The sequence below is a fragment of the Streptomyces calvus genome, from assembly GCF_006782915.1.
Classification (GTDB): Bacteria; Actinomycetota; Actinomycetes; order Streptomycetales; family Streptomycetaceae; genus Streptomyces; species Streptomyces calvus.
In genome coordinates this window covers 1-113,736 of the sequence record NZ_VCNP01000030.1, presented here as the reverse complement: position 1 = coordinate 113,736, position 113,736 = coordinate 1, and the positions used below count along the sequence as shown (strand labels likewise).

Below are 113,736 nucleotides of genomic sequence, written 5' to 3'. Positions count from 1 at the left end.
AGCCGGCCGGCCGTCGCCACCGTGCTGGCCTCCGTCTCCGCCGCCGTGTCGGGCAGGTCGAGGCCGACGCCGTCGTACAGCAGCAGCGTGCGGCGGTACGGCGGCGGCAGGTCCAGCAGGGCCTGGAGGAGCGCACGGTCCGAGGCGTCGGGCGGCGGCGGCTCGGGCTGCCGGTGGCGGCGGAAGCGGTGCCACGGGGAGAGCGCCCACTCGTACGCCGCCGCCCGCACCCAGCCGGCCGGATCCGGGTCGCGGGCCACCTCGGGCCAGCGGTCCCAGGCCCGCTGGAAGGCACGCTCGACGGACTCGCGGGCCAGGTCGCGGCGGCCGGTGAGCAGATAGGTCTGCCGCACGAGCGCGGGAGCGCAGAAGGAGTAGAGGGCGTCGAAGGCTTGAGCGGGCGTCAGGCCGGCGGAGCGTTCGGGGTCCGTGGCGGGTTCCGGGGCGTCCGCGGAAGTGGCCGGGGCCGTGGAGGCTTCCGGGGCCGTGGAGGGGTCTGGGCCCGTGGAGGGGTCCGGGTCCGTGGAGGGGTCCGGGTCCGTGAACGGGTTCGGGGCGGTGGAGGGGCCCGGGTCCGTCAAGGGCTCGGCGGCCGTGGCGGGTTCTGGATCCGCGGAGGGTGGCGGGTTCGTGGTGGGTTGCAGGGCCGTGGAGGATTCCGGGGCCGTCGAGGGTGCCGGGTCGGCGGTGGGCCGCGCCGACGGCGGTGGGGGCGTCCGGACGAACGCCGAGGGCTCCGGCGCGACCGTTCCGGTGCCCCGGCGTCCGGGCCCCTTCTCCTCCAGACGCACCGTCACGACCGCCGGACCCGCCGCCTCCTGACGCCCCGGCCCGGACGACGCCCCGGCGTCGGCACCGCCACCGGCACGGTCACCGCTCCCGGTGCCGTTCCCGGCGCCGGTCCCGTCCGCCGACGCGGCCAGACCGGCCAGCAGTTTCGCGTACGCCTCCCCCTTCCGGCCGCGCGGTGCGCTGCGCCCGGACTCCCACGCGCGCACCGTCTCGGGCCGGACGCCGACCCGCTCGGCGAGCTGAGCCCGCGTCAGCGCACTCGCCTCGCGCAGGCGTCGGCGTTCCTTGGGCGGGGGGAGTGGGGTGGTAGGGCGGCTCCTCGTCACCGGACGCCCCTCCGTACGAAAAAGTACATAAACGTATATTGAGCGACACAGCGGTGCTTCGCCCGTTACACCGGGAAAGCGCGTGTCGTTGGGAGCATGGCGGGCGTGACCCAGACGACCGCTCGCCGTTCGACCCCGGACGCCCTGCTCACCCGGGTGCGCGACCGCTCGCCCGGGATGGGCGCCGCCCTCCTCGGCGGTGCCCTCGCGGCCGTGCTCGGACTCGCCGCCCTCACCGTGCTGGTGACGCTGCTGTGGATCAGCTCGCCCTACCCGGACAGCGGACCCGGCGGCGCGCTGCACGTCGCCGCGTCGGTGTGGCTGCTGGCGCACGGCGGCGAACTGCTCCGCACCGACACGCTCACCGGTGTCCCCGCCCCGATCGGCGTCCCGCCGCTGCTGCTGCTCGCGCTGCCGGTGTGGCTGCTGCGCCGCGCGGCCCGCGACGCCGCGGACGGGGAGGCGGGCGACGAGGCACCGCTGGTGCCCGGCCGCACCGCGTGGTCGGGCGTCGTCCTCGGCTACCTCGCCGTCGCCGCGCCGACCGCGCTGTACGCCGCCGGCGGAGCGCTGCGGCCCGCCTGGCCGTCGACCGCGGTGTCCGTGCCGCTGGTCGCCGTGGCCGCCGCCGGGGCAGGAGTGTGGACGGCGTACGGCCGCCCGAGCGGGCCCTGGGAGCGGGGGCTGGGCGCGGTGCTGCCGCGGGGCGTGCGCCATCTGATCCTCGGCCCGGACGGCCGGCCCGGTGCGGCCGCGCGGGCGGCGGCGGCCGGGACGGCGGTGCTGACCGGCGGCGGGGCGCTGCTGCTGGCGGTGTCGCTGGTGCGGCACGGCGGGGAGACCCGCGGGGCGTTCGTGCGGCTGACGGAGGGCTGGTCGGGCTGGCTGACCGTGCTGCTGCTCTGCCTCACGCTGCTGCCGAACGCCGCGGTGTGGGCGGCGGCGTACGCGCTGGGCCCCGGCTTCCTCCTCGGCACGGACGCCACGGTGACCCCGCTGGCCGCCGCGCCCACGCCGCTGCTGCCGCCGTTCCCGCTGCTCGCGGCGGTCCCGGACGCGGGGGCGGGCACGGTGGTGAACTGGGCGGCCGCGGTGGTGCCGGTGACCGCGGGCGCGGTGGTGGGCTGGTGCGTCGGCCGGGTCACGACGACGGGCGGACACCCGGACGCGGCGGCCTGGACGGCCGGCCGGACGGCCGGTGCGGCGGTGCTGGCGGCCGGACTGTGCGCCGGCCTGCTGTCCGCGCTCGCGGCGCTCGCGGGCGGTCCGATGGGCGTGGCGCAGCTCTCCCGGTTCGGCCCGGTGTGGTGGCAGGTCGGTGCCGCGACCCTGGCCTGGCTCGGGCTGGTCGCGACCGCCACGTCGCTGGCGGTACGCGCCTGGCGCCGCCGCACGCCCGCCGCACCGGCCCGACCGCTCCCGGGACCCCCTCGGCCCGCCCCCGCCACGGGCCGACGGCTCCGCCTGCCCGTCCCGCCCCGCTGGTTCCCCCGGCGCCGGCCCACCGGCGACGATCTGCCGGCCACCCCCGGCGACACCCTCTACGACTTCCTGCCGTCCGACCGTGCCCCCTCGGCCGGGCTCGGCGGTTCGTACGACGATTTCGTGCCGTCCGGCGGCCGGTCCCGCGAGCCCTCGCAGGACGGGCCCGCGGCGTCACGTCCGTCCCGGCCCGATGACGAGGACCGTGACGCCCTGGACGTTCCGACGCCGCCGCCCTTCGTGTCCTCGGCCGGCTCGGCCGGCTCGGCCGGAGGGTCCCGCTCCGACGACGTGTACGGCGACGTGTACGACGACGTGTTCAGCGACGACTCCCCGCCCTCGGGCCGAGGCCTTTCGGCCGACGGTCCCGCATCGGCGTGACCGCGGTACCGGCCCGGCGACGGATGACGTCGGCAGCCGGGCCCGTCCCACGACCGACGGCCGCCGGAGCCGCGCCACACCACCTCGCGGCCGCCGGGCCTGCCTCACACGGCCTCGCGACCGCCGGGCCTGCCTCACACGGCCTCACCGTCGCCGGGCCGCCGGGCGTCCCGCGGGACGTGTGCCACCGCGCCCGCCGGTGCGTCAGTCGCCGGTGCCCAGCAGGCCGCGCAGTTCCTCCGGGAGGAGTTCGCTGCAGGACTGGCGGGCCTCCTGGGTGAGGGCGTCGGTGGTGCAGGTGTAGTAGTCCCGGTAGACGAGCTGTGCCGTGAAGGACGCGGCGACCAGCGCGAGCGCCAGCGACGCCGTGACCAGGCCGCTCACCGCGGCCGTGGTCTGCGGGCGGCCGGTCTGCTCGGGCGCCGGCGAGTCGGGGTCCGGGGTGCGGGGCTTGGCGCGCAGGGCGCTGACGCCCCAGTACAGGGCCAGCGCGCCCAGCAGCAGCGCGACGTACGGCCAGCTGAACAGGGCGAAGAAGAAGGCCCACATGCCGCACAGCAGGGCGTAGCGCGCCCGGCGCTGGGCCGGGTCCGTGGGGTCCCAGCGCATGCCGGGCCCCTGCGGGCCGCCGCCGCCCTGGCCCTCCGGGCCGCGCGGGCGCTCGCCGAAACCGCCGGAGGAACGGCCGGGCTGCCGGTCGCTCCAGTTGCGGCCCCACGGGGAACGTCCGCCGTCCCCGCCGGACGGATGCCGGGGCTGCCACGGCCGGTCGGGGGTGCCCTCCGGCGGCGGCGCGAACGGGTTGTCCTCCTGGGAACCCCGCGAGCCACGGGAGTCCCGTGAGCCATGGGTGTCCTGGGACGAGCCCTCGCCACCTCCGGAGCCGCTGCCCCCGCCCTGGGGCGCGTCGGGCGGCGAGGCGGGGCGCTCCCGCAGCAGCACGGCGCCACGCTCCCCTCCCTGGGCCGACTGCTGGGGGAACGTGAGGAATCGCAGGCTGCGGTCCGGCATCAAGTGAGCGTCTTCCCCTTAATGAAGCACGTTGTGGTTCGGCGCGACCGCCTCGCACGACGTAGCGACTACGACTGAGCTGGTTGAGCCGGCGCGTCCCGTCGGCCCGGGAGCCCGGGTCCGTCAGGGTGTGAACGCCCGGCGCACGGATGGCGTTCCCCGGGCATCAGGAACCTTCCCGTACCGGCTCGTCCCAGACGCTACCTTCCGGCCATGCCCCCGTCCCGTGGGGGCCGCCCGGTGTGCCGGTATCGTTGCTGACGGTCGGCCGCTTCGTAGGCTTCCCCGTATCCAGGGGCGCGAAGCATTCGTATGAATGTACAAAGCGCTGTGTCGCCGACCGCACGGACGCTCCCCGAGAAAGGGCCCCACCGTGGCCGCCAAGCCCGTGGCCGAGCGCGCCAGGCGTCTCGTCGTGCTGGTCTCCGGATCCGGCACCAATCTGCAGGCGCTCCTCGACGAGATCGCCGCCACCGGCGTCGAGGCGTACGGAGCCGAGGTCGTGGCCGTCGGTGCCGACCGCGAGGGCATCGAGGGTCTTGCCCGCGCCGAGCGCGCCGGGCTGCCGACCTTCGTCTGCCGGGTCAAGGACCACGCGACCCGCGAGGAGTGGGACGCGGCGCTCGCCGAGGCCGTCGCCGCCCACGAGCCGGACCTCGTGGTGTCCGCCGGGTTCATGAAGATCGTGGGGAAGGAGTTCCTCGCGCGCTTCGGCGGCCGGTTCGTCAACACCCACCCCGCGCTGCTGCCCAGTTTCCCGGGAGCCCACGGTGTACGGGACGCGCTCGCGTACGGCGCCAAGGTCACCGGCTGCACCGTCCACTTCGTCGACGACGGCGTCGACACCGGGCCGATCATCGCGCAGGGCGTGGTGGAGGTCCGGGACGAGGACGACGAGAGCGCTCTGCACGAGCGCATCAAGGAAGTCGAGCGAAGGCTGCTCGTCGAGGTCGTGGGGCGGCTCGCCCGCAACGGCTATCGCATTGAGGGACGAAAGGTAGTTATCCAGTGACCGCCGAGAGCAACAAGCGGGCCATCCGACGGGCGCTCGTCAGCGTCTACGACAAGACCGGCCTCGAGGACCTCGCGCGCGGCCTGCACGGGGCCGGCGTGGAGCTCGTCTCCACCGGGTCCACCGCCGCGAAGATCGCCGCCGCCGGCGTCCCGGTCACCAAGGTCGAGGAACTCACCGGCTTCCCCGAGTGCCTGGACGGCCGCGTCAAGACCCTGCACCCGAAGGTCCACGCCGGCATCCTCGCCGACCTGCGCCTGGAGGACCACCGCAACCAGCTCACCGAGCTGGGCGTGGAGCCGTTCGACCTGGTCGTCGTGAACCTCTACCCGTTCCGCGAGACCGTCGCCTCCGGCGCGACGCCCGACGAGTGCGTGGAGCAGATCGACATCGGCGGCCCGTCCATGGTGCGCGCCGCCGCCAAGAACCACCCCTCGGTCGCCGTCGTCACCAGCCCCGCCCGCTACGCCGACGTCCTCGCCGCGGTCCAGGACGGCGGCTTCGACCTCGCCACCCGCAAGCGGCTCGCCGCCGAGGCCTTCCAGCACACCGCCGCCTACGACGTGGCCGTGGCCTCCTGGTTCGCCTCGTCCTACGCGCCCGTCGACGACTCGCAGTTCCCCGACTTCCTCGGCGCCACCTGGGAGCGCAAGAACACCCTGCGCTACGGCGAGAACCCGCACCAGCCCGCCGCGCTGTACGTCTCCGGCACCGGCGGCCTCGCCGAGGCCGAGCAGCTGCACGGAAAGGAGATGTCCTACAACAACTACACGGACACCGACGCCGCCCTGCGCGCCGCCTACGACCACGACGCGCCCGCCGTCGCGATCATCAAGCACGCCAACCCGTGCGGCATCGCCGTCGGCGCGGACGTCGCCGAGGCGCACCGCAAGGCGCACGCCTGCGACCCGCTGTCCGCGTTCGGCGGTGTGATCGCCGTGAACCGCCCGGTGTCCAAGGAGATGGCCGAGCAGGTCGCGGAGATCTTCACCGAGGTCATCGTCGCCCCGGACTACGAGGAGGGCGCGCTGGAGGCCCTCACCAGGAAGAAGAACATCCGGGTGCTGCGCGCCCCCGAGGCCCCGTCCGCCCCGGTCGAGGTCAAGCCGATCGACGGCGGTGCCCTCCTCCAGGTCACCGACCGCCTCCAGGCCGAGGGCGACGACCCGGCCACCTGGACGCTCGCCACCGGCGAGGCCCTCTCCGAGGCGGAGCTGGCCGACCTGGCGTTCGCCTGGAAGGCGTGCCGCGCGGTGAAGTCCAACGCGATCCTGCTCGCCAAGGACGGCGCCTCCGTCGGCGTCGGCATGGGCCAGGTCAACCGCGTCGACTCCGCGAAGCTGGCGGTGGAGCGGGCGGGCGCCGAGCGGGCGGCCGGTTCCTTCGCGGCCTCCGACGCGTTCTTCCCCTTCCCCGACGGCCTGGAGATCCTCACCGCGGCCGGCGTCAAGGCCGTGGTCCAGCCCGGCGGTTCGGTCCGCGACGAGCAGGTCGTCGAGGCCGCGAAGAAGGCCGGCGTGACGATGTACTTCACCGGTACGCGGCACTTCTTCCACTGACGGTCCGGTCGCTCCGCCCGGCCGCCCGCACCCGCGGGCGGCCGGGCGGACGGCGTCTCAGCCGTCGATCTCGTACTGGCCGACCTCCAGGAAGTACCGCAGCTCCTCGGGCGTGCCGTCGATGACCTCCTCGGCGGCCGCGCGGAGCGCGTCGCTGATGGACGGGTCGGCGAGCATGCGGGCGACGGTCACGCGGTCGTCCTCGGCCTGGGCCAGGCGGTAGCCGGTCTCCAGGAAGGCGCGGGCGGCTTCGGGGCTGTGGGCGTCCAGGGCCTCGCTTGCCTCGCGGACGACGGCCTTGCCGGAGTCGGGGTCGGCGAGGATGCGGAAGATGGCGACCTGGTCGTCCTCGAACTGGGCCAGGCGGTAGCCGGTCTTCAGGAAGGCGCGCATGTCGTCCGCGGTGCCGTCGAGGGCCTCGCCTGCCTCCCTGGTGACGCCCTTGCCGGAGTCCGGGTCGGCGAGGATGCGGAAGATGGCCAGGCGCAGCTCCTCCTCCGTCATCTCGTCCACCGGAGTGCCGGGGTCGTCCGTGCTCGACGCCGACGCCGACGTCACCGCGACGGACGCCGGCGCCGTGTCCGCGGCGACGGCGGGAGCGGTGAGAAGGAGGGCCGGTGCGAGAGCCGTGACGGCCACCAGCAGAGCACTGCGGGTCGGTCTCATTCGTGAACCTGCCTCGTGGGTGAGGGAGTCATGGCGGACGGCGGTTGCCGTCCCCGGGACTCTCTCACCGCAAGGGCGGAAGATCACTGCCTGATCCGGGCAGTTCCGACGGCCGCTTCCTTGCCGGTGACGCACAGGACGGTCAGGTGGAACTGCGCAGCGCCGCCCAGGTTTTGGGCCCCACGTCGCCGTCGACGTCCAGCCCCTTGTCGCTCTGGAACAGCCTGACCGCCGCGACGGTGTCCTCGCCGAACTGTCCGTCGACGCCTGCCCGTCCGACGCTGTACCCGCGCTTGGTGAGCATGCACTGCACCTGCACCACCCGCTTTCCCCGGTCGCCCGCGACGGTGAGTTCGGTGCCGGAGTAGTGCGTGCAGTGCGAGAGCCACGGAGGCGTGGCGGGCCGGGTCGCCGACCGGCCGGGAGCAGGGCCCGCGGTGTCCGCCGCGTCGTCCGGCGGACCCGAATCGTCCCCGTTCTCCCCGTCCGTGTCCCGCGAGCGCGTCGGCGCGGTGTCCTCCGCCGCCCTGCCGTCGTCGCCCTCCTCCTCGCCGGGGCCGGGCCGTGACGCGGAGGGCAGCGGCAACGGCGGGGCCAGGGCGTCGTCGGCGGTGCTGACGCCGGAATCCGTGGGGGAGGGGGTGTCGTCGTGCGGCAGGCCGACGAGCAGAGAGGCGCCGACCGCCACGGCGCACACGGCGAGACCCGCGACGACGGCGAAGCGGCGTCGGCGCGGCGGGCCGGGCGGGTGGTTCTGCACGGTCGGCGCCGCGGACCCGTCCGGAGGCGTCGCCGGGCCGAAACCGGGGCCGGGCACCGGCGCGTTGACCCGCTCGGTCGGCGTGCGTACCGGGCCGTCCTGTCCGGCCGAGGCGCCGGCCAGGACGTCGTACGCCTGCCGCCGTGCGCGCAGTCGGGCGCCGAGGGGTTCCGGCCAGGAGGGGCCGCCGCCGCCCCGGCCCGCGGCCGCGTCGGTCAGCCGGCGCGGGGTGGGACGGCCGGCGGGGTCCTTGGTGAGGCAGGCGGACAGCAGCGCGGCCAGCGCGGGGTCGGCGGCGTCGAGGTCCGCCATGATCTCCGGGTTCGGCTCCTCGTAGGCGACGCGGTGCATCACGTCCATGCCCGTCCCGTCGCCGAACGGCGCCCTGCCGGTGGCGGCGTGGACGAGCGTGCCGGCCAGCGAGAACATGTCGGAGGCGGCGTCGCAGCGGCCCTCGCGCAGATACTCGGGGGACATGTAGGCGGGCGTGCCGACCCGGGAGCCGGTCACGGTGATCGCGCTGCTGTCCGCGGCGCGCGCGATGCCGAAGTCGATGACGTGGACGCCGTGCAGGGTGAGGATCACGTTGGACGGTTTGAGGTCCCGGTGGACGATCCCGGCGTCGGCCAGCGCCGACAGGGCCCGCCCTAGTTCACCGGTGAGCCACCACACCCCGGCCGCGTCCAGCGGCCCGCAGTCGCGGACGGCGTCGGCGAGGTTGAGGCCGGGCAGGTACTCGGTGGCCATCCACAGCAGCGAGTCCGCGAACCCGGTGCCGAGCAGCCGAGGCGTGTACGGCGCCCGGACCCGGGTGTGCATGGCGGCCTCGCGTTCGAACCGCCGCCGGAACTCGGGATCCTCCGCGTACTCCGGCCGGATCACCTTCACCGCGGCCAGCCCGGGACGGCCGTCGAGCGGCCGGGCCAGATAGACCCGGCCCATGCCGCCGCTGCCCAGCCGTCCGAGTGGCGCGTACGGCCCGATCCGCGCGGGATCCCCGGACTGCAACGGCACCGCCCCGGCCTGCCGCACCGCGGCTTGTCCGGACGCCGGCGTGTACGGCGTCCCGGGCCGCTGGTCTGTCATGGATGAAGTCCCCCGACCGTCCATACGTCCGAAAAGTGCTGGTGTGTCACTCCAGCTGACGTGAGGTTACCGGTCAGGGGCGGGCGGAGTGGCCGGAAGCCACGGACGGGTGCGGGCCGTTGTGCACCCGGGGCTCCTCGTGGGAGTGGCCCGGGCCGGAGGGGCGGTCAGTACCGCGGCCGCCTGAACCACTCGGCGCTGGGCCGCCTCGCCGCGAAGACGATCACCAGGATCGAGACGATCATGATGAGCAGGCCGAGGCCGTACAGCGCCAGCGAGAAGATGCCGCTGACGATCGCGAACGAGGCGTACACGATCGAGCAGACGCGGACGCCGTTGCCGCCCTTGGCGTACTGGAGCACCAGTACCAGGCCGAGGATCGCGAAGACGGCGGCCAGGCCCAGGAAGAAGACGACGACGCCCTTGCCCAGGTCGGCGTACCGCTCGACCTCGGCGTCACCGGTGATGCCCGCCTCCAGCATCGTCTCGTCCCACTCCGCCAGCGCCTTGCCGTACGCGGCCGCGATGAGGACGTGCGCCACGGCGATCACCGCGAGCAGGATCTGCGCGGCGCGCGTGATGCCGGGCATCTGGGTGGGGACGTAGCCGCCGCCGTACGGCTGGGAGACCGGCGGGGCGGCGGGGTAGCCGTATCCCTGCTGCGGGGCGCCGGGCTGCTGGGGGTAGCCGTAGCCGGGTCCGGCCGGGGGCTGCTGGGGCGGCTGCCCGTAGGGGTTGTTCGGGTCGCCGAAACTCATGGCGGTTCTTCCTCCGTCTGTGCATCGGGTGCGGGGACGACGCGAGGCACGGCGCGGAGGAATGTCTACAAGTGCGGTGCGTCCCCCCGGTTCTGCCCGCGGCACTGTGCCACTCATCGTTCTTGACCGTTCTGTTGCTTGTCCAGCCGTGAGCCGTATGTGTTGTGCAAGTGCAACATCACTGATCTTGGTCGGATTCGACCGGATGGGACCGGTCGGGCGGAGCGGAACGCCGTGGCCGCCCGGAATGCGGGCTGATTGGAACCGGGGACCGCTCATCGGCGAGGATGGGTGCCATGACCGCCCAGATTCTCGATGGCAAGGCCACCGCAGCCGAGATCAAGTCCGATCTGACCGCCCGCGTGGCGGCGCTGAAGGAGAAGGGCGTCACGCCCGGCCTCGGCACCGTCCTCGTCGGGGAGGACCCCGGCAGCCAGAAGTACGTCGCCGGCAAGCACCGCGACTGCGCCCAGGTCGGCATCGCCTCCATCCAGCGCGAACTGCCCGGCACCGCCACGCAGGAGGAGATCGAGGCGGTCGTCCGCGAGCTGAACGAGGACCCGTCCTGCACCGGCTACATCGTGCAGCTGCCGCTCCCCAAGGGCATCGACGAGAACCGCATCCTCGAACTGATGGACCCGGGCAAGGACGCCGACGGCCTGCACCCGATGAACCTCGGCCGCCTCGTCCTCAACGAGCCGGCCCCGCTGCCCTGCACCCCCAACGGCATCATCACCCTGCTGCGCCGCCACGGCGTGGAGATCAAGGGTGCCGAGGTCGTGGTCGTCGGCCGTGGTGTGACCATCGGCCGCCCGATGCCGCTGCTGCTGACCCGGCGCAGCGAGAACGCCACCGTGACCCAGTGCCACACCGGCACCCGTGACCTGTCGGCCCACCTCAGGCGCGCGGACATCATCGTCGCCGCCGCCGGTTCGGCCCACCTGATCCGCCCCGAGGACGTCAAGCCGGGCGCGGCCGTCCTCGACGTCGGTGTCTCCCGCAGCGCCGAGGGCAAGATCGTGGGCGACGTGCACCCGGGCGTGGCCGAGGTGGCCGGCTGGGTCGCCCCCAACCCCGGCGGTGTCGGCCCGATGACCCGGGCGCAGCTGCTGGTCAACGTGGTCGAGGCGGCGGAGCGCAGTGTCGGCTGAGCATGACGCCCGGCAGCGGGCCGAGGACATCACGGTCGCCGACCCCGTCAGCGCGCCCGACGCCGACGGCCGGCCGCGCCGCACCACCCGCCGGTTCCCGCTGTTCACCCGGGACACCGCGCGCCCGGAGGGCGGCGGCCGTGCGGCCTCCGGCGACGCTCCCGCGCCCGCCCGGCAGTGGCCGATCCTCGCCGTGCTGCTCACGGTGGGACTGGGACTGCTGCTGACCGCGCTGGACCTGTTCCGGCTGGGCACGGTGCTGATCGGTGCGGCCCTGCTGGCCGGGGCGGTGCTGCGCTGGCTGGTGCCGGACGTCGGCATGCTCGCGGTGCGCTCCCGCTTCACGGACATCGTCACCTACGGCGGGCTGGGCCTGGCGATCACGCTGCTCGCGCTGATGATGCAGCCCGATCCGTGGCTGGAGCTCCCGTTCCTGAAGGACACCCTGCACTTCACCGTGAGCAGCTAGACCGCCGTTCGCTCCGTCCGGGCCGTTCACGCCGTGACGGACGCCCGGGGCGGCGACGGCTCGTCCACACCCCCGTGAGCGGACGGGCCGTCGCCGGGATCAACCCTCCTGCACGGTGAAGTGCCTGTTCAACGGCTGTCCTGCCGCTGTGGCACGGAAGTGACCGTTCCGCTACGTCCTCCGCAATCCCCGTACATCCTTGCGATATGAGTCCGCGCCCGGCCGGCCCGATCCCCGCCGCGGGCCCGTGAGCTGCCCGGATCGCGCCCACGGCGTGCCCGCACGGTGCCCGCACGGGTTCCGCGTGGTGCGCGCGGCTCTCCAATGGGGTCCGCCGCGGCGTGGACGCGGCCACCGGGCCCGTGCGTACGTCCCGGCCACCGGCCTGTGTCGACGTGTTGACAAGGGCGCCGGCCGTGCGGCCAAGTAGGGAATCGCAGGCCGGTCGCTCCGGGGGACGGTCCGGGGCGTTCCGCTGTCACCGGCGCCGGGCTCCGTTCGGCCGACGGGGTGACCGATGGGACACTGGGCCGCGACGACCGGGCGCGCGCGAGGGCGCACGCCCGCCGCCCCGATGCATCCTGTGCGCCCCTACCGCGGGAACTGAGACCATTCCCGGCGGCATCCCTGTGGGTAGCCCGAGACGGGGACGGCAACAGGACGCAAGGCGCGAGGGAAGAACCGGCACGAACCGGGGGGAAGAGGGGGGAAGCAATGCCTCGTTGGAAGGCCTTGCCGGATGAACTCGATCCGCAGATCAGGGAGTTCACCAGTCAGCTCAGGCGGGTCGTGGACCGCAGCGGCCTGAGCGTCGCGTCGGTCGCCGACCGCACCGGCTACAGCAAGACGTCCTGGGAGCGGTATCTGAACGGCCGGCTGCTCGCGCCCAAGGGCGCGATCGTGGCCCTGGCCGAGGTCACCGGGACCAACCCGATGCACCTCACCACCATGTGGGAGCTGGCCGAGCGCGCCTGGAGCCGCTCGGAGATGCGGCACGACATGACGATGGAGGCGATCCGGATCTCGCAGGCGCGCGCCGCGCTCAGCGAACTCGCCGGGCCCCCGTCGGGCGGGGGCGGCGGGACCCGTAAGGGAGGAGCCGGGATCCGTCCGGGCGTCGCGGGGCCGGCCGGGGTGTCGCCGAGCGTGCCGCCGCAGCCGACCGCCTCGGAGGTGCGCGACGCCTCCGGTGCCGTGCGTGCGGGGCACGGCGGCGCGGCCGGGGCGGACTCCTGGAGTCCGGCCGGGGGCGGGCCGGTGCCGGGGGAGTACGGCGAGCCGTCCCGGGGGGCGTCCGGGCGGGGCCGCTCGGGCGGGGCCGGAGGCGGGCGGCGGACGTGGACGTTCGTCGCCGGGGCGCTGGGCGCGCTGGTGGTGATCGCCGCCGCCCTCTACGTCACCGGGACGGAGGACGACAGGAAGCGGGACGACGCCCGCACGTCCCCCTCGTCCACCGCCACCACCGACGCGAACCTGCCGCCGGGCGTGAAGTGCAGCGGCGAGAGCTGCAACGGCAAGGACGCGGAGGTCATGGGCTGCAGCGGCGACCTCGTGACCACGACGCGGACGGCGACCGTCGGCGCCACCACGGTGGAGATCCGCTACAGCGAGACCTGCGGTGCGGCGTGGGGGCGCATCACCCAGGCCGCGCAGGGCGACACGGTCGAGATCACCGCGGGCGCGGCGAAGCAGAACGACACGGTCACGGCGGCCGGTGACACGGTCGCGTACACGCCGATGGTGCCGGTCGGTGACAAGGCCGGGGTGACCGAGGTGCAGGCCTGCGCGGTCCTGGCCGCCTCCGGCGAGAAGGGCTGCACGGACTAGACCCGGGGCGCGGACCTCCCCGCGCCCACCTCCGGCCCGTCCCGCCTCCGCGCGCCGGTCCCGCGTCCGGCCCGTCCCGCCTCCGCGCGCCGGTCCCGCGTCCGGTACGTCCCGCCTCCGCGCGCCGGTCCCGCGTCCGGTACGTCCCGCGTCCGCGCGGGAGTCCGTCCCCACCGCACCGACAGGCCACCGACAGGCATCTGATCCCATATAGGGCCATTTGGACTCATATATGTGGGGAAATCGTGGTGATGTGCATGCAGGGCCGAAAGGCGGGCACCCGGACAGTACCCCCACGGGAGTCCGGCGCGGTCGGCCCCGACGGCGGCCGCCCCGCCCCTACCTCTCCCGGACGGAGCGGCCGCCCCTGTGTGCGAACGCCCCCGTACCCGCGTACCGGGGCCGTCACTCTGTGGGGCGGGCCACAGGGAGCCCGGACGTCCGCGATCCGGGATGCGCGATAGCCTGACCGCTGGATCTCTCTTGACGCCAAGAGATCGATCATCGAAACCTGTGATCGATCATCGCGGCGGGATCCCGCAACCCGGGGCAGGGACCGCCCCACCGCCAGCTGTCATACGGAGAACGCCATGACCCGCACTCCCGTGAACGTCACCGTCACCGGCGCGGCCGGCCAGATCGGTTACGCCCTGCTCTTCCGCATCGCCTCCGGCCAGCTGCTCGGCGCGGACGTGCCGGTCAAGCTGCGCCTGCTGGAGATCACCCCGGCGCTGAAGGCCGCCGAGGGCACGGCCATGGAGCTGGACGACTGCGCGTTCCCGCTTCTGCAGGGCATCGACATCACCGACGACCCGAACGTGGCCTTCGACGGCGCGAACGTCGCCCTGCTGGTCGGCGCCCGCCCCCGCACCAAGGGCATGGAGCGCGGTGACCTCCTCGAGGCCAACGGCGGCATCTTCAAGCCGCAGGGTCAGGCCATCAACGCCCACGCCGCGGACGACATCCGCGTCCTGGTCGTCGGCAACCCTGCCAACACCAACGCCCTGATCGCCCAGGCCGCCGCCCCGGACGTGCCCGCCGAGCGGTTCACCGCCATGACCCGCCTGGACCACAACCGCGCGCTGACCCAGCTGTCGAAGAAGACCGGTGTCCCGGTCTCCGAGATCAAGAAGCTGACGATCTGGGGCAACCACTCCGCCACCCAGTACCCGGACATCTTCCACGCCACCGTCGCCGGCAAGAACGCCGCCGAGGTCGTCAACGACGAGAAGTGGCTGGCCGAGGACTTCATCCCGACCGTCGCCAAGCGCGGCGCCGCCATCATCGAGGCCCGCGGCGCCTCGTCGGCCGCCTCCGCCGCCAACGCCGCCATCGACCACGTCTACTCCTGGGTCAACGGCACCGACGAGGGCGACTGGGTCTCCATGGGTATCCCGTCGGACGGCTCCTACGGCGTCCCGGAGGGCCTCATCTCCTCCTTCCCGGTCACCGTGAAGGACGGCGCGTACGAGATCGTCCAGGGCCTGGAGATCAACGAGTTCTCCCGCGCCCGCATCGACGCCTCCGTCAAGGAGCTCGAGGAGGAGCGCGAGGCGGTCCGCGGCCTCGGCCTCATCTGACCTGCCCGCCCGGGCTTCGAGGGCCCCGCACCGGTTCGTCCGGCGCGGGGCCCTTCGCGTTCCACCGAGCGGCCCGTCCGGCAGTCGGCCCGTCCGTCATGGGCCGCGGAGTCCCGTTCCCGCCACGGAGCCCGGAACACGGAGCCCGGAACACGGAGCCCGGAACACGGAGCCCGGGGCACGGGGTCCTGTTCGCGCCATGGAACGCCGGGTCATTTCTCCCTTTCGCCCTCATGTTCCGTGACGCAGCGCACTTTCGGCCATGGATTGCGCATGCATTCGGAGGCGAAGGGCAGGCGCACCCGGTCCCGTGGGCGACACCCGTGTGACTCACGGGCGCCGAACAGGAACGGAAGGCAGTAACCGATCATGGCGGACAGTACGGAACTCAGGGCGCGCGACACCATCCACGCAGGGGGCGAGTGGCGGGCGGCCGTCTCGGGGGCCACGCGCGAGATCCTCGACCCCGCGGACGCCCTGCCGTTCGCCGTGGTCGCCGAGGGTGACGAGAAGGACACCGACCTCGCGGTGGCCGCCGCCCGGCGCGCCTTCGACGAGGGCCCGTGGCGGCACACCCCGGTCGCCGAGCGGGCCGCGCTGCTGCGCCGCGTCGCCGACCTGCTCGTACGGGACCGGGAGGAGCTCGGTCTGCTGGAGAGCCGGGACGCGGGCAAGACCGTCGAGGAGGGCCGCGTCGACATCGACTGCGTCGCCGACGCCTTCCGCTACTTCGCGGACCTGGTCGCCGGCGAGGCCCCCGGACGGGTCGTCGACGCCGGTTCCCCCGACATCCACAGTGTCGTCGTGCACGAGCCGGTCGGCGTCTGCGCGATGATCACGCCCTGGAACTACCCGCTCCTCCAGGCCAGCTGGAAGATCGCGCCCGCGCTCGCGGCCGGCAACACCTTCGTGATCAAGCCCAGCGAGATCACCCCGCTCACCACGGTCGCGCTGGTCCACCTGCTGACCGAGGCGGGCCTGCCCGCAGGCGTCGCGAACATCGTCACCGGCCCCGGCCACACCGTCGGCGCCCGGCTCGCCGAGCACCCCGCCGTCGACCTGGTCTCCTTCACCGGTGGCCTGGCCAGCGGTACCAAGGTCGCCCGGGCGGCCGCCGCCACCGTCAAGAAGGTCGCCCTCGAACTGGGCGGCAAGAACCCCAATGTCGTCTTCGCCGACGCCTGCGCCACCGAGGAGGGCTTCGACACCGCCGTCGACCAGGCCCTCAACGCGGCCTTCATCCACAGCGGCCAGGTCTGCTCGGCGGGTGCCCGGCTGATCGTCGAGGAGTCGGTCCGCGACCGTTTCGTCGCCGAACTCGCCCGCCGCGCCGAGCGGATCAGGCTCGGCCGGGGCACCGAACCGGGCGTCGAGTGCGGGCCGCTGGTCTCCGAGCAGCAGCGCGCCAAGGTCGAGGCGTACGTCGAGTCCGCGCTCAAGGAGGGCGCGGTGCTGCGCTCCGGCGGCAAGCGGCCCGAGCCGTCCGCCGAGCGCCCGGAGTCCGGCTACTTCTACGAGCCGACCGTCCTGGACCGCTGCCACCGCGAGATGCGGGTGGTGCGCGAGGAGGTCTTCGGGCCGGTCCTCACCGTCGAGACCTTCCGCACCGAGGACGAGGCCGTCGCCCTCGCCAACGACACCGAGTACGGACTGGCCGGCGCGGTGTGGACCGCCGACGCGGGCCGTGCCCGGCGGGGGGCCGGACGGCTGCGCCACGGCACCGTGTGGATCAACGACTTCCACCCCTACCTTCCGCAGGCGGAGTGGGGCGGTTTCGGAAAGAGCGGAGTGGGCCGCGAACTCGGCCCGGCCGGGCTCGCCGAGTACCGGGAGACCAAGCACGTGTACCAGAACCTGGCGCCGAAGCCGGTGCGCTGGTTCGCGGGCTGAGCGCCCACCGAACCCGCCACGCGCCACCGAAGGCACCACGCGCCACCGCACGCGCCACCGCACGCACCACGCACCACGCGCCAGCGAACGCGCCCCGCACGCCGGGCACTTCCGGGCGTACCGGGCACCTCGGAGTCGCCGAAGCGCCGAGAGCACCGGAACGTCCCGGGCGTGCCGGCCCGTCGGACCGCCGGGCGGCCCCCACCGCCGTACCGACGTCGCACCGCAACCGCTCCACCCCGCACCTGTCTCCAGTCCCCCGGAGGAGTACCACCCCCATGCCGGATCACACCCACGTACCCGCACCGGACCCCGCACACGTCTACGACTACGTCGTCATCGGCGGCGGAACCGCCGGCTCCGTCATCGCCTCCCGGCTGACGGAGAACCCGGACGTCACGGTCGCCGTCATCGAGGGAGGCCCCAGTGACGTCGGCCGCGACGACGTGCTCACGCTGCGCCGCTGGATGGGCCTGCTCGGCGGTGAACTCGACTACGACTACCCGACCACCGAGCAGCCGCGCGGCAACTCGCACATCCGGCACAGCCGCGCCCGCGTCCTGGGCGGCTGCTCGTCCCACAACACGCTCATCGCCTTCAAGCCGCTGCCGTCCGACTGGGACGAGTGGGAGCAGGCCGGCGCCAAGGGCTGGGGCGCGGTGCAGATGGAGGCGTACTACGCCCGTCTGAAGAACAACATCGTCCCGGTCGACGAGAAGGACCGGAACGCCATCGCCCGTGACTTCGTGGACTCCGCGCAGGCCGCGCTGGGCGTGCCGCGCGTGGAGGGCTTCAACAGGAAGCCGTTCACCGAGGGCGTCGGCTTCTTCGACCTCGCCTACCACCCGGAGGACAACAAGCGCTCCTCGGCCTCGGTGGCGTATCTGCACCCGGTGATGGACGAGCGGCCCAACCTGACGATCCTGCTGGAGACCTGGGCGTACCGGCTGGAGCTGAACGGCACCCGCGCCGAGGGCGTCCACGTGCGCACCAAGGACGGCGAGGAGATCCTCGTCCGCGCCCGCAACGAGGTCGTGCTGTGCGCCGGCGCCGTCGACTCGCCCCGGCTGCTGCTGCACTCCGGCATCGGTCCCCGCGCCGACCTGGAGGCGCTCGGCATACCCGTCGCGCACGACCTCCCGGGCGTCGGCGAGAACCTCCTCGACCACCCCGAGTCGGTGATCGTCTGGGAGACGAACGGACCCATCCCGGAGAACTCCGCGATGGACTCCGACGCCGGTTTGTTCGTGCGCCGCGACCCCGCACACGCGGGCCCCGACCTGATGTTCCACTTCTACCAGATCCCGTTCACGGACAATCCGGAGCGACTGGGCTACGAACGGCCCGAGTTCGGCGTCTCCATGACCCCGAACATCCCCAAGCCCAAGTCCCGCGGCCGGCTCTACCTCACCAGCGCCGACCCGTCCGTGAAGCCCGCCCTCGACTTCCGCTACTTCACCGACGAGGACGACTACGACGGCCGCACCCTCGTGGACGGCATCCGCATCGCCCGCGAGATCGCCAGGACCGAACCGCTGGCCGGCTGGCTCAAGCGCGAGGTGGCCCCCGGCCCGCACGTCACCGGCGACGAGGAGCTCGGCGAGTACGCCCGCAAGGTCGCGCACACCGTCTACCACCCGGCGGGCACCTGCCGGATGGGCGCCGCCGACGACGAACAGGCCGTCGTGGACCCGCAGTTGCGCATCCGCGGCCTGGAGGGCATCCGGATCGCGGACGCCTCCGTCTTCCCGACCATGACCGCCGTGAACCCGATGATCGGCGTCCTGATGGTCGGCGAACGCGCCGTCGACCTGATCGGCGGTGATGCGTGATGAGCACCGTCAACGACACCGCCACCACCACCGGAACCCGGGACGGTGCGCCCGTCTTCTCCGTCGACGGCCTGTGGAAGGTCTTCGGGCCGAAGGCCCACCGCGTGCCCGGCGACCCCGAACTGAGCGCCCTCGACCCGGCCGCGCTGCGCGCCCGCACCGGCTGCACGGCCGCCGTCCGGGACGTCTCCTTCGACGTGCGCAAGGGCGAGGTCTTCGTCGTCATGGGACTGTCCGGCTCCGGCAAGTCCACGCTGGTGCGCTGTCTGACCCGGCTGATCGAGCCGACCGCCGGCGCCATCGCCATCGACGGCGAGGACGTCCGCGCCATGGACCGGTCCCGGCTGCGCGCCCTGCGCCGCCACCGCGCCGCCATGGTCTTCCAGCACTTCGGCCTGCTGCCGCACCGCACCGTCCTCGACAACGTCGCCTACGGCCTGGAGATCCAGGGCATGGGCAGGTCCGAGCGGCGCGAGCGGGCCGCCGAGGTCGTCGCCAAGGTCGGCCTGGAGGGCATGGAGCAGCGCAGGCCCGCCCAGCTCTCCGGCGGCCAGCGCCAGCGCGTCGGACTGGCCCGCGCCCTGGCCGTCGACCCCGAGGTGCTGCTCTTCGACGAGCCGTTCAGCGCGCTCGACCCGCTCATCCGGCGCGACATGCAGGAGGAGGTCGTGCGGCTGCACCGCGAGGAGGGCCGCACGATGGTGTTCATCACCCACGACCTCCAGGAAGCCCTGAAACTGGGCGACCGCATCGCCCTGATGCGCGACGGCCGCGTGGTGCAGCTGGGCACGCCGGAGGAGATCGTGGGCTCGCCCGCCGACGACTACGTCCGCGCGTTCGTCCGGGACGTCCCGCGCGAGCAGGTCATGACCGTCCGCACGGCGATGCGCCCGGCCGCCTCCGCCGAGGAGGCCGGCCGAGGCCCGGCCGTCCGCCCGGACGCCACCGTCTCCGAGGCCATCGAGGCGGTCGCCCGCGCCGGCACGTCCGCGCGGGTCCTGGACGACGGCCGCTGCCTGGGCGTGGTCGACTCGGACGGGCTGCTGTCGGTCGTGGCCGACATTGGCGCGGACCGCCGTGCCGCCGGGGAGGAACCGGCCGGCGGGGTGCCCGCCCGGCGCCGCGAGCCGGCCCCTCAGACCCCCACCACCAGCGAGGAGCCGGTGTGATGGCAACGCTCACGGCCCCCACCCGAAAGGCGTTTCCGCCGGGCCTGTCGGCCAGTCCGGCCGTACGCAAGCTCGCGGCCCTCGCCCTGATCGCCGCCGTCCTCGTCCCGCTCGCCGTCACCCGCTGGGGCGGCGGCACCTGGCCGGCCGCCCTCACCGTCGACCTCTCCGAGCCCCTCGGCCGGGCCAGCGACTGGATCATCGACAACCGCGACAGCCACCCGCTGTTCCTGTACTTCTTCGGCCACGTCAGCAACGCCGTCGTCGTCGCCGTACGCGCCGTCTACCTCGCCCTCCTCGCCGTCGGCTGGGCGGGAGTGACCGCGGTCGCCGGGCTCGTCGCCTGGCGCGTCGCCGGCCTCCGGCTCGCCCTCGGGACCGCCGCCGCGTTCCTCGCCTGCGGACTGCTCGGCATGTGGGTGCCGACCATGCAGACGCTCGCGCTGATGGCCGTCGCCGTCGCCGCGTCCGTCGTCGTCGGCGCGCTGCTCGGGCTGGCCGCCGGACTGTCCGACCGCACCGACCGCGCGCTGCGCCCGGTCCTGGACACCATGCAGGTGCTCCCGGCCTTCGCCTACCTCCTGCCCGTCGTCCTGGTCTTCGGCATCGGCGTACCCGCCGCCGTCCTCGCCACGGTCGTCTACGCCGCCCCGCCCATGGCCCGCCTCACCGCGCTCGGGCTGCGCGGCGCCGACAAGGAGGTGCTGGAGGCCGTCGAGTCGCTCGGCGCCACCGCACGCCAGCGCCTGCTGACCGCACGCCTCCCGCTGGCCCGCAAGGAACTCCTCCTCGGCCTCAACCAGACGATCATGATGGCGCTGTCCATGGCCGTGATCGCCTCCGTGATCGGCGCCGGCGGCCTCGGCGACCGCGTCTACCAGGCGCTCGCCTCCGTCGACGTGGGCGCCGCGCTCGCCGCCGGAATCCCCATCGTGCTGCTCGCCGTGGTCCTCGACCGGGTGACCGGCGCGGCCGGCGCGCGACTCGGACAGGAGCCCGCGCCGAACGCCCGCGCGCTGTGGGCGTACGCCCTCGTCGCCACCGCGGCCGTGGCGGTCGCCGGACGGTTCGCGGGCCGCCTGGAGTGGCCCGACGGGTGGGTCCTCGGCATCGCGGAGCCGGTGAACCGGGCCGTCGACTGGATGACCGCCCACCTGTACTCCGGCGTGCCCGTCGTCGGCGGCACCGCCGACTGGGCGGGCCGCTTCACCACCTGGGTGCTCGACCCGCTCCGCGACGGCCTGCAGTGGCTGCCCTGGTGGTCGGTGTTGCTGGCGGTCGCCGCCCTGGCCTGGCTGATCGGCACCTGGCGCACCGCGCTCACCGCCGTCCTCGCCATGGCCGCGATCGGTGTGCTCGGCGTGTGGAAGCCGTCGCTGGACACGCTGTCGCAGGTCCTCGCCGCCGTCGCCGTCACCCTCGTCGCCGGCTTCGCCACCGGCATCGCGGCCGCCCGCAGCGACCGCTTCGAACGGCTGCTGCGCCCCGTCCTGGACGTGTTCCAGACGATGCCGCAGTTCGTGTACCTGATCCCGGTCGTCGCCCTGTTCGGCGTCGGCCGCGCCCCGGCCGTCGCCGCCGCGGTCGTCTACGCGCTGCCCGCCGTCGTCCGCATCACCGCGCAGGGACTGCGCCAGGTCGACGCGGCCGCCCTGGAGTCCGCCCGCTCGCTCGGCGCCACCAGCGGCCAGCAACTGCGCCAGGTCCAGCTCCCGCTGGCCCGCCCGGCCCTGCTGCTCGCCGTCAACCAGGGCGTCGTCCTGGTCCTCGCGGTCGTCATCATCGGCGGCCTGGTCGGCGGCGGCGCGCTCGGCTACGACGTCGTCTTCGGCCTGGCCCAGGGCGACCTGGCGACCGGCCTGGTCGCCGGCGCCGCGATCGTCTGCCTGGGCCTGATGCTCGACCGGGTGACCCAGCCGACCGGACGCCGCACCAAGAAGGGAGCGTGACATGCGACGTCGTACGACCATGGTGGTGACGGGCGTGTCCGCGCTCGCGCTGCTCACCGGCTGCGGAGCCGCCGACATGACGCAGCAGGCGTCACCGTTCGCGAACGCCCGCGGCGCGAAGACCGTCACCCTGTCCGTGCAGTCCTGGGTGGGCGCGCAGGCCAACGTGGCCGTCGCCCAGTACCTGCTGGAGCACGAACTCGGCTACCGCGTCGACACCGTCCAGGTCGACGAGGTGCCCGCCTGGGACGCGCTCAGCCAGGGCCGGGTCGACGCCATCCTGGAGGACTGGGGCCACCCCGAGCAGGAGCAGCGCTACGTCGAGGACAAGAAGACGATCGCGCGCGGCGGCGACCTCGGCGTCACCGGGCACATCGGCTGGTTCGTGCCGACGTACTTCGCCAAGGAGCACCCCGACGTCACCGACTGGAAGAACCTCGACAAGTACGCCGAGCGGTTCCGCACCCCGGAGAGCGGCGGCAAGGGCCAGCTGATGGACGGCTCACCGTCCTACGTCACCAACGACAAGGCGCTGGTGAAGAACCTGAAGCTGGACTACCGGGTGGTGTTCGCCGGCTCCGAGGCCGCGCAGATCACCCAGATCAAGCAGTTCGCCAAGGAGAAGAAGCCCTTCCTCACCTACTGGTACACACCCCAGTGGCTGTTCGAGAAGGTCCCCATGACGGAGGTGAAGCTGCCTCCGTACGAGGAAGGGTGCGACGCCGACCCGGAGAAGGTCGCCTGCGCCTACCCCGTCACCCCGCTGCAGAAGTACCTCAACGCCGACTTCGCGAAGGACGGCGGCAAGGCGGCACGGTTCCTGGAGAACTTCCGGTGGACGACGGAGGACCAGAACGAGGTTTCGCTGATGATCGCCGAGCAGAAGCTGCGGCCCGAGGAGGCGGCGAAGAAGTGGGTGGACAGCCACGAGTCCGTCTGGCGGGCGTGGCTGCCCTGACCCTCACCCGGTCCGGAGTCCGGCCGCGATCTCCCGCAGCGCCGCCGTGGCCCGCTGCTGGAGTCCGGGCCCGAACGTGATCCGGGTGGCCCCGAGTTCGCCCAGTTCGGCGGGCGAGGGGCCCTCCCCGGGCAGCGCGTGCACGTTCAGCGGACCCTCGATCCCTGAGCGCAGCAGCGGCAGTACGCCGGCCGGGGCGCCGATCGGATACACGCAGTCGGCGCCCGCGGCCACGTACAACGCGGCCCGCTCGATGGCGCGTTCCGGGTCGGTGACGCCCCGCACGAAGGTGTCGACCCGGGCGTTGAGGAAGAGCCGGTCGCCGGCCGCCGCCCGCACCTCGGCCAGCCACTCCGCGTGCTCGCGCGGGTCCTTGAGCACGCCGTCCGCGGAGTCCTCCAGGTTGCAGCCCACGGCGCCCGCCTCCAGCAGCCGTTCCACCAGCTCCTTCGGCGCCAGCCCGTACCCTCCCTCGACGTCCGCCGACACCGGCACGTCCACCGCCCGCACGATCCGCGCGACCGCCGCGAACATCTCGTCCGCCGGGGTGTGCCCGTCCTCGTGGCCCAGAGCGGCCGCCACCCCGGCGCTCGGGGTCGCGAGCGCCGGGAACCCGGCCTCGGCGAACACCCGGGCGCTCGCGGCGTCCCACGGGCCGGGCAGGACCAGGGGATCGCCGGGGAGGCGGTTGCGGTGCAGTGCGCCAAAGACGTCGGCCTTGTTCACCACTCGGTGCTCCCGGGAGGAATCCGCCGGCCGACCATCAGCCGGTTCCAGCTGTTGATGACGATGATCAGACCGATGAGATGGGCGAGTACGGCCGCGTCGAAGTGCCGGGCGGCCCGCTCGTACACCTCGTCCGGCACGAACCCTCCCCCGGAGCCGCAGGCCCGGGAGGTGCCCCCCGTCAGGACGGTCACCGCCTCGGTCAGCTCCAGCGCCGCCCGCTCCCGCGCGTCGAAGACGTCCCCGGCCTCCTCCCAGGCGTCCAGCAGGTCGAGCTGCGCCTCGCTCACCACCCCGTCCTTCCGCGCGATCGCCAGGTGCATGTCGAGGCAGAACGCGCAGTGGTTGAGCTGCGAGGCGCGGATCTGCACCAGCTCGGCGAGCCCCGGATCGGCGAGGCCCTTCTTGGCCGCGGCGCCCGCCGCCCGCAGCGCCGCGCGGACCCCGTCGTCCAGACGGGTCGTGCGGGCCGTCACGCGTGCTGTCCCGGACGGTAGTGGCCCGGAGTCTTCCGGCAGGTCACACCGAACCGGTTCCAGGCGTTGATCACCGTGATCGAGGCGATCAGCTGCGCCAGCTCCGCCTCCTCGAAGTGCTTCGCCGCCCGCTCGTACACCTCGTCGGGCACGAAGCCGTCGGTCAGCACGGTGACGGCCTCCGTCAGTTCGAGCGCCGCGAGCTCCTTGGCCGTGTAGAAGTGCCGCGACTCCTCCCAGGCGCTGAGCTGCACCAGACGCTCGACGCTCTCGCCCGCCGCGAGCGCGTCCTTGGTGTGCATGTCCAGGCAGAACGCGCAGTGGTTGATCTGGGAGGCGCGGATCTTCACCAGTTCCAGCAGCCTGGCATCGAGGCCCTTCCGGGCCGCGGCGTCCAGCCGGACCATCGCCTTGAACACCTCCGGGGCGTGCTCGGCCCACTCCAGCCGGACCGGCAGCTCGGGGGCGTATTCCTCGGTCGTTTCCACGTTCGTCGTCATGGACTCGACCCTAGGAGCGAAGCAGCCCAGCGGTATGGTCCACTTCCATGGCGGAACGCTGGGCCACTTTCGGCATCGACCTGCACCTGGAACCGACCGGCCCCGGCCTGCGCCGCGGCCTGACCGACGCCCTGCGCGAGGCCGTCCGCACCGGCCGGCTCACCCCGGGCACACCGCTGCCCTCCTCCCGCTCCCTCGCCGCCGACCTCGGCATCGCCCGCAACACCGTCGCCGACGCCTACGCCGACCTGGTCGCCGAGGGCTGGCTCACCGCCCGGCAGGGCTCCCGCACCCGCGTCGCCGACCGCACGGTGCCCCAGCCGCCGGCCCGCCCCGCCGCACCGCCGCGCGCCCCCGGCCGACTGCCGTACGACCTCGTCCCCGGCACTCCCGACCTTGCCTCCTTCCCCCGCGCCGCATGGCTGAAAGCCGCCCGCCGCGCCCTGACCGCCGCCCCCAACGACGCGTTCGGCTACGGCGATCCACGCGGCCGGCCCGAACTGCGCACGGCCCTCGCCGCCTACCTCGCCCGGGTGCGGGGCGTGCGCGCCGACCCGGAACGGCTCGTCGTCTGCGCCGGGTTCGCCGAGGGCCTGCGCCTGCTCTGCACGGCCCTGCACGCCCGCGGCGCCCGCACCCTCGCCGTGGAGCCCTACGGCCTCGACGTCCACTGGGACCTGGTCGAACGCACCGGACTGCGCACCGCACCGCTCCCCTTCGACGACGCCGGCCCGCGTCCCGGGAACGCCGGCGACGCCGACGCGGTACTGCTCAACCCGGCGCACCAGTTCCCGCTGGGCGGCGCCCTGATCCCGGAACGCCGCGCCGAGGCGGTCGACTGGGCGCGCCGCACCGGCGGACTGATCCTGGAGGACGACTACGACGGCGAGTTCCGCTACGACCGCCAGGCCGTCGGCGCGCTCCAGGACCTCGGCCCCGACCACGTGGTCTACCTCGGCACGGCCAGCAAGTCCCTCGCCCCGGGACTGCGCCTCGGCTGGATGGTGCTGCCCGAACGCCTGCTGCCGGACGTCCTCGCCCAGGGCGCGGGCCGGTCCGTCGGCGTCCTCGAACAGCTCACCCTCGCCGAGTTCCTCACCTCCGGCGCCTACGACCGCCACGTCCGCGCCGCCCGCCTGCGCTACCGGCGCCGCCGCGACGCCCTCGTCGCCGCCGTCACCGCCAGGGCACCCGAGGTGCGGGTCACCGGCATCGCGGCGGGCCTGCACGCCGTGCTGCGGCTGCCGCCCGGCACCGAGCAGTCCGTGGTCCGCGCCGCCACCTGGCAGGGCCTCGCCGTCCACGGCCTGTCCCGCTTCCGCCACCCCGCCGCCGACGTCCCCCCGGCCGACGCCCTGGTCGTCGGCTACGCCACCCCGCCGGACCACGCCTGGACGGGCACCCTCGAAGCGCTGTGCAAAGCCCTCCCCTGAACGTCCGGAACGGCGCCTCCCCGGACGTCCGGAATCGGCATACGGCGCCAAGGGTCACAAAAGGACGGCGGGGAAGCGTTATCGGCAGGGGGCCTGCGCAGGCGCCGCACGGCCTGTCTCTAGGCTGGCCGCCGCGAGCCGCGAAGCAACGGCCGCGCGGTGAGCGGCAGTCGGACAATGGGGGAGCGGAGAACATGGCGGAGAAGAGGCGGCGGCTGCGGTCCAGCACGGTGGTGCTCGGCGGCATGGGCGTCCTCGCGACGGCGCTGTCCGCGTGCGGTTCGGACCCGGACCGGCGCTGCGTGGACCGGGACAGCTACGACTACATCAACGGCTACCGCGTCGTCGCCGACAAGAACTGCAAGAGGAGCAGCGGCGACGGCGACTGGTACTACGACGCCGACGTCAGCGGCGGCTACGCCGACTACGGCACCTTCAGCCGCAGCGAGGCCGTCGACCGGGGCGGCTTCGGCTGCTCGGGCTCCGGCGGCGGCTGAGCGGCGCGGACCGGCGAAGGACACCTACGTGGAACGCCGCACGATCACACCCCGCCCCGACTGGCAGCAGACCGTCGAGGAGCAGGGACTCATCTATCCCCTCCCCCTCCCCAAGGCCCTCGAACCGGCCCGGGCCGCGGGCGAGCCCATCCCCGACGACGCCTGGGTGCCGTACTGGGACGAGAGCGCCTACTACGTGTTCTCCCTGGAGGAGGTCGAGGCGCTGGAGGAGGTCGTCGAGGAACTGCACCGCATGTGCCTCGCCGCCGCCGAGCACATCGTCACCGCCGACCGCTTCGCCGACCTCGGCATCACCGACCCGCGGGTGGCCCGCGCGGTCGCCGAGGCCTGGCAGCGCCGCGCCGAACTCCCGTCCGTCTACGGCCGTTTCGACCTCCGCTACGACGGCACCGGCCCGGCGAAGCTGCTGGAGTACAACGCCGACACCCCGACCTCGCTGGTGGAGGCGGCCTCGCCCCAGTGGTTCTGGATGGAGGAGCGCTTCCCCGGCGCCGACCAGTGGAACTCCCTCCACGAACGCCTCGTCGACGCCTGGAAGAAGCAGGCGGCGCTGCTCCCGCCGGGCAGCCCGCTGTACTTCGCGCACTCCTCCGCCGACGACCTCGGCGAGGACCTCATGACCGTCGCCTACCTCAAGGAGACCGCCGAGCAGGCCGGCCTCGACACCGACTGGATCTCCGTGGAGGAGATCGGCTGGGACCGCCTGTCCGGCCGCTTCGTCGACACCAAGCTGCGGTTCATCCGCAGCATCTTCAAGCTGTACCCCTGGGAGTGGCTCACCACCGACCGGTTCGCCGGCCACGTCCTCGACACCCTCGACAACGGCGGCGGCACCGGCTCCACGCTGTGGATCGAGCCCGCCTGGAAGATGCTCCTCAGCAACAAGGCACTGCTGGCCGTCCTGTGGGAGCTGTACCCCGGCCACCCCAACCTCCTGCCCGCGTACCTCGACGGCCCCCGCGACCTGGCCAGCACCGCCGGCTGGGTCGCCAAGCCGCTGCTGGGCCGCGAGGGCGCCGGTGTCACCATCCACGAGCCGGGAAGCCCGCCCGTCCTGCGCGACGAGCCCTGCTGCTACCAGCAGCTCGCCCCGCTGCCCGCCTTCGACGGCAACCACGTCGTCCTCGGCGCCTGGGTCGTGGAGAGCGAGTCCGCCGGCCTCGGCATCCGCGAGTCCTCCGGCCTGGTGACCGACGAATACGCCCGCTTCCTGCCGCACGTGATCCTCTGACCGGCACCGCTCGCATGGTGGACGCCGCACCGCGGCACTCCGTGCCGCCCGGTACTCTGGCCACGGGCCGTGACTGGCGTGCTGGGATGGGACCGACCATCGGGAAGCGGCCCCCGGACCCCGCGGGTCCGGAACATGTGCCGTGCGCCTGGGCCGTACCGTGAACGCCGAACGCCACGTCCGGAGGTCCCCGTGTCAGCCGAGCAGCCCCTCTCCACCGCTTCCACCGCCTTCCGCTCCGCCCTCGACGTGATCCGCGCCGTCGAGCCGCGCGTCGCCGACGCCATCGGCCAGGAGGTCGCCGACCAGCGCGAGATGCTCAAGCTGATCGCCTCGGAGAACTACGCCTCCCCGGCCACCCTCCTCGCGATGGGCAACTGGTTCAGCGACAAGTACGCCGAGGGCACCGTCGGCCGCCGCTTCTACGCCGGCTGCCGCAACGTCGACACCGTCGAGTCGCTCGCCGCCGAGCACGCCCGCGAGCTGTTCGGCGCCCGCCACGCCTACGTCCAGCCGCACTCCGGCATCGACGCCAACCTGGTCGCCTTCTGGGCCGTCCTCGCCGACCGCGTCGAGGCACCGTTCCTGGAGAAGACGGGCGTCCGCCAGGTCAACGACCTGTCCGACGCCGACTGGGCCGAGCTGCGCCAGGCCTTCGGCAACCAGCGCATGCTCGGCATGTCCCTGGACGCCGGCGGCCACCTCACCCACGGCTTCCGCCCGAACATCTCCGGCAAGATGTTCGACCAGCGCTCCTACGGCACCGACCCGGCCACCGGCCTCATCGACTACGACGCGCTGCGCGCCCAGGCCCGCGAGTTCAAGCCGCTGATCATCGTCGCCGGCTACTCCGCCTACCCCCGCCTGGTGAACTTCCGGATCATGCGCGAGATCGCCGACGAGGTCGGCGCCACGCTCATGGTCGACATGGCGCACTTCGCCGGTCTCGTCGCCGGCAAGGTCCTCACCGGCGACTTCGACCCGGTCCCGCACGCCCAGATCGTCACCACCACCACCCACAAGTCGCTGCGCGGCCCGCGCGGCGGCATGGTCCTGTGCGACGACTCGCTGAAGGACCAGGTCGACCGCGGCTGCCCGATGGTCCTCGGCGGCCCGCTCCCGCACGTCATGGCCGCCAAGGCGGTCGCTCTCGCGGAGGCCCGCCAGGACTCCTTCCGCGACTACGCCCGGCGCATCGTCGACAACTCCCGGGCGCTCGCCGAGGGCCTGATGCGCCGCGGCGCCACCCTGGTCACCGGCGGCACCGACAACCACCTCAACCTGATCGACGTCGCCACCTCCTACGGCCTCACCGGCCGCCAGGCCGAGGCCGCCCTGCTCGACTCCGGCATCGTCACCAACCGCAACGCCATCCCCGCCGACCCCAACGGCGCCTGGTACACCTCCGGCATCCGCATCGGCACCCCCGCGCTGACCACGCGCGGTCTGGGCACCGCCGAGATGGACGAGGTGGCGGGCCTGATCGACCGCGTCCTCACCGGCACCGAGCCGGGCACCACCAAGTCCGGCGCCCCCTCCAAGGCCGCCCACGTCCTCGACGCCAAGATCGCCGACGAGATCTCCCGCCGCGCCACCGACCTGGTGGCGGGCTTCCCGCTCTACCCCGAGGTCGACCTCGGCTGAGCCGGACCGGCCGGCCGCCCGGAGAACCGCGGACCGCCGCATGCCCGCGCGGTCCGCGGTTCCCCCACGCACGTAAGCCCCCCGATCTCTCTGAGAGAATGGGGGGCATGGCTCCTGACCGCCCGCCCGTCTCCCACCACCCTCAGGGGAATGGCTTCGCCATGCAGCATCGTCCTCGCGTGCTCTCCGGAATCCAGCCCACAGCAGGCTCGTTCCACCTCGGCAACTACCTCGGCGCCGTCCGTCAGTGGGTGGCCCTGCAGGAGACCCACGACGCGTTCTACATGGTCGTCGACCTGCACGCGATCACCATTCCGCAGGACCCGCAGGAGCTGCGCGCCAACACCCGGCTGGCCGCCGCCCAGCTGCTGGCCGCCGGCCTCGACCCGGACCGCTGCACCCTCTTCGTCCAGAGCCACGTGCCCGAGCACGCCCAGCTCGCCTGGATCATGAACTGCCTCACCGGCTTCGGCGAGGCCTCCCGCATGACCCAGTTCAAGGACAAGTCCGCCAAGCAGGGCGCCGACCGGGCCTCCGTCGGACTGTTCACCTACCCGATCCTCCAGGTCGCGGACATCCTGCTCTACCAGGCCCACGAGGTCCCCGTCGGCGAGGACCAGCGCCAGCACATCGAGCTGACCCGCGACCTCGCCGAGCGCTTCAACGGCCGGTTCGGCGAGACCTTCACCGTCCCCAAGCCGTACATCCTCAAGGAGACGGCGAAGATCTACGACCTCCAGGACCCGGCGATCAAGATGAGCAAGTCGGCGTCCACGCCGAAGGGCCTCATCAACCTCCTCGACGAGCCGAAGACCACCGCCAAGAAGGTGAAGAGCGCGGTCACCGACACCGACACGGTGATCCGCTACGACGTCGTGGAGAAGCCCGGTGTGAGCAATCTCCTGACGATCTACTCGACGCTCACCGGCACGGACATCCCCGAGCTGGAGGAACGGTACGCCGGCAAGGGCTACGGCGCCCTGAAGACCGACCTGGCCGAGGTCATGGTCGAGTTCGTGACGCCGTTCAAGGAGCGCACCCAGCAGTACCTGGACGACCCCGAGACGCTGGACTCCGTCCTGGCCAAGGGCGCGGAGAAGGCGCGTGCCGTCGCCGCGGAGACCCTCTCCCAGGCGTACGACCGGGTCGGCTTCCTGCCCGCCAAGCACTGAACCGGCGCACCGCGCCGGCCCACGGCGCGGACCCGTACCACCGCACCGCGCTGCACATCACTCCCGTTGCGCCTGCCCGCATCCGGGTCGTGGTCGTACAGTCGATAACCGGGTGACCGTTCCGGCGGTCACCCGGTGCTCACCGGGGCGTCACCGGACCACCTGCCCGGGGCGCCGGCGGACCACCTGCTTCACCACCGCGTTTCACCACCACAACGACAGGAGACGACGTGGGGACCGTAACGATCGGCGTGTCGATCGCGGTCCCGGAGCCCCACGGCAGCCGGCTTCAGCAGCTGCGTGCGGGCTTCGGTGACGCCGCGGCGCACGGCATCCCCACGCACGTCACCCTGCTCCCGCCGACGGAGGTCGACGCGGCCGCCCTGCCGACCGTCGAGGCGCACCTCGCCGAGGTCGCCGCGGCCGGCCGGCCCTTCCCGATGCGGCTGTCCGGCACCGGCACCTTCCGGCCGCTGTCACCGGTGGTCTTCGTCCGCGTCGTCGAGGGCGGCGACGCCTGCACCCGGCTCCAGCAGCAGGTCCGCGACGCCTCCGGCCCCGTCCCGCGTGAACTGCAGTTCCCGTACCACCCGCACGTCACCGTGGCGCACGGCATCGAGGAGGCGGCCATGGACCGCGCCTTCGAGGAGCTCGCCGACTACGAGGCCGAGTGGCCCTGCACCGGCTTCGCGCTCTACGAGCAGGGCGCCGACGGCGTGTGGCGCAAGCTCCGGGAGTTCCCGTTCGGCTCCGTCGTGGTGCCCCCGCAGGCCGGGCACGTGGACCGGGGATCCGTCTCCGCCCACTGAACCGCGCCGGCCGGCCCGCCGGCCCCTTACCGGCCTCAGACCGGCAGCCGCCGGAACACCGCCCGCGGCAGATGCCGCAGCGCCGACATCACCACGCGCAGCGCGCCCGGAACCCACACCGTCTCCGAACGCCGCCGCAGCCCCAGCTCCACGGCGACCGCGACCGCCTCCGGCGTGGTCGCCAACGGCGCCTCGGGCAGCCCGGCCGTCATCCGCGTCCGCACGAACCCGGGACGCACGACCATGACGTGCACGCCCGTGCCGTACAGGGCGTCGCCCAGGCCCTGGGCGAAGGCGTCCAGGCCGGCCTTGCTGGAGCCGTAGATGAAGTTCGCGCGGCGGGCCCGCTCACCGGCGACCGAGGACAGCACCACCAGCGAACCGTGACCCTGCGCCTGGAGCGCGCCCGCGCACACCAGACCCGAGGAGACGGCGCCGGTGTAGTTGGTCTGCGCGACCCGCACCGCGGCCCGCGGGTCCCGTTCGTCGTGCGCCTGGTCGCCCAGGGTGCCGAAGGCCAGCAGCACCATGTCGACGTCGCCCTCGGCGAAGACCTTGCCGAGGGCCTCCTCGTGGGCGGCCGGGTCGAGCGCGTCGAAGGCGACGGTGCGCACCTCGGCGCCGAGGCCGCGCAACTCCTCCGCGGCCCGGTCCAGATCGGGGGAGGGGCGGCCGGCCAGCCACACCGTGCGGGTGCGGCGCGCGATCAGCCGGCGCGCGGTGGCCAGCGCGATCTCGGACGTACCGCCGAGCACGAGCAGGGACTGGGGCAGGCCGAAGGCGTCCTTCACGGCAGCTCCTTGGGAGGGGGTCGACGGGTCACAGGTGGAGCCGGCGGGACAGGTCGGAGGTGAACACCCCGCGCGGGTCCAGTTCGGCGCGCAGCGCGCGGAAGTCGTCCAGGCGCGGGTACATGGCGGCGAGCAGCTCCGGGCGCAGCCGGGAGTCCTTGGCGAGGTAGACGCGCCCGCCGGCGCCGGCGACCTCCTCGTCCAGCTCGTCGAGGAAGCCGCCGAGGCCGGGCAGCGCGGCCGGGATGTCCAGGGCCAGGGTCCAGCCGGGCACGGGGAAGGACAGCCAGCCCGGGTCGGCCTCGCCGAAGCGCTTGAGGACGGCCAGGAAGGAAGGGCAGCGGCGCTCGGAGATCCGGCGCACGATCCGGCGCAGGGCGTCCTCCTGCCCGTGGCCCACGACGAACTGGTACTGCACGAAGCCGCTGCGGCCGTAGACGCGGTTCCAGTGCGGCACCCCGTCCAGCGGGTGGAAGAACGTGGAGATCCGCTGGAGCTGACCGGTCCGCGCGCGGGGCGCCTTGCGGTACCAGAGCTCGTTGAACAGGCCCACGGTGGTGCGGCTCAGCAGGCCCTCGGGGACGAAGGCGGGGGCGGCCGGGAGGCGCGCGGTGCGGAAGGACAGCGGCTCCCGGCGCGCGCGGGAGCGCCGGGGCAGCGCGGCCAGGGGCGCGTGGTCGCCGCGGGTGAGCACCGCGCGGCCGGTGGCCGTGCCGCGGGCCAGCAGGTCGATCCAGGCGACCGAGTAGCGGTAGTGGTGGTCGGTGGCGGCCAGCCGGGCCATCAGGTCGTCCAGGTCGCCCGCCCGCTCGGTGTCGACCCGCATCAGCGACGTCTCGACCGGCAGCAGCCGGATCGTCGCGGTGAGGATCACCCCGGTCAGGCCCATGCCGCCCGCGGTCGCGTCGAACAGCGGCGTGCCCGGCACGACCGTGCGCACCTGCCCGTCGGCGGTGAGCAGCTCCAGCGACAGCACATGGCGCGAGAAGGAGCCGGAGACGTGGTGGTTCTTGCCGTGGATGTCGGCGCCGATCGCCCCGCCGACCGTCACGTACCGGGTGCCGGGCGTCACCGGCACGAACCAGCCGAGCGGCAGCAGCACCTCCATCAGCCGGTGCAGCGAGACGCCCGCGTCGCACAGCACGGTGCCGCCGTCGGCGTCGATCGCATGGACGCGGTCCAGGCCCGTCATGTCGAGCACGGCACCGCCCGCGTTCTGCGCCGCGTCCCCGTACGCCCGCCCCAGGCCGCGCGCGATGCCCCCGCGGGCCCCGCAGTCCCGGACCGCCAGCGCGGCCTCCTCGTACGTCCGCGGGCGGATCAGCCGGGCGGTGGTGGGAGCGGTGCGGCCCCACCCCGTGACGGAAACGGTGTCGGCAGGCATGACGGTGACCGTAACGCCCGTATGTGAGCGAATAGTTCTGAAACGTCAATCCCATCCCCGAAACGGGTGATTAATGGGATGTCGCCCACGAGTGGCCGAGTTCCGGCCCGCCGGGCGTGGACAGTGAGTCCACATGGACGACCACCACGACCTCCGCCGGCCCCGCGGTCTCCACCGCATGGACCACCGGATCGTCACCGCCCTCAGGGCGTGCGGCGGCGACCCGCGCGTGGCCGGTGCCGCCCGCGTGCTGTCCTGGGCGGGCGAACACGGGGCGCTGTGGCTCGCGGCGGGACTCGCCGGAGCCGTCGTGGACCGCCCGCGGCGCGGCGCCTGGCTGCGCGGCACCGTGCTCACCGCGGGCGCCCACGCCGTCAGCATGGGCGTGAAGCGCGTCGTGCGCCGCCCGCGCCCGGCCCATGTCGAACCCCTCGTCGGCACCGTCGGCCGGCACTCCTTCCCCAGCTCGCACGCCACCTCAGCGGCGGCCGCCGCCGTCGCCTTCGGCGCCCTGGGGTCGCGCGCGGTGCCGCCGCTCGCCGCGGCCGTGTGCCTGTCCCGCCTGGTGGCCGGCGTCCACTACCCCTCGGACGTGGCGGCCGGCGCCGCCCTGGGCGCGCTGACGGCCCGGCTCGGCGCCCGCTGGATGACGGGAGGCCCGGCGTGACCCTGCTGCGCGAGCGCCCCGGCCGACGACAGAGCGCACCGTCCGGCGCAGGCGGACTCCTCAAGGGCCTGCTGCTGACCGCACGGCCCAAGCAGTGGATCAAGAACCTGCTGGTGATCGCCGCCCCGGCCGCCGCCGGCGAACTGTTCTCGGTAGCCGCGCTGACCCGGCTCACGCTGGTCTTCGTGCTGTTCACGGCCTGCGCCGCCGCCGTCTACCTGGTCAACGACGCCCGCGACGCCGAGGCCGACCGCGCTCACCCCGCCAAGTGCCGCCGCCCGGTCGCCGCCGGCCAGGTCCCCGTACCCGTCGCCTACGCCACCGGCATCGCCCTCGGCGTCCTCGCACCCGTCGCCGCCGTCCGGCTCTGCCCGCCCGAGGTCGCCGCGCTGCTGGCCGCCTACCTCGGCATGCAACTGGCGTACTGCCTCAGCCTCAAGCACGTGCTGGTCGTCGATCTCGTCGTCGTCACCACCGGGTTCCTGATGCGGGCGGCGATCGGCGGGCTCGCCCTCGACATCCCGCTCTCGCGCTGGTTCCTGATCACCACCGGGTTCGGCGCGCTGTTCATGGTCGCCGCCAAGCGCTACTCCGAGGCCGTGCAGATGGCCGGGAAGCAGGGCGCGACCCGCGCGCTGCTCACCGAGTACAGCACCGGCTACCTGCGGTTCGTCTGGCAGCTCGCGGCCGGTGTCGCCGTCCTCGGCTACTGCCTGTGGGCCCTGGAGGAGGGCGGCGTCCCGCACACCAGCGTGCTGCCCTGGCGGCAGCTGTCCGTGGTCGCGTTCGTCCTCGCCGTCCTGCGGTACGCCGTCTTCGCCGACCGCGGCACCGCGGGCGAACCGGAGGACGTGGTGCTCGGCGACCGCGCACTCGCCCTCATCGGCCTGCTCTGGGCGACGATGTACGCCCTGGCGGTGGCGGACTGGTGAAGGACCGTCTGCTCCGCCACCGGCGTGAGCTGCTCGGCTTCGCCACCGCCGGCCTGCTCGCCTACGCCGTCGACCTCGCCCTGTTCACCTGGCTGCGCGGCCCCGCCGGACTCGGCCCGCTCACCGCCAAGGCACTGTCCTTCCTCGCCGGCTGCACCGTCGCCTACGCCGGCAACGCGCACGTCACCTACCGCGACACGCGCGTGCGCGGCCCGCGCCCCTACGCCGTCTTCTTCGCGGTCAACCTCGCCGGCGCCGCCGTACAACTGCTCTGCCTCGCCGTCAGCCACTACGGGCTGGGCCTCACCTCGCAGCGCGCCGACACGATCTCCGGCGCCGGCGTCGGCATGGTGCTGGCCACCGCGGTCCGTTTCTGGGGCACCCGGACATTGGTCTTCCGCAACGGGGGCAGAGTCGGGTCATGGACTGGCTGAAAAGGCTCCCGGTCGTCGGGCCGTGGCTGGCGCGGCTGATGCTCACCCACGCATGGCGGTCGTACGAGCGTCTGGACCGCGTGCACTGGACGCGGCTGGCCGCCGCGATGACCTTCACGAGCTTCGTCGCGCTGTTCCCGCTGCTCACCGTGGCCGCCGCGATCGGCGCCGGCACGCTCAGCCGGGAACAGCAGGACACGCTCCAGGACAGGATCGCCGACCAGGTGCCCGGGATCTCCGAACAGCTGGACGTCGAGGGCCTGGTGCAGAACGCCGGCACCGTCGGCCTGATCGCCGGTGCCGCCCTGCTGTTCACCGGCATCAGCTGGGCCGGTTCGCTGCGCGAGTGCCTGCGCGCGGTGTGGGAGCTGCCCGACGAGGACGAGAACCCGCTGCTGCGCAAGGCCAAGGACGCGGGCATCCTCGTCGGGCTCGGCGGCGCGGTCCTGGTCACGCTGGTCGCCTCCACCGTCGCCTCCGCGCTGGTGGGCCGCATCAGCGACGCCATCGGGCTGGAGAAGGGCGGCTGGGGCGGCATCGTGCTGCACGTCGCGGCGTTCGCCGTCGCCGTCGGCGCCGACTTCCTGCTCCTGCTGTACGTCCTCACCCTGCTGCCCGGCGTCGAACCCGCCCGGCACCGCCTGGTCGTCGCCGCGCTCACCGGCGCCGTCGGCTTCGAACTGCTGAAGCTGCTGCTCAGCGGCTATGTGCAGGGCGTGGCCGCGAAGAGCATGTACGGCGCGTTCGGTGTCCCGGTGGCCCTGCTGCTGTGGATCAACTTCACCGTGAAACTCGTCCTGTTCTGCGCCGCCTGGACGGCGACGCGGAGCAGACAGCAGGAGGACGCGGCGGCGCCGGACGCGGTCACGGACGCGGGCGGCGGCGCACCAGGTCCGGCAGCGGCCAGCGGCGGTTGACCAGGAACGCACCGCCCGCCAGCAGCACCAGCACGCCGCCGACGATGCCCAGCGCGACCCCGACGCCGTCGGTGCCGCCGCCCGCCGCGGCGCTCACCACGGCGTCCGAGCCGGGCTTGCCGACCTGGTCCGCGGCGCCTCCGGCCTCACCGGACGAGGCGGTAGGGCCCGGCCGGGCACTGGCCTGCGCGGCGCTCTTCGGCGGCACCAGCTCACCCACCGGCCGGACCTTGCCGGCCGCCCGGAAACCCCAGTCGAAGAGCCGCGCGGTCTCCTTGTAGACCTCGTTGCTCTCGTCCTTCTGCGGGTTCATCACGGTGACCAGCAGCACCTTGCCATTGCGCTCGGCGACCCCGGTGAAGGTGGCGCCCGCGTTGGTGGTGTTGCCGTTCTTCACCCCGGCGATGCCCTGGTAGACGGGCACGTCGGAGTCGCCGGCCAGCAGCCGGTTGGTGTTCTGGATCTCGAAGGTCTCGCGGACCTCCTTGCCCTTCTTGTTCTTCTTCGTCTCGCCGGGGAACTTGGCCCGGACGGTCGAGCAGTACTCGCGGAAGTCCTTCTTCTGCAGCCCGGAGCGGGCGAACAGGGTCAGGTCGTAGGCGGAGGAGACCTGCTCCGGGGCGTCGTAGCCGTCGGGGCTGACCACGTGCGTGTCGAGGGCCTGGAGCTCCTCGGCGTGCTCGTTCATCTCCGCGACGGTGTTCTTGACGCCGCCGTTCATCGCCGACAGCACGTGCACGGCGTCGTTGCCGGAGCGCAGGAAGACACCCAGCCACAGGTCGTGGACGGTGTACGTCTCGTCCTCCTTGATGCCGACCATGCTGGAACCGGCGCCGATGCCGGCCAGGTCGGACGGCTGCACCGTGTGCTCCGTCGTCTTGGGCCACTTCGGCAGCAGCGTATCGGCGAACAGCATCTTCAGGGTGCTCGCCGGGGCCAGCCGCCAGTGCGCGTTGTGCGCGGCGAGCACCTCGCCGGACTCGGCGTCGGCGACGATCCAGGACCGGGCCGTGACGTCCTTCGGCAGCACCGGGACACCGCTCGCGAGATTGACCTGGGTGCCCGGCCGGCCGAGCCGGGCACCGCCCACCGTCGACATCTTCGCCGGGGGAGCGGCCGACGGACTCGTCGACGGCTTGGGCGCCGCGAGCGCGACGGGTGCGGTCAGCGCGGTGGACAACGCGACGGCGGAAGCGAGCAGCAGCGATCGCCCGAAAACGTTCTTGGGAGCTGGCACGGTCGGAAACGTACATGCCCGGCCCGGCGAAGTCCCGTCCCGGGCCCCACCCCGGGCAGGGAACCGGACACCGTCCGGTGATACTGGACGCATGAAGCTCAGCCGCCCCATCTCCTGGTTCCTGCTCGCTTTCGGGGTGTGGAGCTGGGTCATCTGGATCACTTTCGTCAAGAACCTGGTCAAGGACAGCAGCGGACTCGCGTTCGAGGACGGGCACCCGACGGCCTACTTCTTCGTTCATCTGACGCTCGCCGTCGTCTCCTTCGTACTGGGGACGGTTATCGGGGGCATCGGGTTGCGCGGCTTGCGCGCACTGAGCCGGACGTCACGCACGTCCTGACGGGAAGCAGGGAACTCCGCACCGTGGCCATCGTCTTCGTACTCATCGCGCTACTGGTCCTGGCCGTCCTGGTGACGGGCAACTGGTACGTGTGGCGGCGTCTGTTCCGGGACACCACGACGGGCCCGGGCGCGGTGCGCCGCACGGGCGCGGTGGTGATCGCCGGTGGCTGGGTGCTGACCGTCGGCGCGTTCGTCGCCGAGCGCGGCGGGGCTCCCTTCCGGCTCCAGCAGATCCTGGCCTGGCCCGGCTTCCTGTGGCTGGCCCTGTCGCTGTACCTGCTGCTGGCGGTGCTCGCCGGTGAGCTGGTGCGCCCGGTGCTGCGCCGGGTCCTGGAGCGGCGGGCGCGGACGGCACAGGAGGAGGCGGTGACCGTCCCCGCGCGGCCGGAGCCGATACCGGCCGGGCAGGGCGCGGGCCGGGGACCGGCCGCGGCGCCGGGCACCGAACCGGCGACACCCGACACCACGTCCGACGGCGTCGGCCCGTCCGAGAACCGCCCCGGCAGCACCCCCTCCGGCGCCCACCTGGCACCCGCCGCCCCCTCCGGCCCGTCCCGCCGCCTGTTCGTGTCCCGGGTCGTCGGCGGGGCCGCCGCGGCGGCGGCCGTGGGCACCGTCGGCTACGGCACGTACGGCGTGCTGCGCGGGCCGCGGGTCAAGCGGGTCACCGTGCCGCTCGCCAAGCTGCCGCGCGCCGCGCACGGTCTGCGCATCGCCGTGGTCAGCGACATTCACCTGGGCCCGGTCCTCGGCCGGGGCTTCGCGCAGAAGGTCGTCGACACGGTCAACGCCACCCAGCCCGACCTGATCGCCGTCGTCGGCGACCTGGTGGACGGCAGCGTGAAGGACCTCGGCCCGGCCGCCGCACCGCTGGCCCAGCTGACGGCCCGTCACGGCTCCTTCTTCGTCACCGGGAACCACGAGTACTTCTCCGGCGCCGAGCAGTGGGTCGAGGAGGTGCGCCGGCTCGGCCTGCGCCCGCTGGAGAACGACCGCACGGAACTGCCGTACTTCGACCTCGCGGGCGTCAACGACATCTCCGGCGAGGACCGGGGCCAGGGCCCCGACTACGCGAAGGCGCTCGGCGACCGCGACCGGACCCGCGCCTGCGTGCTCCTCGCCCACCAGCCGGTCATGATCCACGAGGCCGTCGAGCACGGCGTCGACCTCCAGCTGTCCGGCCACACGCACGGCGGCCAGCTCTGGCCGGGCAGCCTGATCGCGGGCGCCGCCAACCCGACCCTCGCCGGCCTGGACCGCTACGGCGACACCCAGCTCTACGTCAGCCGCGGCGCCGGCGCGTGGGGCCCGCCGACCCGTGTGGGCGCCCCGTCCGACATCACGGTGATCGAACTGGCGTCACGCCAGGCATGACGCGCGCGGCCACGGCGGCCCGGTGGGAGCGGGCGGCCGTCAGCCGACGCCGGCCGGGCGCCCGTCGTCGGCGGGTGCCTTCCTCTTCGCCGGGTCCGGCAGCGCCTTCGTCATGCCCGGCAGGAACTCCGTGAACAGCTCGTACACGTCGCGCACCAGGGGCCGCAGCACCCGGAAGCGGGCCAGGGCGACACCTCGCGCGGTGAGCCGGGCCCCGCGCTCGGCGAGCCGGTAGCTGCGCTCACGGCCCTCGGTGCGGTCGAAGATCCAGTACAGGCAGAGGCCCATCTGCGACAGCCACATCAACTCGGGCAGGATGTCTCGGAGTTCCTCCGGCACCTTGGTCTTGGCGCCGGCCAGCACCGACCGGTGCACGCTGATCGCCTCCGCGCGCGCGTGCTCCGACTCGGGGGAGAAGGGGCTGAGCGGGCTGTCCGGGTCGGCGGCGTTCTTGAAGAACTGCACCGCGAACTCGTGGTACGGCGTGGCGATGTCCAGCCACGCCTTCAGTACGCCCGCGAGCCGGGCCTCCAGATCGGTCTCCCGGTCCAGCACCTCGCGCACGGCCACCTGGTGCTCGGCGGCGATCCGGTCGTAGAACCCCTGGATCAGGTGTTCCTTGCCGTCGAAGTAGTAGTACGCGTTGCCGACGGAGACACCGGCCTCCTTGGCGATGGCCCGCATGGTCGTCCTGTCGTACCCGCGCTCCTGGAACAGCCGCATCGCCGTCTGCAGGATCAGGGCGCGGGTCTGCTCGGACTTGCTGGGTGCGGCCCCTTCGCCGGGGCCGTCGTTCTTCGCGGGCACGGGCACAGAGCCTAACGCCGCCACCGACGGCCCCGGACCCCGGTGCAGGACCCTGCGGCGCCTGCACCGCCGCGCCGCTCAGTCGTCGCCGCGGGCCTGCCCGGCCGCCAGGATCTCGGCCACGTCCAGGGTCACCTTGGCGCCGATGGAGTCGGGGAGGGTGACCTGCTGGCCGGGGGAGTGGAAGCGGTGCGTGGCGTAGTCGTCGCCGGACGGGTCGGTCAGGACGTGGACGCGCTGGTGCTTGCGGTCGACGACGACATAGACCGGGACCTTGGCCTCCGCGTAGGCGGCGACCTTGGTCTTGAGGTCGTTCTTCCAGTTGCTGGAGGTGACCTCCAGGACGAGGCGGAAGCAGACCGGGTCGTAGGAGTTGTTCTCGATGAGGTGGTCGTCGATGTCGGCTTCCACCACGGCGAGGTCGGGGATGGCGTAGTCCTCGCTGTCGGTGGGCAGCCAGAGGCCGATGCCCTGGAGTACTTCGGTCTCGCCGTCGTCAAGTCCCGCAGTGATGAAGGGACGCATGAGCTTGGTCAGGGCGCGGGCGTGCGGGACGTCCGGTGGCGGGGTCACGAGGAGCTGGCCTCCGATGATCTCGACGCGGTAGCCCGGAAGGCGGTCCATGAGGCGGTTCGCCTCCGCGATCAGCGGACGCTCGTCGTGGGACCGCTCGTCGTGGGACCGCTCGGCGGATGCTGCGGACATCGCGTGCCTCCTAGGGGCGGGTGTCGAGAGCATCATCGTAGGGCCGGGGACGCGTCCGCGTCCGTCCCGGCCGGCTTCACCCGATGGTGTGGCATATGCCAGAGGGCCCCGTGTCCAGCGGAAACGGGGCCCTCGTGGTCGTGCGGTGGTGCGTCTCAGAAGCGGCGCGTGATCAGCGCACGCTTCACCTCGGCGATCGCCTTGGTGACCTCGATACCGCGCGGGCAGGCGTCCGTGCAGTTGAAGGTCGTACGGCAGCGCCAGACGCCGTCCTTGTCGTTCAGGATCTCCAGGCGCTGCTCGCCGGCCTCGTCACGCGAGTCGAAGATGAAGCGGTGCGCGTTGACGATGGCCGCCGGGCCGAAGTACTGCCCGTCGTTCCAGAACACCGGGCACGACGTGGTGCAGGCGGCGCACAGGATGCACTTGGTCGTGTCGTCGAAGCGCTCGCGGTCCTCGGCGGACTGCAGCCGCTCGCGCGTCGGCTCGTTGGTGTCCTTCGTGATCAGGAAGGGCATCACGTCCCGGTACGCCTGGAAGAACGGCTCCATGTCCACGACCAGGTCCTTCAGGACCGTGAGGCCCTTGATGGGCTCGACCGTGATGGGCTTCTCGGGGTTGATGTCCTTGATCAGCGTCTTGCAGGCCAGGCGGTTCTTGCCGTTGATCCGCATGGCGTCCGAGCCGCAGATGCCGTGCGCGCAGGAGCGGCGGAACGTCAGCGTGCCGTCCAGGTCCCACTTGATCTTGTGCAGACCGTCGAGGACGCGTTCCTTGGGGTCGATCTCCAGCTGGAAGTCTTCCCAGGTCGCCTCCGCCGAGACCTCCGGGTTGAACCGGCGGACGCGGAACGTGACGGTGATGTAGGGGGAGTCGGCGAAACCGGGCTCGGGGGAACCGGCCGCGTCCGCCTTGTCCAGAACAGGGGTAGCCATCAGTACTTACGCTCCATCGGCTGGTAGCGGGTCTGGACGACCGGCTTGTAGTCCAGACGGACGGTCTCGGAGCCGTCGGCGCCGACCTCGCGGTACGCCATCGTGTGGCGCATGAAGTTGACGTCGTCGCGGTTCGGGTAGTCCTCGCGGTAGTGACCGCCGCGGGACTCCTTGCGGGCCAGCGCGGAGACGGCCATGACCTCGGCCAGGTCGAGCAGGTTGCCCAGCTCGATGGCCTCCAGCAGGTCGGTGTTGAACCGCTTGCCCTTGTCCTGGATGGCGACGTTCTTGTAGCGCTCGCGCAGCTCGGCGATCTTCTCGACCGCCGTCTTGATCGTCTGCTCGGTGCGGAACACCATGACGTTGGCGTCCATGGTCTCCTGCAGCTCCTTGCGGAGCTGGGCCACCCGCTCGTTGCCGGTGGAGGTGCGCAGCCGCTCGATCTGCTCGACGACGAGGGACTCCGGGTTCTCCGGCAGCTCCACGAAGTCGGCCTTCTGCGCGTACTCCGCCGCCGCGATGCCGGCCCGCTTGCCGAAGACGTTGATGTCCAGCAGCGAGTTGGTGCCCAGGCGGTTGGCGCCGTGCACGGAGACGCAGGCGACCTCGCCGGCCGCGTACAGGCCCGGCACGACGGTGGTGTTGTCCGCCAGGACCTCACCCTCGACGTTGGTCGGGATGCCGCCCATGGCGTAGTGCGCGGTGGGCTGGATCGGGATCGGGTCAGTGTAGGGCTCGATGCCGAGGTAGGTGCGCGCGAACTCCGTGATGTCGGGCAGCTTGGCGTCCAGCTGCTCCGGCGGGAGGTGGGTGAGGTCCAGGTAGACGTGGTCGCCCTCGGGACCGCAGCCGCGGCCCTCGCGGATCTCCGTGTAGATGGAGCGGGAGACGACGTCGCGGGAGGCGAGGTCCTTCATGACCGGCGCGTACTTCTCCATGAAGCGCTCGCCGTCCTTGTTGCGCAGGATGCCGCCCTCACCGCGGGCACCCTCGGTGAGCAGGATGCCCATGCGCCAGATGCCGGTCGGGTGGAACTGGAAGAACTCCATGTCCTCCAGCGGCAGCCCGCGGCGGTAGACGGCGGCCTGCCCGTCACCGGTCAGGGTGTGCGCGTTGGAGGTCACCTTGAAGAACTTGCCGGTGCCGCCGGACGCGTAGATCACGGACTTCGCCTGGAAGACGTGGATCTCGCCGGTCGCCAGCTCGTAGGCCACCACACCGGCGGACTTCTTGACGCCGTCGACCTCGGTGATCAGCTGGTCCAGGACGTAGAACTCGTTGAAGAACTCCACGCCGTGCTTGACGCAGTTCTGGTACAGCGTCTGGAGGATCATGTGGCCGGTGCGGTCGGCCGCGTAGCAGGACCGGCGGACCGGGGCCTCGCCGTGGTTGCGGCTGTGACCGCCGAAGCGGCGCTGGTCGATGGTGCCGTTCGGGGTCCGGTTGAACGGCAGGCCCATCTTCTCCAGGTCGAGGACGGAGTCGATGGCCTCCTTCGCCAGGATCTCGGCGGCGTCCTGGTCGACCAGGTAGTCACCGCCCTTGACCGTGTCGAAGGTGTGCCACTCCCAGTTGTCCTCCTCCACGTTGGCCAGCGCGGCGGCCATGCCGCCCTGCGCGGCGCCCGTGTGGGAGCGGGTGGGGTAGAGCTTGGTCAGCACGGCGGTGCGGCTGCGCTTGGTCGCCTCGATGGCGGCCCGCATACCGGCGCCACCGGCGCCGACGATGACGGTGTCGTACTTGTGTACCTTCATGAGTTTCGCAGCCCCGTGCCTAGCGGATGTTCGGGTCGAAGGTGAAGATCACCAGCGTGCCCAGCAGGATGGTGAACACCGTGGCGGTGTACAGCAGGCCCTTGAGCCACAGGCGGGTGTTCGGGCGCTCCGCGTAGTCGTTGATGACCGTGCGGAGGCCGTTCGCGCCGTGCAGCATCGCCAGCCACAGCATCAGCAGGTCCCAGACCTGCCAGAACGGCGAGGCCCAGCGGCCCGCGACGAACGCGAAGCCGATCTTGGAGACGCCGCCGTCCAGCACCAGCTGGATCAGCAGGTGGCCGATGACGAGGACGACCAGCACGACGCCGGACAGGCGCATGAAGAGCCAGGCGGCCAGCTCGAAGTTGCCCCGGGTGCTCTTCGGGGTCTTCTTGGTCCGCTTGCGCGGGGGCTCGATGACCGGCGCCGGGTTGTCGACGGAGTAGAGGGAGGCGCCCTCGACGGGGCCGATGCCCGAGGCGGTGGTTTCAGTCGTGGACATTGGCGTCAGCTCCCGAACAGTTCACGAGCGGCGTGGCCGAGCACGGGGTAGATCGCCCCGATCATCAGCACGACCCACAGGGCGACGACGGTCCAGAGCATCTGCTTCTGGTACCGGGCGCCCTTGACCCAGAAGTCGACGGCGATGACACGCAGGCCGTTGAGCGCGTGGAAGAGGATGGCGGCGACGAGGCCGTACTCCAGCAGCGCGACGATCGGCGTCTTGTACGTGGCCACGACGGTGTCGTAGGCCTCAGGGGACACCCGCACGAGAGCGGTGTCCAGCACGTGAACGAACAGGAAGAAGAAAATGAGGACGCCGGTGACTCGGTGAGCCACCCAGGACCACATTCCTTCCCGGCCGCGGTACAGCGTTCCAGCCGGCACGGAAGTTTCCTCCGGGAGCGGGGATTGGGGCCGCGCCGGCTTGTCTGTCGGTCGGGCCCGGCCGGGTACGGTCCACCGGCCCCCAGCATCGTAGCGAGGCGTCGGCGCGGGGCCTCGGCGGGGTCGTTGATGTGATCAAACTGGCACGCTTACGGGCTAGAGAGGCGGCATTCGGGATGGTGTGTCCCGTTGCGTTCCGGTCACGGAGCCGTCGGTGCTGTTCGTGGGCTTCTCCACGGCCCCCGCGGCGCCCTCAGCCGAGCGTGTCAGTGAGCCTGGCCCGGGCCAGACGGCGCAGCTCGTCCGCCGCCACCACGCGCTCCTCGTCGGGGTCGTTCGCCAATCGTGACCGGATCGAGTCCAGGATGCGGTCGAGGTGCTCGGCCTCGGGGACGCCGTCGAGGCAGAGGACGAAGGCGTGGCCGAACTTCTTCTCGTAGGCCGCGTGGGCCGCGTCCAGGGCCGTGTGGGCGGCGGAGTAGGTGTCCTCGGGGAGGGCGGGCAGGGTCTCCGCGGCCAGGGCCTCGGCGAGTTCCTTGGCGGACAGGTCGTAGGTCGCCTCGTCGGCGGCGGCCAGCAGGGCCGCCAGGTCGGGGTAGGGGCGGTGGCCGGTGATGCGCAGGGCCCAGCGCAGGCTGTGCAGGCAGGCCAGCAGGGCGCGCTCGGCGTCCTGTGCGGGAGCGGTGTTGAACCGCTCCAGCGGGGACGGGGTGCCGGGCGCGCCGCGGGACTGCGCGGGTATGGCGACTCGGCCGGGAAGGTCGGGTAGACGATGCGCAGGCAGCGTGGGTCCTCGTGGGCGTCGCGTGTGTGTCGGTGGAAGATGATGTGAGAGTTCTGACGACACGTTATCGAGTGAGTCCGACTCGTGTCCGATCGGTACCCCGAATTCACTCGAACGGCAGAGTTTGGGAACGGCTCGGCGACGCCCCTCACCCGAACGGGTCGTACGTTGGCGGAGTGAGTCGGCACAGGCAGCACACACAGCACGGGCGCCGCTCGGCGGCGCGGACGGTGAGGCGGCGGCGGATGCTGATCGCGGCGGTCGCCGCGGGAGCCCTGGTCGCCGCGTCCGGCGTGGCGCTCGGGATCTGGGCGACGTCGGACGGCGACGGCACCTCCGAGGGGGCGACGGCGGCGTCCTCCGCGGACCGTACCGGCGGCTCGGACGAGGCCGCCGGGACGGCCGGGCGGAGCCCGAGTCCGAGCCCCACGCGCTCCTACCCGCTGTCGCGGGCGCCGCGCACCATCCCCGCCGTCCGTGGGCACACCGCCGAGCGCGGCCCCGGATGGCGTCCCGCGAGGAGTCACCGGGTGGTCGTGGCCGATCCCGCGCTGGCCGACGAGGGGCGGCTGATAGCGGGCGAGCTGGGGCTGGCGTACGCGGGGGAGAAGGACGACCGGCGGGCCGGGGACCTGCGGCTGGAGCTGAACCGCGACGCGGGCGCGAACCCCGAGTCGTACACGATGACCGTGCGCGGCGGCCGGGTGACCGTCAGTGCGCCCGGCGAGGCGGGCGTGTTCTACGGCACCCGCACCCTCAAGCAGGAGATACGCGGGGCCGGCAGCGCCCCCGAGGGGGTGGTGCGCGACGAGCCGGCCAAGCAGCGGCGCGGGTTCATGCTGGACATGGCGCGCAAGCACTTCAGCGCCGGCTGGATCGAGGACCGGATCCGCGAACTCGGCGACCTGAAGTTCAACGAGATCGGCCTGCACTTCTCCGACGACCAGGGCTTCCGCATCGAGTCCGACTCGCACCCGGAGATCGTGTCGCCGGACCACCTGACCAAGGCGCAGGTCAAGAAGATCGTCGACCTGGCGGAGAGCCGGCACATCACGGTCGTCCCCGAGATCGACTCGCCCGGGCACCTCGGCGCGGTCATCGCCGCCCACCCGGACCTGCAGCTGCGCAACGCCGACGGTGGCGCGGTGCGCGGTGCCATCGACATCTCCAAGCCCGAGTCCGCCCGGATCGTCGACGACCTGCTGAACGAGTTCGCCGGACTCTTCCCCGGCGGGCAGTGGCACCTCGGCGGCGACGAGTACCAGGCACTGGTGGTGTCCGACCCCGAGGCATCCTTCCCGGGCCTGGCCGCCGCCGCGCGGGAGAAGTACGGCCCCGGAGCGACCGTGGAGGACCTGACCACCGGCTGGCTCAACGACCGGGCCGCCACCGTCCGCGCCCACGACCGCACGCCCCGCGCCTGGAACGACGGCTTCTTCCGCGACACCTCGGTGAAGGCCGACGAGGACATCCGCGTCGCCTACTGGACCGGCAAGGAGATCGGCGCCCGGCAGCCCGCCGAGTACCTGAGCGAGGGCCGCGAGGTCGTCAACTACAACGACGAGTTCCTCTACTACGTGCTCGGCGAGCCGCTGACGTTCGTCTATCCGACGGGGCAGCGGATCTACGAGCAGTGGAACCCGCGGGTGCTGCGCGGCACCACGGCCGTGTCCGAACGCCACGACGAGCAGATCCTCGGCGGTTCCCTCGCCGTCTGGTGCGACCTGCCCCGCTCCCAGACCGAGGAGCAGGTCGCGGCGGGGATACGGATGCCGCTGCGGGCGACCGTGCAGAAGCTGTGGGACCCGGACCGGCCGGAGCTGTCCTGGTCGGAGTTCCGCGCCCTGGCCGACCGGCTGGACTGACCGCCGACGGCCCGGCTGCCGCCCCGGGTCCCCGGAGCGGCGGCCGGCCGGCCGTTCCCGGTTCAGCCGGGCGGCGGCACCACCTGGCCGGAAATCACCCGTCCCGTCCGCCGGGCCGCCGTGGTGCGGGCCCGAGTGACACCTTCGGCCCGGCGCACGCAGTAAGGGGGGTGCGGGCTCCGTCGGGTACGGGGCCCGTGGCGGGGGCCTCGTCGGGGGCCTGGGACGACCCCAGAGGGAGGCGCGGATGAGCCTGGTGGAACTGATCGCGAAGGCGGATGAACGCGGGCTGGCGGCCAGCGGATTGGCTTGTTTGGACCGGTGCGTGCCGCTGCTGGGCGGTGACGACGAGGCGCTGCGGCCGCTGTGGGCGAGCCTCGCCGAGGACGCCGCCGACGGTGACTGGGCGGAGCGCCTGGAGCGGACCCGGGCCGACCTGGACACGGCGCCGGACGACGCGGACGAGGCGGCGGCGCTGGCCCGGCGGATGCTGGCCGACGCCCCCGCCGAACGGACCGCCGACGGCCTGCGGCAGTGGGCGGACGCCTGCTCGGTCGCCGCGCTGCGCATCCACCGCCTGCTGGACGGCCCCGCCGCCGACGGCGGGCCGGACCTGGAGGACGCCTGCCGCGAGGGCCGCACGGAGGGCGCCTCGCCGCTGCTCGCCGCCGAACTGCGCCGCCAGTGTGCGGTCCTGGAACTGCTCGCCGCCCACGGCCCGGCGGGCCTGCGCGGGGCGCTGGAGGTCTCCACGGAGGGCCGGCGGGTGCTCCGCGCGGCGGTGTCCCGCCGCAGCCGCAGGGACGCCTGACGTCCCGCGCCGCCGCCCGGGTCGTGTGACTGTCCTGCGATGGTCCTGCGCCGGTTGCGCGGAGTCGCCGATTCCGGGTGATGAAACGCTTCGTCCGGGCGCTCTTCAACATGTGACCACTGTGACGACACAGCAGGAGACCAGGCCCTCCGCCGCGACGAAGCCGGTGCGCTGGGCGGCGGACGCCGTGGCGGCGATGCGCGAAGGGGCACGGCTGCGCCTCGACTACTCGGCACGCAGTCTGTGGAGCGTCGACCGGATGATCGAGGACATACGCAGAGAATCGGCCCCGTACGCCGCCGTGGAGCTGGTGCTGCGCGGGTTCGGGGCCTACGCCGGCGAGGTGATCGCCCGTCAGACGGGCGGCGAGTGGTGGTCGGCCGGCGGCGACCACTGGGTCCGCACTCCCGACGGCCGCCTGTGGGATCCCATCGACGAGGCGCGGCGCTGCTACCAGGGCGACGGGTCGCTGCGGCTGCTGTGCCGGGACGCCTCGCAGGGCGGCACGGGCCAGGTCTGACGCGGGCGCCGTCCGCGACGAGACGGGAAACGGCCGGGGCCCCGCGCGGTGCGCGGGACCCCGGCCGTCGTCGTCACGGTGTCACGGCGTGAGCGTCTGCCCCAGCCGTACGTCCGCCGCCAGGCCGAGCGTGCTCCTGCTGACGGCGAAGGAGTCGGCGTAGCCGAGGCCGGAGCTGTTGCTCGGCACGTGGATGAGGATGCCGTCCCAGGTGTCCTCGCCGTCGCCGCCGAACGTCAGGTCCGCGCGGCCGAAGCCGGACGTGTCGGCCAGGGACACGGACGAGGAGAACCGGTCGCCGGACTCCGTGGCGCCGGGGACGCCGGAGGTGTCCTGGGAGACGAACCGCACGCCGGACGTGGACAGTCCGGAGGACGTTCCCCGCAGCAGGATCGCGGCGCCCGCGTCCTTGCGGCCGGTGCCGTCGCGGGTGAGGTCCTCGAGCGGGATGCCGGCCAGGACGTCCGCGTGGCCGTCGCCGTCGTAGTCGCCGGCCGACACCGAACTGCCCAGCGCGTCACCGGACTCGTTGGCGCCGGGGATGCCGGAGGTGTCCTGGTGGACGGTCCTCATCCCGGTCGTGGTGAACCCGGTCGAGGTGCCCAGGACCATGGTGATCTGACCGCCCTTGACCGTGCTGCCGGACTCGGAGCCGTAGGGCTGGCCGATGACGATGTCGTCGTAGCCGTTGTTGTTGAAGTCGCCGGCGGCGAGGGAGCGTCCGCCCTTCACCGAGATGACGCCCACCTTGGTCAGGCCGGACGCCGAGCCCGCGAAGCGGACGACGCGGCCGATGTTGCCGCTGTCACGGTAGTTGAGCGCGATGTCGGCGTAGCCGTCCCGGTTGAAGTCGCCGCTGGCGGCGTCCAGGTGGGAGACGGCGCCGGTGGAGGCGGTCAGCGTGCCGTACTTGGTGGCGCCGCCGGTGTGCCGGGCGTTCCAGTTGCCGCCCCGGCCGGTGCCGGCCGAGAACACGTCCGCCTTGCCGTCGCCGTTGAAGTCGCCGACGGCGACGGTGGAGCCGAGCTTGGCGCCGGTCATCGTGACCCCGCCGGTGGTGTACCCGAAGCCGGTGTTCAGCGCCGGGCCGTACATCACCACGACCGAACCGCGGTCGGCGTGGCCGCTGGTGTCGTCCTCGCCGGGGACGCCGATCGCGAGGTCGGCGTAGCCGTCGCCGTTGACGTCGCCCCAGGCGGTGGAGGTGCCGAAGCCGTCACCGGACTCGCTGGAGCCGGAGACGCCGGCGCTGTTCTGGGTGAGGGTCCTGGCGGCGGCCGTGACCGGGCCGTCGATCCCGCCCGGGATCACGGTGACGCTGCCGGCGCCGCTGCCCGCCCGCGGGGTGCCGGCGACCAGGTCGGCGAGGCCGTCCCGGTCGTGGTCGGAGGTGGCCAGGGCGTGCGAGATGCCCGGGGCCTTGGCGACCGTGGCGATCCGGGACAGCTGCGGGTACAGGTTCGCGCCGGGGCACGCGGTGTAGTTGGTGTCGCGGTGGCCGAAGACCCGCGGCAGGGTGACCGACTCACCCTTGTCGATCTTGTTGCCGCTGACGCCGGCCTCGGTGCCGGAGGTCATCGTGACCTTGCCGGTCGGGTCGATGCCGTACATGCCGAACTTCCAGGCGACGATCCGGGCGATCGAGTCCATCGCGGCCCGGCTCGGCTTGGCGCTCTCGAAGTTGCCGAGGTACGAGATGCCGACGGTGTCGGTGTTGAAGCCGACGTCGTGCGCGCCGACCACCGGCAGGTCCATGCCGCCGCTGCGGCCCTCGAAGATCTGGCCGCAGCGGTCGACGACGAAGTTGTAGCCGATGTCGAAGTAGCCGCGCGCGAAGTGCTCCTGCTGGATGGAGCGCATCCGGGCGCGCGAACTGGCGCAGGACACGCCGTTGTCGCTGTCGACGCCGGTGTGGTGGATGACGGCGGCCTTGATCTCGGTGCCGTAGCTCGGGGTGCCGTCGTAGTCCGTGGAGGCGCCCCACTCGGCCTGGGAGAGGATCGGGGGCTTCACGACCGTCGAGGGGCGGGGCTCGGGGACGGTGGGCGTCGGGGAGGGTGACGCGGTCTCCGTGGCGGTCTCCGACGGGGTTCCGGTCGGCGTCGGGGACGCCGTGTCCGTGGCCGGGTCGGTGGGCGCGGCGGTCTCCGTCGCGGGCGGCGACGCCGGGTCGGTGGTCTGCGTCTCCGCCGGCGCGGGGGCCGACGGGTCCGTGGTCTGCGCCGTGAACGCGGCCGGCTCCATGCCGGCCGTCGCCGGCGACCCCTCGGGGTCGGTGCCCGGGTCGAGCAGCCTGACGTCCATCCCGGCCGGCTGGCGGCCCGCCTGGCTGCCGTCGGCGTTCACCAGGCGCACCTCGACGCCGTCGGCGTCACCGGTCCACACCGAGGCCGTGCCGCCGCGCACCGCCGCGCGCTCGCCCTCCGCGCCGTCCGCCTGGTTCGCCTCGTCCTCCAGCTGCTGCCAGTCGGACCACTCGCCGGTCCTGAGGTCCCGGGTGCGCACCTCGGGCGTGCCCTTGGCCTCGGCCTCGGGGTCGTTCCAGGTCAGCAGGACCGCGCTGAAACGTTCGGTGGTCCGGCGGTCCAGGCCGCGGCGGCCACCGCCGCGGTCCTGCAGCTTCAGCGTGTGCACGCTCGGCTTGCGGGACTTCTCCGCGGCGGCGGACGGCCCGGACGGCGGCCCGGCCACCGCGTACGTGACGACGCCTGCGCCGCTCAGCACCACGGCTCCGACGGTCAGCCACGCCCGCCGTCTCAGGCTCAGCGGTTTGTATGCACGGGTCCTGCGAGGACTCACAACCCCACCCTTGGAAAAGGAACACGGACGCCGCCCGGCACACGGGCGGCACTCACTCAGCGCCAAGGGATGGCCAAACGTCACTGGTGAAGGTCACCGGATCCGCGCATCGGCCGAGGTGCCTTCACGGACGTTCGAGACGTCGAAAGGTTGTACGGGAGCTGTGATTTCCCTGTGTGGTCATCGCCACGTCCGTGACCCGTGATGTTCCGGGTCCGGCAGCCGCTTGGTCTGCCGGGGAACGCGTGCCGGTTCCCGGCAGACCAACCGGAGGGGGCGGTTTCGATGACGGGGGCGGACGAACGGTTTCCGGACGCGGGACAGATGCGGCCGTACGCGGCGGCCTTCGTCGCCAGGGTGACCGCCCGCAACAGGCTTCCCCTCAACTACTCCGTGGCCAGCCTGCGCCTCGTCGACGCCCTGGTCGACGGGCTGCGCAAGGGCGGCGCGGACCGCGAGCGGGTGCGCGGGACGCTGTTCGGGCTCGGCGCCTACGTCGGCGAGGTGCTCGTGCGGCGCGCGGGCGGCGCGTGGGTGGACTTCGACGAGGAGCAGCGCGCCTACTTCGGCCAGCCGGTCGGCATCCGGATGCCGGACGGCCGGATCTGGAACCCGGTCGGCAAGGTGCACAACCGGTTCCTGGCGGGCGGCCCGCAGGAGTCGCTCCAGACCTTCTATCTGGTGCTGCACGGCAGGGCCCGCAGGGTCGTCGTCTGACGGCCCTACGGGACCCACGGTGTGAAGATCACCGCGCCGGGAGAGTGCCGTCCGGGCCCCTTCTCCTGTGCAGCAAGGGGCGTCTGACGAGCTGTGACACTTTTGTGGCGCCGGACGCTGATGACCGTGGGGGTGTGGGCGGCGTTCGGACGTGCCCGCACCGGACGAGAGCGAGGCGCTAGGCGCTCGGACGGACGAGGACAGTTCTTGGGCCACGGAAGGGAACCCCGCCGCGCACAGGCGTACGACGGGGAACTGGGCGCGGCCGTCGCGCGGGCCCAGAAGGGGGACGAGGCCGCCTTCGCCGTGGCCTACCGGCTCGTGCAGCCGGGACTTCTGGCCTACGTGCGGGGGCTGGTCGGGGACGACGCCGAGGACGTGATGTCGGACGCCTGGCTGGAGATCGCCCGCGACCTGGGACGGTTCAAGGGCGACGGGGCAGGGTTCCGGGGCTGGACGGCGACCATCGCGCGGCACCGGGCGCTGGACCACCTGCGCCGCCAGCGGGTCAGGCCCCGCCCGTCCGCGCTGGAGCAGGACGTCCTGGACCTGCCCGGCCCGCAGAGCACCCACGACCAGGCCATGGAGGCCATGTCCACCGAGTACGCCCTGGAACTGGTCGGCGGACTCCCGCGCGACCAGGCCGAGGCCGTGCTGCTGCGCGTCGTCGTGGGCCTCGACGGCCCGGCCGCGGCCCGCGTCCTCGGCAAGCGCCCGGGCGCCGTACGGACGGCCGCGTACCGGGGTCTGAAGCGCCTCGCCAAGCAGCTCGGCGTCGAGAGTGTGACGGATGAGGCGTCGCAGACGCTGGGTGAGTCGAAGTGAACGTCGGCCGGGACGGCGTACCCGGCGGGCCGCGCGACGACGCGCGAGGCGGCCCACGACGGCCCTCCGGGGCCCGTGGCTGATCAGGCACGGCGGCCCCTCGGGGCCCGTGGCTGAACAGTCCGGACATGCGGAACGTATCGATACGTATCCGTCCGTCCGGGCGGAGCCGCCCCGCGGAGGGACGCGCGGGCGCGGCGGGCCGTGTGCATCAAGTGGATCGAGCAGGGACGTGAACGGACATGGGTGAACGGCAGAGCGACGGCGGGCCGGCCGGCCGTCGGCGTGTGCACCCTGAGGGCGCCCCGCCCTCGCACGGCGGGGCGGGCTCCGTTCTCGGCCGCCGCGCCGTCGACACCGCCGACCTGGAGGCGCTGCTCGCCGCCGCCCTGATCCGTCACGACGTGGACGCCGACGCCGAGCAGCGGGCCGTCGCCGCGTTCGTCCAGGCGCGGGAGGCGGGCGCGCACCGGGCGCGCTCGCGGCGCGGCGACGACTGGCGGGTCCGCCGGGGCCGGCTCGGACGCCACTCGCTGCGGGCGACCCTCTCCGCGGTGTTCGCCGGACTCACCCTGAGCGGGGTCGCCGTCGCCGGCATCGGCGTCGTCGGCTCCTCCTCGGACGGCCCGGCGGAGGACGACAGGCCCACGCACGTCCCATCGGACGGCACCACGCCGTCGGCCGGTCAGTCCGCCGGCCAGTCCGCCGGCCCGGGGCGCCTGCCCGGCGCCGCCGACGCCACCGAGGCGCACTGCCGTGCCTACGAACAGGTCGAAGGGCGCGGCGAGGCGATGGAGGCGACCGCCTGGCAGTGGCTCGTCCAGGAGGCGGGCGGCGCGGCGAAGGTCGACGCCTACTGCGCCGGGCGACTGGGCACGGCCACGGCCGAGCCGAGCCCCGAGAACACCGGGACGCACCCGTCCGAAAGCGCCGGAGAGCCGGGCCGGCCCGAAGGCGGTCCCACGGGCGGGGTCGGCGGCAGCGCCTCGGCCGGGGCCGGCGGTGCCTCCGCCGGCGCGTCGGCCGGTGTGTCCGGCGGCGTCGGCGGCGTGTCGGGCAATGCCTCGGCCGGTGCGGGCGGCGCCTCGGCGGGGTCCGGGGGCGCCTCCGCCGGTGCGGGCGGCAGCGCGGCCGGTGCGGTCGCGGACGCCGGAGTGACGGCCGGCAAGCAGGGCGCCAGGAACCCGTAACGTACCCCTGTGACACCTTTGACCGGGGAAGCCGGGGAAGACGGGGAACTCCGCGCTGCTGCACGCGCCCGTGGCGCTGCTGCCGTGGCAACGGCCGGGGCCGCCACCCCCCACAGGAGAGGCCCCGGCCGTCGCGCGGCACGGGCCGCGCGGCGACCCGTACTTCCTACAGCGTCAGGGGTGCATTTTCTGTCACACCATCCTGTGTCACGGGTTAGTTGCATCTTGGACGGACATGGACGGCGAGCGGTTTCGCGTCGTAACGTGCCTTTCGCGCCAGGCCGCCCGGGACAAACAGCCACAACATCCTCCCGCGGCCTAGAGACCGCAACCACCAATTGAGCAACCACGACGGCGAACAACCCGGTGCGCGAGAACCGCACCGGCAAGGCGCAGAAGGGCGCGCGCGGTGCTGGGGGACGACGCGGAGCTGACCGCCGCGGTGCGTGCGGCACAGGACGGGGACGAGACCGCGTTCCGGACTGTGTACCGTGCCGTGCACCCGCGGCTGCTGGGATACGTGAGGACACTGGTCGGCGAGCCCGACGCGGAGGACGTGGCCTCCGAGGCGTGGCTCCAGATAGCCCGGGACCTGGAGCGGTTCACCGGCGACGCGGACCGCTTCCGCGGCTGGGCCGCCCGCATAGCCCGCAACCGGGCGCTGGACCACATCCGCATGCGCGGGCGCCGTCCCGCGATCGGCGGTGACGAGACCGAACTCACCGGACGGGCCGCCGAGTCCGACACCGCCATCGAGGCCATGGAGGCGCTGGCCACCGACAGCGCGTTCTCCCTCATCGCCCGGCTGCCGCAGGACCAGGCGGAGGCCGTCGTCCTGCGTGTGGTGGTGGGCCTCGACGCCAAGACCGCCGCCGAGACGCTCGGCAAGCGGCCGGGCGCCGTGCGGACGGCCGCCCACCGGGGTCTGAAGCGGCTCGCCGAACTGCTCGGCGAGGACCCGGACGCGCGTTCCGGATCCGCAGGTGTGCTCGACGCACTACCGTCCCAGAGAGAACCACGCCGTCGTACGGTGACGTCCGCGAGAGTGACGCAGATGCGAGCGCGGACGCAGAAGGACATGTGATGGCCGACGAGCAGAACAGGTGGCTGGACCGCGGGACGGCGGAGCGTTTGCTGAGCGGAGAGCCTCCCGAGGCTGCCGATCCCGCCGCCCGTGACCAGGCCGAACGGCTCGCCGGAACACTCCGCGCGCTCTCCGCACCCCAGCCCTCGGCCGACGAGGAACTCCCCGGCGAGGCGGCCGCGCTGGCCGCCTTCCGCGCGGCGCGCGCCGAGGGCGCGGGAGCCGTCGAGGACGCCGGTGCCGGTGCCGGGAAGCGGCGCCTCGGCCTCGGTGCGCTCCGCGTCCGCGGCCCGCGCGGTGAGCGTTCCGCAACCGCCGCGGGGTCGCGTCGCGCGCGTCCGCTGAGCGTCGGCCTCGCCGCCGCGCTGGTGGCCGGCGTGGTCGGCGGCGCCGCGGCCCTCACCGGAACGGGCATGCTGCCCACCCCGTCCGACAGCTCACCGTCGGCCTCCGCCACCGGTAGGCACGCCGAACGTCCGCTGCTGTCACCGTCGCCCGGGCAGGGCGACCCGTCCGGGGGTCCGCACGGCGGCACCTCCGGCACGGGACGGGACGGGGCTCAGGCGTCGGGCAGGCCCGGCGCGGACCCGGACGGACCGGGGGCGCTGTCCGGACGCGACGCGGAGCGGATCGCCGCGGCCTGCCGCGCACTGCGCGACGGCAGGGAACCCGACGACGAGCGCCGGCGCCTCGTCGAGCGCGCGGCGGGCGGCTCCTCCCGCGTCGGCGCCTACTGCGCGGACGTGCTCGCCGCGGACGGTGCGGGCGGCACCGGGTCCACGGGCGGCGAGGGGGCCGGCGAGGGCGCCGGAAAGGGCGACGGCCGGGACGGCGGTGACGGCGGGGGCCGCAACAGCGGCGGCTCCAACGGCGGCAGCGGCGGGGGCGCCACGGGCAACCAGGGCGCCACGGGCAACCAGGGCGCCACGGGCAACCAGGGTGTCGAGGGGAACCCGGGCGGTCGGGGCAGCGGGTCGAGCCACGGGAACAGCGGGAGTGCTGCGCAGGGAACGGAGAGCGGCCAGTCCGCCCGAAGCACCCAGGGCACTGAGAGCAGCGAGAGCAGTGAGAGCAACCAGGGCGACCAGAGCGTCCGAACCAGCCAGGCGACCCGGGACAGCCAGGGCAACGAGGGCTGAAACCGTCCCGGAACCCGCCTCCGACCAGCACTTTTGGTGACCGCTGAAATTTTCTCGCCGACGGGTGTGACACTTTTGGCGCCCTGGGCGCAGTAATCAGTGAGCCGACTGGTCATCGGCCGTCGCACGGAGCCGGGGTTCCCCCCGTACCCGCGGCTCGTGCACCTGGCGCGGGCGGGACACGTTCCCCCGGTCCCGCCCGCGCCCTTTCTCCCTCGCTCTTCCTCACCAGTGCACGACGACCTTGTCGCCGTTCCGCACCTGCTCGAACAGCCGCGCGATCGCCGCCTCGTCCCGCACGTTCACGCACCCGTGCGAGGCACCCGCGTATCCCCGGGCGGCGAAGTCGGCCGAGTAGTGCACGGCCTGGCCGCCGCTGAAGAACATCGCGTACGGCATGGGCGAGTCATAGAGCGTGGACACGTGGTCCCGGGACTTCCAGTAGACCTTGAACACACCCTCGCGGGTCGGTGTGAACTCCGAACCGAAACGGACCGGCATCGTCGACACCGTCCGCCCGTCGATCATCCAGCGCAGGGTGCGGCTCGTCTTGCTGATGCACAGCACCCGTCCGGTCCGGCAGCGCGCGTCGGGCGCGTCGGCCGGCTGGCCGCCCATCAGATACAGCTCCCAGCGGCCCGGTTCGCGCGTCATCCCGAGCAGCCGCTGCCACGTGACGGTGTCGGTCCTCCCGGTCACCGGCAGCCCGCGCTTGCCCTGGAAGCCGCGGACCGCCTTCTCCGTCAGCTCGTCGTACGTCCCCGTCGGCCCGTGGAAGATCCAGGCGACCTGGCGCAGCCGCGCCTGGAGTTCGCGGATGTCGCGCCCGGAGTCGCCGCGGGACCACAGCACGCGCGCCGGCCGCGGCGCCGGCGGCGTGACCGCGGTGGCCGGGCCGCGTCCGGCACCGGGCGCCCGCGACGTCGGCGCGGACGGCGGTGACGGCGTGCGGTCCGGCACCTCGATGCGCACCGGCGACCCGGGCCTCCCGTCCGCGCCGGCCGGCTGCACTTTGCAGCCGGTCGCGCAGCCCGCCAGGACCGCGGCCGCCGCCAGAGCGGCGACACCCTTCCCCACCGTGACCCTGCTCCCCACACCAGCCCCCTCGTCGCACCGGACACGTCCGCTCGTCACCTCGGATGTACCCAGGAGGTGACCGCCGCCGAACAACGGGGCAAGGTGGTGAGTGACCGAAGACGACCGCCGAGGTGGGCGCTGTGAGCGGAGTCCCACCGAAGCTGTGAGGAAGGTCCCAGCCCGCGCCGCTCCACCGGGCCGCGCGCACCGATACAGTCCCTCGAAGGATCGGCCGGTACTGGTGGGTGAGCGACGGGTCACGGGCGATCGAGTCGAGCAACACCGCTCAGCGGGAGGCATCACACCATGGCGCGCGAGTCGGAGTCCGGACTGCCCGTCGAACCGGTCTACGGACCCGGGGACCTGGAGGGCTGGGACCCGGCCCAGAAGCTGGGCGAGCCGGGGCAGTACCCGTTCACACGAGGCGTGTACCCGACCATGTACACCGGCCGTCCCTGGACGATGCGGCAGTACGCCGGTTTCGGCACGGCGACCGAGTCCAACGCCCGTTACAAGCAGTTGATCGCCAACGGCACCATGGGCCTGTCGGTCGCGTTCGACCTGCCCACCCAGATGGGCCACGACTCCGACGCGCCGATCGCGCACGGCGAGGTCGGCAAGGTCGGCGTGGCCGTCGACTCGATCGACGACATGCGGGTGCTGTTCGGCGGCATCCCGCTGGACAAGGTGTCCACGTCGATGACGATCAACGCGCCGGCCGCCCTGCTGCTGCTCCTGTACCAACTGGTCGCCGAGGAACAGGGCGTTCCCGCCGACAAGCTCACCGGCACGATCCAGAACGACGTGCTGAAGGAGTACATCGCCCGCGGCACGTACATCTTCCCGCCGAAGCCGTCGCTGCGGCTGATCGCCGACATCTTCAAGTACTGCCGCGCCGAGATCCCGAAGTGGAACACCATCTCGATCTCCGGCTACCACATGGCCGAGGCCGGCGCGTCGCCCGCGCAGGAGATCGCCTTCACCCTCGCCGACGGCATCGAGTACGTCCGCACGGCGGTCGCCGCCGGCATGGACGTGGACGACTTCGCCCCGCGCCTGTCGTTCTTCTTCGTCGCCCGTACGACCATCCTCGAGGAGGTCGCCAAGTTCCGTGCCGCGCGCCGGATCTGGGCCCGGGTGATGAAGGAGGAGTTCGGCGCGAAGAACCCCAAGTCGCTGATGCTGCGCTTCCACACGCAGACGGCCGGCGTGCAGCTGACGGCGCAGCAGCCGGAGGTGAACCTGGTCCGCGTCGCCGTCCAGGGCCTCGCCGCGGTCCTCGGCGGCACCCAGTCCCTGCACACCAACTCCTTCGACGAGGCGATCGCCCTGCCGACGGACAAGTCCGCCCGGCTCGCCCTGCGCACCCAGCAGGTCCTCGCCTACGAGACGGACGTGACGGCGACGGTCGACCCCTTCGCGGGCTCCTACGTCATCGAGAAGATGACCGACGACGTCGAGGCCGCCGCGCTGGAGCTGATGCGGAAGGTCGAGGACCTCGGCGGCGCCGTCAACGCCATCGAGCACGGCTTCCAGAAGAACGAGATCGAGCGCTCCGCCTACCGCATCGCCCAGGAGACCGACTCCGGCGAGCGGGTCGTGGTCGGCGTCAACCGCTTCCAGCTCGACGAGGAGGAGCCGTACGAGCCCCTGCGCGTCGACCCCGCCATCGAGGCGCAGCAGGCCGAACGCCTCGCCAGGCTCCGCGCGGAGCGCGACCAGCCGGCCGTCGACGCGGCCCTGGCCGAGCTGAAGAAGGCCGCCGAGGGCGAGGACAACGTCCTCTACCCGATGAAGGAGGCCCTGCGCGCCCGCGCCACCGTCGGCGAGGTCTGCAACGCCCTGCGCGAGGTCTGGGGCACGTACGTGCCGTCGGACGCCTTCTGACGGTCCGTTCTCCCACCGGTCGGGACCCCGAGGACGGGCGGCGTCGCCGCGTGCGACACTCCTGTCATGTTCGGCGTCATCGACCTTCCCACCTATCTCGCGGGCCTGGTCCTCATCGTTCTGCTGCCCGGCCCCAACTCGCTGTACGTCCTGTCCGTCGCGGCGCGGCGCGGCGTGCGCGACGGGTACCGGGCCGCGGCCGGGGTGCTGTGCGGCGACACCGTGCTGATGACACTGTCGGCGGCCGGCGTCGCCTCACTGCTGCAGGCGAACGCCGTGCTGTTCGGGATCGTCAAGTACGCGGGCGCCGGCTATCTGACGTGGCTCGCCGTCGGCATGCTGCGGGCCGCCTTGAGCATGTGGCGGACCCGGCGGGAGAAGGACGTCGCCGGCGGCGTGGCCGAGGTCGCGCCCGGTGAGCGCCCGTACCGCCGGGCCCTGGTCGTCAGCCTCCTCAACCCCAAGGCGATCCTGTTCTTCGTCGCCTTCTTCGTGCAGTTCGTCGACCCGGCCTACGCCTACCCGGCGCTGTCCTTCGTCGTCCTCGGCACCCTCGCCCAGATCGCCAGCGTGCTCTACCTCAGCGCGCTGATCTTCGGCGGCACCCGGCTCGCCGCGGCCTTCCGCCGCCGCCGTCGCCTGTCGGCGGGGGCCACCTCGGCGGCGGGCGTCCTGTTCCTGGGCTTCGCGGCGAAGCTGACGCTGGCCGCCTGACTCCGCTCACCTCCCGGACCGGGCCGACCGGCCCGGTCCGGTCAGCGAGGAGTGGTGAGCAGGGTGCGGAGTTTCGGGGTCAGGGGCTTTTCGACCCAGCGGTGCAGCACCCAGGCGAGCAGGAGCATCGCGGCGGCCGTCAGGACGAAGGTCTCCGCCGACGCCAGGCCGAGGCCGCGGTGCAGGGCGTGGATCACCACCCAGCCCAGGTGCTCGTGGACCAGGTAGAACGGGTACGTCAGCGCGCCCGCCACCGTCAGCCAGCGCCAGTCGGCCCACTGCAGCAGGCCCAGCGCGATCGCGGCGACCGCGGCGAAGCCCAGCGCCACCACAAGCACGATCCCGAACGACGTCCGGTTCGAGAAGGCGTCCGCGCTGGGCGCGTGCCACAGGCCCCGGACCGCCTGGTGCTGGCCGATCAGGAAGCTCACGCCCACGATGCCCCACGCGTGGACGTCCCGCCGGTCGCGGTGGACGAGGTACAGGCCGATGCCGCCGACGAAGAACGGCGCGTACTCGGGCATCAGCACCAGGTCCAGCAGCGGCTCGTCGGCGCCCTGCGCGATCGCCGCCGCGAGCGTCCACAGCGCGCAGAACAGGATCACGCGCCGGCGGTTCGCGCCCGGCAGCACCACGCACAGCGCGAACAGCGCGTAGAAGCGGATCTCCGCCCACAGCGTCCAGCACACGCCCAGCACCCGGTCCGCGCCGAGCGGCTGCTGAAGCATCGTCAGGTTCACCAGCGCGTCGCTCGGCGACACCGCGTCGTAGGCGACCACCGGCAGCGCGAACACCGCCGTCACCAGCAGCACCGCCACCCAGTAGGCGGGCAGCAGCCGCGCCGCGCGGGAGGCGAAGAACGACCTGAGCGGCCGGCCCCAGCCGCTCATGCAGATCACGAACCCGCTGATCACGAAGAAGACCTGCACGCCCAGGCAGCCGTAGGCGAAGTACTCGTGCAGCGTGGGGAACTGCCGCTCGGGCGAGCTGCCCCACGCCGCACTGACGTCGCCGCCGCGACCGCCGTAGTGGTACGCCGCCACCATCAGCGCGGCCAGCAGCCGCAACCCGTCCAGGGCGCGCAGGCGCCCGCCGGCGCCCGCGGAACGGGGCGGGGCGGCGGCGTCCGGCGCTGCGGGCGTCGTGGGCGTTGCGGGCGGCGTGGCGGGGGCCGGGGGCTGCGCCGGGCCGAGGGTCGTCTCGGTCATGCTGCTGTGCACGTCTTTCGTACCGCGTGTGGTCAGGAGGCCCGCAGGAACGCCGACAGCGCCGCCTTGCCGAGGTAGGTGAAGCGGGTGTCGCCCGTGAGGTGCTTGTCCAGCGCCTCCTTGATGCCCGGCCACTTCGGGTCGCCGAAGTCGTCCAGGACGACGATCCCGCCCGGGGCGGCGATCTGCTCCGCCCACTCCAGGTCCTTGGCGACGCCCTCCGCCGAGTGGTCGCCGTCGACGACGATCACGCCGTAGCGGCGGTCCGAGACGGCGGCGCGGGTCTCCGGGTCCTCGGAGAAGCCCCGCTGGATCCGGGCCGCCGCACCCGCCGGGCCGGCCAGCGCGAGGTTGGTGCGCACCGCCCGCTCGTCGACCGGGGTGCCCGTGGGGTCGGAGCGCTGCGGGGTGCCGGGCTGGAGCTGCACACCGGCGAACGGGTCGACGATCGTCACGTTCGGGCTGCGGCCGTCGCGCTCCATCATCCGGATCAGCCCGGTGGAGAACATGCCGTACAGCGTGCCGATCTCCAGGATCTCGTCGTTCGGCGGGTCGAGCAGCGGGATGGTGCCGAGCTTGCCGCAGATGTTCATGGTGCCGCCGGCGATCCGGCCGACCCCGAGCGACTCCAGCCCGATCAGCAGCCGGTACGCGGAGGCGACGTTGCGGACGGCCGCCTCCCGGTCCCCGGCCAGCTCAGCCACCTCGGACTGCAGACGGCTCAGCGGGCCGGGGCTCACGATCCTGGACAGGCCGCGGCCGCCGGGGCCGAGCAGCAGGTCGAGGGTGAGCTGCTGGCGCTTGACCGCCTCGGCGGTCTCCCGGAGTGCCTTGCCGCTCGCCGCGTCCGCGGCGGCCACCGAGCGGAGCCGCCGTTCGATGCGCTGGTCGATGAGGTCGGCGACCGGCCGCAGCAGCCGCCGGGAGACCGAACTGGTGAGCAGGGAGCGGGTGTTCATGGATCCGGAGACCTCAATCCGTCGGGAGCTCGGTGTGAGTGATGTGGCTCGCGGGTTGAGGACAGGCTAGGCGGGAGGCGGCGCGGCGGGAGGGATGCGGAGTTGAGCGAAGTGCGAACAGCCGGCGAACTCCGCATGGAGGACGCACGGCTTCCGGGTGCGCGCTCCCGGGTCAGCCGAGCAGCCGCCGCAGGTTCAGCCGCCCCCACAGCAGACTGCTGGCGAACGACAGCACCATGACCGTGGCGACCAGGACCACCAGCAGCAGCCCCGCCGCCGGAGCGCTCAGGTCCGGCGAGACGAAGCGCGTGACGATCTCCTCCACGAACAGCACGTGCACCAGGTACGCGCCGAGCGCCGCGTTGGCCAGCGTGCGCACCCGGGGCCGCCACTTCTCGGGCACCCGGACCCGCGAGACCAGCAGCAGCACGCAGACGCTCATCACGGCGACGAACAGGTGCGCGTTCGGCATCACGTAATGGATCTGCGTGTTGTACCAGAGCGCCCCGACCATGGTGAGCGGCAGCAGCATCAGCGGCAGGCGCCGGCGCACGGCTTCGGCGGGCAGGGCGAACAAAAGGGCGCCGCCGACCGCGTACACCAGCGAGTAGGTGCCGAAGCCCCAGGCGACCGTGGGCAGGTCGCGGCCGGTGACCTCGGTGACCGTGGTCATGACGCTGGGCAGGACCGCGATGCCGAGCAGTGCCGCGCCCAGTCCCCACGGCCGCTTCCCCGCCTTGATCAGCATCGCGAAGGCGAGCAGCGCGATGATCGGGATGTAGGCGTACATGAACCACAGGTGGTAGGCGGGCTGCACGGAGCCGAACAGGGAGTCCGCGGCCAGCTCGGTCATGGGCCGCTCGTTGCGGTCCCGCAGCCAGGCCCACGCCAGGTAGACGGCCGTCCACGCGAACATCGGGACGATGTTGCGGACGATCCGCTGCCACATCCGGGCGCTGTCCCGCGGCGGCGCGCCCACCAGGACGGCCCAGCCGGCGATGGCGAAGTACATCGGAACGGCGAACGGGTTGACCGCCTCGGCCACGTGCCCCGCCCAGTACGCCCCCGCGCCGTTCTCCGGGTCGTTGCCGGTGGCGCGGATGAACTGGGCGCCCACGTGCCCCAGCATGATGGTCGCGGAGCAGATCAGCCGCATCAGGTCGATGTCGAAGCGGTGTTCCCGCGGCGCGGCGGTCTGCCCGGAAGGGGCGCTGCCCTTTTGCTGTGGCAGGCGTACGGCGATGTCGTTCGGCACCGCGCAACTCTCAGCCCGTTCGGTGTACGGGAGTTGAAGAAAGGGTGGAACCTCCGTGGCCGGTGGGTCTCGGTTGGGGCAGTGGTGCCGACGGGGCGGCCGGGTGCGGTGGGTCGCCGACCGTACCGGATCGCCGGCCCCGGCGTGACCGCGCTCTCCCGCCCGGCCGCCGACCGTACCCGATCACCGCCCGCGCCCGGCAGCCCCCCGTACCGGGAACCCCTTCCGGACCGGCCGCCGCCCGTCAGCCCGTCCGGACCGGCAGCTTCTCCGGACCGGCAGCTTCTCCGGACCGGCAGCCCTTCCGCACCGGCGGCTCCTCCGGACTGGCCGTCGCCCGTCAGCCCTTCCGCACCGTCAGCCCTTCCGGACCGGCAGCCCTTCCGGACCGTCAGCTCCTCCGGACCGGCAGCTCTTCCGGACCGGCCGCCGCCCGTCAGCCCCTCCGCACCGGCAGCCTTCCGGACCGTCAGCTTCTCCGGACCGGCAGCTTCTCCGGACCGGCAGCTTCTCCGGACCGTCAGCTCTTCCGCACCGGCCGTCGCCCGTCAGCCCTTGCGGCCGCGCCGCACCACCCGGCCCACCCGGCGCTTGGCCCGGCCCACCCGGATCCTGGCGCGCGAGCGCGGACGGCTGCCGGGCAGTCCCAGCTCGGCCAGCCGCAGTTCGGGGAAGTAGTAGCCGGGGGCGTCGGCCAGGTGGGCGCGCAGCCAGTCCGCCGTCGAATCCCGCAGCCGCGCGTACGTCTTTGGCTGCATGCAGAAGCCGATCGCCCGCACCAGCGGCGCCAGCGTCGCGGGCGCCGGGCCGACGAGCGCCGGGGTCTCGGCGCGCTCCAGGTCCGGCACCATGTGGTCGATCACCGCGAGCGGCACCCGGTTGCTGTTCGGATAGGGCTTGAGGCGCCCCATCACCAGCGCGGTCCCGACCCGGGCGACGGGCACGTCGTAGTACGCGGAGGCCGTCACCATCGCCGTGGAGAAGCAGCCGGCGACGAGCGCGGGACGGCAGTGGTGGTACAGCGTCTCCGCGAGCAGCGGCGCGTCCAGCACGGTGAGCTTCACGCCCGCGTCCGCCGCCGCCTTGCTCAGCGCCGCCGAGTAGCCGGCCGGGGCCGTCGGATGCGGCTTGAAGACGATGGACCGGTGCCCGGCGCGCACCGCCCCGGTCAGCATCCGGACGTGGAGGTCCTCCTCCTCCTTCGCGCTCAGGATGTTGATCGCCGCCAGGTACTGGCCGAGCAGCACGGCCGTCGGCTCCTCGGCCAGCACCGGCGCCAGCCGCGGATCGTCCGCCGCGTCCGCCGAGATCTCGTCCAGCACCCCACGGAACGCCCCGTCCGGGACGACCACCGGTTCGACGCCGTACTCCGACAGCAGCAGCGGCGTCAGACCGGGGATCAGATCGAGGTGCAGCAGCCGCCGGATGCGCCGCGCGATGGTCAGCGGCAGCTTCTCCCGGGTCGGTCCGTAGCTCATCAGGCCGTCGGCGTACACGTCGACGGAGGCCTCGGAGAAGATCGCCGCCAGCGCGCGGGCCGGGTTGACCTGGATCGACTCCACGGCGAGTTCGACGTGGTCCCGCTCGCCGATGCCCCACAGCAGCCGGAGCGCCCGCTGCCACAGCACCGTGTCGTTGCCGCGCGGGCCCCAGGCGCTCGGGTGGTACGGCCTGATCGCCTCGTTCCAGCTGACCACGGAGTCGAAGCGGGCGGCTATCGGCTCGTAGCCGTGCATCTCGTCCAGGCGCAGCGCCGTCTCCGGTATCGCGGCGTTGTTGGACACCAGCAGGATGCGCCGGGCCCCGTCGCGCGCTCCGAACAGTCCCGCGTCCAGCGCCGCGGCGAGGGTCGCCGCTCCGTAGAGCGTCGAGACCTGGAATATCTGGGTCGTCTGGGGCATGGATCAGGCAGCCTTCCGCCCGTCACGCAGGCGGCTGAGCAACCTGCTCCGAGTGCTGTCGATGGTTTTCAGGGTCTCTTCGAGGGCGTGCTGGGGCATGCGGTGGAGCGCGTCGCGCGCCTCGCGCCGCAGCCGCTGGGCCGCCGAGGACTCGTACTCGTGCGCCTTGCCGATGTGGAAGGCGATCATGGCGCAGTAGGTGCGCACCGCCTTCAGCAGGAAGCGGTCGGTCTCCGGGTCCTCCTGGACGTCCCGCAGCAGCGCGTCGTACGCCGGGATGAAGTCCAGCTGGCGGGAGTCCTTGATCTGGGTGAGCGAGGTCGCCACGCCCCGCCGGTAGAACACGCCGTGCAGCCCGAGGGAGGCGTACGTGCGGGCCTTCAGGTGCAGCCGCCAGATCCACAACCGGTCCTCGGCGGTGCGCAGTTCGGTGGCGAAGCGCATGCCGCCGTCGGCGAACAGGTGCCGCCGGTAGATGCCCGCCCAGACGAACGGGTAGTCGACCATCGTCTCCATGTCGGCCGGGGCGATGCCGTCCCGCGGGTCCATCACCGCGCCCCGCAGCGGGGCCGGGGGACGCCGAACGACGCGCTCGGTGCCGGTCACCTGGACGTGGTCGGTGCGGGCGAAGTCGCAGCCCAGCTCCTCGATCGCGGACACCAGTTCGGCCAGGTGGCCGGGGCCGTACCAGTCGTCGCCGTCGAGGAAGGTGATGAACTCGCCCTCGGCCGCGTCGATCCCGCTGTTGCGGGCCTGGGCTATGCCCATGTTCTTCTCGTGCCGGATCACCCGGACGCCGGGGTGCTTCTCCGCCCAGCGGTCGATCACCCATGACGTGGCGTCCGTGGAGCAGTCGTCGACGAGCAGGAACTCGAAGTCCGGGTCCGCGTTGCCGGCGAGACTGCGCAGAGTGCTCTCCGCGAACGCTTCCACGTTGTGCATCGGGACGACGACGGACAGTTTGGGCACGTGAGCCTCTCTTTCGAAAACAGCGGTGAATCCCCGACGGCTCATGCCCGGCCGAAGGTCTCCCGGAGTTCCTCCAGGTTCGCCTGCGTGGTCTCCCACAGGAACTTCTGCGCGGCGTGCACGTTCGCCACGGCCCCCGGATGGTCGTCGAGCACCGCCGCCGCCCGCTCCAGCAGCCGGGGGCCGAGGTCGCGGTCGTGCACGGACAGCCCCCACTCCCGCCGGCCGATGTCGGACAGGAAGTACGCGAGCTTCGGATGGGACACCAGGCTGAGGATCGGCGTGCCGCAGCCGAACGGGATCATCCCCGCGTGCCCGCGCATCCCGATCACCAGCCGCGACCGGCGGTACAGGTCACGGATCGCGTCGTTCGACATGTCGTACAACTGCTCCACGGGCAGGCTCAGACCGTGCTCCCGGCGCAGGTCGTGCACGAACTTCTCGTCGGCGGGCATGTGCGCCGCGTACCGTACGTCGGTCCGCTCCCGCAGGCCGCGCAGGGCGTCCGCCATCTGCGCGAGGAAGTGGCCGTAGTCGTGGCCGAAGCGCAGGCCCGCGCGGTCGTACGCGCAGTTCACCAGGACCGTGTCGGCCCGCTCCACCGGGTCGCCCCAGCCCGGGACGAGGTAGCGGGCCACCGTCGTCGGGCACGGTTGGTAGCGCACCCGGTCGCGCAGCTCCTCGGGCAGCAGTTCGCGGACCCGCTCGATCGAGCCGTGGTTGCGCAGCCCGAAGAACGCCGACCGCTCCACCAGGACCCGCAGGCTCTCGGCGAACCGGCCGCGCCGGTAGAGCTGCCCGTCGAACACGTTGTAGCCGACGGCGAACACCGCCAGCGGCGCGGTCAGCCGGGCCAGCAGGCGGTCCGGGACGTTCCACTGCCAGTGGCTGTTGCCGTTGGGCGAGGTGTCGGGCAGGAACAGCCCGCCACCGCCGACGACGACGCCGCGCCGCGCGTTCAGCTCCTCCAGCACCGCCTCGTCGACCAGCCGGTGCACCGGCTGCTGGTACCAGCGGCGCGGGCCGGTGTCGGTGTCGAAGCACATCCGCACCGCCTCGGGCAGCACCTTGTCGCCGGCGTTCTCCTGGCCCTCCGCGAACAGCGCCACGTGCGCCAGCTGCTCCGCGGCGTCGGCCGGCTCCGCCCGCTCGCCGGGACGGTCGGGGCGGGTGCGGACGTACCAGGCGTGGCAGCCGGAGTCGGTGGGGTCGGCCTCCAGGCCGTCCCGGGCGTAGGCGTGCGCGTCGCTCTCCCGGCCGCACAGCCAGGCCAGCCGGGCGAGCTGGGCGAAGGCGCGCGGCGCCACGTCGGGTGACGCGGCGGCCAGCAGCAGCCGCGCCTCGGCCTCCTCGTAGCGGGACAGCGCCATCAGGCAGACACCGAGCGTCTCCTGGCAGCGCGGCGCGTCCAGCCGGTCCCCGACGACCGGTTCCAGGACGTCGACGGCCTCGTCGTAGCGGCCCTGCCTGCGGTACACGTCGGCGACCGTGCGGGCCAGGTCGAGGGAGGGCCGCGCCCGCAGCAGCGGCGGCGCGAGGTGCGCCAGGAGGTCGGGGTGCTTCTCGCCGGGCAGGGCGCAGTACGCGGCCCGGAACGCCTCGTCGTCCAGCTCGAACCGGCGTCGCGCCGCGACGGCCGGGCCGTAGCCGGGCGCGTCGGCCGGTCCGGTGAAGCGCAGCACGGCGACCTGCTCCGGCACCGGTGTGTCGTCGTGCAGGCGGCGGGTGAGGAAGTCGTACCGGGCGTCGAGCGGGGTCAGGACCTCCGCGAGGGCCGCGTCCCAGTCGCCGTTGCCGTTGCCGTCGCGGTCGCGGTCGCCGTCGAGCCGGGCCGCCGTGGCGTCGTCCACGTCGGCGCGCTGCACCACCAGCAGTCCGTCCGGCAGCACGGCCCGGTGCTCGACGCCCTCGCCGTCGCACCACACCTGCCGCACCGCGCCGACCCCGTGGCGCAGCCGCAGCAGCGCGCCGATGCCGCCCAGCACCACCATGGCCGGGTCGAGCGCCACGACGGTGTCGTAGCCGTCCAGCCGGAAGACGTCCCCGCGTCCCGCCGCGCGGCGCGTCACGAGGCGCGGGTGCAGCCGGCGCAGCCCGTCGAACGCCGAGTCCGGCAGCCCGGGGTGCAGCACCACGAAGTCCTCGCACACGCCCGGGTTGGTCAGGGCCAGGCTGCGGATCAGCGTGGCCACGCCGGGCAGACGGTCGGTGTCGGTGTGGACGGCGAAGGCGATCCGGCGTCTGCCGGTGACGGTGCTCCGGTCGTCCGCCAAGGAGTGGGTCATCGCAGGGCGATCCTCATCTTGCTGTCGTCGACGTGCGTCGCACGGTCCATGACCCACTCGGCCTCCCGCGGCCGCAGCCGGCCGGGCTTGTCGAAGCCGATGAGGTCCAGTCGGGGGCTGACGTCCAGGAAGTCCAGCAGCCGCAGCACGGTGAACGCGGTGCTGGTCCCGGCGTCCCAGCGGTCCTCGCCGAGCAGCGCCGGGTCGGCGAGCGGCCGGCGCAGCGAGGCGTCCCCGACGTGCTCCTGCGCACCGGGCACCAGCCGCTGCCGGGTGGCGCGGCGCCACGCCCCGGCCGGGTCCCCGAACACCAGCCGGATGCCGGTCCGCTGCGTCCACGGCGACCCCTCCCACGGGGTGCCGCCACGCAGCGTCACGGCGTGCAGGCCGGTGCGCCCACCGGTGCCCTCCGCGCGGATCCGGAAGGCGTCGCAGCGCACCACCACGTCGTAGTCGTCGATCTCCGCGCCGAGCCCGCTCCCGAAGACCTCGCCGGCGTTGGAGACCAGGCACACCGTCCGGCCCGCGAGCAGGCCGCGCAGCCCGCTGACGCCGACCGGCGTGGTCCCGCCGAGCAGCGGGTCGGCCGTGCCGGACCGCTCGACGAGCCGCCGGTAGGTGCCGTACAGCTCCAGCAGCCGGCGCACGCCGGGGTCGCCCATGCCGTGCTCGGCCACCCGCGCCCGGGTGAACGCGGCGAACTCCGGTGCCGCGTCCCCGGTGGGCCGGGCCGGCAGGTCGCGCAGCTCCGCGCCGGGGCCGGGGAAGAGGCCGGCGGCCTCCTCCAGGCAGGCCCGGCGGCGCCGCAGCGTGTCGATCCTGCGGGCGATGCCCTCGGCCGGGTCGCCGTTCTGCACCAGCGTGAGGTAGCGGCCGTAGCTCTCCAGCGCCTCCTCGTCGCGGCCGAGTCCGTCCAGTGCCCGGCCGTGCAGCCGCCACGCGCCCTTGGAGCGCTGCCGGATCAGGGTCGAGGTCTCGGCGACGTCCAGGGCCAGGCCGAGTTCGCCGGCGCCGCCGGCCTCCAGTGCGCGCTCGCCCACCTGGAGCAGGGCGTCGAAGGAGTCGGCGGACGGGGTGTCGAGGGAGGCGGCGTAGACGCCGATGGCCCGGCTGATGCGGGCGTCCGGCGGGGTGCCGCGGTCCTCGTGCGCCGCGAGATACTCACCGCACAGGCGCATGCCCCGGGCGAACAGCGCCGGCCTGGCGGCCTCTTTCTGCCGTGCCTTGAACAGTCCCGCCAGCGGGTTCGTCATCCGTTCCACCGTCCTCCGATCGGAGGCCGAGAGTGCCCCAGCACGACGGTCCGCCGGTGGCCTCCTGGTGGACAGAGGGTGAACACTCCACCACCAACGGCTGAGCGCGCGGCGGTCGCCCGGCAACGGGGCTCCGACGGCCGTCAGCCCCGCAGGGCCTTCTTCAGCGCCCGCGCCCGCCGCACCACCCGGCGCGCGGTCGAGTTGTGCGGCAGGAACGCCAGCCGCCTCGGGATGCCGCCGGGAAGTCCCAGCGCGGTGAGCCGCTTGCGCTTGAAGTAGCGCCGGGTGCGCGGGCCCGGATGGGCGGCGAGATACCGTTCGGCGACCGGGCGCAGCGGCGGGTGGATCTGCGGCTGCATGGTGAAACCGAGCGCGGTGACGAGGTCGTTCAGCTCCTCGACGGACGGGGCCGCCGGCTCGCCGCCGCCGGCCTCCAGGTCCGGCAGCAACGCGTCGGCCAGCACCGCCGGCACCCGGTTGCTGTTCTGGTACGGCGTCAGCCGCTCCAGCAGCCGCTCGGTGCCCACCCGCGCGACCGGCAGGTCGTAGAACGCGGACGCCGTGAACAGCGCCGTCGAGAAGCAGCCGACGACCAGCGCGGGCCGGGCCCTGGCGAACACCACCTCGGCGAGGACGGCCACGTCCACCACGGTGAGGTCCACGCCGAGCCGGTCCGCCTCCTGCTCCAGCACGCGGCTGAAGCGGACCGGGGCGGTCGGGTGCGGCTTGAAGACGACGCGACGGTGGCCGCGTTCGACCGCGCCGCGCAGCATCCGCACGTGCAGGGCCTCCTCCTCCGCGGGGGAGAGGATGCCGAGCGCGGACAGGTACTGGCCGAGCAGCAGCGCCGCGTCCCGCGGAATCGGCGGCAACTCGCCCGACGCGTCGGCCACTTCGTCCATCGCCTTCAGGAAGGCACCGGTCGGCACCACCCGGGCCGGCACGCCGAACTCGGTCAGCAGCATCGGCGTGAGGCCGGGCACCAGGTCCAGGTGCAGCACCTGCCGCACCCGCGTGCCCACCAGCGGGTCGAGCTTGTTGCGGGTGGGGCCGTAGCTCATCAGCCCGTCGGCGTAGACGTGCACCGGGGCGCCGGTGAACAGCCGGGCCACCGTCAGCGCGGGCGGCACCTGGATCGACTCCAGGACCAGCTCCACCCGGTCCTCGCCCAGCCCCCACAGCAGCCGCAGATGACGCTCGAGGAGCGGGATGTCGTCGTTGCGCGGCGTCCACGCCCCCGGGTGGAAGGGCCGGATCGTCTCGTTCCAGGACAGCACGTCGTCGAAGTGCTCGCGCAGCGGCGCGAAGCCCGGCATCTCGCTCAGCGCCGGCGTGGTCTCCGGGGTCGCGGCGTTGTTGCACACGAGCAGGATCCGCCGCTCCGCCTCCGCGAAGCAGTCGGACTCGATCGCGGCCGCCAGCGTGGCGACGCCGTACAGCGTCGAGGCGCAGAAGATCTGGGTGGTGCGGGACATCACGCGGCCCCCTTCGCCGTGCTGATCCGGCGCCGCAGCCGCCGCAACGTCACCGAGCGGTCCATGTCCATGGTCTCCAGTACCTCACCGAGCACGTCCTGCGGCATCCGCTTCAGCGCCGCCGCGCTCATCGTCCGCAGCTGCCGGGCCACGGCCGGTTCGAACTTGCCCTCGTCGGACAGGTGGTGGGCGATGATCGCGCAGTAGGTGCGCACCGCCTTGGGCAGCAGCCGGTCCGCGTCGCGGTCCGCCGCCGTCTCCTCGATCACCTGGTCGAAGGCGCGGATGAAGTCGAGCTGGCGGACGTCGCCGATCTGGGTGAGCGAGGAGGCGACACCCCGCCGGTAGAACACGCCCAGCAGGCTCACCACGGCGAACGACTCCGCCTCCCGGTGCAGCTTCCAGATCCACGGCCGGTCCTCGGCCGTGCGCAGCCCGTCGGTGAAGTGCAGCAGCCCGCGGTCCAGCAGCCGGCGGTGGTAGGCGCCGGCCCACGCGTACGCGTAGTCCACCGACGTCGTCCGTTCGGCCGGCAGGATCGCCTCCCGCGGGTTCAGCACCTCGTCCCGTCTGCCGAACGGCACGCGGTGCACCGTCCGGGCGCGGGCGGCGGCCCGCACATGGTCGGTGCGCACGAAGTCGCAGCCCAGCCCCTCGATCGCCGCCACCAGCTCGGACAGATGGCCCGGCGCGAGCCAGTCGTCGCCGTCCAGGAAGGCCAGGTACTCGCCGCGCGCCGCGTCCAGGCCGGTGTTGCGCGCGGTGGCGAGTCCGCCATTGTGGTCGTGACGGATGTAGCGCACCTGGGCGATGTCCGAGAGCTCGTCGGCGGCGCGCTCGAGAATCGCCGGAGTTTCGTCCTGCGAATGGTCGTCGACCAGAACGAACTCAAAGTCCGGCCGAGCGTTCGCGCGAAGACTGACGAGCGTGTCCGGGGCGTATTGCTGCACGTTGTAGAACGGGACAATCACGGAAAGCTTTGGCACCTGCAAAACAGTAGGAGCGCGCCCGACTCGACAACTTTCCGGTGCCCGTACAGGGAGTGAACTCCATGTGTCGGTCCGGTGCACCCCGTGTACTTCCTCCGTCCACGCAGGCCAGTTCGGCTCTCGGTGGGGTGTTGTTAACTTTTCGTTGATTCACGGTTGGGCCATACCTAGAATTCGCTTCCTAGCGTCTTCGACGTGCCAGCAAGTGCAACGAAGCCCCTCAGGGTGGCGGTCCTCGCGGATTCCGACACCAGGTGGAAATGGGGCGCGCTCACCGCGAACCGCATCGCGCCGTCCGCCACCGGAAACCCGGAGGACACGGCCGACGGCGCAGGCATCCGCCTGGACGGATACCTGCTGCGCGGCCGCGCCACTCCCACCGCCCGTCAGCTCGGCGAGGTCGGCGTCACCGCCGACTCGCTCCGCGAGGTCACGGCGGTCGAGTTCCTGCGCGCCATGCGCGAGGAGTCCTACGACCTCCTCGTCCTCGCCCTGGTCGGCGGCGGCGTGCAGGCGATGCTGCACGGCCTCAAGCGGATCTGGGAGGACCGGCCTCAGCGGCCCGTCGTCGTCACCGGCTACGTCGGTGTCGTCTACGAGAAGCTCGCCGACGGCCTGCTGCTGCGGCACGGCGCCGACCTGGTGCTCGCCAACTCCCGCCAGGACGCGGAGCGTTTCCGCGCCGTGTACGAGGGAGTGGGCGCCGACGCCGGCTCGGTCACCGAGGTCGCGCTGCCGTTCCTCGGCGGCGCCCCCTACACCGGCGAGCCCGACCCGTCCGCGGAGCAAGGGAGCAGGCCCTACACGGTCGTCTTCGCCGCCCAGCCCTCCGTCCCGGAGAGCCGCAAGGACCGTACGTACCTGCTGAACCGGCTGGTGGAGCACGCCCGCCGGCACCCCGAGCGCGAGGTGCTGCTCAAGCTGCGCTCCAAGCCCGGCGAGCACACCACCCACATCGAGGAACTGCCCTACCAGAAGCTGTCCCAGCGGCTCGACCTGCCGCCCAACTTCCGCCTGGTCTACGGGCACATGGGCGAGGTCCTGGACCGCACCGACCTGCTGGTCACGGTCAGCTCCACGGCCGCCCTGGAGTCGCTGCACCGCCGCATCCCCACCGTGGTCCTCACCGACCTCGGGGTGCGCGAGGCGCTCGGCAACCACCACTTCGTCGGCTCCGGCTGCCTCGCCTCCTGGGACCAGCTCGACGCCGGACACCGCCCCGAGCCCGACGCGCGGTGGGTGGCACGGCAGGGCGTCGCCGCCGACGGCTCCTACGACACGGCCTTCGACGCGGCCCGCGAACGCATCGCCAAGCTGCTGGACCGTCCCGGTGGACTGCCCCCGCTGACCCCGTACTACACGCCCGTCACCGCGCCCGGCTATCTGCCCGGCATCCTCGCCCGCCACCACCTCGGCCCGGACGGCACCCCGCTGCCCGGCGCCCCCGCCGCCGACAAGGAGCCCGGCCCGGTCCGGCAGATCGTGCGCCGGGCCGCGCGCGGCGCCTACCGGCACGGCGTGCAGCGCGTGGCCCCGGTGATCCGCCGGATGGGCGAGCTGTGACCGCACCGATCCCCGCTCAAGGAGCTGATCCCATGTCCGACCCGCAAGCGGGCCAGGTTTCCCCGGTGCGCCGGGTGCTCGCGGTGATTCCCGCGCGCGGCGGCTCCAAGGGCGTGCCCGCGAAGAACCTCGCCCCGGTCGGCGGCATTCCGCTGGTGGCGCGCGCCGTGCGCGAGTGCCGGGCCGCCCGCCACGTCACGGACGTCGTGGTCTCCACCGACGACCAGGCCATCGCGGCCGCCGCCCGGCAGGCCGGCGCCGAGGTGGTACTGCGGCCCGCCGCCATCGCCGGCGACACCGCCACCTCCGAGGCGGCCGTGCTGCACGCCATGGACTCCCACGAGGCCCTGCACGGCGCCCCGGTGGACGTCGTCCTGCTCGTGCAGTGCACCAGCCCGTTCCTGGTCCGCGAGGACGTCGACGCGGTGGCCGGCGCGGTCGTCGCGGAGGGCGCCGACACCGCGGTCACCGTCGCCCCGTTCCACGGCTTCGTCTGGCGCGACGGCGACGACGAGACGGCCGGCGGCCACGGCGTCAACCACGACAAGTCCTTCCGCCCCCGCCGCCAGGACCGCCCCCAGGACTTCCTGGAGACCGGCGCCGCCTACGCGATGGACGCGGCGGGATTCCGCGAGCACAAGCACCGCTTCTTCGGCCGCACCGAACTCGTGCGCACCGACCCCGCCCGCGTGCTGGAGATCGACGACCCGCACGACCTCGCCCGGGCCCGCGCCCTCGCCCCGCTCTTCGACGCGGACCGGCCCGGCGCCCTCCCGACCGCGCAGGACATCGACGCGGTCGTCCTCGACTTCGACGGCACCCAGACCGACGACCGGGTGCTGATCGACTCCGACGGACAGGAGTTCGTCGCCGTGCACCGCGGCGACGGCCTCGGCATCGCCGCCCTGCGCAGGAGCGGACTGAAGCTGCTGATCCTGTCCACGGAACAGAACCCGGTCGTCGCCGCCCGCGCGCGCAAGCTCAAGCTGCCCGTGCTGCACGGCATCGACCGCAAGGACCTCGCCCTCAAGCAGTGGTGCGAGGAGCAGGGCATCGCGCCGGAGCGCGTGCTCTACGTCGGCAACGACGTCAACGACCTGCCGTGCTTCGCCCTCGTCGGCTGGCCCGTGGCGGTCGCGAGCGCCCACGACGTCGTACGCGGCGCCGCACGCGCGGTCACCACCCTGCCCGGTGGTGACGGCGCGATCCGAGAGATCGCCGGCTGGATCCTCGGTCCCTCTCTCGATTCCCTCCCCAAGTAAGGAAACCCCTGTCATGAGCAACTCCCGCATCCGCACCCTCGGTTCGCGCGAGGCCGGCCCCGGCCGCCCCGTCTACGTCACCGGCGAGATCGGCATCAACCACAACGGCGACCTCGAGAACGCCTTCAAGCTGATCGACGCCGCCGCCGAGGCGGGCTGCGACGCGGTCAAGTTCCAGAAGCGCGCGCCGGAGATCTGCACCCCGCGCGACCAGTGGGACATCGAGCGCGCCACGCCGTGGGGCCGGATGACGTACATCGACTACCGCCACCGCGTGGAGTTCGGCGAGGACGAGTACCGCCAGATCGACGAGTACTGCAAGTCGAAGAACATCGACTGGTTCGCCTCCCCGTGGGACACCGAGGCCGTCGCCTTCCTGGAGAAGTTCGACGTGCCGGCCCACAAGGTGGCCTCCGCCTCCCTCACGGACGACGAGCTGCTGCGCGCCCTGCGCGCCACCGGCCGCACCATCATCCTCTCCACCGGCATGTCCACCCCGAAGCAGATCCGCCACGCGGTCGAGGTGCTGGGCAGCGACAACATCCTGCTCTGCCACGCCACCTCCACCTACCCGGCGAAGGCGGAGGAGCTGAACCTGCGGGTCATCAACACCCTCCAGCAGGAGTACCCGAACGTCCCGATCGGCTACTCCGGCCACGAGACCGGCCTGCAGACCACCCTCGCCGCCGTCGCCCTCGGCGCCGTCTTCGTCGAGCGCCACATCACCCTCGACCGCGCCATGTGGGGCTCCGACCAGGCCGCGTCCGTGGAGCCGCAGGGCCTTCAGCGCCTGGTCCGCGACATCCGCACCATCGAGGCGTCCCTCGGCGACGGCGTGAAGAAGGTCTACGAGTCCGAGCTCGGCCCGATGAAGAAGCTGCGCCGCGTCACCGGCGTCGTCGCCGAGGCGGAGATCGCGACCGCCGCCGGCGAGCCGCTGTCCGTCTGACGCACCGCACCCACCCCCCTGACGACGACGGGAACGGTCCTACGTCGATGAGCCCCCGCGCCGGCCTGCCCGGCCCCCACACTCTCGCCTTCGTCGAGAGCCCGGTACAACTGCTCAACGTGCTGGAGTGGGCGCACGCGCATGCGCCCGGCGTGGGGCTCACCCTCGTGGTGCTGTCCCCGGTCGATCCGATGACCCGCGGCCAGCTGCGCCGCATGGCGGAGCTGGCCCGCGAAGACGGGCACGAGGTCCGCTGGGAGGAGGCGCGCGGCGGCGCCGCCGCCCCGCTGCAGACGATCGGCGGACTGGCCGGCCCGCTGCGCCGGGCCTCCCGGGTCGTCCTCGGCGACCCCTTCTCGCGGTACGTCCAGCTGCTGCTGACGATCACCCGGGCCCGTGAGATCGTCGTCGTCGACGACGGCACGGCGACCATGGAGTTCGTCGGCCAGCTCGCCCGGGGCGAGCGCCTGGTGCGCTGGCACCGCAAGGGCGGCCGCCCCGGCCCCCGCGACCTGGTGTTCGCGCCCGTCTCCGCCGTCGCCCGGCGCCGGCTCACCCCCGGCGGCCCGCGCACGGTGGAGGTCTTCACCTCCATGCCGATGGAGGCCACCCCGCCCGGTGTCACGGTCAGCGCCCACACCTTCGCCTGGACCCGCGACCGCTTCGGCCCGCCCCGCATCACCCAGAGTGCCGACATGGTGGGCACGTCCCTGGTGGAGACCGGCGTGGTGGACGCCGACGCCTATGTGGAGGCCGTCCGCTCCCTGGCGAAGACCTATGGCGCGCGCCGCTACTTCGCCCACCGCCGTGAGAGCACGGAGAAACTCCACCGGCTGGCCGTCGAGACCGGCCTGGAGATCGTCCGCCCCGACCTCCCGCTGGAGCTGATCGCCCGCCGCGGCCCCATCGGCCGCACCGTCGTCAGCTTCCCCTCCACGGTCGTCCACACCCTGCCCCTCGCGCTGACCGGCACCGGCGTGCGCGTCGCGGTCTGCGACATAGACCCCGCCTGGCTGACCAAGAGCGCCTCCCCGCGCGCCCAGGGCTTCCTGGCGAACGTCACCGACACGGCGAGGGACGCCCACCACCTGCGGACGGCACCGGCGGTCTGACCCGCCCGGCCGGACACCCCGTCGCCGCGGGACCGGAAACGCGTGCCCGAACCTCCGGCCCCCGTCCTGCCTGCCGCCCGGCCGCGGTGACGCCGTTCCGCGGGGCGACACAGAGGCAGCCGCGGTGACACCGTCCCGCGGGGCGACACAGAGGCAGCCGCGGTTCGACGGCCGGGCGCGCAGGCCGTCGCTCCCGACACGACCCGCGCACCGCGGCACGCGACGCCGGACGACTGGAGAATCGGACTCGCGGCCGGTCCGTCCGACTCGCGGCTGGTCCGTCCGAGCCCGGCTGGTCGGCATGACTCTCGACCGGTCCGTCTGACTCCTCGGCCGGTCGGCCCGACTCCTCGGCCGGTCGGCCCGACTCCTCGGCCGGTCGGACCGACTCCTCGGCCGGTCCGTCCGACTCCTCGGCCGGTCCGTCCGAGCCCCGCCGGTCCGTCCGACTCACCGATCCGTACCTCCGACTCCCGTGGGCCGGCGACGGATACCCGAACTCGCGCCGCAGCAAGCGGACTTCCTTCTCGACGGCGTCGACGCCCCGGCGCCCGCCGCTGCCGCCCGCTCCGGTGCCGAGCGCGGCGCGACGCCGGACCGCAGACCCGCCGGCCGTGGTGCACCCCCTGCACACCCGCACGTTGACGCCGCCGCCCCGGCCGCTCGCACCGAGGCCGCACCGAGGCCGCACCGAGGCCGCACCGAGGGCCCGCCGAGGGCACTCAGGGGCACTCCGAGAGGCGGCACCTGTACGCCGGATGAACCGGTCCGCGTGGCTTCGGCCGAACGTGGTAACCGTGAGGAGTGGACGGGTGCCGGAAACAATGCCGCGGGCTGTGAACGACGTCACGGCCTGGCTGGCCATCAGCCGATACCCTCGCAAAAGGGAGCTGAGTTTACCCAACACGATGGACAGCTATGCGTAGGGACGCCGATTTTTCTTCGCCTAACGGGCTGATTTTTCTTGATCGAGGGTCGGTCGAGGGCTCCGGCGCCCTACTCTTCAAAGGGTGAAACCACTGATGTCACTGGAGTCCGAGGTCGACCTTCCCGGCGGAGCAGTGCTCCCCGGCGCGTTGCCCGAGGCCCTGCGTGCCGAGCTCGTCGCGTTCCGCCGCGACCTGCACATGCACCCGGAGCTCGGCAACCAGGAGTTCCGCACCACCGCCGCGATCAAGGAACGACTGGAGCGGGCCGGCCTGCGGCCCCGCGTACTCTCCAGCGGGACCGGCGTGATCTGTGACATCGGGACGGACGACGAGGCCGGCACCGACTCGGCGATGCTCGCGATGCGCGCCGACATCGACGGCCTGCCCATCCCCGACATGAAGGCGGGCTGCCCCTACCGCTCCACCGTGCCCGACCGCGCCCACGCCTGCGGCCACGACGTGCACACCACCGTGGTCCTCGGGGCCGGCCTGGTCCTCGCCGAGCTGCACCGCCAGGGCCTGCTGCCCCGCCCGGTGCGGCTGATCTTCCAGCCCGCCGAGGAGGTGCTGCCCGGCGGCGCCGCCGACGCCATCGAGGACGGCGCGCTCGACGGCATCGGCCGGATCATCGCCGTGCACTGCGACCCGCGCGTCGACGCCGGGAAGATCGGGCTGCGCCAGGGCGCCATCACCTCCGCCTGCGACCGGCTGGAGATCGCCCTCGAAGGGCCCGGCGGCCACACCGCCCGCCCGCACCTGACCACCGACCTCGTCACCGCGGCCGCGCGCGTCGTCACCGACGTGCCCGCGCTGGTCGGCCGCCGCGTCGACAGCCGCAGCGGACTCGCCGTGACCTGGGGCCGCGTCGAGTCCGGCCATGCGCCCAACGTGATCCCGCAGCACGCCGAGCTGTCCGGCACCGTGCGCTGCCTGGACCTGGAGACCTGGCGGCAGGCCCCGGACATCGTGGTCGCGGCCATCGACGAGGTGGCCAATGTGCACCGCGCCAAGTCCGAGATCAACTACGTGCGCGGCGTCCCTCCGGTCGTCAACGAGGCCGGCGCCACCGAGCTGCTGCGCGACGCCATGATCGCCCGGCGCGGAGTGGAAGCCGTGGAGGGCACCGAACAGAGCCTCGGCGGCGAGGACTTCTCCTGGTACCTGGAGCGCGTCCCCGGCGCCATGGCCCGCCTCGGTGTCCGCACCCCCGGCGAGCGCACCGTCCGCGACCTGCACCAGGGCGACTTCGACGTCGACGAGCACGCCATCACCGTGGGCGTGGAGCTCTTCACCGCCGCGGCCATGCTGGACGCCCTCCGCTAGCCGCACCGGCCGGCCCCGAGGGCCCCCCCCCCCCCCCCGGGGGGGGGGGGGGGGGGGGGGGGAGGGGCAGCGTAAGTCGCGTGCCGCTCCAGGCATGCGCGTGACGCCGGCCGCCCCTTTCCATCCCCTGAGGTCTCCCGGTTCACAAGGGCGTAACCGGCCATCGGCACGAATGGATAACGGCCCCGTGGTACCCCGTTCCCAGGAGTGTCTACGCGCGTTAATGTGCGCCGAACCGAGCACCCGCTGCGGGGCTTTGGAGGAATGGGGAACTTCAGATGCGTCTGACATCCAAACTGACCCGCGTCGCGGTGGGGGTCGCTTCGCTCGCACTCGCCGCCACCGCCTGCGGCGGCACCAGCAGTGAGAACGACGGCGGCGGCGGTTCCAAGGAGGACCTCGGCCTCGCCATCGCCTACGACATCGGCGGCAAGGGCGACCAGTCCTTCAACGACGCCGCCTACGCCGGGCTCGCCAAGGCCAAGGACGAGTTCGGCTACAAGACCGCCGACGTCGAGCCCACCGAGGGCGAGACCGACGCGGACAAGGAACAGCGCCTGGCCTCCCTGGCCCGCCAGGGCTACAACCCGGTCATCGGCGTCGGCTTCGCCTACGGCCCCGCGATGAAGGCCGTCGCCGCGAAGTACCCGGACACCACCTTCGGCATCGTCGACTCCGTGGTCGAGGGCGACAACGTCACCTCCCTGGTCTTCGCCGAGGAGCAGGCCTCCTACCTGGCCGGTGTCGCCGCCGCCAAGGCGACGAAGACGAAGACCGTCGGCTTCGTGGGCGGTGTGGACATCCCGCTGATCCACAAGTTCCAGGCCGGCTTCGAGCAGGGCGTGAAGGACACCGACGCCAAGGTGAAGGTGATCCCGCAGTACCTGACGCAGACGGCCGAGGAGGGCGGCTTCTCCAGCCCCGACAAGGGCAAGGCCGCCGCCGAGGGCCAGATCGAGAAGAAGGCCGACGTCGTCTACCAGGCGGCCGGCCTGTCCGGGCAGGGCGTCATCGAGGCCGCCGCCAAGGCGAAGGTCTGGGCGATCGGTGTCGACTCCGACCAGTACCGGCAGGAAGCCCTCGCCGCGTACAAGGACTACATCCTCACCTCCGCCCTGAAGGACGTCGGCGGCGCGGTCTACGCCCTGGCCAAGTCCGTCCAGGAGGACAAGCCGCTGACCGGCACCCAGGTCTTCGACCTGAAGGAGGACGGCGTCGGCCTGTCCGAGAGCAACCCGAAGATGGCCGAGGTCCCCGGCCTGACGGACGCCGTGGCCAAGGCCAAGGAAGGCATCATCGACGGCTCCATCAAGGTCAGGACCGAGTAGGACGACGCCGTACGACCGGCGACGGACCCGCGGGAAGCGGGCGGGCGGCCCTCCGGCGCCCGCCCGCTTCGTCGTACCCGGCCGTCCTCCTGCGGCGAGCGCGAGCAGCCCGCCCGCCGCCTCCGGGTCGGGCACCGCGCGTGCCCGCCCGCCCGTCCACCGCCGCTCCTCACCCGCGCTGCCCCCACCGCCTCTCCTCGCCCGGCGCCGCGCCCGCAGCCGTCCCCACCTCGCCGCCGCTCCCCACCCGCCGCCGTCCCCACCACCGCCGTTTTCCTCACCCACCGCCACCTCCCGTTCGCGAACCGCAATGTCGTGACCATGGCTCGGGGCCGGGTTGGCCACGGGCGGATAACAAGGTGGACAGAAGGGGTTTTCAGGCCGGTCTACGCGCGTTAATCTGCGGCGGAGCCAGCGCCGTAGCCCGAACCGTCCCGGCGCTTGTACGACTAGGAGCACCACTCATGCGCCGGATTTCCCGGATCACGGTCGCAGGCGCAGCGACCGCCTCCCTGGCCCTCGCCCTGTCCGCCTGCGGCGGCACCTCGACCTCCAGCTCCTCCGAGTCGAAGGGGGACAAGGGTCTCGCCATCGCCTACGACGTCGGCGGCAAGGGCGACCAGTCCTTCAACGACGCCGCGTACGCGGGCCTGGAGAAGGCGAAGAAGGAGTTCGGCTACGAGACGGCCGACGTCGAGCCCACCGAGGGCGAGACCGACGCCGACAAGGAGCAGCGCCTGGCCTCGCTCGCGAAGCAGGGCTACAACCCGGTCATCGGTGTCGGCTACGCCTACGCCGCCGCCGTGAAGGGTGCCGCGGAGAAGTTCCCGGACACCACCTTCGGCATCGTGGACGACGCCACCATCGAGGCGGAGAACGTCGCCGACCTGGTCTTCTCCGAGGAGCAGGCCTCGTACCTGGCCGGCGTGGCCGCCGCCAAGGCGACCAAGACGAAGACCGTCGGCTTCGTGGGCGGTGTGGACATCCCGCTGATCCACAAGTTCCAGGCCGGCTTCGAGCAGGGCGTGAAGGACACCGACCCCAAGGTGAAGGTGCTCCCGCAGTACCTGACGCAGACCGCGGAGGAGGGCGGCTTCTCCAGCCCCGACAAGGGCAAGACCGCCGCCGAGGGCCAGATCGAGAAGAAGGCCGACGTCGTGTACGCGGCGGCCGGTCTGTCCGGTCAGGGTGTCATCGAGGCCGCCGCCGCCAACAAGGTGTGGGCGATCGGCGTCGACTCCGACCAGTACCAGCAGGAAGCCCTCGCCAAGTACAAGGACTACATCCTCACCTCGGCGATGAAGGACGTCGCCAAGGCGGTGTACAACCTGGCGAAGTCGGTCGAGGACGGCAAGCCGGAGACCGGTATCGTCAGGGGCGATCTCAAGACGGGTGAGGTGAGCCTGTCGAACTCCAACCCGAAGTTCGCGGACGACGCCGAGCTCCAGGAAGCCATCGAGACGGCCAAGGAGAAGATCATCAGCGGCGAGATCAAGGTCAAGTCGAGCTGAGACACCCCCTGAACCACCGCGGGGTCGCGTCCGCTCGACGGGGTACGGGGAGCACGGCTCCTCGTACCCCGTCGGTTCGGTGCGCCGCCCCTTTGTATGCCGTAGGGGCACTACGCGCGTAGACGGCCCCCGTCCCCAGGAGAGTGCGCCATCAACGCGTCCAGCAGCCCTCCGGCCGGAGCGGCGGTCAACGAATCGGTGACCGCCGTCGAGCTCGCCGGGATCACGAAGCGCTTCCCGGGTGTCGTGGCCAACCACGACATCCACCTCACCGTCCGCAAGGGCACCGTCCACGCCCTGGTCGGCGAGAACGGCGCCGGCAAGTCGACCCTGATGAAGATCCTCTACGGCATGCAGAAGCCGGACGAGGGCACCATCGCGGTCCACGGCGAGAAGGTGAGCTTCTCGTCGCCCGCCGACGCCATCGTCCGCGGCATCGGCATGGTGCACCAGCACTTCATGCTCGCCGACAACCTCACCGTCCTCGAGAACGTCGTCCTCGGCAGCGAGAAGCTGTACGGCATCGGCGGCAGGGCCCGCCGCAAGATCAAGGAACTCTCCGACCGCTACGGCCTCGGCGTCCGCCCCGACGTCCTGGTCGAGGAGCTCGGCGTCGCCGCCCGCCAGCGCGTGGAGATCCTCAAGGTCCTCTACCGAGGCGCCACCACCCTGATCCTCGACGAGCCCACCGCCGTCCTCGTCCCGCAGGAGGTCGACGCGCTCTTCGACAACCTGCGCGAGCTGAAGGCCGAGGGCCTGTCGGTCATCTTCATCTCGCACAAGCTGGGCGAGGTCCTCTCCGTCGCCGACGAGATCACCGTCATCCGCCGCGGCACCACGGTCGGCACCGCCGTCCCCGCCGAGACCACCTCCCGCCAGCTCGCCGAGATGATGGTCGGCAGCGAACTGCCGACGCCGGAGACGGCCGAGTCCACGGTCACCGACCGGCCCGTCCTCACCGTCGACAAGCTGCGTCTGACCACCCCCGGCGGCAAGGCCCTCCTCGACGACATCAGCTTCACCATCCACGCGGGCGAGGTCCTGGGCATCGCCGGCGTGGAGGGCAACGGCCAGACCGAGCTGGTCGACGCCCTCATCGGCCTGAGGCACGCCGACTCCGGCGTCATCCGGCTGGCCGACGAGGAGATCACCGCCTGGCCCACCCGCCGCCGCCGCGAGGAGGGCATCGGCTACATCCCCGAGGACCGCCACCGCCACGGCCTGCTCCTGGAGGCCCCGCTCTGGGAGAACCGCATCCTCGGTCACGTCACCGAGAAGCCCAACGCCAAGGGCGTCTGGCTGGACCCGAAGGCCGCCCAGGACGACACCCGCCGGATCGTCCAGGCGTACGACGTCCGCACCCCCGGCATCGACGTCACCGCCGCCTCCCTGTCCGGCGGCAACCAGCAGAAGCTGATCGTCGGCCGCGAGATGAGCCACAAGCCGCGCTTCCTGATCGCCGCCCACCCCACCCGCGGTGTGGACGTCGGCGCGCAGGCCGCCATCTGGGACCACATCCGCGAGGCCCGCCGCGAGGGTCTGGCCGTGCTGCTGATCTCCGCCGACCTGGACGAGCTCATCGGCCTGTCCGACACCCTCCGCGTGATCTACGACGGCAAGCTGGTCGCGGACGCCGATCCCGCCGCCATCACCCCGGAGGAGCTGGGCACCGCCATGACCGGCGCCGCCTCCGGCCACCTGGAGCACGAAGAGACCCCGGCCGACGGCGGCCGGGGTGCGGAAGACGAGGGCCGCTGATGAAGAAGTTCGACAAGGAGCGCGTGCTCCTCGCGGTGGCCGGGCCGGTCATCGCGCTCGCCGTGGCCTTCGCCCTCAGCGCGATCGTGCTGATCGCCTCCGGCAAGAACCCCGTCGAGCCGTTCGCCCTGATGTTCGAGCAGGCCGGGTTCTCCGACATCCAGGTTCTGATCATCAACCAGGCCTCGATGTACTACATCGCGGCCCTCGCGGTGGCCATCGGCTTCCGGATGAACCTGTTCAACATCGGTGTCGACGGCCAGTACCAGCTCGCCGCCATGATGGCCGCGATCGTCGGCGCCCACATGAACCTCCCGGCCGCCCTGCAGATCCCGCTGCTGCTGCTGACCGCCGTGTTCACCGGCGCCTTCTGGTCCGGCATCGCCGGTGTCCTCAAGGTCACCCGCGGCGTCAGCGAGGTCGTCGCCACGATCATGCTCAACGCGATCGCGACCTCCGTCATCGGCTACCTGTGGCTGCCTACCGTCTTCGGCGTCAAGGTCGGCAACAACAACACCACCGGCGAGATGCACTCCTCCGGCTGGGTCCCCGGTATCGACATGGGCGAGGCCGGCGAGATCTACGGCCTGGTCATCCTCGCCGTGCTGCTCGGCATCGGCTACTGGGTCGTCCTCAACCGCACCCGCTTCGGCTTCGACCTGCGCGCCTCCGGCGCCTCGGAGTCCGCCGCCGCGGCCAGCGGTGTCTCCCCCAAGCGCATGGTCCTCACCGCCATGCTGCTCTCCGGCGCCCTCGCCGGACTCGCGGGACTGCCCATCCTGATGGGCGACACCCACACCTACAGCCTCAACTTCCCCACCGGCATCGGCTTCCTCGGCATCGGCATCGCCCTGCTCGGCCGCAACAGCCCCGTCGGCATCGCCTTCGCCGCCCTGCTGTGGGCCTGGCTCGACAAGGCCTCGCCCGAACTGGACTTCCACGGCTACGACAAGGAGATCGCGGTCATCATGCAGGGCCTGATCGTCCTCTCCGTCGTCGTCTCCTACGAGGCCGTCCGCGAGTGGGGCCTGCGCCGCCAGCAGCGCCGGGTCGGCGCGGAACTCGCCGCCGGTCACGTCCTGGGCGCCGACAACAACACCACGAAGGAGGTGGCCGGCCGATGACCGCACCGACCACAGCGACCGACGTCAACCAGCCGTCGCTGGAGCACGCACCGAAGGCCGGCCGCCGTCTGTCCTGGCCCGTGCTGCTCCTGGTCATCGCCGGAGCCCTGGCGCTGACCTCGATCGTCCGCCTGATCACCGGCGCGGACGGCATCACCAACGTCAGCCAGATGTCCACCGCGCTCCAGCTCGCCGTGCCGATCGGCCTGGCCGGCCTCGGCGGTCTGTGGGCCGAGCGCGCGGGCGTCGTCAACATCGGCCTCGAAGGCATGATGATCCTCGGCACCTGGTTCGGTGCCTGGGCCGGATTCCAGTGGGGCCCGTGGACCGGCGTCCTGGTCGGCATCCTCGGCGGCGCCATCGGCGGACTGCTGCACGCGATCGTCACCGTCACCTTCAACGTGAACCACATCGTCTCCGGTGTGGCCCTCAACATCCTCGCCCTCGGCGCCACCCGCTACCTCGCACCGCTCGCCTTCGAGGGCCACCAGGGCGGCTCCGCCAAGCAGTCCCCGGCGGTCGAGTCGCTCGGCCACTTCACCGTGCCCGGACTGTCCGACGCCCTGAGCGACCTCAACGACAAGGGCTGGTTCTTCGTCTCCGACATCGCGGGCCTGCTCGGCGGACTGGTCACCGGAGTCTCCTGGCTGACCCTGATCGCGGTCGCACTCGTCCCCGCCACCTGGTGGATCCTGTGGCGCACCGCCTTCGGCCTGCGGCTGCGCTCCTGCGGCGAGAACCCGGTGGCCGCCGAGTCCCTCGGCGTCAACGTCTACAAGTACAAGTACCTGGCCGTGATCATCTCCGGCGGACTGGCCGGCCTCGGCGGCGTCTTCCTCTCCATCGTGGCCAACCCGTTCTACCTGGAGGGCCAGACCAGCGGCCGCGGCTACATCGGCCTCGCCGCGATGATCTTCGGCAACTGGATGCCGGGCGGCCTCGCCATCGGCGCCGGACTCTTCGGCTACACCGACAGCCTCAACCTGCGCGGCGGCTCCGCCAACGTGCACGCCCTGCTGCTGCTCGGCGCGCTGCTGCTGCTGATCGGCGCGATCTGGCTGGTCGTCCGCAAGAAGTACGTCCACGCGGTGATCACCCTGGTCGTCGGCGCCCTCGTGTTCGCCTGGTACGCCGGCACCAACGAGGTCCCGAACCAGGTCGTCTCCGCCACGCCGTACGTCATCACCCTGGTCGTCCTCGCCCTCTCCGCCCAGCGGCTGCGCATGCCGAAGGCGGACGGCATGCCGTACCGGAAGGGGCAGGGCAAGTGACCGCGCACGACGTCGACTGGGAGGCGCTGCGCGCCGCCGCGCGGGACGCCATGTCCCACGCCTACGCCCCCTACTCGGGCTACCCGGTCGGCGTCGCCGCCCTGGTCGACGACGGACGCACGGTCTCCGGCTGCAACGTCGAGAACGCCTCGTACGGCCTCGGCCTGTGCGCCGAGTGCGGACTCGTCTCCGAGCTGCAGCGCACCGGGGGCGGCCGGCTCACGCACTTCACCTGCGTGGACGGCGAGGGCGAGATCCTCGTCCCGTGCGGCCGCTGCCGCCAGCTGCTGTACGAGTTCGGCGGCCCCGGACTGCTGCTGGAGACCCCGGCCGGCATCCTGCCGCTGTCGGAGATGCTGCCCCAGGCCTTCGGCCCGCAGCACCTCACCAAGTAACTCCTCCGCGGCCCCTCCGGGCGACAGCCGTTACCGTCGACCGGAGGGGCCGCACCCTTCGCACCTCCCGGAAGGAACGCCAGCCATGGCCATGGACGCCATCTCCGTCATCCGCACCAAGCGGGACCGCGGCGAACTCGGCGACGAGCAGATCGACTGGGTCATCGACGCGTACACCCGTGGCGAGGTGGCCGACGAGCAGATGTCGGCCCTCGCCATGGCGATCCTGCTCAACGGCATGAACCGGCGGGAGATCGCCCGCTGGACGGCCGCGATGATCGCCTCCGGCGAGCGCATGGACTTCTCCTCGCTGTCCCGCCCGACCGCCGACAAGCACTCCACCGGCGGCGTCGGCGACAAGATCACCCTGCCGCTGGCCCCGCTGGTCGCGGCCTGCGGCGCGGCCGTCCCGCAGTTGTCCGGCCGCGGCCTCGGCCACACCGGCGGCACCCTCGACAAGCTGGAGTCGATCCCCGGCTGGCGCGCCCTGCTCTCCAACGAGGAGATGCTGAACGTCCTGGACACCACCGGCGCGGTGATCTGCGCGGCCGGCGACGGACTGGCCCCGGCGGACAAGAAGCTGTACGCGCTCCGGGACGTCACGGGCACGGTCGAGGCGATCCCGCTCATCGCCTCCTCGATCATGTCCAAGAAGATCGCGGAGGGCACCGGTTCGCTGGTGCTGGACGTGAAGGTCGGCAGCGGCGCCTTCATGAAGACGATCGACGACGCCCGCGAACTGGCGTCCACGATGGTCGGTCTGGGCACCGACTCCGGTGTGCGCACGGTCGCGCTCCTCACCGACATGGCCACCCCGCTCGGCCTGACCGCGGGCAACGCCCTGGAGGTCCGCGAGTCGGTCGAGGTCCTCGCGGGCGGCGGCCCGGCGGACGTCGTGGAGCTGACCCTCGCCCTGGCCCGCGAGATGCTCGACGCGGCGGGCCTGAAGGACGCCGACCCGGCGAAGGCCCTCGCCGACGGCTCCGCGATGGACGTCTGGCGCCGCATGATCGCGGCCCAGGGCGGCGACCCGGACGCCGCGCTGCCGACGGCGCGCGAGCAGCACGTGGTGAAGGCGCCCGCCACCGGCGTCCTGACCCGCCTCGACGCCTACGACATCGGCGTCGCCGCCTGGCGCCTCGGCGCGGGCCGCGCCCGCAAGGAGGACCCGGTGCAGGCGGGCGCGGGCATCGAGATGCACGCCAAGCCCGGCGACACGGTCACCGAGGGCCAGCCCCTGCTGACCCTCCACACCGACACCCCGGAGCGCTTCGCGTACGCGCTCCAGGCGGTGGAGGGCTCCTACGACATCGCCGCCCCCGGCACGCCCTTCGCGGCCACTCCGGTGGTGCTGGAACGCATCGCCTGACCTGCGGTTTCCCTGATCGGGCGTGAACGGGACCGGTGAACTCCACCGGTCCCGTTCGGCATTGCGGACCCGGTGACGCACCGATGGCGGGCCGCCGCGGGCGCGCTCACCGCGGACACCGGCGGGTCTCCCGGGACGCGGGTCACCCCAGCAGCGCCGCGACCACCACCAGCACCGGCACCGACACCACCGTCGAGACGAGGATCGCCTCCCGGGCCAGGGTCTCGCCGACGCGGTAGCTGCTCGCGTAGGTGAAGAGGTTCTGCGCGGCGGGCAGCGCCGACGTCACCACCACGTCCAGCAGGTGCGCGCCGCGCAGCCCGAACACGCCGACCGCCAGCGCCCAGGCGACCAGCGGCTGACCCACCGCCTTCAGTGCCACGGCGAGCAGCACCGGACCGCGCTCGCCGGTCCGCAGCGGCAGGGTGCTGCCGCGCAGCGAGATGCCGAAGGCGAGCAGCACGGCCGGGACCGCCATGTTGCCGATCAGGGTGACCGGATCCATGACCGGGCCCGGTATGCGAACGCCGGTGGCCGACACCGCCACTCCGGCCAGTGACCCGATCGCGATCGGATTGCGCAGCGGCGTGAGCAGCCGCCGCCACAGCGGGCCCTTCTCACCGGCGGTGGACAGGTCGAGGATCGTCAGCGCCACGGGTGTGACACCGACCAGCTGGAACAGCAGCACCGGCGCCACCAGGGAGGCGTCGCCGAGGACGTACACGGCGATCGGGATGCCCAGGTTGCCGGAGTTGACGTAGCTGGAGCACAGGGCGCCGATCGTGGTGCGGCCCACGCCCCAGCCGCGCGCCACACCGACCGCGACGAAGACGCCCGCCACCGCCGCCGTGCTCAGCGCGGTGACCAGCAGCCGGCTGGAGAAGATCACCGACAGGTCGGCCCCGGCGAGCGTGGTGAACAGCAGGGCCGGGGACGCCACGTGGAACGCCAGCTTCGTCAGGACCTCCCGGCCCTGCTCGCCGAGATCTCCCCGGCGGCCGATGGCATAGCCGACGCCGATGACGACGGCGATCACCAGGAACCCGCTCAGCACCCCCTGCACGGTGGCTCCTCGCGCGGGCGAAGGGCCTCGGACACCGTGGGCGGGGATGATCTATGGCGCATACACCCAACCCTCCGGGGAAGGGCATGCCCAGGTCAATGTGATCCTTGCGGCGGCGGCCCGCCGCCACGCACCCGAGCCGGCCCGCCGCGATGAGTTACGCGCGCACGGCCGGTCTACCGATCGTGGACGCCAAGACACCACCCGTACTCGTGCTCAGCGGCCCCCTCGCCCCGGATGAGGTGAGCGGGCCCTGCGACGCGCTGCGGGCACTGCTGGACAGCGGTGGCGGCGGCTCGGGCGGGGTGGTCGTCTGCGACGTCGGCGGTCTCGGCCCGCCCGGGCTCGCCACGGTGAACCTCCTCGCGCGGCTCCAGCTCACGGCCCACCGGGCCGGAGGCCGGATCAGGCTGCGCGATCCCTCACCGGCCCTGCGCGCCCTGCTCGACCTGGTCGGACTCCGCTTCGAGACGGAGGGGCAGCCCGAACAGCGGGAACCACCGCTGCGTGTCCAGGAAGCAGTGGAACCCGGAGATCCGGTCCCCTGAGATCTCCAGCGCCTGCACCGCCCACGGGACGAAACCGCCGGCCTCCGGGTCGGGCTTGTACTGCGCGAACCCGGGCAGGCCGTTGACCTCCACCGGGATCAGCCGCGAACTCGCGCAGGCGGCACCCAGCGTCGTCATGAAGCCCGTGATGTCCTCGGGGCCGGTGAGCCACAGGTCGAACGGCGGCATCGTCATGATGGCGTCCTCGTGCAGCAGCGCGGTCAGCGCCGACATGTCGTATCCCTCGAACGCCGCCACATAGCGTTCGAGCAGCTTCTGCTGCTCCTCGTCGAGCGGGTCGGACACCGCCGCGTCGGCGCCCGGCTGCTGACGCTCCGCCAGCGTCGCCCGGGCCCGCTGCAGCGCGCTGTTGACCGACGCGACCGACGTGTCCAGCAGCTCGGCGACCTCGCTCGCCTTCCACGCCAGCACCTCGCGCAGGATCAGCACCGCCCGCTGCTTGGCGGGCAGTTGCTGGAGCGCGGCCATGAAGGCGAGCCGCACCGACTCCTTGGCGACCGCGGCCTCCGCCGGGTCGGTGGGCGTGGGCAGCACGCGCGCGTCCGGCATCGGCTCCAGCCAGGTGTGGTCGGGACGGGGCGACAGGGCCGCCCGCGCCAGCGGTGTGGACTCCGTCAGGTCCATCGGACGGGCGCGCTTGTTGCCCGCCGACAGCATGTCCAGGCAGACGTTGGTCGCGATGCGGTAGAGCCACGAACGCAGACTGGAGCGGCCCTCGAACTTGTCGTAGCTGCGCCAGGCGCGGACCATCGTGTCCTGCACCGCGTCCTCCGCCTCGAAGGAGGAGCCGAGCATCCGGTAGCAGTACCCGGTCAGCTCGACGCGGTGCGCCTCCAGCCTGGCGTCCAGGTCTGTCGTCGCCGTGCCGTTCGTCATCGTCCACCCACCCCATGTGGCGTCTTCGGGGCGCACCATCGCACCCGGCACTTCGGAAGCTACCGCAGCCCACTGACAACGGCCCCCCGAGTGAACGAAAGCGCAGGTGAGAGGCGGTGCGCTCCGACGCCGTCACACCGCCCGGCCCCGAACCCGGCCCGCGTCACGCGGTCGCGGGACGCCGCTCCGCCCGCGCCGCCCGCGTGCCCGCCAGCGTGATCGCCGCGACACCGGCCACCGCCACCAGACCGACGCCCACCGTCCCGGCCCAGCCGCCCGAGTGGAAGGCGAGCGCGCCGGCCGTGCTGCCCGCGCTGGAGCCGACGTAGTACGCCGACTGGTACAGCGCGGAGGCCTGCGCGCGCCCCTCGGTGGCGGTCCGGCCGACCGCCGAGGACGCCACCGCGTGCCCCGCGAAGAAGCCCCCGGTGATCAGCACCAGACCCAGCAGCACCAGCGGCAGCGCATCCGCCAGGGACAGCAGCAGCCCCGCCGCGGTGGTGCCGCCCGCCGCGTACAGCGCGCCCCGGCGGCCCAGCCGGCCCACCAGCCGTCCGGCCGCCGACGCCGACACCGTGCCCACCAGGTAGACCAGGAAGATCGAGCCGACGATGCCCTGCGGCAGCGAGAACGGCGCCTCGGTCAGCCGGTAGCCGATGACCGTGTACACACCGCCGAACACCGTCATGAACAGCGCGCCGATCGCGTACAGGCGGCGCAGCAGCGGGTTGGCGAGGTGGCCGCGGACCGTGCGGGCCAGCACCCGCGGACGCAGCGAGCCCGGCCGGAAGTGCCGCGGCGCCGGCAGCAGCAGCCGGAAGGCCACCGCGCACGCCACCGCGACCGCGCCGATCACGCCGACGGCGACCCGCCAGCCCCACTCCTGCGCGACCCAGCCGGTGATCACCCGGCCGCTCATCCCGCCGACGCTGTTGCCGGCCACGAACAGCCCGATCGCGGTCACCAGCGCCTTGGGCGTGACCTCCTCCGCCAGATACGCCGTCGCCGACGCGGGCAGCCCGGCCAGCGCGGCACCCTGCAGCGCGCGCAGCGCCACCAGCGCGCCCAGCGACGGCGCGAACGGCACCAGCAGCCCCACGGTCACCGCGACGGCCAGGGACGCCGTCATGACCGTGCGCCGCCCGTAGCGCTCCGACAGCGCGCTCATCGGCAGGACGAACACCGCGAGGCCACCGGTGGCCGCCGCCACCGTCCAGCTCGCGTCGCCCGCGCTCACCGCGAAGTCGGCCGAGATCAGCGGCAGCAGGGCCTGGGTGGAGTACAGCAGCGCGAAGGTCGCGACGCCGGCGAGGAACAGGGCGAGACTCATCCGGCGGTAACCGGGACCGCCCGGCGACATCCGGGACTCGGAGGAGGAGGGGACGGAGGGAACGGATGCGACGGCGCCCACGGTGGTGGACGCCCCGGTACTGGCGGGAGTCATGCCTCGAAGCTACGTACGGCCCCGCTCATCCGTCCAATGCACGGAATCGCCATAATCGTTCCCATGGCGCATGAGCAGAGGTCACACGGTCGGCTGTCACAGACCAGTGACACACGAGACACGGCGGACATGTCGCGGCTGCTGGCGCCGCGCCTCGCCCACTTCGCCGGAGTGGCCCGCACCGAGCACGTCACGCGGGCCGCCCAGGAGATGCAGGTCCCGCAGTCCACCCTGTCCCGGGCCATGGTCCGCCTCGAACAGGACCTTGGCGTCGACCTGTTCGCCCGCCACGGCCGCACCGTCTCCCTGACCCCCGCCGGCCGCACCTTCCTCGCCTCCGTCGAGCGCGCCCTCGCCGAGATCGAACGCGCCGCCGAGGAGGTACGCGCCGACGCCGACCCGGCCACCGGCAAGGTCGCCTTCGGCTTCCTGCACACCATGGGCGCCGAGACCGTGCCCGGGCTGCTGCACGCCTTCCGCGCCGACCACCCGCGCATCCGCTTCAGCCTCGTCCAGAACTACGGCGAGGCCATGCTGGAGCGGCTGCGCGCGGGCGAGCTCGACCTGTGCCTGACCTCGCCGGTGCCCGACGCCCCCGACCTGGTGGCCCGCCGCCTCGACGAGCAGAAGCTGCGCCTGGTCGTGCCCCCGGACCACCGCCTCGCCGGCCGCCGCCGCATCCGTCTGGCCGAGGCGGCCGACGAGACCTTCGTGACCCTGGAACCCGGCTACGGGCTGCGCCGCATCACGGACGACCTGTGCGCGCAGGCCGGTTTCCGGCCCCGGATCGCGTTCGAGGGCGAGGAGGCGGAGACCCTGCGCGGCCTGGTCGCCGCCGGCCTCGGCGTCGCCCTGCTGCCCCCGCCGGCCTTCCCGCGCCCGGGCGTGGTGGAACTGACGGTCACCGCCCCGAAGGCGGCCCGGGAGATCGGCGTGGCCTGGCTGGCGGGCCGCCCGGACACACCGCCGGTGGCGGCCTTCAAGAAGTTCCTGCTCTCCAAGCGGGGCAGCCTCCTGCCGACCTGAGCGCCGCCCCGCCCGGACGCGCGGAACCGGGGAGCCGGGAAGCCGAGTGCCGGCGCGGGGAACGGGACCGGGGGAACCGGCACGCAGGAAACCACGCGACCGACCGCGACGTACCCGAACTCACCGCGCGACCAGCCGTGACGTACTGGGACTCACCGCCCGCGACGGCCTTGACGCGCCCGAGGACGCCGCGCGACCGCCCTCGCCGACCCTGCGTCGCCGCGCGACCGCCGCGACGTACCCGCCCTCACCGCGCGACCGCCCTCGCCGTACCTGCACTCCCCGCCCGCGACGGCCTTGACGCGCCCGAGGACGCCGCGCGACCGCCCTCGCCGACCCTGCGTCGCCGCGCGACCGCCGCGACGTACCCGCCCTCACCGCGCGACCGCCCTCGCCGTACCTGCACTCCCCGCCCGCGACGGCCTTGACGCGCCCGAGGACGCCGCGCGACCGCCCTCGCCGACCCTGCGTCGCCGCGCGACCGCCGCGACGTACCCGCCCTCACCGCGCGACCGCCCTCGCCGTACCTGCACTCCCCGCCCGCGACGGCCTTGACGCGCCCGAGGACGCCGCGCGACCGCCCTCGCCGACCCTGCGTCGCCGCGCGACCGCCGCGACGTACCCGCCCTCACCGCGCGACCGCCCTCGCCGTACCTGCACTCCCCGCCCGCGACGGCCTTGACGCGCCCGAGGACGCCGCGCGCCCGCCCTCGCCGAACCTGCGTCGCCGCGCGCCCGCCGTGACGTACCCGCACTCACCGCGCGACCAGCCTCGCCGCACCCGCACTCGCCGCCCGCGACCGTCGCCCCGGCGACGCTACCGTCGCAACGACCGCCCGAATCCCGCGGCCAGCGGCATCCGCAGACCCAGCGGAGGAGGCGCCGCCAGGGCGTCCTGCACGGGCCGAGAGAACGCCCGCCCGAACAGCGCGCCCATCACGAAGTCCTCGGCCAGCGCCAGCACTTCGTCCCGATACTGGCTCAAACCGTGCCCGTCGGAATGCACTTCGAACCGGCACACCTCCCGGTTCGCCTTCTTCGCCCGCGCCGCGAGCCGGAACGACAACTCCGGGTCGGTCCGCGCGTCGTTGGTGCCGTGCACGATCAGCACCTGCCGCCCGGCGAGCTGTTTCACCGGTTCGGGTGGCGCCGCGACGTCCTCCTCGGGCAGCCAGGGTGCCAGCGCCAGCACCGAGTTGACGGCCTCGTGCCCGCCCGCGCGCAGCGCGGCCCGGCCGCCCATGCCGAGACCGGCGAGGCACACGGGGACGTCCCCGTAGCGCCGTACGGCCTCGTCGGCGGCCCACGCGGCGTCGCGTGCGAGGTGCGCCTCGCTGCCGTTCCAGCCGCGGTAGCGGTAGTGGACGACATGGGCCGCCAGGCTCCGGTCCCGTGCCGCGCGGGTGAGACGCCGTCCGAGTCCGTGGACGGAGGCCGCGGCCACCATGGGGGAGGGTCTGCGGCTGGAGACCTCCTCGCCGCCGGGGAGCAGCAGCACCACGCCGCTCACCGCCGTCGGTTCCGGGCCGAGCGCCCTCCCCAGCCGGGCCCTGCGAACCGGCGTCGCTTCCTGTGCCATGACAGAACAGTGTCAGAAGCGCGGGTGTACGCCACCCGTCCGTGCGGTCACCGTTGGGTATCGACCACCGGATCACGCCAAGCGATCTACGCGCGTAGGCGTTAGGGTGCGGAAATGACGAGCCAAACCATCGCGAACACCCCGGATCCGGACCGTATCCGCCGGGCTCCCAAGGTTCTGCTGCACGACCACCTCGACGGCGGACTGCGCCCCGGCACCGTCGCCGAGCTGGCCCTGGAGACCGGCTACACCGGTCTGCCCGAGACCGACCCCGACAAGCTGGCCCTCTGGTTCCACCAGGCCGCCGACTCCGGCTCCCTGGAGCGCTACCTGGAGACCTTCTCGCACACCGTCGGCGTCATGCAGACCCGCGACGCGCTCGTCCGGGTCGCCGCCGAGTGCGCCGAGGACCTCGCGGAGGACGGTGTCGTCTACGCCGAGGTGCGCTACGCCCCCGAGCAGCACCTGGACGGCGGACTCACCCTCGAAGAGGTCGTCGAGGCGGTCAACGAGGGCTTCCGGCAGGGCGAGCGGCGCGCCAGGGAGAACGGCCACCGCATCCGGGTCGGCGCCCTGCTCACCGCGATGCGGCACGCCGCCCGCGCCCTGGAGATCGCCGAACTCGCCAACCGCTACCGGGACCTGGGAGTCGTCGGCTTCGACATCGCGGGCGCCGAGGCCGGCTACCCGCCCACCCGGCACCTCGACGCCTTCGAGTACCTGAAGCGGGCGAACAACCACTTCACCATCCACGCCGGCGAGGCGTTCGGACTGCCGTCCATCTGGCAGGCGCTGCAGTGGTGCGGCGCGGACCGGCTCGGGCACGGGGTGCGCATCATCGACGACATCCACGTCCGCGACGACGGCACGGTCGAGCTCGGCCGGCTCGCCTCCTACGTCCGGGACAAGCGCATCCCGCTGGAGCTGTGCCCGAGCTCCAACCTCCAGACCGGCGCGGCCCCCTCCTACGCCGAGCACCCCATCGGACTCCTGCGGCAGCTGCACTTCCGGGCCACGGTCAACACGGACAACCGTCTGATGTCCCACACGAGCATGAGCCGCGAATTCGAGCACCTGGTCGACGCATTCGGTTACACGCTCGACGACCTCCAATGGTTTTCCGTCAATGCTATGAAGTCGGCCTTCATTCCTTTCGATGAACGTCTGGCCATGATCAATGACGTCATCAAGCCGGGATACGCCGAACTGAAATCCGAATGGCTGTTCCGGCAGACGGCCTCCACCAGCGGTTTCACCGGAAAGTAGAGCTGACGGGGGGGTCCGCGCACATCGGGAATACAAAGGTCGTTCACCATCCGTCCGCATTTCGATGTTTGCGGCGGAAGGGCTCGCGTGTTTACGGTCACGACACCGCTCACATCCCCGTATCCCATTTCGAGGACGCATTTCATGAAGCAGTCTGCTGCCAAGACCCTCGGTGTCGCCGCCCTCGGTGCCGCCTTCGCCGCCGCCGGTGCGGGCGCCGCCAACGCGGCCCCGGCCCTCCCGGACGCCCCCTCGCTGGACACCGTCACCCAGGCCGCCCCGGCGGAGCAGCTGTCCGGCGCGCTGCCGGGCTCCGGGCAGGTTCTGGCGACGGGCCAGGAGCTGGTCGGCCGGGGCACGGCGGCCGTGCAGCCGGCCGTCGGTCGGCTGGCCCCCCAGGTGCCCGCCGCCGGTCTCCTCGGCGGCCTGCCGGTGCAGGGGGTGCCCACCCAGGGCCTCGCCGTCAACGGTCTCCCGCTCGGCGGCTGACCCACTCCGGCGCATCACCGCCGATGGGGCGCACCCGGACTCGGGGTGCGCCCCATCGGCGTACTCGGACGGACGGCCCTGCGCGGCGCTCAGGGAGACGGCACTGCTTGCGCTACCAGGCCGTCCGCGTCTTCTCCTCCGAGGGCAACAGGATCCACAGCGCTATGTACAGCAGGAACTGCGGCCCCGGAAGCAGACACGAGATCAGGAAGATCACGCGCATCGTGGTGGCGGAGGTGCCGAAGCGCCGGGCCAGCGCGGCGCACACGCCGCCGATCATGCGGTCGTTGGTGGGGCGGGCGAGGCGGCTCATGGACGACTCCTTCGTGAGCGGTGCGAGGCTTCCCGGTCGGCTGCCTCCATGCACTCCACGTTACGGAGACGAAGGGGGCAAAGCGTCGCTCCACGGGGCGATCCCGACCCTGGGAATCGTCGGGGTCCTACCCTGAGCCGGCTCCTCCGCGGGAAGGGCGGTGCCGGACGGCAGACCCGCCCGGCGGCGCAGCCAGGAGCGGCCCGCGGGCACCACGGCCGCATGCGCGAGCCCCGCGCCGACCGTGTTCAGCAGCAGCGAGTCGATGTCCACGACCTGGCCCGGCACCGCGGTCTGCAGCATCTCGACGGCCAGCGACACCAGAGCGGTCGCGGCCATCGCGCGGATCAGTGAACCCAGCCCCGAGACGCACAGCCGGCCCCCCGCCACCGGCAGCAGCACCCCGAGCGGCGCGAGCAGCGCCAGCCCTTCGCCGACCCGGCGGACGCCCTCCACCCAGCCCAGCGCGAAGTCGGCCCGGATCCCGTCGAGCGGCCGCCAGTTGGCGGGCATCACCCACGGCACGTCCAGCGGGCGCAGCGTGAACCAGGCGACGAACGCGAGATACGCGGCCAGGAGGAGCCCTCCTGACACACGGAAACGGAACGCGGCGCTGCCGCCGACGAAGCCTTGACGCTGCACGCCCCCCAAGACGCGGCGTTCCGCACGGTCGGTTCCGGGATGTCACCCGTTCACCGGGTGAGGCATGCGCCACAGTGCGGACGCCGCCGGCGCGGTGCCGCCGCGCGGCTCAGTTCCCGGTGGTCTCCGACGACGGCGGCTGCCCGGCGTCGGGACGGGCACGGACCTCGTCCGTGCACTCGTAGCGGCGCGGCCGCCCGTCGTCGGGACCGCCGAGGACCACCGAGCCGTCGCCCTCGGCCGCCGCCGAGTCGGAGAAGGTGCACACGATCTGCGCGAGCCCCGCCGCGGACAGGCTCCCCGGCGCGGTGCTCAGCCGCAGCGTGTCCTCCGGGTCGCCGGGCCGCGGACCGCTCACGGTCGTCCCGCCCCGTACGCGCGTCGTGTACCCGGCTTCCTGCTCGGCCGCCGTCGGCTGCCGGGACAGCTCGTCCAGCAGCCCCTGCGCCACCGTCACCCGCCGCGAGTCCGCCGCCCCGTCCGGCACCCGCACCGTCCGGTCGACGGACACCAGCGACGACCCGCACAGCAGGAACACCCGCACCGGCAGCCCCCGCACGGCCTGCGTGGTCACCTCCGGCTCGGCCAGCGAACAGCTCACCCGCGAGGGTGCGGGCCCGAAGTCGGTCGGCACCTCCGTGGCCCGGATCCCGCACCCGGCGAGCGCGCCACCGAGCACGCCGAGGGCCAGCAGCACCGGCAGCCGGCGTACGGTCCCGCGTCGTACGTCCATTCAGGCGTCCCCCTCAGCGCCTTCGTCCTTGGTGTCGCCGGCCTGCTCCGAGGGGCTCTGCGCCGACACGTCCCGCGGCAGCCGCAGGGTGAACACGGCACCGCCCTCGGGGGAGTTGGCCGCGGTGATCTCACCGCCGTGGATGTGCGCGTTCTCCAGGGCGATGGACAGGCCCAGACCGCTGCCCTCGGAGCGCGGCCGGGAGGCGCTGGCCTTGTAGAAGCGGTCGAAGACGTGCGGCAGGACCTCCTCCGGGATGCCCGGCCCGTGGTCCCGCACCTCGATGACCACCACACCCTCGTCCGCGGCGCCCTCCGGCCCGGCCGCGGTCTCCTCCCGCACCGCCACCCGCACCGGCGAACCGCCGTGCTTGAGCGCGTTGCCGATGAGGTTGGCCAGGATCACGTCCAGCCGGCGCGGGTCGATCCGGGCGTGGATGCCGCGCTCGGCGTCCAGCTCGACCGCGTCCAGCCAGGCCCGCGCGTCGATGCAGGCGGTGATCTGGTCGGCGATGTCGACGTCGTCGAGGACCAGGCGGGCGGTGCCCGCGTCGAAGCGGGTGACCTCCATCAGGTTCTCCACCAGGTCGTTCAGCCGGCGCGTCTCGCTGACCACCAGCCGCACCGCGGGCTCGATCATCGGGTCGATGCCGCCGCCCTCGAACTCCAGCTCCTCCTCCAGCACCTCGGTCACCGCCGTGATCGCGGTCAGCGGGGTGCGCAGCTCGTGACTCATGTCCGCCACGAACCGCCGGGACGCCTCGTCGCGCGCGGCCATGTCGGCGACCCGCTTCTCCAGCGCCTCGGCCGCCTTGTTGAACGTCCGGGACAGATCGGCCAGTTCGTCCGTCCCCGACACCCTGAGCCGGGTGTCCAGCTTGCCCTCGCCGAGCCGCCGGGCGGCCACCCCGAGCCGCTGCACCGGCTTCAGCACCGTCGTGGCGGCGGCGTGCGCGAGCAGCGCGGACCCTATCAACGCGAGACCCGTGGCGATCCCCAGCGACCAGGCGAGCGAGTTGAGGTCCTTGGCCTCGGGCTCCAGCGACTTCAGCATGTAGCCCGTCGGACCGCCGCCGATCACCCGGGTCCCCGCCACCAGGTACGGGACGTCGCTCTCCACGGTCCGCTGCCAGTACAGGCGGTGCGGGTACTTGTTGGTCGCGGTGACCTTCTGCCGCTCGGTCACCGCCTCGCGCAGCGAGGCCGGCACGTCCTGCAGCGAGAAGCCGTTCAGCCCGCCCGAACTGCCGTACACGGTCCGCCCGTCGGGGTTCTCGGCGACCAGCAGCACCGTGAATCCCTGGCCGGTGTTGGCCATCTGACCGGCGGTGCGCTGCAGTTCGTCCTGCGTCGGGTGCTCGGGCAGTGCGCCCGCCCGGTTCTGCATCTCCTGCTCGAAGTCCCGCAGCACCGCGTCCTGCGTACGGGTCAGCACGGACTCGCGGTTCAGCCAGTACGCGATGCCCGATGCGGACACCGCGGCGGTGAGCGCGACCAGCCCGAACACCACGACCAGCCGCAGCCGCAGGCTGGTGAAGCGCAGCCGTGACCAGATCCCCTTGCGTGCCGCGGACCAGCCGCGGCTCCCCCCTTGGTGTTCCTCGGTCACTGAGGCGGATCCAGCCGGTAGCCGACACCGCGCACGGTACGGATCAGCGTCGGGGACGACGGCACGTCTTCGACCTTGGCGCGCAGCCGCTGGACACACGCGTCCACCAGACGCGAGTCGCCCAGGTAGTCGTGCTCCCACACCAGCCGCAGCAACTGCTGCCGGGACAGCGCCTGGCCCGGCCGCCGGCTCAGCTCCAGCAGCAGCCGCAGCTCGGTCGGCGTCAGCTGGAGGTCCTCGCCGTTCTTCGTCACGGTCATCGCCGCACGGTCGATGACCAGGCTGCCGAAGGTCGCCGAGTCGCTGGACTCGCGCTCCCCGCGCCGCAGCACCGCCCGGATCCGGGCGTCCAGCACCCGCCCCTGCACCGGCTTGACGACGTAGTCGTCGGCGCCGGACTCCAGGCCGACCACGACGTCGATGTCGTCGCTGCGCGCGGTCAGCAGGATGATCGGCAACTGGTCCGTGCGCCGGATGCGCCGGCACACCTCGAACCCGTCGATGCCGGGCAGCATCACGTCCAGCACGATCAGATCCGGCCGCTGCTCACGCAGCAGCTTCAGACCGTCCTCACCGCTGGCAGCGGTCGCCACCCGGTGTCCCTGGCGCGTCAGGGAGAGCTCCAGGGCCGTACGGATGGCGTCGTCGTCCTCGATCAGCAACAGGGAAGGCACGGGCTCATTCTGGCCCATGGAGGGCTGCCTGTTCGACCCGTGGACGACAGATGCCCATTGGGCCCGCATACGTGCCGCTACGTGCACCGATTCCTGTGAAGGATCTGTGTTCCCGCCGTGACCGACCCCTGTGACAGGTCTGTGACAGTCGGCGGACACGGCCATGAAGGTCCCCCGGCAAGCTTTTCGGCACAAGCACAACAGCAGGGCCGAACACCGGAAGTCCACGACGGGGGGCGCGAGATGAACACGCTGCACGGCACCATGACCAGCGCAGTGGTCACGCGTCTGCACGACGTGCACCGGGGTTCCGAGAAGTCCGGTGCCGTGAGCGGGCGGGGGTGCGCTCGCGGCACCGGGCGTCAGCACACCGCGATCATGACGGTGGTTGACGCCCCCACGGGGGAGACGCACGGGGGAAACACGTACGGGGAGGGCTCGGGGGAGCGCCGTCAGGCGCGGCAGGCGGACGCCGAGGCGGCGTTCACCGCCTACGTCCAGGAGCGCCGCGCCTCCCTGTACGCCACCGCCTACCACCTGACCGGTGACCGCTTCGAGGCCGAGGACCTGCTGCAGAGCGCACTGTTCTCGACCTACCGCGCGTGGGACCGGATCAGCGACAAGGCGGCCGTCGGGGGTTACCTGCGGCGGACGATGACCAACCTGCACATCAGCGCGTGGCGCCGCCGCAAGCTGAACGAGTACCCGACCGAGGAACTGCCGGAGACGCCCGGCGACACGGACGCGATGCGCGGCACCGAACTGCGCGCGGTCCTGTGGCAGGCGCTGGCCCGGCTGCCGGAACTCCAGCGCACCATGCTGGTCCTGCGCTACTACGAGGGCCGCACGGACCCGGAGATCGCGGACATCCTCGGCATCAGTGTCGGCACGGTGAAGTCCAGCATCTGGCGGTCGCTCCGCCGGCTGCGCGAGGACGAGGTCCTCAGCTTCGGCCGTGACGAGGAGGACGCCTTCGGCGAACTGGTCGCCTGAGGCGGAGGGGGACCGCGGGGACGCCGGGGGGCGTTGCCGCGGGAAGCGGGGGAAGCAAGGGGGAGTCCCGAGGGGGAGCACAACGGGGAGTCCCGAGGGGGAGCACAACGGGGAGTCCCGAGGGGGAGTACAAGGGGGCACGGGGCCTCTGGGATCCGGGGGGATCACGGGGGAGCCAGGGGGAGCAAGGGGGAAACGAGGGAGGGGGAACGGGGGACCGCACGGGGGATGCGAAACAGCGGGACTGGTTGGGCTGGGGGGCCCGTCCAGTCCCGCCTTTCGCGCGCTCGCGCCCTCGCCCCGCCCGCACACGTCACCGCGTCCCGCCGCCGCCCGCCGTCACGGCCCGCGCCCCCTCCGCCCGGAGCGGGCGCCGACGCCGGACCGCCACAGTCCGCGCCCGGCGCGCCCGCGGGGGTCGCCTCGGGCCACCGCGGTCCGCGTCCCGCCCGGCGTGCGGGCCGCGTCAGGCTGCCACGGTCCGCGTCCCGCCGCCGGCACGCCCGGTGCGGGGCGTCGCGGTCACGCCGCCGTGCTCGTCGTCCCGGTCGCCGTACGTCCGGCGACCGCCGCCGAGGCCAGCCGGCCCAGTGCCTCGTCCCGGTCACAGGCGTACGCGCCCAGCGCCGTCTGGCGGGCGATGATCGACCGCTCCTGCCGCATCAGCCGCCAGCCGCGGCGCAGCAGGAACGGCACCGACTTGCGGCCCTCCCTCAGGTCCCGCAGGAAGCGCCGGCGGAAGGTGCGCACCGGACCCCGGCTCAGACACAGCGCGTCCGCCAGCAGCCCGGCCTCGCGGCAGCGGGAGACGATCTCCGCGGCGAACACGCCCTCGGCGATGAACAGCGGTGTCCCCGCGATGTCGACGGTCGCCTCGCCGGTGCGCGCGCTGAGCGCGATGTCGTACACCGGCACCTGCGTACGACGTGTGCGGCACAGCCGTTCGATCGCGGCGACCGCGGTGTCCGCGTCCCAGGAGGCGGGGTGGTCCCAGTCGATGTCGGAGGTGCCCGCCATCAGCGGCAGCGTGGGGTCGTCGCCCTCCTTGTAGAAGTCGTCGAGGCGCAGCACCGGCAGGCCGGAGCGGGCCGCGAGGAGGGACTTGCCGGAGCCGGAGGGGCCGCAGAGCAGCACGACTCGCGCGGATATGGGCGACTGGGAACTCACGGGACACCAGTGTGAGGCATCGTTCGGTCGGTGTACGACCCCGCGGTACGGCTTTGAAGCACGCGTCACACCTCAACTACGCTGCGCACCGACCCGATTACTCCGCGAAGGCGATAGGTGGCAGAACGATGGCCCGACACAAGGCACCCAGGACACCGGCCGCCCGACGCGCCCTGGCCGTCCTCGCGACCGCCTCAGTGGCGCTCGGCGCCGGCGCGGCGACCGCCTCGGCCGCGGACTCCGGACCGCTGCTCGGTGACGCCGGTCGGGTCGCGGGACCCGCTGCGAGCACGGTGGCGGGCACGGTCGCGGGACCGGTCGCCGGACCCGTCGCGGGCACGGTGGCGGGGCTGAAGCCCAACCCGCTGGCCGGCACGGGCGTGGACCCGCTCGACAACGGCGTCGGCACCCAGGTCGCGGACTTCCGGCCGGTGGACTCGCGGGCGGTGACCGGGCCGGTGGCGCAGGCGCCGTCGGTCGGCAGCATTCCGGTGGTCGGACCGGCGTCGGCCCTGCCGGCCCGCTGACGTCCGGTACACGGCGGAGCGCCGCAACCCGCCCGGACGGAGGCGGGGTGCGGCGCTCCGGTTCGTGGGGCGGCCGTCAGTACGCGGAGCCGGAGGCGCCCAGGGAACCCGTCGGGTGCCAGACCGTCTTGGTCTCCAGGAACGCCGTCATGCGGTCCGTTCCGGGATCCGCCGACCAGTTGTCCACAGGCTGTGGACGCAGGACGCGCTTGAGGTTGTCCGCCGCCGCGATCTCCAGCTCCTTCGCCAGCGCCTCGTCGGCGCCGGCCAGGTCGATCGCGTTGACGTCCTGGTGCGCGGCGAGCGGAGCGGCGATCTCCGCCGTCCGGCCGGACAGCACGTTGACCACGCCGCCCGGAAGGTCGGACGTGGCCAGCACCTCGCCCAGGGACAGGGCGGGCAGCGGCGCCTTCTCGGAGGCCACCACGACCGCCGTGTTGCCCGTCGCGATCACCGGGGCGACCACCGAGACCAGACCCAGCAGCGACGACTCCTGCGGAGCCAGCACGGCCACCACGCCCGTCGGTTCGGGCGAGGAGAGGTTGAAGAACGGGCCCGCGACCGGGTTGCCGCCGCCGACCACCTGCGCGATCTTGTCGGTCCAGCCCGCGTACCAGACCCAGCGGTCGATCGCCGCGTCCACCTGTGCCGCCGCCTTCGACTTCGACAGCCCCTCGGCGTCGGCGACCTCCGCGACGTACTGGTCGCGGCGGCCCTCCAGCATCTCCGCGACCCGGTACAGGATCTGGCCGCGGTTGTACGCCGTCGCGCCGGACCAGGCGCCGAACGCCTTGCGGGCGGCGACCACCGCGTCCCGGGCGTCCTTGCGGGAGGAGAGCGGCGCGTTCGCCAGCCACTTGCCCTTCGAGTCCGTCACCTCGTACACCCGGCCGCTCTCGGAACGCGGGAACTTCCCGCCGACGTACAGCTTGTAGGTCTTGAAGACACTCAGTCGCGCGTCAGACATCGAGGTACGCCTCCAGGCCGTGGCGGCCGCCCTCGCGGCCGAAGCCCGACTCCTTGTACCCGCCGAACGGCGAGGTCGGGTCGAACTTGTTGAACGTGTTGGACCAGACGACGCCCGCGCGGAGCTTGTTCGCGACCGCCAGGATGCGCGAACCCTTCTCCGTCCAGATGCCCGCCGACAGGCCGTACGGGGTGTTGTTGGCCTTGGCGACCGCCTCGTCCGGCGTGCGGAAGGTGAGGACGGACAGGACCGGGCCGAAGATCTCGTCGCGGGCGACGGTGTGCGCCTGGGTGACGTTCGTGAAGAGCGTCGGGGCGAACCAGTAGCCGGAGGAGGGGAGTTCGCAGGCCGGGGACCAGCGCTCGGCGCCCTCCGCCTCGCCCCGGTCGGCCAGCGCGGTGATCCGGGCCAGCTGCTCGGCGGAGTTGATCGCGCCGATGTCGGTGTTCTTGTCCAGCGGGTCACCGAGACGCAGGGTGGACAGGCGGCGCTTGAGGGAGTCCAGCAGCTCGTCGTGGATCGACTCCTGGACGAGCAGGCGGGAGCCCGCGCAGCAGACCTGGCCCTGGTTGAAGAAGATGCCGTTGACGATGCCCTCGACGGCCTGGTCGATCGGGGCGTCGTCGAAGACGATGTTGGCGCCCTTGCCGCCCAGTTCCAGCGTCAGCTTCTTGCGGGTGCCCGCGACCGTACGCGCGATCTCCTTGCCGACGGCGGTGGAGCCGGTGAAGGCCACCTTGTTCACGTCCGGGTGCGCGACGATCGCGGCGCCCGTGTCGCCGTAGCCGGGAAGGATGTTGACGACGCCCTTCGGCAGGCCCGCCTGACGGCAGATGTCCGCGAAGAACAGGGCGGAGAGCGGGGTCGTCTCGGCGGGCTTGAGGACCACCGTGTTGCCCGTCGCGAGCGCCGGGGCGATCTTCCACGCCAGCATCAGCAGCGGGAAGTTCCAGGGGATGACCTGGCCCGCCACGCCGAGCGGACGCGGGTTCGCGCCGAAACCGGCGTGGTCCAGCTTGTCGGCCCAGCCCGCGTAGTAGAAGAAGTGCGCGGCGACCAGCGGGAGGTCCGCGTCGCGGGTCTCCCTGATCGGCTTGCCGTTGTCGAGGGTCTCGAGGACGGCGAGCTCGCGGCTGCGCTCCTGGATGATCCGCGCGATGCGGAACAGGTACTTCGCGCGCTCGGAGCCGGGCAGCGCCGACCACTTCTCGAACGCCTTGCGGGCCGCCTTCACCGCGCGCTCCACGTCCGCCTCGCCCGCCTGCGCGACCTCGGAGAGGACCTCCTCGGTGGACGGGGAGACGGTCTTGAAGACCTTGCCGTCGGCCGCCTCCACGAACTCGCCGTCGACGAACAGGCCGTACGACGGCGCGATGTCGACGACCGAGCGGGACTCGGGGGCCGGGGCGTATGCGAATACCGATGCCATGGTGATCAGTCCACCGTCACGTAGTCGGGGCCGGAGTAACGGCCGGTGGCCAGCTTCTGGCGCTGCATCAGCAGATCGTTCAGCAGCGAGGAGGCGCCGAAGCGGAACCAGTGGTTGTCCAGCCAGTCCTCACCCACCGTCTCGTTCACCAGCACCAGGAACTTGATCGCGTCCTTGCTGGTGCGGATGCCGCCGGCCGGCTTCACACCGACCTGGACGCCGGTCTGCGCACGGAAGTCGCGCACGGCCTCCAGCATGAGCAGGGTGTTGGCCGGGGTCGCGTTGACGGCGACCTTTCCGGTCGAGGTCTTGATGAAGTCCGCACCCGCGAGCATGCCGAGCCAGCTCGCCCGGCGGATGTTGTCGTACGTCGACAGCTCGCCCGTCTCGAAGATGACCTTCAGGCGGGCGCTCGTCCCGCAGGCCTCCTTCACCGCGGTGATCTCGTCGTACACCTTCCGGTAGTTCCCGGCGAGGAACGCCCCGCGGTCGATGACCATGTCGATCTCGTCCGCACCGGCGGCGACGGCCTCGCGGACGTCCGCCAGCTTGACCGCCAGCGGGGCGCGGCCGGCCGGGAACGCGGTGGCGACCGAGGCGACCTTGACGGTGGAGCCCGCGACGGCCTCCTTGGCCGTGGCCACCATGTCGGGATAGACGCAGACCGCGGCCGTGGCGGGCGTCGCACGGTCGGTCGGGTCGGGATGGACCGCCTTCGCGCCGAGCGCCCGGACCTTGCCCGGGGTGTCCGCGCCTTCCAGCGTCGTCAGGTCGACCATCGAGATGGCGAGGTCGATGGCGTACGCCTTCGCGGTCGTCTTGATCGAGCGGGTGCCGAGGGAGGCGGCACGCGCCTCCAGGCCGACCGCGTCGACGCCGGGCAGCCCGTGGAGGAAACGGCGCAGCGTGCTGTCGGACGCGGTGACGTCGCTGAGAGCGTGTGGTGCAGTGGTGGGCATGGTCACCAGACGAGCATATCTACGCGCGTAGCGGCTGTACAGCCCCCGCAGCGGATCCGGCCGGGCCCCACGCCCGGATCCTGCCGGGCCCTACGCCCGGATCCCGCCCGGCCCTACGCCCGGATCCCGCCCGGCCCCACGCCCGGATCCCGCCCGGCCTCCACTGCGTACGGGGCCCCGCGAGGCGTCGTGCAGAATCGGGGGCATGACGACCCCCGAGCAGCAGCCGCCGGAGCCGGAGCCCACGAAGCCCTCCGGCCCCACGGCACCCCAGTACCAGGACCGGATCTACCGCTCGCCCGCGGGCCTCGCCGGCGGTGCGCTGCTGCTCGCCGTCATCGCCTGGCTCGGCATCGACGCCGTCGTCTCCGGCCAGGGCCGCACCCCGTGGCTGGCCCTCGCCGTGATGCTGCTCCTCGTCCCCCTCGTCGTCGCCTACACCCTGCGCCCCGCCGTGTACGTGAACGACGACCGGCTGCGCATCCGCAACCCGTTCCGCGTGATCGTGCTGCCCTGGGGCCGGGTCGCCTCGCTCAGGTCCGGGTTCTCCAACGAGGTCCTCACCGAATCCGGCGCCAAGTACCAGCTCTGGGCGCTCCCCGTCTCGCTGCGCGCACGCAACAGGGCCGCCCGGCAGGAAGCACGGGCAGCGGCGCAGGCCGCCCGCGGCGACCAGGGCGGGCGGGGCCGGGGCGGCGCCGGCGCGTACGGACCCGGAAGCGTGCCCGACGGGCCCCGGCGGGCCGAGAGCGACCGGGCGATGGACGAGATGCGCGAACTGCACGAACGGCGGCAGGAGGCGGAGGCCGCGCAGGGCGAGGTGACCGTGCGCTGGGCGTACGAGATCGCGGCGCCGGCAGTGGCGGGAGCGGTGCTGCTGGCTGTGTTGCTGGCGGTGGGCTGAGAGCGGAGGGCTTCCGGCCCGGTGGGCTGGGAGTGGGGTTCTGCCGGCCCGGTGGGCTGAGAGTGGGTTTGTCGGCCCGGTGGGCTGGGAGTGGGGTTCTGCCGGCGCGGTGGGCTGTGCGCGGGGTGCTGTTGGCGGTGGGTTGAGAGCGGCGGGGTGGGCGGAGGTCGTGTGGTCTCCGCCCACCCCGGGGTTCGTCAGATGCCGGCTGCTACGGACAGGTCCTGCTTGAGCCTCTCCAGGAGCGCCGTCGCCGTCGAGCGGGCACCGGGCAGGTCCTCCCGCGAGGCCACCGGGACCACCACCTCCAGGTAGCACTTCAGCTTCGGCTCCGTGCCGCTCGGACGGACCACGACCCGGGCGCCGTCCAAGGTGTAGCGCAGACCGTCGGTGGGCGGCAGCGCGTCCGTGCCCTCCGTCAGGTCCTCGGCGCCGGTGACACGCAGGCCCGCCAGCTCGGTGGGCGGCTGCTCGCGCAGGCGGCGCATCGCCGACGCGATCAGCGAGAGGTCCTGCACGCGGACCGACAGCTGGTCGGTGGCGTGCAGACCGTGCTCCACGGCCAGGTCGTCCAGGAGGTCGAGAAGCGTGCGGCCCTCCGCCTTCAGTTCCGAGGCCAGCTCGGTGAGGAGCAGCGCCGCCGTGATGCCGTCCTTGTCGCGCACGCCGTCCGGGTCGACGCAGTAGCCGAGGGCCTCCTCGTAGCCGTAGCGCAGGCCCTCGACCCTGGCGATCCACTTGAAGCCGGTCAGCGTCTCCTCGTACGGCAGGCCGGCCTTCTCGGCGATGCGGCCGAGCAGGCTGGACGACACGATCGACTCGGCGAACGTGCCGGTCGCTCCACGGCGGACCAGGTGCGCGGCGAGCAGCGCACCGACCTCGTCGCCGCGCAGCATGCGCCAGTCGGCGCCGTCCTTCACGGCGGCGGCGCACCGGTCGGCGTCCGGGTCGTTGGCGATGACCAGGTCGGGATCCGTCTCACGGGCCTTCGCGAACGCCAGGTCCATCGCGCCGGGCTCCTCCGGGTTGGGGAACGCGACGGTGGGGAACTCCGGGTCGGGCTCGGCCTGCTCGGCCACGAGGACCGGGGCGGGGAAGCCGGCGCGGGCGAAGGCGGCGAGCAGGACGTCCTTGCCGACGCCGTGCATCGCCGTGTAGACGGTACGGGCGGTGCGGGGCGAGCCCTCGGCGAGGACGGCGTCCGTGCGGGCCAGATAGGCGTCCAGGACGGTGTCGTCGAGGACCTCCCAGCCCTCGGTGGGGCGGTCGACCGTGCTGAGGGCGGGGACGGCCGCGATCTCGGCGGCGATCTCGGCGTCCGCCGGAGGGACGATCTGCGAGCCGTCGCCGAGGTACACCTTGTAGCCGTTGTCGCGGGGCGGGTTGTGGCTGGCGGTGACCTCCACGCCCGCGACGGCGCCGAGATGCCGTATGGCGAAGGCGAGGACGGGAGTCGGGAGGGGGCGGTCCAGGACGGCTGCCCTGAGGCCCGCGCCGGTCATGACGGCGGCGGTGTCGCGGGCGAAGTCGGCCGACTTGTGGCGGGCGTCGTAGCCGATGACGACGAGGCCGGGCGTGCCGTCCGCCCCGGTGGGGCTGTGCTTCCTGAGGTACGCGGCGAGGCCGGCGGCGGCGCGGATGACGACGGAGCGGTTCATGCGCATCGGGCCCGCGCCCAGTTCGCCGCGGAGGCCGGCGGTGCCGAACTGGAGGGTGCCGGCGAAGCGGGCGGCGAGCTCGGCGTGGTCCCCGGCGTCGATGAGGCGGGCGAGTTCCTCGCGGGTGTCCGGGTCGGGGTCCTCGGCCAGCCACGCCTGGGCCTGTGCGATGAGGGCGTCGTGTTGCACTGGGTGATCGGCCTCTCTCGTTCGTCGATCGTCAGGGGTGCGGGTCGGTGGGGGTGCGGGGTGGGTGCCTGCGGCGCGGAGGGCTGTTCGGTGGGGGCTGGGGTAGTGCCTGGGGTCGGTGGTGGGTCGGGGCCGGGGCGGGGGTGTCCGTCCTCGGACCGGCGCGGAATGGGGTGTGGGAGGGGGTGGGGGCGTTGACGCGCCAGTCGCTGCGGGCGGACACCCCCGCCCCGGCCCCTTCCCGCCGTACGCGTCCGTGCCGCCGTCCCCGGTGGGGGATCGTGTTCCCCGGGGGGACGATTGCCGCCGTACGTGTCTGTGTCGCCGTCCCTGGTAGTTGAGGGGCGGCGTACGTCCCTGGTTTACAGGCGGCCGAGGACCTGGGCCAGCAGGGAGCCCATGCGGGTGGCGGAGTCGCGGCCTGCCTGGAGGACCTCCTCGTGGTTGAGGGGCTCGCCCGTCATGCCCGCGGCCAGGTTGGTGACCAGCGAGATGCCCAGGACCTCCGCGCCCGCCTCGCGTGCGGCGATGGCCTCCAGGACCGTGGACATGCCGACGAGGTCCGCGCCGATGACGCGGGCCATGCGGATCTCGGCCGGGGTCTCGTAGTGCGGGCCCGGGAACTGGGCGTAGACGCCCTCCTCCAGGGTGGCGTCGATCTCCTTGCACAGGGCGCGCAGGCGGGGGGAGTAGAGGTCGGTGAGGTCGACGAAGTTGGCGCCGACGATGGGGGAGGTGGCCGTGAGGTTGATGTGGTCGCTGATGAGGACCGGCTGGCCGGGGCGCATGCCCTCGCGCAGGCCGCCGCAGCCGTTCGTCAGCACGACCGTCTTCGCGCCCGCCGCCACCGCGGTGCGCACGCCGTGGGCGACGGCGGCCACGCCGCGGCCCTCGTAGTAGTGGGTGCGGCCCAGGAAGACCAGGGCGCGCTTGGCGCCGATCCGGTACGAGCGGACCGTGCCTCCGTGGCCCTCGACCGCCGGCGGCGGGAAGCCGGGCAGCTCCGTGACCCGGAACTCGGCCTCGGGGGCACCGAGGGCGTCCACGGCCGGAGCCCAGCCGGAGCCCATCACGAGGGCGACGTCGTGGGTCTCGGCGCCCGTGAGTTCGCGCAGGCGCGCGGCGGCGGCGTCGGCTGCGGCGTAGGGGTCGCCCTGGATGTCGTCCGGAAGAAGAGAAGCGTTCACGCGACGAGGGTAGCCGGTATTCGCCTACGCGCGTAGATGCCGGAGTGCACGGGTTGCCGATCGTTGTCTTGTCGTTTCCGACCGAGCGGCCTCAGCAGGGGCGCTTGCGCAGCTCCATCACGTAGTCGTGGGGCGCGCCCGCGGACTCGGCGGCGTCGGCGATCTCGCCCAGGTAGCGGGCGGAGGGCAGGCCGCCCTCGTAGGAGTTCAGGACGTACGTCCAGGCCGGCTCCTCGCCGTCCAGGGTGTGCACGCGGACCCGGGTGCGGCGGTAGAGGTCCAGGTCGCCCGCGCCCTCCCAGCGGTCCAGGGGCTCCTCGTCCATCGGGGCGATGTCGTAGAGGGCCACGAACACCTGCGAGATCGGGTCCTCGACGAGCGTGGCCAGCGCACCCTCCCGGCCCTGCCACAGGCTCTCGCCCCCGAACGTCAGCCGCCACCCGTTCAGCCAGCCGGTGGCGCGCAGCGGCGAGTGCGGTGCGCGGCGGGACATGAGCCGCGCGTCGAGGTTGCCGGCGTACGCGGCGTAGAGCGACATGGGGGAAGGGTACGGCAGCGGCGGGCGGGCACCTCCGGTAACGGCGGGGCCACGGCCGGGGCCCCCGGGCGGTCGCACGGTGAAGTGTGCGGGACAATGGAGTACGTGACTCGGATCGTGATCATCGGTGGCGGACCCGGCGGATACGAAGCGGCGCTGGTCGCCGCGCAGCTCGGCGCGGAGGTGACCGTCGTCGACTGCGACGGCCTGGGCGGGGCGTCGGTGCTGACCGACTGCGTGCCGTCCAAGACCCTGATCGCCACGGCCGAGGTGATGACCACCTTCGACTCCTCGTACGAGGAACTCGGCATCATCGTCGCCGACGACACCCCGCCCATGGAGCAGGCCGCCCGGGTGGTCGGCGTCGACCTGGGCAAGGTGAACCGGCGCGTGAAGCGGCTGGCGCTGGCCCAGTCGCACGACATCACCGCGTCCGTGACGCGCGCGGGCGCCCGGGTGATGCGCGGACGCGGCCGGCTCGAGGGCATGCAGGCGCTCGACGGGTCGCGCAAGGTCGTGGTGCGCGCCGCGGACGGCAGCGAGGAGACGCTCACCGCGGACGCCGTGCTGATCGCCACCGGCGGACACCCGCGCGAGCTGCCGGACGCCCGCCCCGACGGCGAGCGCATCCTGAACTGGACCCAGGTGTACGACCTCGACGAGCTCCCCGAGGAGCTGATCGTGGTCGGTTCCGGCGTCACCGGCGCCGAGTTCGCCGGCGCCTACCAGGCGCTGGGGTCGAAGGTGACGCTCGTGTCGTCCCGCGACCGGGTGCTGCCCGGCGAGGACCCGGACGCCGCCGCGGTCCTGGAGGACGTCTTCCGGCGGCGCGGCATGAACGTCATGGCACGGTCCCGGGCGCAGTCCGCGAAGCGGGTCGGGGACCGGGTGGAGGTGACGCTGGCCGACGGCCGGGTCATCACCGGCTCGCACTGCCTGATGGCCGTCGGCGCCATCCCGAACTCCGAGGGCATGGGTCTGGAGGAGGCCGGTGTCCGGCTGCGGGAGTCGGGCCACATCTGGACGGACAAGGTCTCGCGCACCACGGCGCCCGGCGTGTACGCCGCCGGTGACGTGACCGGTGTCTTCGCCCTCGCCTCCGTGGCCGCCATGCAGGGCCGCATCGCCATGTACCACTTCCTCGGCGACGCGGTGGCCCCGCTGAACCTGAAGACCGTCTCGTCCAACGTGTTCACCGACCCCGAGATCGCCACCGTCGGCTACTCCCAGGCCGACGTCGACGCGGGCAAGATCGACGCGCGGGTCGTGAAGCTGCCGCTGCTGCGGAACCCGCGGGCGAAGATGCAGGGCATCCGCGACGGCTTCGTCAAGATCTTCTGCCGGCCGGGCACGGGCATCGTCGTCGGCGGTGTGGTCGTGGCGCCGCGCGCCTCGGAACTCATCCACCCGATCTCGATCGCGGTCGACAACAATCTGACCGTCGAACAGATCGCCAACGCCTTCACCGTGTACCCGTCGCTGTCCGGCTCGATCGCCGAGGTGGCACGGCAGTTGCACACGCGCAAGACCGGCGCGGAGGCCTGACGGCAGCTCGTCGAGGGCTTATACCACTTGGTGCGGGCGGGTGCGAACAACTTCTGCTATTCAGCGCAAACTGCTGAAAGCAGACGGTCGCTGGCGTTACTGTCAGTTTCGTGTTCGCTGCAGAACGTCGCCAATTGATCCTCGAAATGGTGCGAGCGAACGGGGCCGTGTCGCTCCGTGAACTCGCCCGCGTCGTCCAGACCTCCGAAGTGACCGTACGGCGGGACGTGCGCGCGCTGGAGGCAGAAGGACTCCTCGACCGCCGGCACGGCGGTGCGGTACTGCCGGGCGGTTTCACGCGGGAGTCCGGCTTTCCGCAGAAGTCACATCTCGCGACCGCCGAGAAGACCGCCATCGCCGACCTCGCCGCGAGCTTCGTGGAAGAGGGCGAGGCGATCGTGGTCGGCGCGGGTACCACCACGCAGGAGCTGGCCCGCCGGCTGGCCCGGGTCCCCGGGCTGACCGTGGTCACCAACTCCCTCCTGGTCGCCCAGGCCTTGGCCCACGCCAACCGGGTCGAGGTCGTGATGACCGGCGGTACGCTCCGCGGTTCGAACTACGCCCTCGTCGGCAGCGGAGCCGAGCAGTCCCTCCAGGGCCTGCGGGTGTCCAGGGCGTTCCTCTCCGGAAGCGGCCTGACCGCCGAACGGGGGCTGTCCACGTCCAACATGCTGTCGGCGTCGGTCGACCGGGCACTGGTGCAGGCCGCGGCCGAGGTGGTCGTCCTCGCCGACCACACCAAGCTCGGAACGGACACCATGTTCCAGACGGTGCCGACGGACCTGATCACACGTCTGGTGACGGACGAACCACCCGCGCACGACGACCGGGCCGGTACGGAGTTGCAGGCGCTGGCCGACCAGGGCGTACAGATCGCCGTAGCCGGGGCCGCGGGAAATGAGGGCGGCGGTCCGGCCGGGGTCCGCCAGCGCCGTGACGTACCGCTCCCGGGCCCACGCCGACAGGGCCTGCGTACGGCCGTAGCACTGGGACCCGCCGGCGAGCAGGGCCAGGCCCCCGAACAGCAGCGATCCGCCCGGGTGGCGGACCTGCGCCGCAGATAACACCCGACCGGCGAGAGCGAGCGCCCAACGGAACGATCGCCCACGGCGCGGAGGTGCCCGATCGGCCGACGGAACGATCGCGCACGGTGGGCGGAGAGTGCCCGATCGACCGGCGGAACGATCGCCCACGGCGCGGAGGGCGCCCGATCGCCCGACGGGACGGTCGCGCACCGCGCGGAGGGGCCCGATCGGCCGACGGAACGATCGCCCACGGTGCGGAGGCTGCCCGATCGCCCGACGGGACGATCGCGCACCGCGCGGAGACTGCCCGATCGCCCGACGGGACGGTCGCGCACGGTGCGGAGGGGGTGGGGTGGGGGTGTCCGCCCGCAGCGACTGGCGCGTCCACGCCCCCGCCACTGAAGCCCCCTATTCCGCGCCGGTCCGAGG

The 113,736-nt window shown here is 72.9% G+C and carries 99 protein-coding genes, 1 pseudogene and 1 riboswitch (1 of these 101 only partly in view); of the genes and pseudogenes, 55 read left to right on the top strand and 45 right to left on the bottom strand.

Translation table 11 applies throughout. From position 1 onward, the window contains the following. Positions 1–1,118: the 5' portion of a helix-turn-helix domain-containing protein gene (locus FGW31_RS13060; RefSeq protein WP_142193595.1), read on the bottom strand. It extends 385 nt beyond the left edge of the window; 1,118 of the gene's 1,503 nt are visible here — the first part of the coding sequence; it begins with the start codon at positions 1,116–1,118; its stop codon lies off the left edge, out of view. 96 nt (positions 1,119–1,214) lie between these two features. Between FGW31_RS13060 and FGW31_RS13055 the strand changes: the two genes are divergently transcribed. After that, the gene (locus tag FGW31_RS13055) at positions 1,215–2,981 is read left to right on the top strand and encodes a cell division protein PerM (protein WP_220450358.1); all 1,767 of its coding nucleotides are present in this window, start codon (positions 1,215–1,217) and stop codon (positions 2,979–2,981) included. Positions 2,982–3,185: 204 nt separating this feature from the next. Here the strand turns inward: FGW31_RS13055 and FGW31_RS13050 are convergent, their stop codons facing one another. Continuing rightward, positions 3,186–3,992: a hypothetical protein gene (locus tag FGW31_RS13050; protein WP_142193594.1), complete on the bottom strand. Its 807-nt coding sequence runs from the start codon at positions 3,990–3,992 to the stop codon at positions 3,186–3,188. 373 nt (positions 3,993–4,365) lie between these two features. Between FGW31_RS13050 and purN the strand changes: the two genes are divergently transcribed. Together purN and purH are read left to right on the top strand one after the other, a co-directional pair. Beyond that, a complete protein-coding gene (gene purN, locus FGW31_RS13045) occupies positions 4,366–5,004 on the top strand; it encodes a phosphoribosylglycinamide formyltransferase (protein WP_142193593.1) in 639 nt (212 codons plus the stop codon). Further along, positions 5,001–6,563, top strand: coding sequence for a bifunctional phosphoribosylaminoimidazolecarboxamide formyltransferase/IMP cyclohydrolase (purH, locus tag FGW31_RS13040; protein WP_142193592.1), 1,563 nt, complete (start codon positions 5,001–5,003; stop codon positions 6,561–6,563). The genes purN and purH overlap by 4 nt, the downstream gene beginning before the upstream one ends. Positions 6,564–6,620: 57 nt before the next feature. Here the strand turns inward: purH and FGW31_RS13035 are convergent, their stop codons facing one another. The 3 genes from FGW31_RS13035 to FGW31_RS13025 form a co-directional block, all read right to left on the bottom strand. Further along, positions 6,621–7,229: an ALF repeat-containing protein gene (locus FGW31_RS13035; RefSeq protein WP_142193591.1), complete on the bottom strand. Its 609-nt coding sequence runs from the start codon at positions 7,227–7,229 to the stop codon at positions 6,621–6,623. Positions 7,230–7,371: 142 nt separating this feature from the next. Next, positions 7,372–9,075 (bottom strand): serine/threonine-protein kinase, encoded by a 1,704-nt coding sequence (locus FGW31_RS13030; protein ID WP_142193590.1) that lies wholly within the window; start codon positions 9,073–9,075, stop codon positions 7,372–7,374. A gap of 167 nt (positions 9,076–9,242) precedes the next feature. After that, complete coding sequence (locus FGW31_RS13025; RefSeq protein ID WP_142193589.1) at positions 9,243–9,833, bottom strand: hypothetical protein; 591 nt, start codon at positions 9,831–9,833, stop codon at positions 9,243–9,245. Between the two features lie 296 nt (positions 9,834–10,129). Here FGW31_RS13025 and FGW31_RS13020 point away from each other — a divergent pair, with 296 nt between their 5' ends. The 9 genes from FGW31_RS13020 (at position 10,130) to FGW31_RS12980 (ending at position 22,658) form a co-directional block, all read left to right on the top strand. Beyond that, positions 10,130–10,984: a bifunctional methylenetetrahydrofolate dehydrogenase/methenyltetrahydrofolate cyclohydrolase gene (locus FGW31_RS13020; protein ID WP_142193588.1), complete on the top strand. Its 855-nt coding sequence runs from the start codon at positions 10,130–10,132 to the stop codon at positions 10,982–10,984. Then, positions 10,974–11,453, top strand: a complete 480-nt coding sequence (locus FGW31_RS13015; RefSeq protein WP_142193587.1) for a DUF3017 domain-containing protein — start codon at positions 10,974–10,976, stop codon at positions 11,451–11,453. The genes FGW31_RS13020 and FGW31_RS13015 overlap by 11 nt, the downstream gene beginning before the upstream one ends. Before the next feature lie 714 nt (positions 11,454–12,167). Beyond that, a complete protein-coding gene (locus tag FGW31_RS13010) occupies positions 12,168–13,280 on the top strand; it encodes a helix-turn-helix domain-containing protein (protein WP_142193586.1) in 1,113 nt (370 codons plus the stop codon). 590 nt (positions 13,281–13,870) lie between these two features. Beyond that, positions 13,871–14,860 (top strand): malate dehydrogenase, encoded by a 990-nt coding sequence (locus tag FGW31_RS13005; protein WP_142193585.1) that lies wholly within the window; start codon positions 13,871–13,873, stop codon positions 14,858–14,860. Between the two features lie 369 nt (positions 14,861–15,229). Beyond that, positions 15,230–16,750 carry an aldehyde dehydrogenase family protein gene (locus tag FGW31_RS13000; RefSeq protein ID WP_142193584.1) on the top strand — a complete coding sequence of 507 codons (1,521 nt, stop codon included), beginning with the start codon at positions 15,230–15,232 and terminating at the stop codon, positions 16,748–16,750. Between the two features lie 278 nt (positions 16,751–17,028). Beyond that, positions 17,029–18,582: a GMC family oxidoreductase gene (locus FGW31_RS12995; RefSeq protein ID WP_142193583.1), complete on the top strand. Its 1,554-nt coding sequence runs from the start codon at positions 17,029–17,031 to the stop codon at positions 18,580–18,582. Then, positions 18,582–19,751, top strand: a complete 1,170-nt coding sequence (locus FGW31_RS12990; RefSeq protein ID WP_142193582.1) for a quaternary amine ABC transporter ATP-binding protein — start codon at positions 18,582–18,584, stop codon at positions 19,749–19,751. The genes FGW31_RS12995 and FGW31_RS12990 overlap by 1 nt, the downstream gene beginning before the upstream one ends. After that, positions 19,751–21,700: an ABC transporter permease gene (locus tag FGW31_RS12985; protein WP_142193581.1), complete on the top strand. Its 1,950-nt coding sequence runs from the start codon at positions 19,751–19,753 to the stop codon at positions 21,698–21,700. The genes FGW31_RS12990 and FGW31_RS12985 overlap by 1 nt, the downstream gene beginning before the upstream one ends. 1 nt (position 21,701) lies before the next feature. After that, positions 21,702–22,658: an ABC transporter substrate-binding protein gene (locus FGW31_RS12980; protein WP_142193580.1), complete on the top strand. Its 957-nt coding sequence runs from the start codon at positions 21,702–21,704 to the stop codon at positions 22,656–22,658. 3 nt (positions 22,659–22,661) lie between these two features. Here the strand turns inward: FGW31_RS12980 and FGW31_RS12975 are convergent, their stop codons facing one another. From FGW31_RS12975 to FGW31_RS12965, 3 genes are read right to left on the bottom strand one after another with little or no spacing between them, the layout of a single operon-like run. Further along, positions 22,662–23,384, bottom strand: a complete 723-nt coding sequence (locus FGW31_RS12975) for an isocitrate lyase/PEP mutase family protein (protein ID WP_142193647.1) — start codon at positions 23,382–23,384, stop codon at positions 22,662–22,664. Continuing rightward, positions 23,381–23,860, bottom strand: coding sequence for a carboxymuconolactone decarboxylase family protein (locus FGW31_RS12970; protein ID WP_142193579.1), 480 nt, complete (start codon positions 23,858–23,860; stop codon positions 23,381–23,383). Before FGW31_RS12970 ends, FGW31_RS12975 begins: the two co-directional genes overlap by 4 nt. Further along, on the bottom strand, positions 23,857–24,360 hold the full coding sequence (locus FGW31_RS12965; protein ID WP_142193578.1) for a carboxymuconolactone decarboxylase family protein: 504 nt from the start codon (positions 24,358–24,360) through the stop codon (positions 23,857–23,859). Before FGW31_RS12965 ends, FGW31_RS12970 begins: the two co-directional genes overlap by 4 nt. A 47-nt stretch (positions 24,361–24,407) precedes the next feature. On the opposite strand from FGW31_RS12965, the gene pdxR reads away from it, so the two are divergent. The 6 genes from pdxR to FGW31_RS12935 all read left to right on the top strand — a co-directional run bounded on the left by pdxR (position 24,408) and on the right by FGW31_RS12935 (position 31,167). Next, entirely contained in the window at positions 24,408–25,793 is a 1,386-nt protein-coding gene (gene pdxR, locus FGW31_RS12960) for a MocR-like pyridoxine biosynthesis transcription factor PdxR (RefSeq protein ID WP_142193577.1), read from the top strand. Positions 25,794–25,987: 194 nt separating this feature from the next. Beyond that, positions 25,988–26,290 (top strand): hypothetical protein, encoded by a 303-nt coding sequence (locus tag FGW31_RS12955; RefSeq protein ID WP_142193576.1) that lies wholly within the window; start codon positions 25,988–25,990, stop codon positions 26,288–26,290. A gap of 28 nt (positions 26,291–26,318) precedes the next feature. Further along, positions 26,319–27,542: a glutathionylspermidine synthase family protein gene (locus FGW31_RS12950; protein WP_142193575.1), complete on the top strand. Its 1,224-nt coding sequence runs from the start codon at positions 26,319–26,321 to the stop codon at positions 27,540–27,542. A 59-nt stretch (positions 27,543–27,601) separates the two neighbouring features. Continuing rightward, positions 27,602–27,703, top strand: a riboswitch (ZMP/ZTP riboswitch). Positions 27,704–27,734: 31 nt separating this feature from the next. After that, a complete protein-coding gene (locus FGW31_RS12945; RefSeq protein WP_142193574.1) occupies positions 27,735–29,186 on the top strand; it encodes a glycine hydroxymethyltransferase in 1,452 nt (483 codons plus the stop codon). Between the two features lie 161 nt (positions 29,187–29,347). Then, complete coding sequence (trpS, locus tag FGW31_RS12940; protein ID WP_202431909.1) at positions 29,348–30,358, top strand: tryptophan--tRNA ligase; 1,011 nt, start codon at positions 29,348–29,350, stop codon at positions 30,356–30,358. Between the two features lie 230 nt (positions 30,359–30,588). Continuing rightward, complete coding sequence (locus tag FGW31_RS12935; RefSeq protein ID WP_142193572.1) at positions 30,589–31,167, top strand: 2'-5' RNA ligase family protein; 579 nt, start codon at positions 30,589–30,591, stop codon at positions 31,165–31,167. A gap of 35 nt (positions 31,168–31,202) precedes the next feature. Here FGW31_RS12935 and FGW31_RS12930 read toward each other — a convergent pair whose 3' ends face one another. After that, positions 31,203–31,958, bottom strand: coding sequence for a decaprenylphospho-beta-D-erythro-pentofuranosid-2-ulose 2-reductase (locus tag FGW31_RS12930; protein ID WP_142193571.1), 756 nt, complete (start codon positions 31,956–31,958; stop codon positions 31,203–31,205). A gap of 28 nt (positions 31,959–31,986) precedes the next feature. After that, a complete protein-coding gene (locus FGW31_RS12925; protein ID WP_142193570.1) occupies positions 31,987–33,342 on the bottom strand; it encodes an FAD-binding oxidoreductase in 1,356 nt (451 codons plus the stop codon). Positions 33,343–33,475: 133 nt separating this feature from the next. Here FGW31_RS12925 and FGW31_RS12920 point away from each other — a divergent pair, with 133 nt between their 5' ends. Genes FGW31_RS12920 through FGW31_RS12905 form a run of 4 tightly spaced genes read left to right on the top strand, consistent with a single transcriptional unit; the run spans position 33,476 to position 36,292 of the window. Next, positions 33,476–34,009 (top strand): phosphatase PAP2 family protein, encoded by a 534-nt coding sequence (locus FGW31_RS12920; protein WP_142193569.1) that lies wholly within the window; start codon positions 33,476–33,478, stop codon positions 34,007–34,009. 5 nt (positions 34,010–34,014) lie between these two features. After that, a complete protein-coding gene (locus FGW31_RS12915; RefSeq protein ID WP_220511264.1) occupies positions 34,015–34,941 on the top strand; it encodes a decaprenyl-phosphate phosphoribosyltransferase in 927 nt (308 codons plus the stop codon). Continuing rightward, positions 34,938–35,375, top strand: a complete 438-nt coding sequence (locus tag FGW31_RS12910) for a GtrA family protein (protein WP_233288594.1) — start codon at positions 34,938–34,940, stop codon at positions 35,373–35,375. The genes FGW31_RS12915 and FGW31_RS12910 overlap by 4 nt, the downstream gene beginning before the upstream one ends. Continuing rightward, a complete protein-coding gene (locus tag FGW31_RS12905; protein WP_142193567.1) occupies positions 35,363–36,292 on the top strand; it encodes a YihY/virulence factor BrkB family protein in 930 nt (309 codons plus the stop codon). The genes FGW31_RS12910 and FGW31_RS12905 overlap by 13 nt, the downstream gene beginning before the upstream one ends. On the opposite strand, the gene FGW31_RS12900 is transcribed toward FGW31_RS12905, so the two are convergent. Beyond that, positions 36,240–37,529: a D-alanyl-D-alanine carboxypeptidase family protein gene (locus FGW31_RS12900; RefSeq protein ID WP_325053527.1), complete on the bottom strand. Its 1,290-nt coding sequence runs from the start codon at positions 37,527–37,529 to the stop codon at positions 36,240–36,242. The two genes, FGW31_RS12905 and FGW31_RS12900, sit on opposite strands and share 53 nt — an antisense overlap. Positions 37,530–37,620: 91 nt before the next feature. On the opposite strand from FGW31_RS12900, the gene FGW31_RS12895 reads away from it, so the two are divergent. Continuing rightward, positions 37,621–37,869, top strand: coding sequence for an SCO4848 family membrane protein (locus tag FGW31_RS12895; RefSeq protein WP_142193565.1), 249 nt, complete (start codon positions 37,621–37,623; stop codon positions 37,867–37,869). A 23-nt stretch (positions 37,870–37,892) separates the two neighbouring features. Continuing rightward, positions 37,893–39,245: a metallophosphoesterase gene (locus FGW31_RS12890; RefSeq protein WP_142193564.1), complete on the top strand. Its 1,353-nt coding sequence runs from the start codon at positions 37,893–37,895 to the stop codon at positions 39,243–39,245. A 39-nt stretch (positions 39,246–39,284) separates the two neighbouring features. Here the strand turns inward: FGW31_RS12890 and FGW31_RS12885 are convergent, their stop codons facing one another. The 7 genes from FGW31_RS12885 to FGW31_RS12855 all read right to left on the bottom strand — a co-directional run bounded on the left by FGW31_RS12885 (position 39,285) and on the right by FGW31_RS12855 (position 45,181). After that, on the bottom strand, positions 39,285–40,052 hold the full coding sequence (locus FGW31_RS12885; RefSeq protein ID WP_142193563.1) for a TetR/AcrR family transcriptional regulator: 768 nt from the start codon (positions 40,050–40,052) through the stop codon (positions 39,285–39,287). Between the two features lie 78 nt (positions 40,053–40,130). Next, positions 40,131–40,757: a Uma2 family endonuclease gene (locus FGW31_RS12880; protein WP_142193562.1), complete on the bottom strand. Its 627-nt coding sequence runs from the start codon at positions 40,755–40,757 to the stop codon at positions 40,131–40,133. Positions 40,758–40,912: 155 nt separating this feature from the next. Further along, a complete protein-coding gene (locus tag FGW31_RS12875; RefSeq protein ID WP_142193561.1) occupies positions 40,913–41,692 on the bottom strand; it encodes a succinate dehydrogenase iron-sulfur subunit in 780 nt (259 codons plus the stop codon). Further along, positions 41,692–43,446 (bottom strand): succinate dehydrogenase flavoprotein subunit, encoded by a 1,755-nt coding sequence (sdhA, locus tag FGW31_RS12870; protein WP_142193560.1) that lies wholly within the window; start codon positions 43,444–43,446, stop codon positions 41,692–41,694. Before sdhA ends, FGW31_RS12875 begins: the two co-directional genes overlap by 1 nt. 19 nt (positions 43,447–43,465) lie before the next feature. Continuing rightward, on the bottom strand, positions 43,466–43,948 hold the full coding sequence (locus FGW31_RS12865; RefSeq protein WP_142193559.1) for a succinate dehydrogenase hydrophobic membrane anchor subunit: 483 nt from the start codon (positions 43,946–43,948) through the stop codon (positions 43,466–43,468). Positions 43,949–43,953: 5 nt separating this feature from the next. Next, positions 43,954–44,334 (bottom strand): succinate dehydrogenase, cytochrome b556 subunit, encoded by a 381-nt coding sequence (gene sdhC, locus FGW31_RS12860; protein ID WP_079163643.1) that lies wholly within the window; start codon positions 44,332–44,334, stop codon positions 43,954–43,956. Between the two features lie 253 nt (positions 44,335–44,587). Further along, positions 44,588–45,181 carry a 2-oxo-4-hydroxy-4-carboxy-5-ureidoimidazoline decarboxylase gene (locus tag FGW31_RS12855; RefSeq protein WP_142193558.1) on the bottom strand — a complete coding sequence of 198 codons (594 nt, stop codon included), beginning with the start codon at positions 45,179–45,181 and terminating at the stop codon, positions 44,588–44,590. A gap of 182 nt (positions 45,182–45,363) precedes the next feature. Here FGW31_RS12855 and FGW31_RS12850 point away from each other — a divergent pair, with 182 nt between their 5' ends. The 3 genes from FGW31_RS12850 to FGW31_RS12840 all read left to right on the top strand — a co-directional run bounded on the left by FGW31_RS12850 (position 45,364) and on the right by FGW31_RS12840 (position 48,314). Next, the gene (locus FGW31_RS12850) at positions 45,364–46,983 is read left to right on the top strand and encodes a beta-N-acetylhexosaminidase (protein ID WP_142193645.1); all 1,620 of its coding nucleotides are present in this window, start codon (positions 45,364–45,366) and stop codon (positions 46,981–46,983) included. A gap of 247 nt (positions 46,984–47,230) precedes the next feature. Beyond that, positions 47,231–47,794 (top strand): hypothetical protein, encoded by a 564-nt coding sequence (locus FGW31_RS12845; protein ID WP_142193557.1) that lies wholly within the window; start codon positions 47,231–47,233, stop codon positions 47,792–47,794. Positions 47,795–47,915: 121 nt separating this feature from the next. After that, the gene (locus tag FGW31_RS12840; RefSeq protein WP_161176079.1) at positions 47,916–48,314 is read left to right on the top strand and encodes a hypothetical protein; all 399 of its coding nucleotides are present in this window, start codon (positions 47,916–47,918) and stop codon (positions 48,312–48,314) included. Between the two features lie 81 nt (positions 48,315–48,395). On the opposite strand, the gene FGW31_RS12835 is transcribed toward FGW31_RS12840, so the two are convergent. After that, positions 48,396–51,038, bottom strand: coding sequence for an FG-GAP-like repeat-containing protein (locus tag FGW31_RS12835; protein ID WP_233452479.1), 2,643 nt, complete (start codon positions 51,036–51,038; stop codon positions 48,396–48,398). Between the two features lie 360 nt (positions 51,039–51,398). On the opposite strand from FGW31_RS12835, the gene FGW31_RS12830 reads away from it, so the two are divergent. The 5 genes from FGW31_RS12830 (at position 51,399) to FGW31_RS12810 (ending at position 56,068) form a co-directional block, all read left to right on the top strand. Further along, positions 51,399–51,830, top strand: coding sequence for a hypothetical protein (locus FGW31_RS12830; RefSeq protein WP_233288593.1), 432 nt, complete (start codon positions 51,399–51,401; stop codon positions 51,828–51,830). Positions 51,831–52,037: 207 nt separating this feature from the next. Beyond that, positions 52,038–52,655 carry an RNA polymerase sigma factor gene (locus FGW31_RS12825; RefSeq protein WP_167530038.1) on the top strand — a complete coding sequence of 206 codons (618 nt, stop codon included), beginning with the start codon at positions 52,038–52,040 and terminating at the stop codon, positions 52,653–52,655. Positions 52,656–52,897: 242 nt separating this feature from the next. Next, entirely contained in the window at positions 52,898–53,845 is a 948-nt protein-coding gene (locus FGW31_RS12820) for a hypothetical protein (protein WP_142193554.1), read from the top strand. A 409-nt stretch (positions 53,846–54,254) separates the two neighbouring features. Next, positions 54,255–54,929: an RNA polymerase sigma factor gene (locus tag FGW31_RS12815; RefSeq protein ID WP_142193553.1), complete on the top strand. Its 675-nt coding sequence runs from the start codon at positions 54,255–54,257 to the stop codon at positions 54,927–54,929. Next, positions 54,929–56,068 carry a hypothetical protein gene (locus FGW31_RS12810; protein WP_182675178.1) on the top strand — a complete coding sequence of 380 codons (1,140 nt, stop codon included), beginning with the start codon at positions 54,929–54,931 and terminating at the stop codon, positions 56,066–56,068. The genes FGW31_RS12815 and FGW31_RS12810 overlap by 1 nt, the downstream gene beginning before the upstream one ends. Positions 56,069–56,293: 225 nt before the next feature. Here the strand turns inward: FGW31_RS12810 and FGW31_RS12805 are convergent, their stop codons facing one another. Continuing rightward, entirely contained in the window at positions 56,294–57,145 is an 852-nt protein-coding gene (locus tag FGW31_RS12805; RefSeq protein WP_233452477.1) for a L,D-transpeptidase family protein, read from the bottom strand. Positions 57,146–57,451: 306 nt separating this feature from the next. Between FGW31_RS12805 and FGW31_RS12800 the strand changes: the two genes are divergently transcribed. Next, entirely contained in the window at positions 57,452–59,032 is a 1,581-nt protein-coding gene (locus FGW31_RS12800) for an acyl-CoA mutase large subunit family protein (RefSeq protein ID WP_142193552.1), read from the top strand. 66 nt (positions 59,033–59,098) lie between these two features. After that, complete coding sequence (gene leuE, locus FGW31_RS12795; RefSeq protein ID WP_142193551.1) at positions 59,099–59,746, top strand: leucine efflux protein LeuE; 648 nt, start codon at positions 59,099–59,101, stop codon at positions 59,744–59,746. Positions 59,747–59,787: 41 nt separating this feature from the next. On the opposite strand, the gene FGW31_RS12790 is transcribed toward leuE, so the two are convergent. The 9 genes from FGW31_RS12790 to FGW31_RS12750 form a co-directional block, all read right to left on the bottom strand. After that, a complete protein-coding gene (locus FGW31_RS12790) occupies positions 59,788–60,954 on the bottom strand; it encodes an acyltransferase family protein (RefSeq protein WP_142193550.1) in 1,167 nt (388 codons plus the stop codon). A gap of 32 nt (positions 60,955–60,986) precedes the next feature. Further along, positions 60,987–61,913 carry a class I SAM-dependent methyltransferase gene (locus FGW31_RS12785; RefSeq protein ID WP_142193549.1) on the bottom strand — a complete coding sequence of 309 codons (927 nt, stop codon included), beginning with the start codon at positions 61,911–61,913 and terminating at the stop codon, positions 60,987–60,989. Positions 61,914–62,085: 172 nt separating this feature from the next. Continuing rightward, entirely contained in the window at positions 62,086–63,168 is a 1,083-nt protein-coding gene (locus tag FGW31_RS12780) for an acyltransferase (protein WP_142193548.1), read from the bottom strand. A gap of 548 nt (positions 63,169–63,716) precedes the next feature. Further along, a complete protein-coding gene (locus FGW31_RS12775; protein ID WP_142193547.1) occupies positions 63,717–65,069 on the bottom strand; it encodes a polysialyltransferase family glycosyltransferase in 1,353 nt (450 codons plus the stop codon). A gap of 3 nt (positions 65,070–65,072) precedes the next feature. Then, the gene (locus FGW31_RS12770) at positions 65,073–66,038 is read right to left on the bottom strand and encodes a glycosyltransferase family 2 protein (protein WP_142193546.1); all 966 of its coding nucleotides are present in this window, start codon (positions 66,036–66,038) and stop codon (positions 65,073–65,075) included. Between the two features lie 41 nt (positions 66,039–66,079). Then, a complete protein-coding gene (locus FGW31_RS12765) occupies positions 66,080–68,323 on the bottom strand; it encodes a polysaccharide pyruvyl transferase family protein (RefSeq protein WP_142193545.1) in 2,244 nt (747 codons plus the stop codon). Beyond that, positions 68,320–69,576: a glycosyltransferase family 29 protein gene (locus FGW31_RS12760; RefSeq protein WP_142193544.1), complete on the bottom strand. Its 1,257-nt coding sequence runs from the start codon at positions 69,574–69,576 to the stop codon at positions 68,320–68,322. The genes FGW31_RS12765 and FGW31_RS12760 overlap by 4 nt, the downstream gene beginning before the upstream one ends. Positions 69,577–69,719: 143 nt before the next feature. Beyond that, positions 69,720–71,054, bottom strand: a complete 1,335-nt coding sequence (locus FGW31_RS12755) for an alpha-2,8-polysialyltransferase family protein (RefSeq protein WP_142193543.1) — start codon at positions 71,052–71,054, stop codon at positions 69,720–69,722. Beyond that, on the bottom strand, positions 71,054–72,040 hold the full coding sequence (locus FGW31_RS12750; RefSeq protein ID WP_142193542.1) for a glycosyltransferase family 2 protein: 987 nt from the start codon (positions 72,038–72,040) through the stop codon (positions 71,054–71,056). The genes FGW31_RS12755 and FGW31_RS12750 overlap by 1 nt, the downstream gene beginning before the upstream one ends. Before the next feature lie 198 nt (positions 72,041–72,238). On the opposite strand from FGW31_RS12750, the gene FGW31_RS12745 reads away from it, so the two are divergent. The 12 genes from FGW31_RS12745 to FGW31_RS12685 all read left to right on the top strand — a co-directional run bounded on the left by FGW31_RS12745 (position 72,239) and on the right by FGW31_RS12685 (position 87,937). Then, the gene (locus FGW31_RS12745) at positions 72,239–73,606 is read left to right on the top strand and encodes a DUF6716 putative glycosyltransferase (protein WP_142193541.1); all 1,368 of its coding nucleotides are present in this window, start codon (positions 72,239–72,241) and stop codon (positions 73,604–73,606) included. A 32-nt stretch (positions 73,607–73,638) separates the two neighbouring features. Continuing rightward, positions 73,639–74,868 (top strand): N-acylneuraminate cytidylyltransferase, encoded by a 1,230-nt coding sequence (locus FGW31_RS12740; RefSeq protein ID WP_142193540.1) that lies wholly within the window; start codon positions 73,639–73,641, stop codon positions 74,866–74,868. Positions 74,869–74,881: 13 nt separating this feature from the next. Next, positions 74,882–75,817, top strand: a complete 936-nt coding sequence (locus FGW31_RS12735; RefSeq protein WP_142193539.1) for an N-acetylneuraminate synthase family protein — start codon at positions 74,882–74,884, stop codon at positions 75,815–75,817. Positions 75,818–75,864: 47 nt separating this feature from the next. Then, a complete protein-coding gene (locus FGW31_RS12730) occupies positions 75,865–76,929 on the top strand; it encodes a hypothetical protein (RefSeq protein WP_142193538.1) in 1,065 nt (354 codons plus the stop codon). A gap of 1,022 nt (positions 76,930–77,951) precedes the next feature. Continuing rightward, entirely contained in the window at positions 77,952–79,181 is a 1,230-nt protein-coding gene (locus FGW31_RS12720; protein WP_142193537.1) for a M20 family metallopeptidase, read from the top strand. Positions 79,182–79,459: 278 nt separating this feature from the next. After that, positions 79,460–80,509 carry a BMP family lipoprotein gene (locus FGW31_RS12715; RefSeq protein ID WP_142193536.1) on the top strand — a complete coding sequence of 350 codons (1,050 nt, stop codon included), beginning with the start codon at positions 79,460–79,462 and terminating at the stop codon, positions 80,507–80,509. A 464-nt stretch (positions 80,510–80,973) separates the two neighbouring features. Next, a complete protein-coding gene (locus tag FGW31_RS12710) occupies positions 80,974–82,020 on the top strand; it encodes a BMP family lipoprotein (protein ID WP_142193535.1) in 1,047 nt (348 codons plus the stop codon). Between the two features lie 198 nt (positions 82,021–82,218). After that, a complete protein-coding gene (locus FGW31_RS12705; protein ID WP_142193534.1) occupies positions 82,219–83,778 on the top strand; it encodes an ABC transporter ATP-binding protein in 1,560 nt (519 codons plus the stop codon). Continuing rightward, positions 83,778–84,902 (top strand): ABC transporter permease, encoded by a 1,125-nt coding sequence (locus FGW31_RS12700; RefSeq protein ID WP_142193533.1) that lies wholly within the window; start codon positions 83,778–83,780, stop codon positions 84,900–84,902. The genes FGW31_RS12705 and FGW31_RS12700 overlap by 1 nt, the downstream gene beginning before the upstream one ends. After that, the gene (locus tag FGW31_RS12695) at positions 84,899–86,173 is read left to right on the top strand and encodes an ABC transporter permease (protein ID WP_142193532.1); all 1,275 of its coding nucleotides are present in this window, start codon (positions 84,899–84,901) and stop codon (positions 86,171–86,173) included. Before FGW31_RS12700 ends, FGW31_RS12695 begins: the two co-directional genes overlap by 4 nt. Next, entirely contained in the window at positions 86,170–86,568 is a 399-nt protein-coding gene (locus FGW31_RS12690) for a cytidine deaminase (RefSeq protein WP_142193531.1), read from the top strand. The genes FGW31_RS12695 and FGW31_RS12690 overlap by 4 nt, the downstream gene beginning before the upstream one ends. A 91-nt stretch (positions 86,569–86,659) precedes the next feature. Next, positions 86,660–87,937, top strand: coding sequence for a thymidine phosphorylase (locus FGW31_RS12685; RefSeq protein WP_182675180.1), 1,278 nt, complete (start codon positions 86,660–86,662; stop codon positions 87,935–87,937). 142 nt (positions 87,938–88,079) lie between these two features. Here the strand turns inward: FGW31_RS12685 and FGW31_RS12680 are convergent, their stop codons facing one another. Beyond that, complete coding sequence (locus FGW31_RS12680; RefSeq protein ID WP_142193529.1) at positions 88,080–89,000, bottom strand: AEC family transporter; 921 nt, start codon at positions 88,998–89,000, stop codon at positions 88,080–88,082. Between the two features lie 152 nt (positions 89,001–89,152). Here FGW31_RS12680 and FGW31_RS12675 point away from each other — a divergent pair. After that, positions 89,153–89,539 (top strand): annotated as a pseudogene (locus FGW31_RS12675) (STAS domain-containing protein); the annotation flags it as partial. On the opposite strand, the gene FGW31_RS12670 reads toward FGW31_RS12675, so the two are convergent. Both FGW31_RS12670 and FGW31_RS12665 read right to left on the bottom strand, forming a co-directional pair. After that, positions 89,423–90,445: a sigma-70 family RNA polymerase sigma factor gene (locus tag FGW31_RS12670; RefSeq protein ID WP_142193528.1), complete on the bottom strand. Its 1,023-nt coding sequence runs from the start codon at positions 90,443–90,445 to the stop codon at positions 89,423–89,425. The pseudogene FGW31_RS12675 and the gene FGW31_RS12670 overlap by 117 nt on opposite strands. A gap of 163 nt (positions 90,446–90,608) precedes the next feature. After that, on the bottom strand, positions 90,609–91,889 hold the full coding sequence (locus FGW31_RS12665) for an MFS transporter (RefSeq protein WP_142193527.1): 1,281 nt from the start codon (positions 91,887–91,889) through the stop codon (positions 90,609–90,611). A 63-nt stretch (positions 91,890–91,952) separates the two neighbouring features. Here FGW31_RS12665 and FGW31_RS12660 point away from each other — a divergent pair, with 63 nt between their 5' ends. After that, positions 91,953–92,915, top strand: coding sequence for a LysR family transcriptional regulator (locus FGW31_RS12660; RefSeq protein ID WP_142193526.1), 963 nt, complete (start codon positions 91,953–91,955; stop codon positions 92,913–92,915). Positions 92,916–93,732: 817 nt separating this feature from the next. Here the strand turns inward: FGW31_RS12660 and FGW31_RS12655 are convergent. Continuing rightward, a complete protein-coding gene (locus FGW31_RS12655; RefSeq protein WP_142193525.1) occupies positions 93,733–94,494 on the bottom strand; it encodes an alpha/beta hydrolase in 762 nt (253 codons plus the stop codon). Between the two features lie 114 nt (positions 94,495–94,608). Here FGW31_RS12655 and FGW31_RS12650 point away from each other — a divergent pair, with 114 nt between their 5' ends. Next, on the top strand, positions 94,609–95,760 hold the full coding sequence (locus FGW31_RS12650; RefSeq protein ID WP_142193524.1) for an adenosine deaminase: 1,152 nt from the start codon (positions 94,609–94,611) through the stop codon (positions 95,758–95,760). A gap of 144 nt (positions 95,761–95,904) precedes the next feature. Beyond that, entirely contained in the window at positions 95,905–96,249 is a 345-nt protein-coding gene (locus FGW31_RS12645; RefSeq protein WP_142193523.1) for an ATP-binding protein, read from the top strand. A gap of 112 nt (positions 96,250–96,361) precedes the next feature. Here the strand turns inward: FGW31_RS12645 and FGW31_RS12640 are convergent, their stop codons facing one another. The 5 genes from FGW31_RS12640 to afsQ1 all read right to left on the bottom strand — a co-directional run bounded on the left by FGW31_RS12640 (position 96,362) and on the right by afsQ1 (position 100,219). Next, positions 96,362–96,562 carry a PspC domain-containing protein gene (locus FGW31_RS12640; protein WP_142193522.1) on the bottom strand — a complete coding sequence of 67 codons (201 nt, stop codon included), beginning with the start codon at positions 96,560–96,562 and terminating at the stop codon, positions 96,362–96,364. Positions 96,563–96,622: 60 nt separating this feature from the next. Beyond that, positions 96,623–97,204: a VanZ family protein gene (locus tag FGW31_RS12635; protein ID WP_142193521.1), complete on the bottom strand. Its 582-nt coding sequence runs from the start codon at positions 97,202–97,204 to the stop codon at positions 96,623–96,625. A gap of 109 nt (positions 97,205–97,313) precedes the next feature. Then, entirely contained in the window at positions 97,314–97,937 is a 624-nt protein-coding gene (locus FGW31_RS12630; RefSeq protein WP_142193520.1) for a hypothetical protein, read from the bottom strand. Next, the gene (locus FGW31_RS12625) at positions 97,938–99,545 is read right to left on the bottom strand and encodes a sensor histidine kinase (RefSeq protein ID WP_142193519.1); all 1,608 of its coding nucleotides are present in this window, start codon (positions 99,543–99,545) and stop codon (positions 97,938–97,940) included. Further along, complete coding sequence (gene afsQ1 / locus FGW31_RS12620; RefSeq protein WP_006133375.1) at positions 99,542–100,219, bottom strand: two-component system response regulator AfsQ1; 678 nt, start codon at positions 100,217–100,219, stop codon at positions 99,542–99,544. Before afsQ1 ends, FGW31_RS12625 begins: the two co-directional genes overlap by 4 nt. 243 nt (positions 100,220–100,462) lie before the next feature. On the opposite strand from afsQ1, the gene FGW31_RS12615 reads away from it, so the two are divergent. Continuing rightward, positions 100,463–101,212, top strand: coding sequence for a SigE family RNA polymerase sigma factor (locus FGW31_RS12615; RefSeq protein WP_142193517.1), 750 nt, complete (start codon positions 100,463–100,465; stop codon positions 101,210–101,212). A 522-nt stretch (positions 101,213–101,734) separates the two neighbouring features. Here the strand turns inward: FGW31_RS12615 and FGW31_RS12610 are convergent. Continuing rightward, the gene (locus tag FGW31_RS12610) at positions 101,735–102,448 is read right to left on the bottom strand and encodes a uridine kinase family protein (protein ID WP_142193516.1); all 714 of its coding nucleotides are present in this window, start codon (positions 102,446–102,448) and stop codon (positions 101,735–101,737) included. A 59-nt stretch (positions 102,449–102,507) separates the two neighbouring features. Between FGW31_RS12610 and FGW31_RS12605 the strand changes: the two genes are divergently transcribed. Beyond that, complete coding sequence (locus FGW31_RS12605; protein WP_142193515.1) at positions 102,508–102,906, top strand: hypothetical protein; 399 nt, start codon at positions 102,508–102,510, stop codon at positions 102,904–102,906. 76 nt (positions 102,907–102,982) lie between these two features. Here the strand turns inward: FGW31_RS12605 and FGW31_RS12600 are convergent, their stop codons facing one another. From FGW31_RS12600 to deoC, 3 genes are read right to left on the bottom strand one after another with little or no spacing between them, the layout of a single operon-like run. Next, positions 102,983–103,873: an aldehyde dehydrogenase family protein gene (locus FGW31_RS12600; RefSeq protein ID WP_142193514.1), complete on the bottom strand. Its 891-nt coding sequence runs from the start codon at positions 103,871–103,873 to the stop codon at positions 102,983–102,985. Beyond that, positions 103,866–105,302, bottom strand: a complete 1,437-nt coding sequence (locus tag FGW31_RS12595; protein ID WP_142193513.1) for an aldehyde dehydrogenase family protein — start codon at positions 105,300–105,302, stop codon at positions 103,866–103,868. Before FGW31_RS12595 ends, FGW31_RS12600 begins: the two co-directional genes overlap by 8 nt. 5 nt (positions 105,303–105,307) lie before the next feature. After that, positions 105,308–106,261: a deoxyribose-phosphate aldolase gene (gene deoC / locus FGW31_RS12590; RefSeq protein WP_142193641.1), complete on the bottom strand. Its 954-nt coding sequence runs from the start codon at positions 106,259–106,261 to the stop codon at positions 105,308–105,310. Between the two features lie 205 nt (positions 106,262–106,466). Between deoC and FGW31_RS12585 the strand changes: the two genes are divergently transcribed. Further along, on the top strand, positions 106,467–107,165 hold the full coding sequence (locus FGW31_RS12585; RefSeq protein ID WP_142193512.1) for a PH domain-containing protein: 699 nt from the start codon (positions 106,467–106,469) through the stop codon (positions 107,163–107,165). 197 nt (positions 107,166–107,362) lie between these two features. Here FGW31_RS12585 and FGW31_RS12580 read toward each other — a convergent pair whose 3' ends face one another. The 3 genes from FGW31_RS12580 to FGW31_RS12570 form a co-directional block, all read right to left on the bottom strand. Further along, positions 107,363–109,012, bottom strand: coding sequence for a phospho-sugar mutase (locus FGW31_RS12580; RefSeq protein ID WP_142193511.1), 1,650 nt, complete (start codon positions 109,010–109,012; stop codon positions 107,363–107,365). Positions 109,013–109,374: 362 nt separating this feature from the next. Next, positions 109,375–110,199 carry a purine-nucleoside phosphorylase gene (locus FGW31_RS12575; protein WP_142193510.1) on the bottom strand — a complete coding sequence of 275 codons (825 nt, stop codon included), beginning with the start codon at positions 110,197–110,199 and terminating at the stop codon, positions 109,375–109,377. A gap of 91 nt (positions 110,200–110,290) precedes the next feature. Then, entirely contained in the window at positions 110,291–110,737 is a 447-nt protein-coding gene (locus FGW31_RS12570) for a gamma-glutamylcyclotransferase (RefSeq protein ID WP_142193509.1), read from the bottom strand. Between the two features lie 96 nt (positions 110,738–110,833). Here FGW31_RS12570 and FGW31_RS12565 point away from each other — a divergent pair, with 96 nt between their 5' ends. After that, complete coding sequence (locus FGW31_RS12565; protein ID WP_142193508.1) at positions 110,834–112,282, top strand: NAD(P)H-quinone dehydrogenase; 1,449 nt, start codon at positions 110,834–110,836, stop codon at positions 112,280–112,282. A gap of 110 nt (positions 112,283–112,392) precedes the next feature. Beyond that, on the top strand, positions 112,393–113,346 hold the full coding sequence (locus FGW31_RS12560; RefSeq protein WP_142193507.1) for a DeoR/GlpR family DNA-binding transcription regulator: 954 nt from the start codon (positions 112,393–112,395) through the stop codon (positions 113,344–113,346). Positions 113,347–113,736 lie beyond the last annotated feature (390 nt).

What these genes read in the sequence shown, in the direction of transcription:
- FGW31_RS13055 (WP_220450358.1), top strand. Translation starts at nt 1,215, where the DNA reads ATGGCGGGCGTGACCCAGACGACCGCTCGCCGTTCGACCCCGGACGCC.
- FGW31_RS13050 (WP_142193594.1), bottom strand. Translation starts at nt 3,992, where the DNA reads ATGCCGGACCGCAGCCTGCGATTCCTCACGTTCCCCCAGCAGTCGGCC.
- FGW31_RS13035 (WP_142193591.1), bottom strand. Translation starts at nt 7,229, where the DNA reads ATGAGACCGACCCGCAGTGCTCTGCTGGTGGCCGTCACGGCTCTCGCA.
- FGW31_RS13030 (WP_142193590.1), bottom strand. Translation starts at nt 9,075, where the DNA reads ATGACAGACCAGCGGCCCGGGACGCCGTACACGCCGGCGTCCGGACAA.
- FGW31_RS13025 (WP_142193589.1), bottom strand. Translation starts at nt 9,833, where the DNA reads ATGAGTTTCGGCGACCCGAACAACCCCTACGGGCAGCCGCCCCAGCAG.
- FGW31_RS13020 (WP_142193588.1), top strand. Translation starts at nt 10,130, where the DNA reads ATGACCGCCCAGATTCTCGATGGCAAGGCCACCGCAGCCGAGATCAAG.
- FGW31_RS13010 (WP_142193586.1), top strand. Translation starts at nt 12,168, where the DNA reads ATGCCTCGTTGGAAGGCCTTGCCGGATGAACTCGATCCGCAGATCAGG.
- FGW31_RS13005 (WP_142193585.1), top strand. Translation starts at nt 13,871, where the DNA reads ATGACCCGCACTCCCGTGAACGTCACCGTCACCGGCGCGGCCGGCCAG.
- FGW31_RS13000 (WP_142193584.1), top strand. Translation starts at nt 15,230, where the DNA reads ATGGCGGACAGTACGGAACTCAGGGCGCGCGACACCATCCACGCAGGG.
- FGW31_RS12995 (WP_142193583.1), top strand. Translation starts at nt 17,029, where the DNA reads ATGCCGGATCACACCCACGTACCCGCACCGGACCCCGCACACGTCTAC.
- FGW31_RS12990 (WP_142193582.1), top strand. Translation starts at nt 18,582, where the DNA reads ATGAGCACCGTCAACGACACCGCCACCACCACCGGAACCCGGGACGGT.
- FGW31_RS12985 (WP_142193581.1), top strand. Translation starts at nt 19,751, where the DNA reads ATGGCAACGCTCACGGCCCCCACCCGAAAGGCGTTTCCGCCGGGCCTG.
- FGW31_RS12980 (WP_142193580.1), top strand. Translation starts at nt 21,702, where the DNA reads ATGCGACGTCGTACGACCATGGTGGTGACGGGCGTGTCCGCGCTCGCG.
- FGW31_RS12965 (WP_142193578.1), bottom strand. Translation starts at nt 24,360, where the DNA reads ATGACGACGAACGTGGAAACGACCGAGGAATACGCCCCCGAGCTGCCG.
- pdxR (WP_142193577.1), top strand. Translation starts at nt 24,408, where the DNA reads ATGGCGGAACGCTGGGCCACTTTCGGCATCGACCTGCACCTGGAACCG.
- FGW31_RS12955 (WP_142193576.1), top strand. Translation starts at nt 25,988, where the DNA reads ATGGCGGAGAAGAGGCGGCGGCTGCGGTCCAGCACGGTGGTGCTCGGC.
- trpS (WP_202431909.1), top strand. Translation starts at nt 29,348, where the DNA reads ATGCAGCATCGTCCTCGCGTGCTCTCCGGAATCCAGCCCACAGCAGGC.
- FGW31_RS12925 (WP_142193570.1), bottom strand. Translation starts at nt 33,342, where the DNA reads ATGCCTGCCGACACCGTTTCCGTCACGGGGTGGGGCCGCACCGCTCCC.
- FGW31_RS12920 (WP_142193569.1), top strand. Translation starts at nt 33,476, where the DNA reads ATGGACGACCACCACGACCTCCGCCGGCCCCGCGGTCTCCACCGCATG.
- FGW31_RS12905 (WP_142193567.1), top strand. Translation starts at nt 35,363, where the DNA reads ATGGACTGGCTGAAAAGGCTCCCGGTCGTCGGGCCGTGGCTGGCGCGG.
- FGW31_RS12895 (WP_142193565.1), top strand. Translation starts at nt 37,621, where the DNA reads ATGAAGCTCAGCCGCCCCATCTCCTGGTTCCTGCTCGCTTTCGGGGTG.
- FGW31_RS12880 (WP_142193562.1), bottom strand. Translation starts at nt 40,757, where the DNA reads ATGTCCGCAGCATCCGCCGAGCGGTCCCACGACGAGCGGTCCCACGAC.
- FGW31_RS12875 (WP_142193561.1), bottom strand. Translation starts at nt 41,692, where the DNA reads ATGGCTACCCCTGTTCTGGACAAGGCGGACGCGGCCGGTTCCCCCGAG.
- sdhA (WP_142193560.1), bottom strand. Translation starts at nt 43,446, where the DNA reads ATGAAGGTACACAAGTACGACACCGTCATCGTCGGCGCCGGTGGCGCC.
- FGW31_RS12865 (WP_142193559.1), bottom strand. Translation starts at nt 43,948, where the DNA reads ATGTCCACGACTGAAACCACCGCCTCGGGCATCGGCCCCGTCGAGGGC.
- FGW31_RS12850 (WP_142193645.1), top strand. Translation starts at nt 45,364, where the DNA reads ATGCTGATCGCGGCGGTCGCCGCGGGAGCCCTGGTCGCCGCGTCCGGC.
- FGW31_RS12845 (WP_142193557.1), top strand. Translation starts at nt 47,231, where the DNA reads ATGAGCCTGGTGGAACTGATCGCGAAGGCGGATGAACGCGGGCTGGCG.
- FGW31_RS12830 (WP_233288593.1), top strand. Translation starts at nt 51,399, where the DNA reads ATGACGGGGGCGGACGAACGGTTTCCGGACGCGGGACAGATGCGGCCG.
- FGW31_RS12820 (WP_142193554.1), top strand. Translation starts at nt 52,898, where the DNA reads ATGGGTGAACGGCAGAGCGACGGCGGGCCGGCCGGCCGTCGGCGTGTG.
- FGW31_RS12810 (WP_182675178.1), top strand. Translation starts at nt 54,929, where the DNA reads ATGGCCGACGAGCAGAACAGGTGGCTGGACCGCGGGACGGCGGAGCGT.
- FGW31_RS12800 (WP_142193552.1), top strand. Translation starts at nt 57,452, where the DNA reads ATGGCGCGCGAGTCGGAGTCCGGACTGCCCGTCGAACCGGTCTACGGA.
- leuE (WP_142193551.1), top strand. Translation starts at nt 59,099, where the DNA reads ATGTTCGGCGTCATCGACCTTCCCACCTATCTCGCGGGCCTGGTCCTC.
- FGW31_RS12790 (WP_142193550.1), bottom strand. Translation starts at nt 60,954, where the DNA reads ATGACCGAGACGACCCTCGGCCCGGCGCAGCCCCCGGCCCCCGCCACG.
- FGW31_RS12785 (WP_142193549.1), bottom strand. Translation starts at nt 61,913, where the DNA reads ATGAACACCCGCTCCCTGCTCACCAGTTCGGTCTCCCGGCGGCTGCTG.
- FGW31_RS12775 (WP_142193547.1), bottom strand. Translation starts at nt 65,069, where the DNA reads ATGCCCCAGACGACCCAGATATTCCAGGTCTCGACGCTCTACGGAGCG.
- FGW31_RS12765 (WP_142193545.1), bottom strand. Translation starts at nt 68,323, where the DNA reads ATGACCCACTCCTTGGCGGACGACCGGAGCACCGTCACCGGCAGACGC.
- FGW31_RS12760 (WP_142193544.1), bottom strand. Translation starts at nt 69,576, where the DNA reads ATGACGAACCCGCTGGCGGGACTGTTCAAGGCACGGCAGAAAGAGGCC.
- FGW31_RS12755 (WP_142193543.1), bottom strand. Translation starts at nt 71,054, where the DNA reads ATGTCCCGCACCACCCAGATCTTCTGCGCCTCGACGCTGTACGGCGTC.
- FGW31_RS12740 (WP_142193540.1), top strand. Translation starts at nt 73,639, where the DNA reads ATGTCCGACCCGCAAGCGGGCCAGGTTTCCCCGGTGCGCCGGGTGCTC.
- FGW31_RS12735 (WP_142193539.1), top strand. Translation starts at nt 74,882, where the DNA reads ATGAGCAACTCCCGCATCCGCACCCTCGGTTCGCGCGAGGCCGGCCCC.
- FGW31_RS12730 (WP_142193538.1), top strand. Translation starts at nt 75,865, where the DNA reads ATGAGCCCCCGCGCCGGCCTGCCCGGCCCCCACACTCTCGCCTTCGTC.
- FGW31_RS12720 (WP_142193537.1), top strand. Translation starts at nt 77,952, where the DNA reads ATGTCACTGGAGTCCGAGGTCGACCTTCCCGGCGGAGCAGTGCTCCCC.
- FGW31_RS12715 (WP_142193536.1), top strand. Translation starts at nt 79,460, where the DNA reads ATGCGTCTGACATCCAAACTGACCCGCGTCGCGGTGGGGGTCGCTTCG.
- FGW31_RS12710 (WP_142193535.1), top strand. Translation starts at nt 80,974, where the DNA reads ATGCGCCGGATTTCCCGGATCACGGTCGCAGGCGCAGCGACCGCCTCC.
- FGW31_RS12700 (WP_142193533.1), top strand. Translation starts at nt 83,778, where the DNA reads ATGAAGAAGTTCGACAAGGAGCGCGTGCTCCTCGCGGTGGCCGGGCCG.
- FGW31_RS12695 (WP_142193532.1), top strand. Translation starts at nt 84,899, where the DNA reads ATGACCGCACCGACCACAGCGACCGACGTCAACCAGCCGTCGCTGGAG.
- FGW31_RS12685 (WP_182675180.1), top strand. Translation starts at nt 86,660, where the DNA reads ATGGACGCCATCTCCGTCATCCGCACCAAGCGGGACCGCGGCGAACTC.
- FGW31_RS12670 (WP_142193528.1), bottom strand. Translation starts at nt 90,445, where the DNA reads ATGACGAACGGCACGGCGACGACAGACCTGGACGCCAGGCTGGAGGCG.
- FGW31_RS12665 (WP_142193527.1), bottom strand. Translation starts at nt 91,889, where the DNA reads ATGACTCCCGCCAGTACCGGGGCGTCCACCACCGTGGGCGCCGTCGCA.
- FGW31_RS12660 (WP_142193526.1), top strand. Translation starts at nt 91,953, where the DNA reads ATGGCGCATGAGCAGAGGTCACACGGTCGGCTGTCACAGACCAGTGAC.
- FGW31_RS12655 (WP_142193525.1), bottom strand. Translation starts at nt 94,494, where the DNA reads ATGGCACAGGAAGCGACGCCGGTTCGCAGGGCCCGGCTGGGGAGGGCG.
- FGW31_RS12650 (WP_142193524.1), top strand. Translation starts at nt 94,609, where the DNA reads ATGACGAGCCAAACCATCGCGAACACCCCGGATCCGGACCGTATCCGC.
- FGW31_RS12645 (WP_142193523.1), top strand. Translation starts at nt 95,905, where the DNA reads ATGAAGCAGTCTGCTGCCAAGACCCTCGGTGTCGCCGCCCTCGGTGCC.
- FGW31_RS12640 (WP_142193522.1), bottom strand. Translation starts at nt 96,562, where the DNA reads ATGAGCCGCCTCGCCCGCCCCACCAACGACCGCATGATCGGCGGCGTG.
- FGW31_RS12630 (WP_142193520.1), bottom strand. Translation starts at nt 97,937, where the DNA reads ATGGACGTACGACGCGGGACCGTACGCCGGCTGCCGGTGCTGCTGGCC.
- FGW31_RS12615 (WP_142193517.1), top strand. Translation starts at nt 100,463, where the DNA reads ATGAACACGCTGCACGGCACCATGACCAGCGCAGTGGTCACGCGTCTG.
- FGW31_RS12605 (WP_142193515.1), top strand. Translation starts at nt 102,508, where the DNA reads ATGGCCCGACACAAGGCACCCAGGACACCGGCCGCCCGACGCGCCCTG.
- FGW31_RS12600 (WP_142193514.1), bottom strand. Translation starts at nt 103,873, where the DNA reads ATGTCTGACGCGCGACTGAGTGTCTTCAAGACCTACAAGCTGTACGTC.
- FGW31_RS12595 (WP_142193513.1), bottom strand. Translation starts at nt 105,302, where the DNA reads ATGGCATCGGTATTCGCATACGCCCCGGCCCCCGAGTCCCGCTCGGTC.
- deoC (WP_142193641.1), bottom strand. Translation starts at nt 106,261, where the DNA reads ATGCCCACCACTGCACCACACGCTCTCAGCGACGTCACCGCGTCCGAC.
- FGW31_RS12585 (WP_142193512.1), top strand. Translation starts at nt 106,467, where the DNA reads ATGACGACCCCCGAGCAGCAGCCGCCGGAGCCGGAGCCCACGAAGCCC.
- FGW31_RS12570 (WP_142193509.1), bottom strand. Translation starts at nt 110,737, where the DNA reads ATGTCGCTCTACGCCGCGTACGCCGGCAACCTCGACGCGCGGCTCATG.
- FGW31_RS12565 (WP_142193508.1), top strand. Translation starts at nt 110,834, where the DNA reads ATGGAGTACGTGACTCGGATCGTGATCATCGGTGGCGGACCCGGCGGA.